Genomic DNA, 81,095 nt, shown 5'->3' on the forward strand with positions numbered 1-81,095 from the left:
GCCGTCAATCCCCAAATCACATGATTATTATAATGATAAAAATAGAGTTGATGTTCCGATCTTTTTTGCCATTTTTTAGCTTTGTCAGGTAACAAATCAAATGGAAAATTATTCGCTGGTTTATAACCAATTAGCATGTTTGCTATTTGTGGTGGATTGTTGATAAACCAATCTATTGGCACAGTAAAAATTTCTTCAACTTCATCTGGATTAAGATGTAAATTATTTAAGGAACTAATTTCTGCAACAAAAGGGTAAATCATCATGCCAAGTGTTGCCATAAACTTAGGTAATTGGCCTAAAATGGTTATTTCATTTGCTTCAATTCCTAATTCTTCGTAAGTTTCTCTTATCGCTGTGTGTTGTGGTGAATAATCCACAATTTCGACGCGACCACCCGGAAAGCAGATATCACCCGGTTGCCATTTGAGTTTTTTTGATCTTACTTGGAATAATAATTGTAAATGTTCATCAATAGTTATAATAGGTATCAATATTGCAGCTTTATTAGCAATTACTTTAACGGATTTTTGTGTTTGAATTTGTTTGGTTATTTTTTTAATTGTGATCATAATAATTCAGTCTATTGAGATTTTAATATTTACATTCTATTTACGTTATACTAATAAAATGTTAGATTGAAATTGTGCGTAATTTAATACGCGTGTTTCACCTAAATGATGCTATGCAATATTATATCAATAACATAAAGAAAGAACTCAAAGATCTTGCAAACTTAAAACGCGAGCGTGCCTTGGTTGGCATGCCTGCTGCATTTCAGAGTGTTTTTACGTTACTGCCGGTTCTTTTTCATTACAATAGTCCTGAACTACCAGGATATATAAATGATGATATGCCGTTTGGTATTGCTTATTATCAACCTTCGGATGAAATTGTTGAATTATTAAAAAATGATTTTAATTTTACTGCTTCATCCTCAACTGTTGCTTCAGATATATCTGCTTTATATTCAATGGGTAGTACCTGTTCTATTGGTCAATCGGTTGAATCAGATTTAGATATTTGGCTCTGTATTGAAAATAGTTTGTCTGAAAATAGAAAACAAGCTTTACAGCAAAAATGCCATGCAATTGAACAATGGGCTGAAAAACAGCAGGTAAAACTAACGCTATTTGTAGTGGATGTTGATCGTTTTATTAATCAGCACCATGAATGTTTAATGGGGGAAAACTGTGGATCGGCTCAACATATATTATTACTTGAAGAGTTTTATCGTTCCGCAAATTTGTTAGCAGGCAAATTGTTATTATGGTTTGCTGTACCCTTTGACTTTACTATAAATGGCAAAAACTATACGACTTACGAAGAATGTGTTAAGGCTCTAGTTGAATTAAAGTTGATCCAACGCGATGAGTGGATAGATTTTGGATCATTAACAGGTTTATCAGCTCAAGAGTATTTTGGCGCCAGTTTATGGCAACTCTATAAAAGTATTGATTCACCATTTAAAGCGGTACTAAAAACACTATTACTTGAAGCATATTCTTGGATCTATCCAGAAAATAGAACTGTTGCTCATGAAATGAAAAATTGTATACAAACAGGCAACATACAAAATAGTCATTTAGATTCCTATTACATGCTTTTAGAAAGGATCACTAATTATCTGGTTGAGATTAAGGATTTCCAACGACTTGAATTAGTAAGAACCTGTTTTTATTTAAAGGTAAATGAAAAGTTATCTTTGCCAACAGTAACGCCTTCGTGGCGCAGAGCCGTATTAAGCCAATTGGTTGAACAGTGGGGCTGGAGTCCACAACTAATCGCCAAATTAGATGCAAGTCATACATGGAAAATAGCTCAAGTTCGTGAAGTACATGAAGTACTATTACATACTATGATGACAGGCTACCGTAATTTGCTTAACTTTGGGCGCCGTAATAATTTAGATTCTCTCATTAGCCCTCAAGATTTGGCAATTTTAACGCGTAAGCTGTATGCCTCTTTTGAAGTATTACCGGGTAAAATTACAACTTTAAAACTTAATATTTCTAATAATCTACAAGAAGATGCATTAACATTTATTCATGTCAATGAAGATAGAATAAATCGAGCTGGATGGTATGTTTACAATCAAAAACCTATTCTTAATTCAATTGTAGGCCACCAATATTTAGAATATAGTAAATATCTAGTTAAACTCGTTGGTTGGTGTTACTTTAACGGGCTAATTTCTGATTCAACCAAGTTTTTTTATCATGACGGTGATGAACGAGATAATATTAAAATCAGTAAACTGATTGACGATTTGAAAGGTTATTTTCCTATCGAAGTTGCTACGGCAACCGAAGAGCAACTTTATGGTCCATGTGAAATTCGTCAGTTAGCCATAATTTTAAATTTAGAAGAAGATCCAACCTTTGATTTAGAATTAGAAAATGATGTAAATACTAATGTACTCAATTATGGAAAAAAAGAACTTAGTTTAGTTGGATCTATCGATCTTCTTTATCGAAATTCATGGAATGAGATTCGAGTATTACATTTTAATGGTGCATTATGTGTTCTAGAAGCAATTAAAGCATTATTAAATCGTATGCATAAAGATGCTGATTTACCTGAATCAATAGAGATTTTTTGCTACAGTAAAAATCTTGATGAGGAAATTAAACAGCAAATGAAGAAATTAATGGACGATTGCGTTGAGTTACGACTTACTACTACGCAAAACAACTCTACCCAAGTACGACCATTAAGAATAGGGGGATCGTCATGGTATCTATTCTTTGAACGGCTCGGTGTATCATTTCATCAATTTGAAAATGCGATTGATTTATATGGCGCAGTATCGAATAATAAAGTACAAGGTAGACCACTAAATATTTTAGATGAAACCAATGAACTTCCTAAAGAAATAGATAGTGTCGCTTACGAAGGCATAATTCAATTCTTTTTTGAGGATACAGACACTGGATTTGATCTTTATATTCTAAATGAACATAACCAAGTCGAAATTTATCGCAATTGTAATGGAACGAAAGAAAATATGGTCAAAGATATTAATGATTTTTATGTTTTATCCGATGACCGTTTTACTTTCACAACAAGTAGTTCTGTTAATTTCAATCTACCACAATTTTATCAAATTACTTATAATAATCTTGGTGAACGCGAAATATTTCTATTAAATTAAGAAATTATAAATACTTCTGATGTTGAAAACTTTCAGGAAAGCACTACGTTTTAGTATAAAAATAGGAAAAATATAGTTTTAATAGATAAAATAATCAAATTTCTATTAAAATATTGGGAACTTTTTTTTAATTTAATAATCTAACTGTTAGTAAGCACTTTTTTGGGCCAAATAACAGTTATCAACATAATGGGGAATGGCCTTTAATGGGGGAGCAATTAACCGACCAAGTATTGATTGAACGCGTACTAAATGGCGATAAAAATGCGTTTAATTTGCTTGTGATTCGTTATCAAAATAAATTAGCTCATCTTGTTTCCCGTTATGTACTGGCTTCAGAAGTTCCTGATGTGGTGCAAGAGACCTTTATCAAAGCTTACCGATCTTTAAGCTTGTTTAAAGGTGAAAGTATTTTTTATACTTGGTTGTATCGAATTGCAGTTAATACAGCTAAAAATTATTTAACTTCTCAAGGTCGACGACCACCGGCATCAGATATAGATGCTGATGAGGCTGAGAGTTATGAAGGTGCTGATTCATTAAGGGATATAGATAACCCAGAAAGCTTAGTACTTTCAGATGAAGTTAAAAAAGTTGTATTTGAAACAATTGAAGCGTTACCGGATGATTTAAGAACAGCTATCACATTACGTGAAATTGAAGGTCTTAGTTATGAGGAAATCGCCGAAATTATGGATACACCCGTTGGAACAGTAAGATCACGGATTTTTAGAGCGCGTGATGCTATTGATGAAAAAATTAAACCATTACTTAGTTAATGGTTAACAACAAATTAACCAAAAGTAGTCATAAATTTAAGGTATCTACTATGCAAATAGAAAGTAAAGAGCAACTTTCATTACTTATGGATGGTGAATTTACAGATAAGAATGTTCTTAATGATGTGTTAAACGATGAAAGTTTGCAATCATGCTGGCATCGATATCATGTTGTAAGAGGCGTCATGCGAGGTGAATTGCATAATAGTTCCTTGACCTTAGATATTTCCAAACAAGTGGCTCAAGCGATAGCAAATGAAGATATTTATCAGCCATTAACTGATGAGCAGCCTAAACCTAATGAGGTTGTCATGCCTAAAGTTAATACATTATTTTGGGTTCGAGTCAAAGACGTTATTGGTAAGATTAGTCAAGTTGGTCTAGCGGCTTGTGTGACTTTAGCTATTATTGCTGGTGTTCAGTATCATCAAGATCAAACAAAAAATGATAATGGAGTGCCAACATTAAATACGGTACCTGTAGGCGTTAATATTGCGCCAGTTGGTGGTATAACTCAACAGAATGATCAACAGTTACTTGAGAAAAAACAATACGATAAAATTAGATTGCTTGTTCAAGATTATGAATTACAAAAAAGATTAAATGCGCATTAAGCAGAGATGAAATTTCAACGTTATTTAATCCAATTCTTTACTAAACAGAGTAGAAGGTGCATTTCTACTCTGTTTTTTGCATTTTTTTCACTATTTGTTTATGCCAATGATACAGATGAAGCGTTGATGCTTTTAAATAAGATGAATAATGCGGTACTCAATCAAAGTTATCGTATTAATTTTCTGTTACAAGACAAAAATCAATATGTAGTAACATTTGAATACACTCATTTAGGTGCGTCAAAAAAAGAAGATATTAATGCTTACTTACTTTATCTTGAAGGCCCGGCAAAAGAGATTATTTTACATAATGGTGTAACAAGTTATTTTCAACCAGATAGTCCGTCATTTTCTATAAATAGCCCTCGTATTATCGAAGCTTTCCCTGATGTTATTTATAATAATTTTACCAATCTTACAGAGATCTATGATTTTATTTTATTAGGAAAAACAAGAACAGCTAATCGAAGTGTACAACTCGTTAAAATAATTGCTAAAGATAAAGATCGTTACAGCTATATTATTTGGGTTGATGAAGAAACGTATTTACCAATTCGTATAGATTTACTCGATCAAAATAATGAAATTATTAGTCAGGTAAAAGTGGTTCAGTTAGATATGAATTTTGATAAGCAAAAAATAGCAAACTATATTAATAGTCGAACTTATCCAATTTTGTTATCAGTCGATGAACAAGATAATGCGTTAGATGAGTGGCGCTTGGCTTGGTTACCTAAAGGATTCGAAGAGATTGCAGCTTATAATGTTAACTTTTATAATTCAGAGATAGCAACCAAATTATTTTCTGACGGCGTCTTTTCGTTTACCGTTAATGTTTCCCCTGAAGTGACTAAGCAGTCTAACCAATTTATACAACAAGGTGGGCGAACAATTTTTTCAACCAATATTGCTAATAAAAATATTATTATTATTGGAAACTTACCACGGACTACTATTGAGCGTATTGCACAAAATATTGTTGAGAAATCATCACAAACCTCGCGATAACACTATGCTTAGTGGTTATTAATGTGTAAAATGCTTCTTTTCTATTTTCGTGATTATTTAAAATATTATTTTTAGCAAGTGGCATTTTAGATAATTAACAGTACATAACTAAAATACAAATTATAATTTATTGATATGAATAAAAATATCCGCAATTTTTCAATCATTGCTCATATTGACCATGGTAAATCAACGCTTTCAGACCGTATTATACAAATTTGTGGTGGACTTTCTGACCGCGAAATGGAAGCCCAAGTGCTAGATTCAATGGATCTAGAGCGTGAGCGTGGTATAACAATTAAAGCACAAAGTGTTACCTTAGATTATCATGCTAAAAATGGCCAAACATATCAGCTCAATTTTATTGATACTCCGGGTCATGTTGATTTTTCATATGAAGTTTCACGTTCACTTGCTGCTTGTGAAGGAGCATTATTAGTGGTCGATGCCGGACAAGGCGTTGAGGCCCAAACATTAGCCAACTGCTATACCGCGTTAGATATGGATCTCGAAGTGGTTCCTGTTCTTAACAAAATAGATTTACCCGCAGCCGAACCGGAGCGTGTCGCTGAGGAAATTGAAGATATTGTCGGTATTGATGCGAGTAATGCCGTTCGTTGCTCAGCAAAAACAGGTGTTGGTGTAATTGATGTCCTTGAGCAGTTAGTTAATGATATCCCACCTCCGGAAGGTGATTCTGATGCTCCACTACAAGCTTTGATTATTGATTCATGGTTTGATAATTACTTAGGTGTGGTATCGCTCATTCGTATTAAAAATGGTGAACTCCAGAAAGGCGATAAAATAAAAGTCATGAGTACTGGTATGACTTATAATGTCGATCGTCTTGGGATATTTACCCCTAAACAAGTAGATAAAGATCGTTTACATTGTGGCGAAGTAGGTTGGGTTGTTTGTGCAATTAAAGATATTTTAGGCGCGCCAGTCGGTGATACTTTAACCTCAGCACGAACACCAGCGGATAAACCTCTACCCGGATTTAAAAAAGTTAAACCGCAAGTTTATGCAGGTTTATTTCCGACAAGTTCAGACGATTATGAAGCTTTTCGTGATGCACTTGGTAAATTAAGCTTAAATGATGCTTCACTATTTTATGAACCTGAAAATTCGGGTGCATTAGGTTTTGGATTCCGTTGCGGTTTTCTTGGTTTACTGCACATGGAAATCATCCAAGAACGTTTAGAGCGTGAATATAATCTGGACCTCATTACCACAGCTCCAACGGTAGTTTACGAAGTATTAACCACTTCCAATGAGATTATTTATGTGGATAGTCCTGCTAAACTACCTGCTGTAAATAATATTCAAGAGCTTCGTGAACCTATTGCAGAATGTAATATTCTTGTACCACAAACTTATTTAGGTAATGTTATTACCTTGTGTGTTGAAAAACGTGGTGTACAAACCCATATGGTTTATCATGGCAATCAAGTTGCTTTAACTTATGAAATACCAATGACAGAAGTGGTATTAGACTTTTTTGACAAACTCAAATCAACGTCTCGAGGTTATGCGTCATTAGATTATAGTTTTAAACGTTTTCAGGTTGCCGATATGGTACGCTTAGATGTACTGATTAATGGTGAAAGAGTTGATGCTTTAGCTTTAATCACACACAGAGATAATGCCGCCTATCGTGGACGAGAATTAGTCGAGAAAATGAAAGATCTCATTCCTCGTCAGCAGTTTGATATCGCAATCCAAGCAGCTATTGGCAATCATATAATTGCACGATCAACAGTAAAACAGTTACGCAAAAACGTACTCGCCAAATGTTATGGTGGTGACGTTAGCCGTAAAAAGAAACTTTTACAAAAGCAAAAAGAAGGTAAAAAACGTATGAAACAAGTGGGTAATGTTGAGTTACCACAAGAAGCGTTTTTAGCCATTTTGCATGTAGGAAAAGATTAATCAGTTAAAGAGGAAGAAAAATGGCTGGAACATTTGCCATCATATTAACATTTGCCACATTTATTACTGGGATCTTTTGGTTTTTAGAGAAATTCAAATGGAAACCAGCAAGACAACGAAAAGTTGAAGAAGTTCGTAAACAATGTAATGGTGATGTTGATGGAAAGATACTTGCAGAGGTAGGTAAACCAAAAGGGTGGGTTGAAAGTTTAGCATCTTTTTTTCCCGTTTTATTCGTGGTGTTTTTTATCCGCTCTTTTCTTTTTGAGCCTTTTCAAATACCGTCAGGTTCAATGATGCAAACCTTATTAATTGGTGATTTTATTGCAGTCCAAAAATATTCATATGGGCTACGCGATCCTATTACCAATACGGTATTAATTCCAACGGGTCACCCAAAACGTGGCGAAGTAGCGGTATTTAAACATCCGAATGTGCCACAAATGGATTTAATTAAACGGGTTGTTGGATTACCGGGAGATAAAATAGTTTATCTTGTTAAAGAGAAAAAAATACTTATTTATCCACATTGCCAAACGGCCAGTGAAGATTGTGTAGATCAACAAAAAACCGAGCCTCTCGACTTACATTATACTGAGCCAACAATCAGCGATTGGAAAGAAGTACATCAAAATTTTAAATCAAATCCTAATTTTTATACTGTAGAGCAGTATAAAAAAGAAGGTATCGTTGATTCTGATTCATTAATTACCTTAAATATACAAATACAACAAGAAACCTTAGGTGATGAACCTCACGAGATCTTAACTACACTAGGTACACAAGAAGATCCTAACTATTTTTTCCAACAAAAAGGCCAACCTAAAGCAACTTGGGTCGTACCAGAAGGTCATTATTTCATGATGGGCGATAACCGTGATAATAGTGGTGATAGCCGTTATTTTGGTTTTGTACCAGAAAAGAATTTTGTTGGTCGAGCGACTGCAATTTGGTTTAGTTTAGAAAAACAGCCAGATGAATGGCCTACAGGTATTCGATTTAACCGTATCGGTGGTATACATTAGTTACAACTACTATGAAGAAATTTAGTCAAATACAACAAGCACTAAACTATCAGTTTAAAGATATATCCTTACTTGAATTAGCACTTACTCATCGAAGTGCTAATAAATTACATAATGAACGTTTAGAGTTTTTAGGCGATTCTATACTTAGCTTTGTGATTGCCGACGAACTTTTTCACCGTTTTGTAAAACAAGATGAAGGTGACTTAAGCCAAATGCGTGCTAGCTTAGTTTGTGGTCAAACCCTAGCTGAGATAGGCAAAAACTTTAAATTAGGTGATCATCTTATTCTTGGTCAAGGAGAGTTAAAAAGTGGAGGTTACCGACGTGAATCGATTATTTCTGATGCAGTGGAAGCCATTATTGGAGCCATTTATTTAGATAGTGATATTGAAAATATACGACGGCTAATCTTACTTTGGTACCAATCACGTTTAGAAGAGATAAAACCGGGTATTAAACAAAAAGATGCCAAAACTCGTTTACAAGAATATTTGCAAGGTATTCATCGAGAACGCCCATGTTATTTGATTATTGAAGTAACGGGTGATAATCATGAACAAGAGTTTTTAATCCAATGTAAGATTGACAATGATAACCGAGAATATTTAGGACGGGGTTTGAGTCGTCGTAAAGCAGAACAAGCAGCAGCTCAAGAAGCGTTAAAGCAATTAGGTATAAAATGACAGAAACAACACAGCATTGTGGATTTGTTGCCATTGTAGGCAGACCAAATGTGGGTAAATCAACACTATTGAATCAATTATTGGGTCAAAAGATTTCAATAACTTCGCGTAAAGCTCAGACGACTCGTCACCGGATTATCGGTATTGATACACAAGATAATAATCAAGTTATCTATATTGATACACCCGGACTGCATATTGAAGAGAAAAGAGCAATTAACCGCTTAATGAATCGAGCTGCGAGTAGTTCAATAGGTGATGTTGAACTGGTTATCTTTGTGGTTGAAGGCACACATTGGAATGATGATGATGAAATGGTTGCCAATAAACTAAAAGGGTGTAAATGTCCGGTGTTATTGGTGATTAATAAGATTGATAATGTGATAGATAAAACTCAACTATTACCACATATCCAAGAAATTAGTCAAAAAGTAGATTTTCTTGAAGTCGTACCGATTAGCGCCGAAAAAGGTGAAGGTATTGAGATCATCAAAGATATTGTCAAACAGCATTTACCGGAAGGGGAACATCATTTTCCGGAGGATTATATTACTGATCGCTCACAACGTTTTATGGCTTCTGAAATTATACGTGAAAAATTGATGCGTTTCTTAGGTGACGAATTACCCTATTCGGTCACGGTTGAAATCGAACAATTTAAAGTTGATGAACGTAACGGCATGTACCGGATTAATGGACTCATTTTAGTTGAACGAGACGGACAAAAGAAAATGGTCATCGGTAACAAAGGCGAAAAAATCAAAAAAATAGGTATTGAAGCACGTAAAGATATGCAATCCTTTTTTGACAATAAAGTCCATTTAGAACTTTGGGTAAAAGTGAAAGCTGGCTGGGCTGATGATGAACGAGCCTTACGTAGTCTAGGTTACAGTGATGATTAATTTCAACTAGGGTGTATTTGATGATCGGGGAAAATAATATATATCAGATCTAATATGACTGATAAGAAGCATCTAACCGTTATTCAAAAACAATCTGTAAATCTGTTAAATGATGAGCTAATGACACCTATATTAGCTCATAACTGACAAGTCTCAATAGGCATATTTAACTTATTGCTAACTCACCAACCTTAAACTTAACATTTTTAATGAAATCGATACGCGGCTAAAAGTATGTGATGATAATCACTTAAACTGTTTGGCCAGTATCTATTTGGTAGCTCAAGTTAATGCTGTTTTTGACCTGTTCACCATTAATACGTTTGAGTAATAACTCTATGGCAACTTTTCCTATCTCAAAACGTGGAGTGATTACTGTGGCAATTTTCTTACTATTTGCACGGCCGACTTCTAATCCATGAAAACCAGCAATAGCGATTTGTTCAGGAACAGCAATATTATAATTTTGACATTCAAGTAAAACGCCGACCGCCATATCATCATTGGTACAAAAAATACCATCCATATTTGGAAATTTCTGGATTGCTTGATGAAACATACTTTTGCCCAAATCAATAGATGATATAGCATTTGGCACGATTTGATTTGCAGTTAATCCGGCTTGTTTCATTGCTTGTTGATAACCCTGATAGCGTTGAGTATCACGAGCGCTAGCAACTGAATTAAAGTAAATGATATTTTTTTTACCAGTTGTAATCATTTGCATAATCATATCAAACGCAGCTTGTTGATTATCAAATCCTACCTGAATATCAAAAAATTTTTTGGTAATATCCATTAATTCAATCACCGGAATATTGGCTGTTTGCAAATATTGTATGGTGTTTTTAGTATGCACTTTCTCCATTAACACTAAAGCATCTATATTGTAAGATAATAAATTGATAATTTTCTCTTCTTCAATTTGCTTATCGTAATTATAGTTAGTAATAATAGTTTGATAGTGATGCGCTGAAGCAACCGATTCGATACCGGCTAACACTTCTAAAAAGATTTGATTTTTAAAAGAAGGGATCACAATACCAATACAATGACTTCGAGAGCCTAACATGATCTGAGGAGCTAAATTTGGAATATAGTGAATATCTTTAAGAACTTTGGCGATTTTTTCTCTATTTTTATCAGAGACTTGTTCAGGATTTCTCAGGTAACGACTGACAGTCATTTTTGTTACGCCAGTCAAATTAGCGATATCTTGTAAACTAATACGTTTATCTTTCATAATCCTTTATTGTTATTTAAATAAACCAGCCGAATGGATTTGCGATATTTTACCAGTAAAAAAAAGAAAATAAATAACATTAGTCATTTTCAATGGGATAAGAAGGTAATTCTAATGAATTACCTTTTGTTTTAATAATGGTATTTTGACAATTACTGTTTTGGTGCTTTTACACTAGCCATTAAAATGACGGATAAAACTAATGCTACACCCATAAAAATATAGGATGCACCGGCACTACCTGTGGCTGCATTTATCACACCAACTAACCAAGCACCGATAAATGCACCTAGTGCGCCGAAACTGTTAATTAAACCGATTGAAACACCCGATACATTACTTGGGAGCAGTTCCGGAATTAAGGCAAAAAATGGTCCATAAGGTGCATACATACAACCAGCAGCAATAGATAAAAGTACAAAACATATCCAGAAATGCTCTGAACCTAGAAGGTATGCCGAAAAAAATGCAATAGTAGCAATCAATAACAAAGGCCAAACAAACAGTTTTCGATTTTGTAGTTTATCTGATAAAAAAGAGACTACCAACATCATAGCAATCGCAACAAAATAAGGAATCGCAGCAAGCCAACCAACCGAAACAATATCAACATTACCAGCAGATTTAATAATAGAGGGCATCCACATCATAAAACCATAGACCCCGATACTCCATAAGGCATGAACAGAACAAAGCTTAATAACATTACCTGAACGGAACGCTTCACCATAATTACGCATAGGTTTGATATTTTGTTGCTCTTTATCCATAGCCGCTTTAAAATCAGCTTTTTCTTTATCGGTTAACCATTTAACTTCTGCTGGTTTATCTCGAACTAAAATCCACCAAATTATAGCCCAAACAACCGCAGGTAATCCTTCAATAACAAACATCTCACGCCAACCATAAAGATCGATTAAATGAGCTGAAACAATTGACATCCACAGTACCGTAACCGGATTACCTAAAATTAAAAAGGTATTGGCTTTTGAACGCTCAGCTTTTGTAAACCATGTACTAATATAAATTAACATTGACGGCATAACCGCTGCTTCTACTATCCCTAAAACGAAACGAATAATCATCAACGATGGAATATTACTTACCATTCCTGTTAAAGCAGCACAAAGTCCCCATAAAATTAAACAGATAAAAATCAATTTGCGGACACTACGTTTCACGGCATAGACAGAGCCAGGAACTTGAAAGAAAAAATACCCTAAAAAGAATAACGCACCAATTAATGATGACGTCCCTTTAGTGATCCCTAAATCGTCATTAATTCCAGCTGCAGCTGCAAATCCATAATTAGCTCTATCCAAATAAGCTAAACTATAAGTTATAAAAATAATTGGCATTAATCGCCACCAACGAGATGGCGCAAGTTTATTTGAAATATCCATATGAGAATTCCCGTAATTTAATAATGATTAGAAAGTGTTAGACGGAAATGTGGTTTTAAGTTGTCAATCTATTTAAATGTAAATGAATGACGATAAAGATATCTACATCTCCGTAATAAAACTAAACCGCAGCTAACATACCGCCATCGACATACAAAATGTGTCCATTAACAAAATTTGAGGCAGCTGAAGCTAAAAATACGGCAGAGCCAATAAGCTCCTCGGGCTGGCCCCAGCGAGCAGCAGGCGTTCTTTGACATAACCAGCGAGTAAATTCTTGATTATTGACCAATGCCTTACACATGTCAGTATCGAAGTAACCTGGTCCAATACCATTAACTTGAATATTGTAACGAGCCAGTTCAACACACATGCCTTTCACCATCATTTTGACGGCGCCTTTTGAAGCAGCATAAGGAGTGATAGTGTCGCGACCTAATTCACTTTGCATTGAACAGATATGAATAATTTTGCCTTGTTTACGCTTTATCATATTTTTGGCGACTTGTTGAGAGACTAAAAACACCGCTTTTTGGTTAACATTAATAATTGCATCCCAATCAGCTTCAGGAAACTCGGTGAATGGGTGACGGCGCTGGATCCCCGCATTGTTGATTAAAATATCAATTGGGCCAATCTCTTTTTCAATATGATCTATTGCAGTGGTTACGGAATTAAGATTAGTCACATCAAATCCAACCCCAATAGCATCAATACCTTGTTGTCTTATTAAATTGGCAGCGCAATCTGCTCGTTCTTGGGTAATATCGTTAATAACAATACTTGCCCCATATTGTCCAAGTCCTTTTGCCAATAAATTACCTATTCCCTGAGCTGAACCTGTAATTAAAGCGCGTTTCCCTTTCAATTCAAATAAAGATTGCATTTTAGTTCTCCTTCTATTATTTATTTCATGCAAAATGTTATGCGTAACTGTTATGCATAACAGTATTATGAAAAAAACAAAAAAGAAAGCTTACTTACCACTTATTGGCATAAAAATGTTAATTTTGTGATCAAGTTCAAATATTATCCAAAGAATATTTTTTGATATACTTTAACTAGTTAATGCTAAACTTCTATGCTTGTTTTATATATAATGTCAGTCCTACCTATTATGGATGTTAACTATCAACTTCGGAGCCTATGCATGCAGCAGTTTCGACCTATCCGTCGCGCTTTACTGAGTGTGTCTGACAAAAGTGGGATTTTGGAATTTGCCAAAGCCTTATCAAAACGAAATGTGGAACTTCTTTCTACAGGTGGTACAGCTAAACTATTAACAGAACATCAAATTCCGGTCACTGAAGTGTCAGATTATACTGGATTTCCTGAAATGATGGACGGACGTGTAAAAACCTTACATCCAAAAATTCATGGGGCTATTTTGGGGCGACGTGGCCTTGATGATGATGTCATGGAGCAACACCAAATTAAACCAATTGATATGGTGGTTGTGAACCTCTATCCGTTTGCTCAAACCGTAGCGAAAAGCGATTGCAAATTAGAAGATGCGGTTGAGAATATTGACATAGGCGGACCTACAATGGTTCGTTCAGCTGCAAAAAATCATAAAGATGTGGCAATTGTCGTTGATTGTCACGATTATTCAAATATTATTTCTATGATGGATAATCATCAAAATTCCCTCTCTTTTGAATATCGGTTTAATTTAGCGATAAAAGCGTTTGAACATACAGCAAAATATGACGGCATGATCGCAAACTACTTTGGTCAATTAGTTCCCCCTTACTTTGGTGAAACAGACAAACCTGCTGGCGAATTTCCGCGTACTTTGAACCTGCAATTTGTTAAAAAACAGAATATGCGTTATGGCGAAAATGCACATCAAGCAGCGGCATTTTATATTGAAGAAGAGGTTAAAGATGCCTGCATTGCAACCAGCAAGCAGTTACAAGGCAAAGCACTTTCTTATAATAATATTGCAGATACCGATGCGGCGCTCGAATGTGTAAAAATGTTTACTGAGCCAGCCTGTGTCATTGTAAAACATGCTAACCCATGTGGTGTAGCTATAAGCGATACTATTTTAAATGCCTATTTAAATGCGTTTAAAACCGATCCCACTTCTGCTTTTGGTGGCATCATTGCACTTAATCAAACCTTAGATGCTAAAACGGCCAAAGCAATTGTTGATAATCAGTTTGTCGAAGTGATTATTGCACCGTCAGTTAGCCAAGAAGCATTAACTATCACGGCGGCTAAAAAAAATGTACGTGTGCTTGAAAGTGGTCACTGGTCAACATCATTTAATAGAAGTTTAGACTTTAAACGTGTCAATGGTGGGTTATTAGTTCAAGAACGTGATATTGGTATGGTGTCAGATACCGAATTAAAAGTGGTGACCAAACGACAACCGACTGAAAAAGAGCTAAGTGATGCCTTATTCTGTTGGAAAGTGGCAAAATTTGTTAAATCGAATGCAATTGTTTATGCCAAAGATAAAATGACAATTGGTATTGGCGCAGGGCAGATGAGCCGAGTTTATTCAGCTAAAATTGCCGGTATAAAAGCTAAAGATGAAAATTTAGAGGTGGCAGGCTCTGTGGTCGCTTCGGATGCTTTTTTCCCTTTTAGGGACGGGGTTGATGCAGCAGCTGAGGTGGGAGTGACCTGTGTGATTCAGCCTGGTGGATCGATTCGCGATGAAGAAGTGATCCAAGCAGCAAATGAACATAATATCGCAATGATTTTTACCGGTATGCGTCATTTTAGACATTAATTATTTAATAATTATTGAATTTGAATTAGAAGAAAATAGATCACCAACTTTTGTTTTATAAAATCTATTAGTTTATCTTCATTTTTTAGGTAAAAGAATTTAAAGGATCTTGTATGAAAGTATTAGTTATTGGTAATGGCGGTCGAGAACATGCGATAGCTTGGAAAATCGCCCAATCACCAATGGTTTCAAAAGTCTTTGTTGCACCTGGCAATGCCGGTACAGCGCTAGAAGAAGCACTGGAAAATATCAATATCAAATCCACCGATGTGGGAGGATTAATTAACTTTGCTCAACAAGAAAAAATTGATTTAACTATTGTTGGACCTGAAGCTCCGTTAGTTATTGGTGTAGTTGATAGCTTTCAAAAAGCGGGTTTAAAAATATTCGGTCCTTCAAAATCGGCAGCTCAACTCGAAGGTTCGAAAGCTTTTACTAAAGATTTTTTAGCTCGACATAATATTCCTACCGCTGAATATCAAAATTTTACCGAAATTGATCCGGCGATAGCTTATATCCATGAAAAAGGTGCGCCGATAGTCATTAAAGCTGATGGTTTAGCTGCCGGCAAAGGTGTAATTGTTGCGATGACTCTCGATGAAGCAGAAACGGCAGTACGAGATATGTTAGCCGGTAATGCCTTTGGAGATGCAGGACATAGAGTGGTGGTCGAAGAATTTTTAGATGGAGAAGAGGCCAGTTTTATAGTAGTGGTTGATGGCAAAAATGTTGAGCCTATGGCAACCAGTCAAGATCACAAACGAGTTGGTGATGGTGATACCGGACCTAATACTGGTGGCATGGGAGCTTATTCACCTGCACCTGTTGTGACTGACCAAGTATTTAATCGAGTAATGGATGAAATTATTTATCCCACTGTTAATGGTATGGCACAAGAAGGTAATAGATACGTAGGTTTTCTATATGCTGGTTTAATGATTGACAAACAAGGTAATCCTAAAGTGATAGAGTTCAATTGTCGTCTTGGTGATCCTGAAACTCAACCCATAATGATGCGAATGCGTTCAGATTTAGCTGAACTGTGTTTAGCAGCTATAGACGGCAAATTAGATAGTATGCAATCACAATGGGATCCAAGACCTGCTTTAGGTGTTGTCATGGCGGCAGGAGGGTATCCGGGTCACTATAACACCCAAAATGTGATTATTGGATTACCGGAACAATCAACCGCAGATTGCAAAATTTTTCATGCCGGAACCAGTTTAGAAAAAGGTCGCGTTTATACTAATGGGGGACGAGTCCTTTGTGTAACAGCGCTAGGGAATACTGTTTTGCAAGCGCAACAAACAGTCTATGAGCAAATTAAACACATTTACTGGCATGGCTGTTTTTATCGTCATGATATTGGTTACCGGGCAATTGAGCGAGAGACGAACCAATCTTGATTTTAAAAATCTATTTAAGTAGTCAATAACCAATCAAATAGCATAATGGCGCTAAAGGCGCCATAATTTTTAATCATCATCTCTAAAAGTAACTATTTTTAGTAACCCATATTATTTATTGCAACTATTGGTGAATAATTCTGTAAAGAAGTTTCAGGATAGCTATATGTTTTAGTATATTTTGGAACAGTTTTTGCTCTATGCTAATCGTTAATAACTTGAATGAACATTTTAAGTTAAACAACTCTATGATATGCTTAACTCAATATTAGTCCAAAGGATGTACCCCATGATAAAAGATCCCTTCTACCAACGAGAAGCCGAAAAGTATGACTCACCGATTGCCAGCCGAGAACTTATTTTAGACTATCTCACTAAAGAAGCCAAACCAGCTAATTTAGAGAAAATAGCCCAAGCCGTATCCGTTAAAAATGATGAACAAAAAGAGGCTTTACATCGCCGTTTAAGAGCAATGGAACGTGACGGACAAGTCGTATTTACTCGCCGTAAATGTTATGCCTTACCTGAAAAATTCGATATGGTAAAAGGTAGTGTGATAGCTCACCGCGATGGTTTTGGATTTCTACGGGTAGAGGGTAAACCTGAAGATTACTATTTATCACCGGAACAGATGAAAAAGGTATTACAAGGTGATGTTATCTTAGCTCAACCTATCGGAAGTCAATATCGTGGTAAAACTGAAGCGCGTGTGGTACGAATTTTAGAACCACGCAGTAATCAAATTGTTGGACGATACTTTATTGAACAAGGGGTTGGTTTTGTTGTTCCTGATGATAGTCGATTGAATTTTGATATTTTAGTGGCAGGTAAAACCAATCGGACTGTGCGAATGGGATCGGTAGTGGTCATTGAGTTACAACAACGACCTGAGCGCCGTCAAAAGGCAGTGGGAACCATTAAAGAAGTACTTGGTGAAATAATGGGAACCAACTTAGCAATCGATATCGCACTTAGAAATCACGAAATTCCTTATGAACTGCCTAAAGCAGTAGAAAAAGAAGTGAGCAAATTTACCGAGCAAGTCCCAGAAAGTGCTAAAAAAGGGCGAAAAGATCTACGAGATTTACCTCTGGTTACTATTGACGGTGAAGATGCGCGTGATTTTGATGATGCCGTATATTGTCAAAAAAATCGGGGTGGAGGTTACCGCTTATGGGTAGCTATTGCCGATGTAAGTTATTATGTAAGACCAGGGAAGGCGTTAGATAAAGAAGCCTGCTCGCGAGGAACATCGGTTTATTTCCCTTCACGTGTCGTGCCAATGTTACCAGAAATATTATCCAATGGACTTTGTTCATTAAACCCACAAGTCGATCGTTTATGTTTAGTTTGTGAAATGACCGTTTCAAATAAAGGACGTTTGACTGGTTACCAATTCTATGAAGCGGTAATGAACTCTCATGCACGATTAACCTACACTAAAGTGGCAAAAATTTTACAAGGTGATGAAGAGTTACGAGAACATTATCGAGATTTAGTTCCTCATCTTGAGAATCTTTATGGTCTATATAAAGTACTTGATAAAGCACGAATAGCACGAGGCGCCATTGCCTTTGAATCCCAAGAGCCAAAATTTATTTTTAATGCTGATAAACGCATCGAAAGTATTGAAATGGCCGAGCGTAATGATGCTCACAAAATTATTGAAGAGTGCATGATTTTGGCTAATGTAGCAGCAGCAAAACTTGTATTAAACGCTCAAGTACCTTCACTATTTCGAGTACATGATAGACCTGATGAAGAGCGCATGAATAATCTTCGAAACATATTAAGTGAACTTGGTTTGACACTTGGTGGTGGGGCGACGCCTCAACCTAAGGATGTTGCACAACTAATGCTAGCTGTTGAAACACGTGCTGATAGTGAAATGTTACAAACGGTTATTTTACGCTCAATGAGACAGGCTATTTATGATCCTGAAAATCGTGGCCATTTTGGTTTGGCATTAGAAGAATATGCCCACTTTACTTCACCGATTCGACGCTATCCAGATCTACTATTACATCGCGCAATTAAATGGATTTTAGCCAACGAAAAACATAAAACCAGTAAAACAGGTGGGCATCGATACAACACTAGCGAAATGCTCTATTTTGGAGAACACTGCTCTATGGCAGAGCGACGCGCAGATGAGGCGGTGCGTGATGTGGTCGATTGGTTAAAATGTGATTATATGCAAGATCATGTTGGTGAAGTATTTAATGGTACTATTTCAAGTGTGGTTAATTTCGGCTTTTTTGTCCGACTCGACGATCTATTTATAGATGGTCTAGTGCATGTTTCATCATTGGAAAATGACTATTATAGCTTTGATGCGTCGCGTAATCGTTTGATTGGTGAAAACACTCATTTTACTTATCGTTTAGGTGATAAAGTCAAAGTTAAAGTGGATAATGTCAATCCAGATGAACGTAAAATTGATTTTTCTTTAGTTTATAGTGATAATAAACCAAAGCGTCAAGGTAAAACGCAAAAAGATAAAATTAAACAATCTTTAACCAAAAATGATGCCGATGTGCCTGTTCGACGCAAAAGTAAAAAATCTACCGGCTCAAACAACCTAAAAGCTAATAATAAAACGAGTAGTAAAGCTAAACGAAAAAAGCCTACAAAGACAAAATCAAGTAACAAAAAAACCAAGAGTAAAAAATAGATGAGTGAAACAGTTTATGGTATTCACGCGGTTGAAGCATTGCTCGCGCGTTCACCTGAAAGAATTATTGAAGTATTTATTGCGAAAGGACGCGAAGATAAACGCCTTACAGCAGTTGTTCACGAACTCGAACAATTAGCTTTACCGGTTAAAGTAACGAACCGCCAATGGTTAGATGAAAAAACACGTAACGGCGTACATCAAGGCATTATAGCCATAGTCAAAGAGAGTCGCAGTTATCAAGAAAATGATATTCCACTGTTAATGACACAAAAAAGTCATCCCGTCATTTTGATTTTAGATGGAGTCACAGATCCGCACAATTTGGGAGCTTGTATCAGGACTGCTGATGCTGCTGGTGTGGATTTTATTGTGGTACCTAAAGACCGCTCGGCATCACTTAATTCGACCGTACAGAAGGTGGCCTGTGGCGCAGCGGAAAGTGTGCCGGTAGTCCGGGTAACCAATTTGGCTCGCACTATGCGAATGCTAAAAGATGAGTTTCAAGTTTGGATTGTAGGCACTGCTGGTGAAGCCGACAAAACCCTTTATCAAACTGATTTTTATAAAACAGCCATACCATTAGCATTGGTTATGGGGGCCGAAGGCGAGGGTATGCGTCGTTTAACTAAAGAACACTGTGATGAACTAGTGAGTATTCCAATGGCTGGTATTGTATCGTCGCTTAATGTATCGGTGGCAACAGGAATTTGCTTATTTGAAATAGTTCGGCAAAAAAATAGACAATAAGGAACAAGGGATGTTAGGTATATTAAAGAAAATTTTGCCTAAAAAACAAGAGGATGAACAGTTATCAGCGCGTGATCTCAATGGACGTAATCATGTTGGTTACCCAACCCTTCAGTTGTCTCGTGAAATTGATAATTTGGTAAAAAAACAGTATAAATCAATTAAATCTGTTGTGAAAATGTATAAAGATACGCTGTTTTTTAAATGGATACCGGCAATTATTAATAGTGAACTCTCTGATGAACAATTAGCTAATCTATCAGGGCGTAACGTTCAAATGGTTTACTTATTACTTTTTCGCGATATGTTGCGTCATCTTTCAGATATTATCACCCCTAAATACGCAACGGAAAACTGGCCTGAGTTATTTGCTCAAGAGGCATTAGATGCTTGTAAAATGCTGAGTGATGCTGATGATAAAGATATTGCTAAAAAGCAGCAATTATTTGCTAATACACAGCGATTTACGGTGGATAAACCAATCGATGAAAAACATCCTGAAAATAATGAAATTCCCGATTGGGTGACTCCCATTGCTGAATTAATCATGATATCGCCGAAAATGCTTTATAAGAGTCATCGTTCCTTAGTTAATGCGATAAAACGTCCTAAAAAACGCGCCTAATCTTCTCTTTATGATACTTTTATAATGATATCTACTATAATTCAAGTAAATTCTAGGAATAGAATTTACTTGATCTTGTCATGATTAATACTCACGATAAACTGAATAAAGCTATTTCTGTTTTTTGATCAAAGAAATAATTTTTTGTTTCCATTGTCCTATCATTTTTTTCATTATTAAGACTCGGTTTTGTAATGGTTATACTGCAAAAATCAACCATATGTATAAACTCTTCTTACCTTTTCAATCATAAAAGGAATGTGTTTTTTGGGGATCTAAACAAGTTTTTAATAAAGATATTTGTAATTTCAGTTATCACCAAAAAATATCATTTTGAATTAATCAGTTAATTTATATTGCAATGGGTTGGATTAGCCGGTTAGATTTGTTTAATGTGATATCTGGATATTTATTTACTCACATTCTGGAGTTAGATTGGCTTTTATATGGATTAAGTTTAATACAACAAAGGTTATTTAATTCGATCTCTCAATCGCGGATCTATAGTGTAAAAATGCTGACCAAATTTGGTCAGCATTATTGGCTGTAAATGATTAACTTTTAATTAAGTCGATATCGATACCCAAACCTTTAGCAATACCTCCACCATAGTTTGGATGAACTTTATAAAAGTGTTGTAGCTGTCTAATTTGAATATTTCGATCCACATTCTTCATTGAACCAATAATATTATCAATCAACAGTTGTTTTTGCTCCGGAGACATTAGATTGAATAATGCTCGCGGTTGAGAGTAGTAATCATCATCAACTCGATGATTATGTCTATCCATTGTTCCTGCCGGAACATTCAATGGTGGTTCAGCATATTGAGGTTGTTGTTTTGGCGCACTATCAACACTATTAGGTTCATAATTTGGTGCATTATCAGGGCTGTAAAAGCGCATAGCACCGTCTCGCTGATAATTATGCACCGGACATTTAGCTGCATTAACAGGTAATTGTTGGTAATTAGTACCAATACGATAACGGTGCGCATCAGCATAAGCAAACACACGACCTTGTAACATTTTATCAGGTGAAAGCCCAGTGCCGGGTACAACATTACTTGGTTCAAAGGCCGATTGTTCTACTTCAGCAAAATAGTTTTCAGGGTTACGGTTAAGCTCCATTACCCCAACTTCTATGAGTGGATACTCTTTTTGCGACCATACTTTTGTTACATCAAACGGGTTTTCATGGTGATTATTGGCTTGCTCTTCTGTCATTAACTGCATATAAAGACGCCATTTCGGATAGTCGCCACGTTCAATCGCTTTAAACAAATCTTCTTGAGCTGAATCTGGATTACTGCCATCTAATTCAGCTGCTCGTTTAGGTGGAATATTTTTTATACCTTGTTCAGTTCGAAAGTGCCATTTCACCCAAAATCTTACACCATCAGCATTGATCACACTATAAGTATGGCTACCATAACCATGCATATGTCGGTAACCGTCGGGAATGCCACGATCAGAAAATAAAATAGTAACTTGATGAAGAGACTCAGGGGATAAAGACCAAAAATCCCACATCATTTGCGGATCTTTTAAATTAGTTTTTGGATCACGTTTTTGGGTATGGATAAAATCAGGGAATTTTAATGCATCTCTTATAAAAAAAACCGGCGTATTATTACCCACAATATCCCAGTTGCCTTGATCGGTATAAAATTTCACTGAAAACCCGCGAGGATCGCGAGCGGTATCTGATGATCCACGTTCACCTCCTACCGTTGAAAATCTTACAAAAACAGGTGTTTGTTTACCAATTTGAGCAAATAAGCTTGCATAAGAATATGGGGTAATATCATTCGTCACGGTAAAAGTACCATGTGCGCCTGAACCTTTGGCATGAACTCGTCGTTCAGGAATATTCTCCCGGTTAAACTGTGCCAATTTTTCAACTAATTGATAATCATCAATTAGAACTGGTCCACGAGGTCCGGCTGTTCGTGAATTTTGATTATCGGCTATTGGGGCGCCATTGTTGGTAGTTAATACTTTTTTTTCAGACATTGCAACACTCCTTTTTCTTATGTTAAAAGAGTCTTTGAGGGATAAAATACCCAATTATAGGTTGAATATTAAGTCCCCAAGACATGAATGTGGGACTTGTAGAGCGTGGTAAAAAAAGATAAACGTAATATAAACAGTAATACTTTAAAAAATTATATTTTAATTATCAAGAATAATATTATTTATTTGTAATAGTACGGTTTTCTGGCTAAATTAGCTTGCGATAACAGAAAAATAGGATTAAAGTTGAAAGACCAATTAGTAAAAAAACGAAGTAATAATGTTTCAAATAATCTAAAAATTTCGTGATTTGAGCTAAGCATAGATAATTTCAGGTAATTGCACATCCCAAGGTCTATTTTCTACCCTGTCAATTTTTTGACAAGCAAAAGCAAGCCCAATTGGTAAAATCTGCTGTGATTGATAATTAGCAAGTAAACGATCGTAAAATCCTCCTCCCATTCCCATACGATAGCCTCTTTCATCAAACGCAACAAGTGGAGTAAAAACAATATCTAAATATTGATAGGGAAGTACATTTTGCACATTTAAACGAGGCTCTAAAATACCAAATCGATTTTTAATTAATGGAGTTTGCCGGGTGTAGTTCAAAAACAGTAGATGAGAGGAGACAAAAGGGTGAATAATGGGTAAATAGACGGATTTATTTTGTTGCCATAAAAATTCAATAATTGGTTGTGTATTGACTTCACCGTCAAATGATAAAAATATTGCTATATTTTGAGCTGAATGAATGGACGAATGGTTAGCAATTTTTTCATAGATAATTTGTTGTGCATGTTGACGTTGGGATGACGTTAATTGGCGTCTTTTTTGGCGGATAATTTGGCGAATATTCATCAGTTATCACTACACAATAGAAGAGAAAACACTCCAAGATGTCGCTGGGGTCGTAACCCTTGAACCCAAGGTTCAAGGTGAACATTGTGTTCCAATCTTTAGGTTTCCTTACAAGTAAGGCATACTCACCAATTGAAAATCACTCCGTTCTTAAATTAAGAATATCGGCTCAGGGGACTAACCCTCATCACGAGCATCTCAGAGATGAATATAATAATACAAAATTTAGAAAATCATACAATACTATTTTTACTAAATTTACAAAATAAAGCCTTAATTGCTGGTATTTAGGGCTGAATCAAGTAATTGCTGCAACATTTTTAATCGATTACTAAACTCTTCACTCTTTTCTTTCTCAAGTGTAAGTTCATAAGAGATATTTAATGCTGCAGTCATTATAAGTTGTTCACTTCCTATCTGTGGTGATTTTTCGCGTAAACTACTTAGACGAGAATCTAAATCTTTTGCCGCGCTATTTAGTGCATCCACTTCATCAACAGGACAATTAAATTTTAATGTACGCCCAAAAATTTGAATAGTGACAGCTTGAGTTTTCATATTTAACCTATTGATTTATAAATTCGTTAATTTTTTTAATAATATTTTCACTGTTTAATCCGATCTCTGCTCTTATCTCTTTTTGAGATCCTTGTGGAATAAACTGATCAGGTAATCCTATATTTAAAATATCACATTTTATTTTTTTCGATAGTAAAAATTCACCGACGCCGCTACCCGCGCCACCTTTAATACTATTTTCTTCAATTGTGACAAGTATATTATGTGTTTGGCTAATCTGCAAAAGGACTTTTTCATCTAATGGCTTAACAAATCGCATATCAATTACTGTAGCATGAAGTTTTTCCGCGACTTGTAAAACTTCTGGTAATAATGTGCCAAAATTGAGTAAAGCAATATTCTCACCCTCACGGCAGATTTTTGCTTGTCCTATAGGGATTGCCTGTAAAGGACTTAATACAGCACCAATTCCTTCGCCACGAGGATAACGTACCGCAGCTGGACCATTATGTAAATAACCTGTATAAAGCATCTGCCGACACTCATTTTCATCACTTGGCGTCATAATCACAAAATTAGGCACACAGCGTAAAAAACTTAAATCAAATGCACCTTGATGTGTTTCGCCGTCAGCGCCAACAATACCAGCACGATCTATAGCCAATAAAACTGGCAAATTTTGAATGGCTATATCATGGATGAGCTGATCATAAGCGCGTTGTAAAAAAGTTGAATAAATGGCTACAATCGGTTTAAAACCACCAATAGCAAAGCCTGTTGCCAATGTTACTGCATGTTGTTCGGCTATAGCGACATCAAAAAACTGATCTGGAAAGCGGTTGGCAAACTTAGTCATGCCTGAACCCTCGCTCATGGCAGGCGTAATAGCAATTAAGCGTTTATCCTTTTCAGCCATTTCACAGAGCCAATCACCAAATACTTGTGAATAGGTAGGTACTTTTTGGGTATTAGAAGGTAATACTCCTTCATCCGGATCAAACTTGGGTACTCCATGCCATAAGGTTGGGTTTTTTTCTGCCGGTGCGTAACCTTTACCTTTTTGGGTGATCACATGTAATAACTGCGGTCCTTTTAATTGGCGAACTTTTTGTAAAGTCACAACCAGATTTTCAACATCATGACCGTCAATGGGACCAATATAATTAAATCCAAGCTCTTCAAACAAAATCGCCGGTGTTACCAGTCCTTTTAAATGTTCCTCAGTCTTTTTTAGTAGCTCTTTTAATGGTGGAATATTAGAAAGTACTTTTTTGCCACTTTCACGAAATGAAGCATAAGTTTTGCTGGTTAGAATCTGAGCTAAATGTTGATTGAGCGCACCAGTATTTTCCGAAATTGACATATCATTATCATTAACGATAACTAACATATCCGGTTTTATATGCCCAGCATGATTCATTGCTTCAAATGCCATACCTGCAGTTAATGCACCGTCACCAATAACAGCAACAACCTTACGATCTGATTGTTTTTTTTGTTCACTAATAGCTATCCCAAGCGCGACGCTAATTGAGGTAGATGAATGACCTGTAGTTAATACATCATATTCACTTTCATTGCGGTGGGGGAAGGGATGTAATCCGCCTTTTTGCCGAATAGTTAACATTTGGTCTCGGCGTCCGGTCAATATTTTATGAGGATAAGCCTGATGACCAACATCCCATATGATTTTATCAAAAGGGGTATAATAGACATAATGAAGTGCAGTGGTTAACTCAACTACCCCAAGCCCTGAGGCTAGGTGACCACTAGATTGACTTACACTCGTTAACAAAAATTGTCTTAATTCACGACAAATAGCCGTTAATTGTGACTGAGGATAACGCCTTAAATCCTCAGGTGAGTTTATCTGTTTTAACAAAGGGTAATTATTTAAATTCATTATTTAAATTTAGCTTTTAGTGATTTGTTAACTATTTCGATTAATAATATAACCGGTAAGATCGTGTAATGGTTGACTATTATAGGGTATTTGTTCAAGACTAGCGATAGCTTGTTGATAAAGTTGTTGTGTCAATTTTATTGCATTATCAAGTCCCACTAAGGCAGGGTAAGTGCTTTTTTCATGCGCAATATCGGAACCTTGTGGTTTACCCATGATGGCTTGTTCCCCAATTATATCCAAAATATCATCTTGAATTTGAAAAGCCAGCCCAATTGCTTCGGCATAGCTATCGAGTATAGCATAAAAGGGTTTGGCTATATCACCACTAGCAAAAGCACCTAACCGTATTGCTGACTTGATTAAAGCGCCCGTTTTATAGCAATGGATTTGTTGTAGTTGTTCAAGGCTAATTGATTGATGCTCTGCCTGTAAATCGAGGGATTGTCCCAAACACATACCACCTAATCCGCTCGCATTGGCGAGTTCCTTAATCATACTAATCTTAGTGTGATTATCAAGTAATTCTCCTTCAGATAGGAGTTTGAATGCCAAACTTTGTAATGCATCACCTGCTAAGATAGCTTCAGCCTCATTAAATTGGATATGACATGTTGGTTTACCGCGTCGCAAATCATCATTATCCATCGCAGGTAAGTCATCATGAATCAAAGAGTAAGTGTGAATAGCTTCAATGGCTGCAGCTGGCGGATCTAACATATTCAAAGGACAGTGAAACATTTGCCCAGTTAAATAGACTAAAATTGGGCGAATACGCTTCCCTCCAGCAAGAAGACTGTAACTCATCGCTTGCTGAAGTTTTGAGTGAGGATATTGTGCAATATAGGTTGCTAAAAATGAATCAATTCGCTGTTGTAGTGATTTAAGACTATTCATTATCATCATCAATTAAAAACTCAGATAATTCAGCATCACTATTTTCAGCTGTTAAGATCTGGATCCGTTGTTCTGCTTGTTGTAACTGTTTTTGACCTGCGCGCGCCAGTTTTACACCTTTTTCAAACTCATTTAAGGCTTCATCAAGCGGTAAGTCACCACTTTCTAATTGAGTGACAATAGTTTCAAGTTGCTTAAGTGTTTCTTCGAAACTAGGTTCTTTATCCTGTTTTTTTGCCATATGGTATTCCTCTTTGTACTTGTTGAGTATACACGCATTTTAGTTAATGGTGAATTCAGCTTTGAATCCAATATTAAACGGTATAGACTCCTGAATTATTTTTACAAATAAATTTAAGTTTTACACCATTATGCTAGTTCATTGAACGGTTAATCATCATTTTTACTATCTAACTCATCCATAGATACTAATGCAATATCTGGATTTATAGGTTTTTTCACTTCTATACCCAGCTCGCGAAATCGTTCGATTTGACCAATTACATTACCACGACCTTTAGATAATTTGTTCATTGAATTTTGATAAGTTTGCTGTGCTTTATCTAAGCAAGAACCTAAGTTCTCCATGTCTTCGATAAAACCGCGGACTTTATCATATAATTTACTGGCTCTATCGGCGATAAGTTCGGCATTGCGATTTTGGTATTCATATCGCCATAAATTATGAATCGTCCTTAACGCAACCAAGAGTGTAGTTGGGCTAACTATCATAATATTATTTTTTAAAGCATCATTAATTAATGTAGGATCGTGATCGATAGCACTTAAAAAAGCGGGTTCGACAGGTATAAACATTAAAATATAGTCTAAGGAATTAATCCCAATCAGTTTATGATAATCTTTTTGACTTAATTGTTTTAAGTGATTACGAACCGCTGTTAAGTGTTCTGCCATGGCTTTTGCTTTGGTAGCTTCATCATCGCTATTAAAATGGCGCTCATATGCAACTAAGGTCACCTTTGAGTCAATGACAACATCACCACCCTGAGGTAAATGCACAATAACATCAGGCTGTAAGCGTTGATTATTCTCATTAGTTAAGCTAACTTGCGTTTCATATTCATAGCCGGCACGTAATCCTGAATTATCCAGAATCTGGCTAAGAATAAATTCACCCCAATTGCCTTGGGTTTTATTATTACCTTTTAACGCATTAGTGAGATTAGTCGCCTCTTTGGTCATCTGTTCATTAAGCTGTTGCAAGTTACGGATCTCATGGGTAAGCGTATGGCGCTCTTTGGCTTCTTGCCCGAAGCTGTCTTGTACTTGCTTTTTAAATCCCTCTAACTGTTCTTTGAGTGGTGAGAGTAAAAAATCAAGGCTTTGCCTATTTTGTTGTTCGATTTTTTTACCACTCTGTTCAAATATCCGATTAGCTAAATTTTCAAATTGCGTGGTTAAACGTTGTTCACTCTGTTCAAGTATCGTTTGGCGTTCATGGGTCGCACTCAATGTCTCTTCAAGGCGAGTTTTTAACTCACTGATTTTGACATTTTGTGCTAGGTTTTGTTGTTGGTATTGATTTAATTCATTTTGTAACTGTTTTGTTTCATTCGCTAATGTTTGATTTTCTGCTATTTTTTGGTTTAATTGCAGATTAAATAGTTGATTTAAACTATTAATCGTTAACTGAGACTTTAACAATAAAACAAATAACACCACAGCTACTATCACTAATATAATGGCAATCCATTGTGTTAAACCTAAAGAGCCTAACATAATTAAGCCCTTTCAAAAGTAAATGAAATAACATCGTCTAATGTTGCTGAATCAAGCGCTAACATTATTAATCGGTCTAAGCCAACAGCAACACCTGCGCAGTCAGGTAATCCTGCCTCCATTGCTTCTAATAATTTAACATCAATGTTTTGTGTAGGTAGATTAAGATCGGTACGAACTTGGTTGTTTTGTTCAAAACGTGATCTTTGTTCTTGTGGATTAGTTAATTCTTTAAAACCATTAGCTAGCTCTACACCTTTATAATAAAATTCAAATCGACAAGCTACGCGATGATCTTCTGTACTAATTGCCGCTAATGCCGCTTGTGAAGCAGGGAAGTTAAACACGGCTACTGGTTTATCTTGACCTATATGGGGTTCAACACCAAAAGTGAACAGGCATTGTAATAAGGTATCTTTGTCATAACCGTCAGTATTGAGTCCAATATTGAGTTGGTTAACAGCATTAACTAACGTTGCCTGATCAGCTTCAAGGGGATCAATATTAAGATGACGTTGAAATGCCTTTTGATAGGAGATACGTTCAGCTGACTCACAATCTAAAACGGTTTGCAAAAGGTCATCCACTTCATTAATCATTTGCATCATATCAAACTGGATACGATACCACTCAAGCATAGTAAATTCAGGATTATGATAACGACTAATCTCTTCATGATTGCGAAAAGATTTACAGATTTGATAAATAGGACCACTGCCAGCAGCAAGTAGCCGTTTCATATGATATTCTGGGCTGGTGATCAAGGACATCTTTATCCCTGACTGTTCGTCTGTTTCACCGGGTTTTAAAAAAGTAGTATGGAAAGAGCTTAAATGTACGTCCGTAACAGCGTATTGGCTTAAAGTCGGCGTTTCGACTTCCAATATGCAGCGATCAGCAAAAAATTGTCTTACTTGAGAAACAATTTTAGCGCGCTTAAGTAAATTATTGATAGGTGCAGAAGGTTGCCAAGTCATAAAAATATCCATGGATTTTGATTATTTACTAAAAAGACGAGAAATAGGGATAAACCCTATTTCTTAATTACTGACGTTCATTTTGCCATATTGCGAACAAATTGTCGTATTTTTCTTGTTCCCGCCAAATATAGCTATGGAGTTGCGAAAGGAGGATTGGATCTTCTAAAATCGCTAGTTGTTGTTCTTTATTGATTTTATTCAAATCAGTTTGTTTATATAGCGCAATAAGTTCATCACGTTTTTGTTTATTCTTATCATTAACTAAATGCCTTGAGGTTGATAACGCACAAGCTAACGCATTATAAATCGGATCAATCAGTGCCATTATAAAGCCGTGTTCAACCATAGCAGCTTCAGTTGTCACCAAATATTCACCGGTTAAGGTAACAGCGCGAGTCGGGTGAGTCTCTTCTGGGGTTAAAAATAAGCCAGCTTTTTTAGCCTTCATCCCGATACTTGAAAGTCCGGAAACGCGTATAACCAGTGGAGAGATTGTCAACGGGATAAGTATAGCGATGTACCAATAGGTAAATTGTGGATTTAACCAAATAATGATCCACAGCCAAACAATACCTAATAACGAGAGTGGCCAACAAAAATAAAAAGATTCACCCCAAGTTAACACATCATCGTTTCTTGACGGTGATTTCCATTGAATTTTACTGCCCATCCAGGCTTTTAATACAAATTTACTGTGAAAGATCATGCGGATCGGCGCTAAAATCATTGACCATAACATCTCAATAAATATGGAGAGTGTAAGTTTAAAAATTCCACCAACATCTTTTGCGCCAGTTCGGGCAATAATAATGGAATAACTGAAAAATTTCGGTGCGAACAGTAAAAACATGGTTGTCGATAAAAGCTGTATGGCTAAATTTTCATCCCACCTCGGCCATGTTGGATAAAACTGGTTAGGTTGGAAGAAATATTGTTGGTCAGAGAGATTAAACACTAATAATAACAGTGTGGAAAAAATCAAGAATATTAACCAGAGTAAAGAGGATATATATGCCATACCACTGGTTGCAAACATGACTCTGTGAGTTAAAGTGATGCCACTTTTAAATATTAATTTAAGGTTGATCAAATTACCCATACACCAACGATTATCACGTTTAAGATCTTCAATCATATTACCCGGTAACTCTTCATAACTACCATTCATATTATAAGCGATCCAAACACCATAACCGGCTCGACGCATTAAAGCTGCTTCAACCAGATCATGTGATAAAATATGCAAAGGGCCTTTACGTTTTTTCAGTGGTGATAAAATACAATGCTCAATAAAAGGTTTTAAGCGGATCATAGCATTATGCCCCCAATACTGGGCTTCACTTAATTGCCAGAAGTGGGTACCTGAACAGAAAATATCACTGTAAATTTGGTTAGCAAATTGTTGGATGCGCCCATATAGGGTTTTCATCCTGACTGATTTAGGTGGAGATTGTAAGATCCCTGCCTTTGGCGTCATCTCCATCATCGCAACCATGCTCAAAATACAATCACCAGTCATAATGCTATCGGCATCGAGAATCATCATATATTCATAAAGATGTCCCCAACGACGGCAAAAGTCATCAATGTTACCACTTTTACGTTTTACCCGACGTTTACGGTGACGATAAAAGATATTGCAACCATTATCTGCTTTTTGTGCATTAAAGTCAGCCCATGCCTTAAGTTCATTAACATAGATATCTGGATCGTTAGTATCACTTAAAATATAGAAATCACAACATTGAGCATGTCCTGTCTCTATTAATGACTGGTAGGTTGCTTGTAATCCAGCAAAAACGCGGGCGACATCTTCATTACAAATAGGCATCACCAGTGCTGTTCGGTGTTTAGGGTCAATATGTGCGGCAGGATCTTTCGGAATTGGAATAGTATAACGGTCTTTCCCCATAACCGCCAAAATTAATCCCATTATGCTAGTCCAAAAGCCAATAGAGATCCAAAAAAATAAAATGGCAAATAATCCTATGATAATCCATTGTATAATATAAGGAATTATACTATAAATAGCTAATTCAGGATTAATCTCCCAGTTACTCCAAAAGCTAATTCGATGCCAGCTTTGGTAGGGTAGTAGCGACGATAAATAGAAGGTTCCAAAGTAGGTTTGAACTACAATGAAAGCTAACATAATTAAACGACGTATTATGGCAATAAAATTAATACCCGCTTTTATTGTAGCTTTACAGCGTTGATTCCAGCGTTGTGGTTGAATCGCTACCCGATCAATTTCGGGATAACTAGGTTGTTGCTCTCTTTCATCATTAAAAGTTGTTGTTTGTCCAATTTGTTTTAAACGATGTTTTAAAAACGTTAAATCATTGGACAGATCTTCATTGTTTTCTGATTTCGAACGCCAATTGTTGGCGTCAGAAAGGTTTGAAAAGTAATCTATTTTCATCTTATTATCTTATTATTATAATAATTATTGTGCAGGATATTGCCCACTCCACGTTTCAGATAAAACTTCATTTGTTTTTTCTGATAATAATTGAATGCGAATATCCGTGGCCTTTTTATTGTCTTCAACATTGAAGCGAACCAGTACTCGCCACCCCTTAATAATCGGGTTATATTGTGCTTCACAACTGACAATAGAACCATTATTAATGCTTGAATTAATTTTAACTGGTATTTGTTTAGAAAGTTGCGGTCCAGCAAAATCAATTACATAGGCGTTAGAACCGTCCAGTTTACGAACTAAATTAGCTTGTTTTATATCACCTAGTGATAAACGTGTACTAATTGCTCTTGCTACACTATCTGGATAACGTTGTAACTCATTTAAGGAGTAATGTAAACGATATTTAATATCAAGTGTATCGCCACCTTTATATTGTTTTTGCGGTACCCAAAAAGCCACGATATTGTCGTTTGTTTCATCTGCTGTTGGGATTTCAACAAGTTCAACACGCCCTTTTTGCCAATCACCTAATATTTCAGTCCAAACACTTGGCCGTCTTTCATAGTGATCATCAAGATCTTGGTAATCATCAAAGCCTTTATCTCTCTGTATTAATCCGAATGATTTAGGATTTTCTAAAGTATATGAAGAAAATGATAAGCGTTTAGGGTTATTTAATGGACGCCAAATCCATTCATTATTATTGGCTAAAATTGATAAACCATTAGAATCATGCATCGCTGGGCGATAATTTAATAAAGGTGAAGGCTGATTAGGTCCAAACAAGAACATACTTGTTAAAGGTGCAATACCAAGTTTTTTAACCGAGTCACGGAAAAATATTTTGGCTTCTACTGTGACGGTAGTATCAACACTTGGTACTAAAGTTAGTTTATAAGCACCAGCAACATGTGGAGAATCAAGTAAAGCATAAATGACTAAATGTTTTTGATTTGGTTCAGGTCTTTCAATCCAAAATTCTTTAAAACGTGGAAACTCTTCACCAGTCATCTCCCCGGTATCAATCGCCAAGCCACGAGCAGATAGACCATATCGTTGATCTTTGCCTACAGCCCGAAAGTAACTCCCGCCGAGTGCAGTAAAAATTTCATCGTCAGTTTTATCTGGTGAATTGATAGGATAGTGAACTTTAAAACCCGCAAATCCTAGGTGTTTAGTATCTAACTTATCTAACTTGATTTTACTTAGATCAAAATAGCTAGGATCAAATTTTATTTCATTAACTTGATTATTTACAATTTCATTGATTTTTACCGGTGTATCAAAATACATACCTTCATGATAAAACTCAAGTTTAAAACGACTTTTTCGATCTCCCCAATAAGCTTTAGGGTGGTTAAAAAAGATTTTTTGGTAATCTGCAAATTGTAACGAAGCTAATTCATTAGGAATATTTTTAGATGGTTGCACATAAGCTTTCTTTGATAGATTTTCTGCTTCTGTTACTACATCATCGAACGAAAAAGCCCATGATGAAAAACTTAGACAAGAAATTGAGCATACACAAAGTAGCTTGAAAGTTATTTTTTTATTGAAGTGACTTATTGGTAATAAATTAAACATAAAATACTCGCGTTAGTATTATCTAAAAATATTAAAGTAATTGATAATATTAGTCTTTGGATCAGTTAAGCATTTTTCAACATAGTCCGTTTTCAATTCTTGGGTAATGCTTGGATTTTCGTCTATTAGAAAATGAGAATAGTTATCTTGGGTAACTTTGGTATTTAAAGTTGACATATTTTGATCTGACATCTTAAATAATGGTTGGTAAGTTTTTGTAATCTTAGCCGTGTCTTTGCTGTAAATTGCAACGACAAAATCGGCTGAAAGTCGGCAATAATTATTAATATTAGCTTCGGTAGCTTCAATTTTACTTAATTCGATGCTGTGGTCGGCTTCGCTTTCTTCAATGATTTTTTTAATTTCAACATCATATTTTAATTTGTAATACTCTTGAAGATAAAAACTCAAAACACATGCAGAAGGATTTTCATCAGCGTTGCAGGCTAGTATACCGTGTTTTGTAATATAACTATCAAAATTTTTATCGCCAACAAGTTGAAGTAATTGTTTTTTTGCATTTACTACATAGGAGTTATTTTGTTCGGTTTGCTGTTTTAAAAAGGTTAATTGATCGACTTCGACGTTTTGTTCGTCCTGTACGACAATTGGAGGCACAGTTTTCTTTGCACAACTTGTGACAAGAATAGAGACAATGGCGCATGTAAGGATATTACTTATTTTCATATATAAAATTCCATGAACATATTCTTGAGTCGTAATTTATGGTTAGGCTACTATACTACTAATTAGTAGCGACGCGAAATTATATACTCATATTTTTTTAAATACACTAGGTAATTAAATTAAATCTATAAAAAAAGCGTACTTAATATACAGTAGCACCTTAAATATTAATGATGACATATTGTTTTCTTATCGACTGTAAACTCTGTATCATCAGAAACGGAAGGTTTAAACTTTCCTTTTGCTTTAAGGAAAGCAATAAGTTGTTCTGCGTTCATATCGGCCTGAGAGCAAGTATGAAATCTTGCATCTTTACCAAATTTTTGGTGAATAGCGTCAAGTAGTGAGGATTCTGTATAACTGTTTCCAGTCATCATATGTAGTACTTCGTGGCCATGAATTGACAAAATAAATTCCTCCCTTAAATATCCATTCAAATAACTTATATAATAATTTTAATGAGTGAAGAAAGATATCAGATATTATCAAGAAAAAAAAGAGCTTTAACGTTAAAATATAGTTAATTAGTGTGACTTACCTCTGAAGATGAACAGGGGTAAGTACAGGTTAACCATGAAAGAAAAAAATCCTAACTATTATTTCGGCAGTTTATTGGGTTTGGTTATTTGCTAATTTTGCAATAATTGTTTGATTTTCCCGTTTAACTTGATGTATTAAAATAGGAATTGTATCGGTTAGTTTATAACAAATATCATCTTTAATTTTTATCATCCCTTCGTCTGGCAGTGAAGTGATCTCATCACGAACTGCATGGATCATTGACAAAGGAACAAAAGCATAAGCGCCAATATCGATTAAACGTACTCTTGCCCCACCTCGATTAATATCAACGATTTCGGCTTGATAATTTTCACCAATTTTATTTGAAAGATATTGCGCATAAAGATTTTCGGCGATGTCGCGTTCAGCATAACGTAACATTTTTCGTTTCTCATTCATGGTCTTCAATTGCTCTTGATCTGGTTCAGTCAATGATTGTGAACGTATGTAAGCTTTGATTAGACGATGGTTAATCATGTCACCATATTTACGAATAGGAGAAGTCCATGTAGCATATGCTTCAAAGCCCAATCCGAAATGGGGTTGAGCTATAATTGAAAAATCTGCTGGACTTTGAAATTTACGTAATCTTGCCGTTAAAAACGAGTCGTTATCGATCTGGCGTCGAAGTTTGATATAACCGTCAAACGATAACAGTGTATCTTTATCAAAATCAGTGATCCCATGGTCATTTAAAGTCTTTAAGATTTGATCAATATATTTAGGATCAAAACCGCTATGGATATTAAAAATACCAAAACCAATCTTGTGTTGTAGTTGCATTGTTAATGCTTGGTTAGCGATAACCATGATCTCTTCAACAATGCGATTGGCAATGCGACGTGGATCTTTGATGATCGAGGTAACTTGACGATTTTCATCAAGCACAAAACGATAGTCATTATTATCTTTAAAGACTAAAGCATGGCTTTCTCGCCAATTCAGTCTGATATTTGCAAGGGTGGATAACAAATTGAGCTGTTCAGGTAAAGTAGGATGATCCGAAAATAGCTCACTACCATTTTCTAAAAAGTCAGAAACATTGTTATAAGAAAGCTTCGCTTTCGATTCAATCCATGCCGGAATAAATGCGATGTTATCTAAAATATTGCCGGTTTGGTCAATCGTCATTTTACAAACCATTGCTGGGCGTTTTTGATTAGCCTGTAATGAGCAGAGTTCATTGGCTAGTACTTTAGGTAGCATGGGAATATTAAAATCAGGTAAATAGGTGGTGAAATTCCTGTTTTTAGCAATATTATCAAGTTGACTTTCCGATAGCACATAAGCTGTCGGATCGGCTATGGCAACCATGAGTTGAAAATGACCTTGTTCATCTTGTGATACCGTAATGGCATCATCCATATCTTGCGTATCTTCACTATCGATGGTAAAGAAGTTTATATCGGTAAGATCTTGGCGATTATCAAGTTCACTATCAGCTATGGTTAAGGTTTCAATTTCTGGTGCATCGGGTTCGAGATCATAACGCGCCAGTGTTTTTAACCATAATAGATATGGTGAACTATCTTCTACAATAAAGCGACTGATTTCTGCATAAAAACTATTTTTGTTGTCTTCCAATGGATGAGAAGTCAGGGTTGCCACTACCCAATCACCTTCTTTTAATCTTTCGTTAACTTGTTTATTCACTTTACAGCGAATTGAAAAGTAAGCGGGCATATTTTCAGGGTAGATCACCAGACTTCGATCTTGGAAGCCTATTTTACCGATAAATTTTTGCAAAGCACTTTCAATCAATGCTTCTGGTTCAAATGATTCTTTATCGTTATGACTAATTACTGTACCGGAGACTTTATCACCACTACATACCATTTTCATCTTAGCAACCGGAATAAAGTAGCTGGTTTTATTATCAACATCTAGAAAACCAAATCCTTTTTCATGTGCGCGAACGATACCTTCAACGCGAGGCGTTTGTTCGTGAAGTTCTTGTTTTAATTGTGCAAGTAGAGGGTTATTTAAAAGCATGCGGTGTACTACCATAAAAAAATGAATTCTCGATTCTATCACAGTTATTCATATTGTGAATATTGATTTAGTTAAAGATCAGTTTGTAAAATATACGTATACTAAACTATTTTTCACATAATGAATTGAGCCAACTTATGAAATTAAACTTTAAGTTACAAGGTCAAGGTCAACCTATTATATTCATGCATGGTGTTTTTGGTAGTTTGACTAATTTGTCTATGTTAGCAAGAGATTTAATGCAAAATTATCAAACTATACAAGTTGATCTGCGTAATCATGGATTGTCACCTTGGTCAGATGAGATGAATTTTCAGGTAATGGCGCAGGACATTGCGGAACTTTGTCATGATTTGCATTTAAATGATGTGATTATGATTGGTCATTCTATGGGAGGGAAAGTCGCTTTACAATTAACCCAAGTGATCCCTGAGTTAATTACGCAAACGGTGGCTATAGATATTGCACCGGTTAAATACATTGATTCGCCTAATAATCATGTCTTAGATGCTTTAAACCAATGTATTTCTCAAAATATTACCGACAAAAATAAGATCATTAACGTTATGCAAAATAAGGGAATAGATGAAGCAACCATTCAATTTTTGCTCAAATCCTTTAAACAGGAACATTGGTTATTTAATGTTGAAGTGATTAACAAACAATATCATCATTTGTGTGATTGGCAAACAATCTCACCTTGGTTAAAGCCAACATTATTTATTCGTGGAGCGAAATCTAATTATGTTGCAACAGCTTATTATACAAAGATTTTTAAACAATTTCCTAACGCAACTATTGAAACAGTGATCGATGCTGGCCATAATGTACATGCAGAAAAAACAGCACAAGTTCTGCAAATATTACATAATTGGTTAAATTAACTAGCACATATATTAATAATAATCTAAATTTATTCCTGATACTGGTGTGGATCAATATAATATAGATTCATTGCAAAATAGGCGTTGCTGCTGTATTTCTTTCTGATTAGGTATAGTTATTATCACCAATACCATTTTGCATTGAGTATTAAGTGGTTGAGTTTGTATCGCATATCGCCACCCTTTAGGTATGATTTTATCGGCATTTTGTGGGTAGCTATCAAGTAATGCAAAAGCAATTTTATCGGCTTTTAATCTATTAGATAAGAAGTGATATTGTTTGACTATTACTTGTTGATAGTTGATAAAACCAAGTAGCATTATCGAAAAAAGTAGTGTCGCTACCATTACTTCGATCAGACTAAATCCATTGCTAGGTGTATTATTCACAATCAGTACTCTTTTTTTCCGGACAATAGTCAAGCCAATGACCTTTTTCAATCACTAACTTATTTTTATCAAAATAGGCTAAATGATAAACAAAGAAATCATCAGTTTCACCACGTACTAAAACATAGTTATTAATGTCTAAATGTGATTTTTTGATACAAACTGTTAGTTGATAAGTTGCTTCTGTTAAACATTGCCAATTATCGGTTGGGGCTGACCAATTTTGATAAATTCCCCAAGTTAAGGATGAACTTGCTTGGTTGAATTTTCGATAATAAAGACTTTCCATAATGATCGTTTTTTGCCAAGAAATAATAAATAAATTAAAACCAGTTAAGAGTATTAAACCTACTACCATTAAAATAACCATCATTGCGATGGTACTAAATCCTGATGCTGTAATAGGTGGTGAATTAAAATAGGTTTTCATTTTTTATGATCTTCGTCATATGATAGTTGATTTGTTGGTTATTAATTAGTTCAACATCTAAGGATAATTCAATGGTATTAGCTCGCTGTGTGATACTAAAATGTGTGACTTTAAATTCAGCTGGATCGAATAGTTTTTCCCAATTACTACCTTGGCAATTAATTGATCCGGTTTTATATTCAAGATTATTTTTGTGAAAACGATAACTAAATACATCTGAATTCTTTATCTTAAGAGGGTTATGGATCCAATCATGACGAATTTCACTATCGTAACGAATAATAATACAGTTGCGTTGTTGATTGATCTCAAGTGCTTTGATTTTCATTTTAGTCGGGCTATTGGCAATAAAACCTGCCCGACGAATATCTTTTGCTAATCCGGCTATTGCATATTGAACATTTTGCTCTAAGCGAATGCGCTGATAGTTTTGTATTATGTAAGTTTGTAATTGAACATAAAAAGTAGAACATCCCAGTATAATAAGGCTAGATAATGCTATACTAATTAACATTTCCACTAGTGAGAAACCAGATACTTTTAACATGCTGGTAGGCCAGCTAGATAGTTGTTCTGACTGCAAAATCGAATACGTCCTCGAAACGATATAAGCACTTTACTCATACCTATATCATTTTTAAGCTGAAAAGATACCGTTTGCGCCATATTCCGTCGTCCCCAAAATGAGATGATCTTCTTATCGGTCAATCCATTAATGACAACAGAATTATTGGGTTTAATAAATTGTAGTTCCCCATGATCACAAGAGTCAGGTCGGTCTCCTTGGGTAATGGTTAAACACCATGGTGATAAAAAAAGATGAAGATTATAAGTATTATTGGTAGTGTAAGCTTTAAATTGTACTTCATTTAAAAAATAAGCCAGTTTCTCAGTGGTACTAACCAACTCGTTACGAAGCTGTAATGCTTTCCAATTGTGTATACCAATCGTTGCGAGAATTGCACTTATACAAATAATGGCTAAAAGCTCAAGCAATGAGAATCCTAAATCTTGCATAATCCTACTCTTTGGCAAGTTATCAACTGTTATCTAGGTTATAAATAAATAACCAAAAAGCATCATTTTCAAGATGATATTGGAGTGTGCCTTCCAAATTTATTTTATTTTTCTCATTGCAAGTTTTGATGATATGACAAACCGCTTAAAAAGTGGCGCAGATTATATTATACTGATTGCCTGTTTAAATTTGCTAACGGACTTATAAGTTAAAGGAAACTTGAGATGCAACAATTACAAACTATTATTGAAGCGGCATTTGAACGTCGTGCTGAAATTACGCCATCAAATATAGATGCGGTTACTCGCGATGCTATTAATCAATCTATTCAGTTATTAGACAGCGGTAAAATGCGCGTAGCTGAAAAAATTAATGGTGATTGGGTTACTCATCAATGGCTAAAAAAAGCTGTGTTGCTCTCATTTCGTATCAATGAAAATCAATTGATTGACGGCGGAGCAACTAACTATTATGACAAAGTGCCATTAAAATTTGCTGAGTATGATGAAGCGCGATTCCAACAAGAGGGTTTTCGTGTAGTTCCATCAGCCATTGCACGCAAAGGTGCTTATATTGCACGTAATACCGTGTTAATGCCGTCTTATGTCAACATAGGTGCTTATGTTGATGAGGGTACGATGGTTGATACTTGGGTAACCGTTGGTTCATGTGCGCAAATTGGTAAAAATGTTCACTTATCTGGTGGTGTTGGCATTGGCGGTGTATTAGAACCATTACAAGCAAATCCTACTATTATTGAGGATAACTGTTTTATTGGCGCTCGTAGTGAAATTGTTGAAGGTGTTATCGTTGAAGAAGGTTCAGTAATTTCAATGGGTGTTTTTATTGGTCAAAGTACTAAAATTTATGACCGAGCAACAGGCGAAGTCCATTATGGTCGCGTACCGGCAGGTTCAGTGGTTGTTTCGGGTAATTTACCAACTAAAGATGGTAAATACAGTCTTTATTGTGCTGTTATTGTTAAAAAAGTAGATGCCAAAACTCTAGGAAAAGTAGGTATTAACGAATTACTACGTACTATTGATTAATGGTGTCATTCACCATTTTATGCCACCTAGTTGACTAGGTGGTCATAATTTAAATCGTTTAATAAATTTAGTTATAGTGTATAACCATTAGAAGAGGAGAGTTTATGCCTTCTTTTGATATTGTGTCTGAAATTCAAATGACAGAAGTTAAAAATGGCGTTGATAATGCAACCCGAGAATTAACAACCCGTTGGGACTTTAAGAATGTTGAAGCTTCATTTGAATTGAATGAAAAAAATGAAACCATAAAATCCACCAGCCAATCTGAGTTTCAAGTACAACAGTTATTAGATATCTTACGAGATAAGCTTGCCAAACGTGGTATTGATGGCGGAGCGTTAGAGATCCCCGAAGAGATGGAGCATAGTGGTAAACTTTATAGTATCACGGTCAAGCTTAAACAAGGGATTGATAAAGAGTTATCGAAGAAAATCGTGAAGCTTATTAAGGACAGTAAAATCAAAGTCCAAGCCCAAGTACAAGGCGAACAAGTTCGCGTGACAGGTAAGTCTAGGGATGATTTACAAGCGACTATGGCTTTAGTAAAAGGTGCTGAATTAGGGCAACCTTTTCAGTTTACCAATTTTAGAGATTAATACATTTATAAATTTTTTGGCTGATGAGGATCAGCCAAATTTATAATACGATAGTAGGCAGAAAGAAATCACTGTAAAGAAGTTTCAGGAAAGCACTACGTTTGCGTATGAATTTTTTATATAATTAGTGCTAAATAGCGCTATTACTTAGACAAATTAAGTAAAGAACGAGATTTTTTCTAGCGAATACGTTATTCTATTAACTTGTCTACCTTCTTAATTATAACAATATTTATCATGATGAAAAAAATAGTTTTATTTTGGGTTACTCTTCTTTTCACTGGCTATTTGTTTGCTCAAACTCCCAATAATGAAGAAAAAAAAGCCTTTATCGATGATCTCTTATCAAAAATGACCATAAAAGAAAAGGTTGGTCAATTAAGGTTAGTCAGTGTGGGTGGTAACTTAACCTTAGATAAAGTTTTGGATCAAATCGAAGCAGGTGAAATCGGTGGTATCTTTAATACTGTGGTTGAACCTGATTTGACCTATATGCAAGATCGGGCCTTAAAAGCACCCAATAAAATCCCTCTCTTTTTAGGATTCGATATTATTCATGGTCATCGAACCGTATTTCCAATTAATTTAGGTATCGCAGCTACATGGGATCGTGATGCCATTGCTAAGGCTGCGGAAGTCTCAGCCGATGAAGCCACGTCAGATGGACTTAATATCACTTGGGCGCCAATGGTTGACATCACACGTGATCCGCGCTGGGGACGAGTTTCTGAAGGATTTGGAGAAGATCCTTATTTAACCTCGGAAGCCGGACGTATTTTTGTTGAAAGGATGCAAAAACAAGTCCTATCTGATAAAAAATCATTAGTAACCACAGTTAAGCATTTTGCTCTTTATGGTGCAGTTGAAGCGGGTCGTGAATATAACACTACTGATATGAGCGAACGCAAAATGTTTCAAGAATATCTAGTTCCTTATAAAAAGGCTATTGATGCCGGAAGTCGTGCTGTGATGGTTTCTCTTGTGTCAATAAATGGTATTCCAGCAACAGGTAATCATTGGTTATTAACTGAGGTACTTCGTAATCAATGGCATTTTGATGGTGTGGTGATCAGCGATCATGGTGCGATTCGTGAATTAATTAATCATGGTGTAGCTAGCGATGCGAAAGATGCAGTAAAAGTTGCAATTAAAGCTGGTATTGATATAAGCATGAATGATGAGTATTTTTTAAAATTCTTGCCAGAATTGGTTAATGAAGGAGTACTTACTGAAGATCAGATTAATGATGCTTGTCGTCACGTGTTAGAACTTAAGTATGATATGGGATTATTTAATGATCCTCATCGCAATTTAGATCCAAAATTAGACATTGAAACAATGTTTGCAGACAATCGCTTACATCGTGAAGAAGCGAGAGATGTCGCACGTCGTAGTATTGTTTTGCTAAAAAATAAAGATCATCTATTACCATTAGCTAAGAATAAGAAAATTGCTGTCATTGGACCGCTTGCTGATTCGAAACGCGATATATTAGGTAGCTGGTCTGGAGCGGGTCGTGCAAATTTAGCCGTTACCCCTTTAGAAGGGATAAAAAAAGCTGTTAAAAATCCAAATTTAGTGAGCTATGCATTTGGTGCAAATCTTTCTGATGATCCACAATTATTTAAATTTTTAAATCTGTATGAAATTACCACTAAATATGATGAAAGACCAGCAGATAAAATGATTGCCGAAGCCGTTAAAGTGGCTAAAAAATCGGACGTGGTTGTCGCTTTCATCGGGGAAGCTGAAGGGATGGCTCATGAATCTTCAAGCCGAACTGATCTTTCATTACAAGCAAGCCAAAAACGATTAATTAAAGCTTTAAAAGCAACCGGCAAACCATTAGTTCTCGCTTTGATGAATGGTCGTCCTTTGACATTACCTGAAGAGTATCAGCAAGCCGATGCGATGCTTGAAACATGGTTTTTAGGTACTGAAGGTGGTAATGCGATAGCCGATGTATTATTTGGCGATTATAATCCGTCAGGTAAATTACCTATGTCTTTCCCTATGAATGTTGGTCAAATTCCGGTTTATTATAGCTATTTAAACACCGGACGTCCGCATGGTACTGAGAATATGGGTAAATATACGACTTCTTATTTTGATAGTCCGAACGAACCGTTATTTCCTTTTGGTTTCGGTTTAAGCTATACCGATTTTACTATCGATTTTTCTCTATCTAGCAACGAAATGACACCAGACGGTCAAATAGTGGTGACAGCTAATGTTGAAAACACTGGTGATAAAGCAGGTACAGAAACTGTACAACTTTATTTACAAGATGTGACCGCATCTGTTAGTCGACCTGTTAAAGAGTTAGTTGGTTTTGAAAATATTAATCTCAAACCACATGAAAAAGGTGAAGTTAAATTTGTTATCAAACCTGAAATGTTAAAATTCTGGAATGATAAAATGCAGTACGTGTCAGAACCGGGTAAATTCAACGTGTATGTTGGGTCTGATTCTACGACTAAAGATAAACAAACATTTACTTTACTAGATAAATAAACTTATAAACTTTCCCGTCGACGTCAGTCGACGGAGTTGTTAGGCTTGTATTATGTTTGAATTTGATCTCGTCCTTCAACTGCTACAACAAATGTGTGTTTATTTAGTGATCGCGTATTTGCTAAGTAAAACACCAATAGTTATTCCTGTCATGCAAGTCACTGTGCATTTACCTCATAAATTATTGTGCTATCTGATCTTCTCTCTATTTTGTATTATGGGCAGTTTTTTTGGTTTACACATCGAAGATACAATAGCCAATACTCGTGCGATAGGTGCTATTTTAGGTGGTTTACTTGGTGGTCCCATGGTTGGATTGTTGGTGGGGATCACTGGCGGTATTCATCGTTATACATTAGGTGGGATCACTGCTGAAAGTTGCATGCTATCTACCATATTAATTGGATTAATAAGTGGTTTACTCCATTATTTATTAATGAAAAAAGGACGAGTTGACTTGCTTTATAATCCGCTATTAGTAGGTGTTTTAGGGTTAATTGTTGAATCATTGGAGATGATCTTGGTGCTACTGATTTCACGTCCTTTCGATGTTGTTTTGCATGCGGTGCGAAGTATTGCTGCACCAATGATTGTGGCAAATAGTATTGGTTCAGCTATGTTTATGCGAATATTGTTGGATAGACGCGCTATATTTGAAAGATATACTTCCGCATTTTCTGCCAAAGCATTAAAAATAGCGGTAAGTACTGAAGGATTATTACGTGATGGTTTTAATCAAACCAATAGTACTAAAGTGGCTCAAATCATTTATCAAGAATTGGATATTGGTGCAGTTGCGATTACTGATAGAGAAAAAATATTAGCTTTCATTGGTATCGGTGATGATCACCATTTACCCGGCACACCTATTACGTCAAATTGTACCTTAGAAGTCATTGAACAAAATGAAGTTAAATATCTTGATGGCATTCATCAGCCTTATCAATGCTCGATTAATAAAAATTGCCGTTTAGGCTCAACGTTGGTAATTCCATTGCGGGGTGAAAATAATACCGTTGTAGGTTCAATAAAACTCTATGAAGCTAAAAACACCCTATTTAGTTCGATTAACCGTACTCTTGGTGAAGGGATCGCAAGTTTATTATCAGCACAAATTTTAGCGGGTCAAAATGAACACTATAAACAGCTATTATCCAAAACTGAAATTAAACTTTTACATGCTCAGGTTAATCCACATTTCTTATTTAATGCATTAAATACTTTACTGGCAGTGATTCGACGAGATAAAACACAAGCTTCTCAATTAGTTCAGTATCTTTCGACTTTTTTCCGTAAAAATTTAAAACGTACTGATGAGATCGTCACCCTTAAAGATGAGTTAGAGCATGTTAATGCCTATTTGCAAATAGAAAAAATGCGGTTTATGGATCAGTTATCCATTGATATCGATATACCGGAAGAGTTAGAAAATGCACATCTTCCCGCCTTTACTTTACAACCGATTGTTGAAAATGCTATTAAACATGGTACTTCCCAATTGATCGGTGAAGGAAAGGTGACAATAAAGGCATTTGTGCATGAGCAAACGCTCATTCTTGAAGTGATAGATAATGCCGGTAATTATCGTGAAAATAAAAAAGATATGAAAGGACTCGGTCTGAATTTAGTCGATAAAAGGATTAATATTCGTTATGGTGAAAAATATGGTATAAAAATATGGTGTAAGCCTGATGATTATACTAAAGTGACGATATCATTACCGCTGAAAGAGGATATGAGTATTCAATGTTAAACGTTATTATTGTGGATGATGAATTACCCGCGCGTGAAAATTTACGTTGTTTGCTTGAAAGTGATCCAGAAATTACTATTGTTGCCGAATGTAATAATGCTATGGAAGCGATTCGAGAGATTCATCGACTACAACCCGATGTAGTATTTTTAGATATTCAAATGCCGAAAATAAACGGCATTGAAATGTTATCAATGTTAGATCCCAATACCATGCCTCATATCGTGTTTTTAACTGCTTATGGTGAATTTGCTGTAAAAGCATTTGAAGCACAGGCGTTTGATTATTTGCTAAAACCCGTTGAGATTGAGCGATTAAAAAAAACACTTTATCGATTACATCACCGTACTTTTTCAAACAATATTAATCAACTTGAAGGTGTCAATCATGATCTCAAATATATACCTTGTGTAGGTCATAACAGAATCTACCTATTAAATATTGATGATGTGTTTTATGTATCATCAAAAATCAGTGGTATTTATGTATTCAATCAAGCAAATAATGAATATTTTACTGAATTAACGTTAAAAACATTAGAGGATAAAACTCCTCTTATCCGTTGTCACCGACAATATTTGGTTAATCTTAAAAAGTTAAAAGAGATCCAATTTAACGAAGCGGGCGGTGTTGATATTATATTAATTAATGACATTTCAGTGCCGGTAAGTCGTCGTTATCTTAAACTACTTAAAGAGTTGCTTGGATTATAGTTATCATTAAAATTATTGCTCATTTTAATTATTCACTTTACCGCTCATCACCTGATTTTAACCACTCACACTCTTGATTCTACCTATAACCAAAATACTGATACCATTCTTTTAAGCGAAAAATTACTATAAGCTCGTTTATAAAAGAATCTTAAGTTTATACTCAAAACCGGAAGGTGAGATTGTAAAAGAGCTTGGTAATAGTGCTGAAAAATTGCATTTTTCTACTCTATTCAAACCGTTTCTTTCACTATCTTCTAAGGTCTTAAGTATGAAATTAATTAATCTTAACATCCAGAAGAGAATCATTATGAATAGTAAAATATTAAAGCATATTCCATGGTTCATTCTTGCTTTTATCGGTGCTTGCTGCTTAGCAGTAATAGCATTACGGCGAGGTGAACATGTCAGTGCGCTGTGGATTGTTGCAGCCGCAATTTCAATCTACCTTGTTGCGTATCGATATTATAGCTTGTATATAGCTAAAAACGTAATGCAATTAGATCCAACCCGTGCAACGCCAGCGGTGATCAACAATGATGGATTGAATTATGTACCGACTAATAAATATGTATTATTTGGTCACCATTTTGCAGCTATCGCTGGTGCAGGACCGTTAGTAGGTCCGGTTCTTGCGGCACAAGTTGGATATTTACCTGGTACCTTATGGTTGATTGCGGGTGTTGTATTAGCTGGTGCGGTACAAGATTTTATGGTTCTTTTCTTATCTTCTAGACGTAATGGATCATCATTAGGTGAAATGGTTAAAGAAGAAATGGGCGCGATCCCAGGAACAATAGCCCTGTTCGGTTGTTTCCTTATCATGCTTATTATTTTAGCTGTATTAGCGCTGATTGTGGTAAAAGCATTAGCTGAAAGCCCGTGGGGCGTATTTACGGTTTGTTCAACCGTTCCTATAGCTCTATTTATGGGGATTTATATGCGCTTCCTTCGACCGGGTCGGGTAGGGGAAGTTTCAGTTATTGGTATCGTTCTTTTAGTATTAGCAATTTGGTTTGGTGGCGTAATTGCTCATGACGCTTATTGGGGTCCTGCTTTAACATTTAAAGCAACTACCATTACCTATGTATTAGTTGGTTATGCACTAGTTTCAGCTATGTTACCAGTATGGTTAATATTAGCACCACGCGACTATTTAGCTACCTTCCTAAAAATTGGGGTTATTGTCGGATTGGCAATAGGGATTGTTATTTTAAATCCTGATTTAAAAATGCCAGATGTAACCAAATATATCGACGGTACTGGTCCGGTTTGGAAAGGGGCTTTATTCCCATTCCTATTTATCACAATTGCTTGTGGTGCGGTTTCCGGTTTCCATGCTTTAATTTCATCAGGTACGACACCTAAATTACTAGCCAACGAAACAGATGCACGTTTTATTGGTTATGGTGCGATGTTAATGGAATCTTTTGTGGCAATAATGGCCTTAGTTGCAGCGTCAATCATTGAACCTGGTCTATACTTTGCCATGAATACACCACCGTCAGCTTTAGGTATTACAATGCCTGACCTACATAGATTAGGTACCGATGATGCGCCAATGATTTTGGCACAACTCAAAGATGTCACAGCTCAAGCTGCAGCGACTGTGAGTTCTTGGGGTTTTGTTATTTCACCGGAAGAAATACTACAGACAGCAAAAGATATTGGTGAACCTTCAGTATTAAATCGTGCAGGTGGTGCGCCAACTTTAGCTGTTGGTATTGCACACGTGTTCCATCAAATTATTCCTGGTGCCAATATGGGCTTTTGGTATCATTTCGGTATATTGTTTGAAGCGTTATTTATTTTAACCGCTCTTGATGCCGGAACCCGATCTGGTCGCTTTATGCTACAAGATTTATTAGGTAATTTTGTACCATTCTTGAAAAAAACTGATTCTATCTTAGCTGGTTTTGTTGGTACTTTAGGTTGTGTTGGTTTATGGGGTTATTTACTCTATCAAGGAGTTGTCGATCCACTAGGTGGGGTGAAGAGCTTATGGCCATTATTTGGTATCTCAAACCAAATGTTAGCCGCTGTTGCCTTAGTACTTGCAACGGTTATCCTAATCAAAATGAAACGCGCGCAATATGTTTGGGTTACAATCATTCCTGCAGTTTGGTTACTCATTTGTACTACATGGGCATTGAGCTTGAAACTATTTAGTAATAATCCTCAATTAGAAGGCTTCTTCTATTTGGCTAATGAATATAAACGTCGAATTGCTGAAGGTACAGATTTAACTGCACAACAGATTGATAATATGCATCATATCGTTATCAATAATTATACTAATGCGGGTCTTAGTATCCTATTTTTAGTCGTTGTGTATGGTATTATCTTCTTTGGTATTAAGACCGCATTAAAAGTGCGCAATAATAAGCAAAGATCTGATAAAGAGACACCTTATGTAGCAATACCTAAAGAAGGGGTAAAAACTTCAATGTCACACTAAGTGACAATGAAAAAAGGATGTAATTTATCTATTGCATCCTCTATGTTATAAGATGTTTAAGCTAACTTTTTTAATACCCAACAATATTGATTTATTGTTGGGTATTTTTTTATATTTAAGTTAATTTATCGATTGAAAATGGAAACATACCATAATAACGATAATGTCCATTAGTGGTGATAACATACCACCACCATTTATTGATACTAGTTTTTGATTTTAGGATCGAATTCCATGACTTGTTTTGCCATTTCGGTGATCTTATTAAAATCTTTTTGTTCAATTAGCTCAGGCGGTACAAACCAAGAACCACCAACACATAACACATTTTTAAGTGCTAAATATTCTCGGTAGTTTTTAAAATTGATCCCTCCTGTAGGACAAAATTTTGCATCAGGTATTGGTCCTGCAAATGCTTTAAGTGCCGGAATGCCACCATTAATTTCTGCGGGAAAAAACTTAAATGTGTTTAATCCTGCTTCTTTAGCGGTCATTAGTTCTCCTATCGTAGCAATGCCAGGGATCACAGGTACACTTCCTTGAGTTGCAGCAGTTAATAATTTGGGTGTTAAACCGGGTGTAATAATAAATTCAACACCAGCTTTTGTCACTTGCTCAAATTGTTCAACGGAAGTTACTGTGCCTGCACCAACAATAGCTTGCGGGACTTCTTGCATTATCTTCTTGATAGCATCTAGACCACAAGCCGTACGTAAAGTTACCTCAAGAACGTTAATGCCCCCCGCAACTAAAGCCTTTGCTAATGGTACGGCATCTTCTAATTTCTGTATAACAATAACAGGAATAACCGGACTTAATGATAAAACATCTTGTGCAGATCTTTTCCAATTTTTCATATTTGATTTATTCCTCAGTTAAATGGTTAAATAACAATATTAATTAATAGACAACCAATTAATCCACAAACAGATATCACTGTTTCTAATATAGACCAAGATTTCAAGGTCTCAACAACTGACAAATTAAAATACTCTTTAATCATCCAAAATCCCGGATCATTTACGTGAGAGAAGAACACACTACCTGAACCTACGGCTAATACCATTAATTCAGGACTAACGCCGGTCGCTTCGATTAATGGGAATACAATACCACCAGTAGTTAGCGCGGTAACCGTTGCAGAGCCTAACGCAAGTCTTAAAATGACAGCTATTAACCAAGCTAATAATATTGGAGAGAATGAAAACGAGTGCATATGACTTGCAATATAATCTTTAACACCACTGTCTATAAGTACTTGTTTAAATGCGCCGCCTGCGCCAATGATTAATAACATCATGGCAATTAATTTTGCCGAACTTTCGATACTAGTTGTGATCTCTTCAACTGTTTTGCCACGTCCGAATCCAAATGTATATAATGCGACAATTGCGGCAATAAGTGTTGCAATGACAGGATCGCCAAAAAATTCAGCATAAGGTAATACCGGATTGCTCTTATCCATAAACATTTCGAATATAGCTCTTAATGCCATTAAGATAACTGGAATTAGTGCAGTAAATACACTGATTGAAAAGCCCGGCATTTCTTCTTCTTTAAATTCCCGATTAGCAAATCCCATATGAATTTCTGGATTCATTCTTCTGATATAAGGTAAGCGAGCAAATAAAGGGCCTGAAATGATGATAGTAGGAATTGATATGATTGCACCATAAATTAAGGTTTTACCCATATCCGCATTGAAAATGTTAGCAATCGCCGTTGGGCCAGGATGAGGTGGTAAAAAGCAGTGAGTGACCGAAATTGCTGCCGCCATTGGGATACCAACATATAAAAGTGATATTCTTAAGGTTAATGCAAGGGTAATAACTAACGGCATCAGTAGAATAATACCGACTTCGAAAAATAACGCAAATCCAACAATAAAGCCTGTTATGGCAACTGCAAATTGGATATTTTTTTCTCCAAATTTGTTCACTAGGGTGGTTGCAATACGTTGCGCCCCACCGCTGTCACCTAACAATTTGCCTAACATGGCGCCAAATCCCATGATTAAAGCAAGGTTACTTAATGTTCCTCCAACCCCATGTTTTATAGAATCTAGAACACCTAAAATAGACATTCCTTGAACTAAACCGACAAATAAAGCAACCAAAATTAATGCAATAAAACAATGGATTTTTAGACGTAACATTAAAACTAATAAAAGGGCTACACCTATTGCAACATAGACTAAAGGCATATGATATCTCCTATTTTAAAGGGGTAGTAAAACACTACATCTCCATGTAGTGTATTTTTGTATCTCGGTTTTTATCTACCTAACCAACCACCATCTACAGCAATGGTAAATCCGTTGATATAATCCGATGCGGGGGATGCGAGGAAAACTGCTGCGCCACCAAGATCTTCTGGGTTACCCCATCTTCCGGCAGGAATACGTTCTAAAATTTGGCGATTACGTGTTTCATCATTCATTAATGCAGTATTCATTTCGGTAGCAATGTATCCTGGTGCGATACAATTAATGTTTACGCCTTTAGATGCCCATTCATTGGATAATGATTTTGAAAAACCAGATACCGCAGATTTAGCGGCTGTATAAGCAGGAATAGTAAAACCACCTTGAAAAGCGAGAAGTGATGCTATATTGATGATTTTTCCATAACCTCTTTCGAGCATATGTCGTCCAAAAGCCTGACACATAAAAAATACCGCATTGAGATTTATATTAAGTACTAAATCCCAATCAGCTTTAGGAAAATCAACTGAAGGGTGTCGACGTTGAATACCGGCATTATTAACTAAAATATCGATATGTTGATATTTAGTGATAATTTTTTCAACTAAGTCGCTATACTGATCAAAGTTAGCTAAATCAAATTGATACGTTTCACAACTTACACCATAACTACGAATAGCCTGTTCTGTCTCTGGGTTATGAATGGTATCAATAATAATAATGTTAGCACCTGCATTTGCTAAACTCTCTGCAAAAGACTTTCCAAGTCCACGAGAAGCACCAGTAACAACCGCATTTTTTCCTGATAAATCAAATACATTTTTTTTCATTTTATAACTCCTATTACTCCGAAAATTGATACATCACTTTAATTACATCACCACCATTTAGGCATTGTTCAAATCCTTCCTTAGCCTTTTCAGGTGGATAAACAGTAATTAATTTTTCATATGGAAATCCTTTTTTAATCAAACTACTGGCAGTATCGAAATCTCGTTTAACATAAACGCGCGTACCGACTATATTGAGTTCTTTAAATTCGATATCTAACAACGCAACTTCGGTTGGTTTTTTATATGAACCGACGATGACGATAGTGCCTTGAACCTTAACAACTTTGGTAAGTATTTCTGCAACAGTCGGGTGAGCGGCACAGTCAAATACAACATCAACACTGTCTTTTTGGGTGATTTCTTTAATGGCTTCAAGCACATTTTTTTCTGTAGGATTAATGGTGATAAAACCAAGTTCTTTCGCTAGTGATAGCCTGTATTTATTGGTTTCTACGATAATGATTCTTTTAGCACCGCCTGCTAATGCAACGCTAGCTACTGATAAACCTATTGTCCCTGCACCAAAGATAACAACCGTGTCTCCAACTTTTAAAGGGGAACGAGACACAGCGTGAACACCTACAGCAAGCGGCTCAATAAATGCACCAATTTTCATATCTATACCTTCAGGAATAGTATGAACAACATCCGCAGGTACTTTAACAAACTCCGCCATTCCTCCGTCAGTATCAATACCGTATAGTTTTAAGGTATTACAAACATGGGTATTACCAGTTTCGCAAGGCTCACAATGGTGACATGAAATTAATGGTCGAACGGTAACAGGTGTTCCTTTTTCGAAATGACCATTACCTTCAACAATTACCCCAGAAAATTCATGTCCGGGAACTAATGGCGCTTTCGCTCTTGGGTGTACGCCAACATAAATATTTAAATCAGAACCACAAATACCTGCATAATGTACTTTGATTAGTACTTCATTAGGTTTAATAGTGGGAACAGGTACGTCTTTTAACGTAATGCTTTTGGCTCCTTCATAAACAATCGCTTTCATAATTACTCCTTGATCTTTGATAGTTAATTTACGGGGTGTAAGGGTTTTTCACCTGATAAGACACGCACAACTTCTTTGGCTGCCATAATCAGTGTTTTTTCTGTAGCTTCTTGAGTGAAAGCGCCAGAGTGAGGGGTTAAAATGACATTGTTTAATTTGAAAAAACGTTGATCGGTAAATGGTTCCATAGTGAACACATCTAAACCAGCACCTTTAATACGATTTGTAACCAGTGCTTCATAAAGTGCATCATCATCAATCAGTTCTCCTCTTGACGTATTAATGATGAAAACGTCTTTTTTCATAAGGTCAATGCTTTGTTTATTGATCATGTGGTGGGTCTGTTTAACCGCAGGTAAATGCAATGAAATAAAATCGGCAACCTGATAGATTTCTTGAGGGTCGTTAACATATTTAACATGATATTTTTCAATAAGTTCTTTATCAGGATAGAGATCATAGGCAATAACATTCATACCGAAAGCAAGACAACGCAGTGCTAAATTTTTTCCTATTGCTCCCGTACCTAAAATACCGATTGTTTTGCCAAATAATTCAATACCTGGTTCGCGTTTCCATGAACCTTCCCTTACATAGCTATCCATTAAATGAACTTTTCTGCTTAATCCAGTCATTAGTGAAAATGCTAATTCGCAGACAGAAATACTGTTGGTACCGGGAGTTATGGTGACATAGACATTATTTTCAGAAGCTGATTTTAGGTCGACGCGATCGTAACCAACGCCATTGCGAGCAATTATCTTTAACATAGGGCTAGCCGCTTTAATCACCTTATCATCGATAAAATCAAGACCAGCAATAATTGCATCAACATTATTTACCAGTTTTACTAATTCATCAGATTGTAGTGGTTTACTTGGTGTAATGATGTTGATATCCAATCCTGCATTTTTAAGTACTTCTTGAGCCTTATAACACGTAGCAAAGGCTCGTGAGGTAGTAAGAACTGTTGCCATTTTTAATCCTTATTTATTTTTCTTTGAAAATTTGAGATATCCGTAAATGATTTTTGTAAATTCCAATAGATTTGCATGTAGATCTCATAGAGTTGTGTGTATGTCTCTGTGTTAGCTATATCGGGTTTGTATATTTGTTTAATATTGATAAGATCACTGACTTCATCGAGGGAATTTAAATCGCCAATAACATAAAATCCTAGAATTGCTGCACCATACGCCGCGCCTTCATCAACATCGGGTACGTGAATGTTTCGGCCTAATACATCAGACAAAATTTGTAACCAGACCGGAGAGTGAGTAAAGCTACCACTGACACGAATTTCATTTGCTTTACCCGTGACTTCTTCTAATGAATCTAAAACACTTTTCATTCGATAACAGACGCCTTCTAGCGTTGCTCGAATGATATGTCGCTTATCGTGATTGAGAGTAAGACCGAAAATCGTTCCTCTTGCATCGGCATTCCAGTAAGGAGCGCGTTCGCCGGTAAAAAATGGCAGAATAATTAATCCGTCAGAACCGGCTGGCACTTTATTGGCATAGTGACTCAGTAAAGTATAGGGATCTAATCCTAATTTTTGTGCTACGCGTTGTTCACTTTCAGCAAATTTATCTCGCGCCCAACGGAAGGAAATGCCGCCATTATTGATAGCACCACCTAACATCCATCGTTCATCAGTGACGTTATAACTCCATGTTCTTCTTTTTATATCCGTTTTAGGTTCATTGGCTATCATGCGGATAGCACCGCTGGTACCAATTGTGATATTAATTTGACCGGGTTTTACCGTTCCGACCCCGATATTAGCTAACATACCGTCACCTGCACCAATGATCACAGGGACGCAATGAGGAAGATCTAAATATTCGCGTATGCTGTCAGTTAACATTTCATGATGAGTTGTTGGCACGACATCGACGAGTTGATTTTTATTAATGCCTATAAAATTTAATAGTTCGGCATCCCAATCCAGTGTTTTGAAATTATAAAAACCGCTACCACTAGCAATTGAGCGATCGACGATTCGGATGTTGGTTAAATGATGAAACACAAAATCTTTGATACTGCCAAACCATTTGGTCTTATTAAAAACATCTGCTTTTTGTTTTTTAAACCAATACATTTTGAGAGGGAAATACATTGGATGTAACGGGCAACCAGTTCGGTGATATAATTTTTCGGTATCGAGTTGATCGTTAAATTCTTCATAATAGATTTGACTTTGTGTATCACCCCAAGTCATCAGATTAGATAAAGGTGTATTGTCTTCTCCGATTGCCAAAAAGCTGTGTAACACAGTACTTAGTGAGATAGCTTTAATGTAACTTTTTTCATCGCCAACTTGTTCAATTACTTTTTTAATCATCTCCATGGTTGAAGCTAAGATAGTATTGGCATCTTGCTCAGCTTTGCCTGTTAAATCTGTTAATAATGGATATTCGGTTGTTGCCATTGCATAAGCTATAGGTTGTTTCGCTTTATAAGCAACTGCTCTTACTCCTGTTGTACCGATATCAACTCCGATGATAATATTTTCACTTGTCATTGGTATTACCTATTTTAAATATTGACACTCCAAAATTTAAATTGATGCTACCAATTTTCAGTTATAAAAAATGCAATCTAGATCACATATATTGAAAAAAAAGTTGATTTCTTTATATCTTATTGTTTTATATGGTTTATTTATTTTATATTTTTATGGGGTTAAAATAATTGGTAGTACCAACAGGAAGGATAAATAGTCGTATTATTTTTAAAATAATGAAAATATATAGAGTATAATTATGCGGTTATTTATTACGTGAATATTATTTCTGGTAAGGGATATGAATTTATGTTAAATGGTGAGCGATTATATAAAGAAATAGCTTCTCAATTAAAACAACAATTATTTGAAGGTGTATATAAAGTTGGTGAAAAACTACCGACTGAACGGCAACTTGCTGAAAAATTTAAAGTTGGCCGCACTGTCATCAGAGAGGCGCTAATTTTTTTGGAGATTTATGGATTCATTGAAATTAAAAAAAGCTCTGGTATATATGTGCTTAAAACTACAGATGAATCAGAAAGTTTCATTAATAGTGGACGAGTAGGGCCTTTTGAATTATTACAAGCAAGACAACTAATTGAAAGTAATATTGCGGCTTTAGCGGCCAAAAATATTGTAAAAAATGATCTGGAAAAACTCTATGTAATTTTAGAAAAAGAGAGAGCTTTACTAAACTCTGCACCGAATAATGAGTTGGATCATGAATTTCATATTATTATTGCAGGAGCAAGCCAAAATAATTTATTGGTAGAGCTAGTAAAATATATTTGGGATGTTCGAAATCGTGATCCATTTTGGCAATCACTTACTCAAGAATCTGACCAATTGGATTATAGTCAAAAAGGTTATAATGAACATAAAGCTATTTTTATGGCTTTACAAAAAAAAGATGCTGCTGGTGCAAGGCAAAGTATGTGGCAACACATTGAAAATATAAAAAATCGCGTTTCTAAACAATTAGAAAGCGAGTCTAAACCAGAGTTTGACCGTTACTTTTTCGATTCAATTAATTTAGAAATCGATGAGCGTTAATTGATGATTGATTATTTGAATTTATTTAAATAATCAATGAATTATCTATCAGATATTTACTTAATCTTGTGAATATTTCTCATGTATAAATTAGAAGAGTTGCTTGTAGTAAAGTAATGGCATAAATGTTTGATTTTAATATGCAAAATAACTTTGATTTCTCTCACCATGTGGTGGAGAGCGAAGTTATTTTGCATTTATATTCATAACCGCATTAATTATGGGGGTGCTGTTACTCTTGAATTCAGCACTTAAATAACGGTAAGCCAAAATTAACTAAAGATACGATATTAATTACTTAACGCTTTTACCGTTAAAACAAGATCATCTATCGCAATCACTTCAACAGGTGTTCCTTTAGCTAAATCTACATCACAGGTTGCAAACCAGCTACCATCTTTTATTTTAACTCGCCCAGAACCATTGGTAATAGCTTCTGTCACAATAGTTCTAACACCAATTAAATCCTTTTGTGGTTGATTAATCGCTTCTTTTTTTGATTTACGTTGATCACTTCTTTTTTGCCATAACCACCAAAGATAAGCTGAAATCAAAGTGAAAATTGCAAACAAGATCCATAAACTAGACCATGATAAAGGTAAAAGCCATGCGATTAAACCAACAATAATAGCTGCTATACCACTCCATAAACCGTAACCGGCAGTACCTAATACCTCTGCAATTAACAATAATCCACCTAATGCAATAAATACCCAGTGTGGTGAAGAGTAAATGGCAGATAGAAAATCAGTCATTATTTATTACCTTTTCAACTTGTTAAGTATTGAGATAATGCTTCTCGATTTTTTGTAAAGATGTTTCAGGAGAAGCATATGTTTCAATATAAAACTATTTGATACTTGATTTAGCATCTTTGAGTAATTCCGCAATACCGCCGATACTACCCATTAGGTTAGCAGCATCAAGAGGCATCATAATGACTTTACTATTATCTGCTGAACCAATTTGTTGTAAGGCATCAGTATATTTTTGCGCCACGAAATAGTTAATTGCATTGATGTTTCCTGCAGCAATGGCTTCAGAAACCATTTGAGTTGCTTTTGCTTCCGCTTCTGCAGCTCTTTCACGCGCTTCAGCTTGTAAGAAAGCCGCTTGACGTTCACCTTCAGCTTTTAAAATTTCAGACTGTTTTTCACCTTCAGAACGTAAAATTGCTGCTTGACGAACACCTTCGGCCTCTAAAATTTCCGCACGTTTATTACGTTCGGCTTTCATTTGCGCATTCATGGCAGCAATCAGTTCAGCAGGTGGTCGCACATCCCTAATTTCAATACGGGTGATCTTAATTCCCCAAGGGCTAGTTGCATCATCAACAATACTAAGTAATTTAGAATTGATATGATCACGTTGCGATAACATTTCATCAAGCTCCATACTACCTAACACAGTACGAATATTAGTCATCATTAGATTGATAACTGCACGTTCTAATTGATTGACTTGGTAAGCGGCTCTGGCAGCTTCTTGCACTTGAATAAAACAGACAGCATCAATTTGTACATTAGCATTATCTTTGGAAATGACTTCTTGGGACGGGATATCAAGAACTTGTTCCATCATATTTATTTTACGACCAACACCATCCATAAAAGGAATAATAATATTCAATCCGGGTTCAAGTGTGTGTGTATATTTCCCAAAACGCTCAATGGTATATTGGAAACCTTGAGGGACAATGGTGATTGCTTTAAATACTATCGCAAGAGCAAGCAAAACGATAATACCGACGATAATAAATCCAGGCATAAATGAAAATCTCTTATAAATATATATTGTTTATTGGTGATGATCATTCTATGTGGTCTTGCATCAATTTTCTAGTATTAATAGAATTTTTTTCAAAAAAAACAATTAATGACAAAAGGTTATTGATAAAAGTGACACAGAAATATAAAAATTATGATTGTAAAAATATTAATCACTTGACAAAGCATCAATGAACTAGTTTAATAGTACAAAAATAATCTTACAGTTTAAAAATTATGCAACAACAATACTCATTCAATCACTTATTATTAACAGCTATTTTAGGTTGGTGGCGCATTACGATTTGCGGGTGAAGTGATGATGTATTGTCTTGGTCTCACGAAACCCGCTTTAAGCGGGTTTTTTAGTATCAGGATAAATAATAGCAACAAATTATATAAAAATTTAAAAATAGAGAGTCAACAATGAATAAGCCAACGTTAACACAGATAACCAAATCTATCGGTTATTATCAAGATCCGACTCAGGTTTTTTATCAATTATGCGATAGTAGACCTGCGACACTTCTGCTTGAATCAGCTGAAATTGATAATAAACAAGGGATCAAAAGTGTGATGATTGTTGATAGTGCATTACGTATTACAGCAATCAATACGGAAGTTACAATAGACGCATTAACAACCAATGGTCAAAAGCTATTACCATTATTGCAAGAAGCCTTTACTGATAAAGTGTTGAACCTACACATTGATGATGATCAGCTCAAATTAGTATTTCCGCTTATTAACAATATGCAAGATGAAGATTCACGGTTGAAGTCAGTTTCTGTTTTTGATGCATTAAGGACTTTATTAAACATTGTTAATATTCCGGAACACTATAGTCAAGATGCATTGTTTGTTGGTGGATTATTTAGCTATGATTTAGCCGCTGGTTTTGAACATTTACCGGTTTTACCAACCAATCAACGTTGTCAAGATTACTGTTTTTATTTAGCGGAAACGCTATTAGAAATTAATCACAAAAATCATGTCTCTATTTTAAAAGCTACGGCATTTGATTCTGATCCAGATGAAATTGCGCGTTTAACGCAAAGATTGGATGAATTACAAACTATTTTGAGTCAGCCGATAAAACCAATTAATAAACAATTGCTTTCAAATATCCAAGTAAACTGTAATAAAAGTGATGATGATTTCAATACTATCGTTAAAAAGATGCAAGATGCAATTCAACAGGGTGAAATTTTTCAGGCGGTACCTTCTCGGCGGTTTTCTCTTCCATGTCCTGAACCATTATCAGCTTATCAAGTACTCAAAACCAATAATCCAAGCCCTTACATGTTCTATATGCAAGATAAAGATTTTGTTCTGTTTGGTGCTTCACCGGAAAGCGCACTTAAATACACCAAGGCAACCAATCAAGTTGAGATTTATCCTATTGCTGGTACACGACCGCGGGGACTCTCGGCAAATGGAGCAATTGATTTTGATTTAGATAGTCGCTTAGAACTGGAAATGCGTACTGATAAAAAAGAGTTAGCTGAACATTTAATGTTAGTTGACTTGGCTCGCAACGACTTGGCGCGTATTTGTCAACCCGGCTCTCGTTATACCAAAGAGTTATTAAAAGTAGACCGCTACTCTTTTGTGATGCACTTAGTTTCACGCGTTGTCGGTCAACTTCGTGAAGATTTAGATGCACTTCATGCTTATCAAGCAACCATGAATATGGGGACTTTAACTGGTGCGCCAAAAGTTCGGGCTATGCAATTAATTGCTGAGTCTGAGAAGTGTAAACGAGGTAGTTATGGTGGTGCGGTAGGTTACTTTACTGCCAATGGCGATCTTGATACTTGTATTGTAATTCGTTCCGCCTATGTAGAAGACGGTATAGCAACAGTACAAGCAGGAGGGGGCGTTGTATTGGATTCAGATCCTCAATCTGAATCGGATGAATCACGTAATAAAGCGCGAGCAGTCGTGCGCGCAATTATGGCAGCACATAATGTAGAAGGTGTATTCTAATGGCTAATATTTTATTTATAGATAATATTGATTCGTTTACTTATAACTTAGTCGATCAATTACGGAGTAGCAAACATCATGTGACTGTTTATCGTAATACGATTCCTGCTGATATGATTATTGAAAAATTATCACAGATGCAAAATCCTATTCTTTTCTTATCACCGGGACCCGGCGCTCCAAGTGGCGCAGGATGTATGCCTGAACTACTTAAGAGATTAAAAGGTAAATTACCTATAATCGGTATTTGCTTAGGGCATCAAGCTATTGTTGAGTCTTATGGTGGAACTATTGTCCCCGCTGGTGATATTTTACATGGTAAAGCTTCATTGATAGAACATGACGGGCAAGCCATGTTTCAAGGTTTACCTAACCCGTTGCCCGTTGCCCGCTATCACTCATTAAAAGGTGAAAATATTCCTAAAACACTTACCGTTAATGCCATTTGTAATAATATCGTTATGGCAGTACGAAATGATGAAGATCGGATTTGTGGATTTCAATTTCATCCTGAATCGATATTGACTATACAAGGGGTTAAATTATTAGAACAAACCATTGCATGGGCGCTAAATCCTCCAGAGAAACAAACAAAACATGAACCACAACAAGAGGCGATTGTTGATAAACAAGAGTATAATATTCAGCCTATTTTAAATAAATTGTATCTTGGTACAGTATTAAGCCAAGAAGAAAGCAAAATATTATTCAATTTGATTATTCAAGGCAAGATAGCACCGACCATTTTAGCAACCGCAATTATCAGTATGAAGGTTCGAGGTGAAAAACCAGATGAAATTGCGGGAGCGGCATTAGCTTTACTCGATAATGCAGATCCATTTGAAATTCCAGATTATGATTATACCGATATTGTTGGTACTGGGGGTGACGGAACGAATAGCATAAATATCTCAACAGCCAGTGCCTTTGTGGCAGCAGCATTGGGTTATAAAGTAGCAAAACATGGTAATCGTGGTGTATCAAGTAAATCAGGTTCATCCGATGTCCTTTCTGCACTGGGAATTAAACTCAATATGCCGGCAGAAGCTTCACGCAAGGCATTAGATGAATTAGGCGTTTGTTTCTTGTTTGCTCAACAATATCATTCAGGATTCCGTCATGCAGCACCAATTCGCCAACAACTAAAAACCCGAACTATTTTTAATGTTCTTGGTCCTTTAATAAATCCGTCCCGACCAAAACGCATTTTATTAGGCGTGTATCATCCAGATTTAATTAAACCGATTGCTGAAACACTAAAAATGCTCAATTATACGCATGCTTATGTGGTACACGGCGCAGGAATGGATGAAGTGGCCATTCATGGTGAAACTCAAGTTGCCGAAGTCAAAAATGGTGAAATTCGTTACTTTAGTGTTATGCCAGAAGACTTTGGATTACAAACCTTCGCCTTAAAAGATATTGAAGGCGGAACACCAGAGATGAATCGTGATATGTTAATCGCTATTTTACAAGGGCATGGCAAATTAGCGCATGAATCAGCTATTGCAGCTAATGTTGCTATGTTAATGAGCCTGTTTGGTGAATCAGATTTAAAACAAAATGCTAAACGGGCAATTGCGATGATGCGAAGTGGTAAAGCCTATGAGTTATTATTGCAATTAGCAGAAAGATAATGGGTAGAAAACAGTATGACAATTGAAGCTCTAACAAAAAATGTTGAAATGGCAACAGTTTTAAAAAAGATCATAGAAGATAAACAGATTTGGTTAGCTGACTGCCAAGCCAAACAGCCATTGACGACATTTAAGTCAGCAATAACAGTAAGTGATCGTAATTTTTATCAAGCTTTAGCTAAGCCTAAAACCGTGTTTATTTTAGAGTGCAAAAAAGCCTCACCGTCAAAAGGCTTGATTCGTAACGATTTTGATCCGGTAAGCATTGCAAAAGTCTATAAAGATTATGCCTCAGCTATTTCGGTATTGACCGATGAAAAATACTTTCAAGGTAGTTTTGATTTTTTACCGCTTGTTCGCAACAAAGTGACTCAACCGGTATTATGCAAAGATTTTATCATTGATGAATATCAAATTTATCTGGCACGATATTATCAAGCAGATGCAATATTATTAATGCTCTCGGTAGTGACAGATGAAGAGTATCAGCGCTTTAGCCATATTGCACATCAACTAAACATGGGAGTATTAACCGAAGCGAGTACCGCCAGTGAAGTCGAACGAGCTATCAAACTTGGTGCCAAAGTGATAGGGATTAATAATCGTAACTTGCGTGATCTCTCTGTCGATTTAAATCGTGTTAAAACGTTATCTAAAACTATTCCAAATGATCGGATCATTATCAGCGAATCTGGCATTTATACCCACCAACAAGTGAAAGAATTGAGTGCATGTGCTAATGGCTTTTTAATTGGTAGTGCCTTAATGTCAGAAAATAATCTGGCATTAGCTATTCGTAAAGTCATGTTGGGTGAAAATAAAGTTTGTGGTTTAACGCGTGTTGAAGATGCAGTAACTGCCTATCAAGCGGGTGCTGTTTATGGAGGACTGATCTTTGTTCCCAATTCTCCACGTTATATTCAGCCGGTTAAAGCTAGAAAAATAATGGCTGCTGCACCACTTAACTGGGTAGGTGTATTTAAAGATGAAAGTATAGATGAAATCTGTCAAATAGCTCAGCAACTTTCGCTCTATGCAGTGCAATTACATGGTAATGAGAGTGAAGAGTATATACAGAATTTACGTTATCAATTACCTGAAAAGTGTCAAATATGGAAAGCAATAAGTGTTGTTGACAATATTCCTGAACACAATAATCCATTAATTAGTCGTTATGTGTTTGATCATGGATCAGGTGGCACCGGTAAAAGTTTTAACTGGTCATTATTAGCTGACCAACATCTTGAAAATGTCATTTTAGCAGGAGGAATTAATCCTCAAAATATTAAAGTAGCGCTAGCAACAGGGGTTATCGGTGTTGATCTTAACTCTGGAGTGGAAGTGTCACCGGGCATCAAAGATCCACAAAAAATAGCAGCTGCATTTGCACAAATTTAATTGAATAATTTAAATTAAAAGGTAATTACTATGTCTAAATTAAACCCGTATTTTGGCGAATTTGGTGGGCAATATGTTCCTCAAATATTAATGCCTGTACTTGATCAACTAGAGGAAGCTTTTCTATCAGCGATACACGATCCTGCCTTTCAAAAAGAGTTTAACGATCTGTTAGTCAATTATGCGGGTCGCCCAACAGCATTGACACTATGCAAAAATTTAACTGCCGGTACGAAAACCAAGCTTTATTTAAAGCGTGAAGATTTAGTACATGGAGGCGCGCATAAAACTAACCAGGTATTAGGACAAGCATTATTAGCCAAACGCATGGGTAAAACGGAAATTATTGCCGAAACGGGCGCTGGACAACATGGGGTAGCCTCTGCCTTAGCATGTGCTTTACTTGGTTTAAAATGCCGAATCTACATGGGGGCTAAAGATGTTAAACGTCAAGCACCAAACGTATTTAGAATGCGATTAATGGGCGCAACCGTGATCCCTGTAGAAAGTGGTTCTGCAACTTTAAAAGACGCATGTAATGAGGCTTTACGTGATTGGTCAGGTAGCTATGAAAAAGCGCATTATATGCTAGGCACGGCTGCCGGTCCGCATCCTTTTCCAACTATTGTGCGTGAATTTCAGCAAATGATTAGTCGCGAAGCCAAACAACAGATCCTTGAAAAAGAAGGGCGTTTGCCGGATGCCGTTATTGCTTGTGTAGGTGGTGGTTCTAATGCAATTGGTATGTTTGCTAATTTTATTGATGATAAATCAGTAAAATTAATTGGTGTCGAACCCGGTGGACACGGCATAGAGACCGGAAAACATGGTGCATCACTTAAACATGGTAAATTAGGTATCTATTTTGGAATGAAAACACCAATGATGCAAACTGATGAAGGACAAATTGAAGAATCTTATTCCATTTCAGCAGGACTTGATTTCCCCGCAGTAGGGCCACAGCACGCATACTTAGATAATATTGGGCGAGCTGACTATGTGTCGATAACTGATGACGAAGCGCTAGATGCATTTCAAGCCTTATCTCGTCACGAAGGGATTATTCCGGCGCTGGAATCATCTCACGCTTTAGCCTATGCGTTAAAAATGATGAAAGAAGATCCTAATAAAGAGCAGTTATTAATTGTTAATTTATCTGGTCGTGGTGATAAAGATATATTCACAGTTTATGATATTTTAAAAGCAAGAGGAGAAATAGAATGAACCGTTATCAACAACTGTTTAATCAACTAACAGCAAAAAATGAGGGTGCATTTGTTCCTTTTGTACCAGTTGGTGATCCTAATCCAGAACTCTCTTTGCAAATTATTCAAACCATGATTGATGCTGGAGCGGATGCGTTAGAGTTAGGTATCCCATTTTCAGATCCTATGGCGGATGGGCCGACGATCCAAAATGCTAATCTTCGCGCATTTAATAGTGGGATCACGGTTGAAAAGTGCTTTGAAATTTTAACTAAAATCAGAGCTAACAATGCTGATATTCCAATCGGATTGTTGATCTACGCAAATTTAGTCTTTAAAAATGGCATCGCTAATTTCTTTGCTAAATGCGCTAAAGCCGGTGTTGATTCGGTATTGATTGCCGATCTCCCAGTTGAATATTCAGCAGAATTTACTGGTGCTGCTACTCAATATAATATTGCGCCGATTTTCATTTGTCCGCCAAATGCAGATGATAATGTGATTAAAAATATTGCTAAATATGGTAAAGCTTATACTTATTTAGTTTCTCGTGCCGGCGTTACAGGAACTGAGAATCGTGCTAATAAACCATTAACCCATTTACTTACCAAACTTAAAGAATATAGCGCTCCTCCAGCAATTCAAGGATTTGGTATATCAGAACCTAGTCAAGTAAAAGAAGCGATTGAATCAGGTGCGGCAGGTGCAATTGCAGGTTCAGCAACAGTTAAAATCATCGAAAAAAACCTCAATGATACTAAGAAAATGCTGAATGAATTAACTCAATTTGTAAAAATCATGAAAACTGCCAGTAAAAAGTAAATGATGATTCCGCTGATTATTCAGCGGAAATTCTTACATTTATCCCCAATAAAATAAGTCATATAACTTTATTAATAGATTAAAATTAATCAAGAGAAAATGGCTAAAAACCCTACTTAAAATAGGGTAATAATTTTCAATGTAAGTTTAGCTATAGATAGCAAAATAGTACTCTTTTCAGTTGCATTTTATTCAAAATGCAGTATACTCGTCATCCATCTATCGCGGGGTGGAGCAGCTTGGTAGCTCGTCGGGCTCATAACCCGAAGGTCGTTGGTTCAAATCCAGCCCCCGCAACCACTTAAATTTTCATTAATAAATTAATCTTCCTGTTATTGTATGAAAGTTCGGATCAAGTGGCTTCATTATAGTTAGTTTTAAATGTAGCCTCGCTTGTCGAGGTTTTTTTTTGCGTGTAAGGATTTAAGCGTAAGTTTAAAAGGAATATTGGGCTTTATGCCCTTTTTTATTTTCTGCTATGGAGGTTTGTTTGGCTAATATAGAACAACAATTAACTGATATTATCCAAGAGCCAGTTAACGCACTTGGTTTTGAATTAGTAGGGCTTGAATATATTCGTGGCCGTTACCCTGTATTACGTGTTTATATTGATAGTGAAAACGGTATTACTGTTGATGATTGTGCCGATGTTAGCCGACAAATTAGTGCCGTACTTGATGTCGAAGATCCAATTAAAGATGCATACAATCTTGAAGTATCTTCTCCTGGGATGGATAGACCACTGTTTACACTGGAACATTATCAACGTTTTATTGGTGAAGAAGTCACTGTGAGTTTACGTATTCCTGTTGCAAATCGTCGTAAATGGAAAGGACGAATTAAGTCTATCGATAACGAAATGATTACATTGACAGTAGATAATAATGATGAGGTATTTGCTTTTAGTAACATTCAAAAAGCGAACATAGTACCTAATTTTAACCTTAATAAATAGAATACGGGTGTAAAAGGATGAATAAAGAAATTTTAGCTGTTGTTGAAGCGGTATCAAATGAAAAAGCACTAACTAGAGACAAAATTTTTGAAGCGTTAGAAACCGCATTAGCGACAGCCACAAAAAAGAAATATGCAGTTGATATTGATGTTGTGGTAAAAATTGACCATAAAACCGGTGATTATGACACATTCCGTCGTTGGCAGATTGTTAACGAAGTAACCCAGCCAACCAAAGAAATTACATTAGAAGCAGCGCAATACGAAGATCCGTCCAAACAAATTGGAGATTATATTGAAGAACAAATAGAATCAGTTGCATTTGATCGTATTACCACGCAAACCGCTAAACAAGTCATCGTACAAAAAGTACGAGAAGCAGAGCGAGCAATGGTCATAGACATGTTCAGAAACCGTATTGGTGATATTGTTACTGGTATTGTTAAAAAGACCAATCGCGATAGCGTTATTCTTGATTTAGGTAATAATGCTGATGCGATGATGTCACGTCACGATATGTTACCACGTGAAAACTTCCGAATCGGTGATCGTGTACGAGGTATTTTATACCTTGTAGAGCAGGATAATAAACCAGCTCAACTTTATATAAGCCGTTCAAATCCTGAAATGATGGAAGAGTTATTCCGCATTGAAGTACCAGAAATCGGCGAAGAGATGATCGATATTAAAGGAGTAGCACGCGATCCCGGTTCACGTGCTAAAATTGCAGTAAGTAGTAATGACCGCCGAATTGATCCTGTTGGTGCTTGTGTTGGTATGCGAGGCGCTCGCGTTCAGGCTGTATCAAATGAATTTGGTGGTGAACGTATTGATATTGTTTTATGGGATGATAACCCAGCACAATATGTGATTAATGCCATGGCGCCAGCCGATGTTGTTTCAATTGTGGTTGATGAAGATAAACATACAATGGATGTGGCGGTGAATGCTGAAAACTTGCCACAAGCAATTGGACGAAATGGGCAAAATATTCGCTTAGCTTCTCAACTTACAGGCTGGACATTAAATGTCATGAGTACTGAAGATTTGCAAGAAAAGCATCACGCAGAATCCTTTGCAGCAATCAATAATCTAATGAAACATTTAGATATCGATGAAGGACTTGCCCAACTATTAGTTGAAGAAGGTTTTACTTCACTTGAGGAATTAGCTTATGTGCCAGTTGATGAGTTGCTAGAGATTGAAGATCTTGATGAAGATCTTGTTGAAGCATTAAGGAACAGAGCCAAAGATGCTTTAACAACTATAGCACTTGCACATAGCGGTGATAAAAGACCTGCACAAGATCTCCTAGATCTACCAAATATGACACAAGAGTTAGCGTATCAATTAGCTCAACATGATGTTATTACTTTGGAAGACTTGGCTGAACAAGGCACAGATGATCTAGTGGGCATTGAAGGTTTAACAAGTAAACAAGCTGGCGATTTTATTATGGCTGCACGTAATATCTGTTGGTTTGCAAATGAATAATTGAGGGATAGTAATACATGACCAAAGTATCAATAGAAACACTGGCTCAAGAAATAAATACTCCAGTGCAAACACTTTTGCAACAGTTTGCTGATGCAGGAATAAAGAAAACTGCATCTGATACTGTTAGCCAAAAGGAAAAAGAAGCTTTGCTTGCTCACTTAAATCCTCAGCAAGGCCCAACAAAACTAACACTACAACGCAAAACACATTCAACTTTGAATGTATCAAGTGGTGGTGGCAAAAGTAAAGAAATTAAAGTAGAAGTACGTAAAAAACGAACTTTTGTTAAACGTGATCCTGCTGAAATAGCCAAAGAGAGTGAAAAAGCGCGTATTGAAGCTGAACAAAAGGCTAAACACGAAGCTGAATTAAAAGCACGTAAAGAAGCAGAGGAAAAGTTAGCTGCTGAAGAGGCGAAAAAACGTCAAGAAGCCGAAGCTAAAAAACGTGTGCAGGAAGAAAAAGCTAAACAAGCGCAAGAACAACAAATTGATCCAAAAGTGAAAAAAGCTCAAGAAGAAAAAGCCCGTTTAGAAGCTGAAGCGCATGAAATTAAACGAAAGGCTGAAGAAGAAAATCGTCGCAAATTAGAAGCTGAAGCCAAACGAATGGCAGAAGAAGCGCGTAAGCTTGCCGAGCAATACAGTGAAGTAGATGATAATGATCATAACGATGATGAAGATTATCATGTCACGACGTCTAAATATGCCAGAGCAGCTGAAGATGATACCGATCGAGAAGTTGAAAGTGCGCGTGGACGTGGTCGTAGCGGAAAACAAACCAAACAGAAAAAAGGTAGTAAATTATCTGAAGGTAAGGCTGAGCGTGAAGAAGCGCGTGCCGTTACGCGTAGTGGACACAAAAAGAAAGGTAAAAGTACCTTACAACAGAGTTTTACTAAGCCTGTGCAAGCAGTTAACCGCGATGTTGTTATTGGTGAAACCATTACTGTAGCTGAACTTGCTAATAAAATGGCAGTAAAAGGTTCAGAAGTGATCAAAACCATGATGAAAATGGGCGCAATGGCAACGATTAATCAGGTTATCGATCAGGAAACTGCACAGTTAGTGGCTGAAGAGATGGGGCATAAAGTGGTATTACGTCGTGAAAATGAGCTAGAAGAGTCTCTAATGAGCGATCGTGATACTGGGGCAGAAAAAGTCTCGCGCGCTCCGGTTGTTACCATTATGGGTCACGTTGACCACGGTAAAACATCTCTACTTGACTATATTCGTAAAGCAAAAGTTGCTTCTGGTGAAGCTGGTGGTATCACACAGCACATCGGTGCTTATCATGTTAAGACACCAAACGGTGAAATAACTTTCTTAGATACACCGGGACATGCGGCATTTACCTCAATGCGTGCGCGTGGTGCTAAGGCAACTGATATTGTTGTCCTAGTTGTCGCTGCTGATGATGGGGTCATGCCTCAAACGATAGAAGCTATTCAACATGCAAAAGCTGCCAATGTACCAATTGTTGTTGCAGTAAATAAAATCGATAAACCAGAAGCCGATCCTGAACGAGTTAAAGGTGAATTGGCACAATATGGTGTTATGTCAGAAGATTGGGGTGGAGACACACAATTTGTCCATGTTTCAGCTAAAGCAGGCACAGGGATAGATCAACTTCTTGAAGCGATTTTATTACAAGCGGAAGTCCTTGAATTAACCGCTTATGAATCCGGTATGGCAAGTGGTGTAGTCATTGAATCTTTCCTTGATAAAGGTCGTGGCTCTGTTGCAACAGTATTAGTTCAATCAGGAACTTTGCATAAAGGTGATATTGTTCTGTGTGGTTTTGAATATGGACGTATTCGAGCTATGCGTAATGAATTAGGTAAAGAGGTGACTGAAGCGGGTCCTTCTATTCCGGTTGAAATACTTGGATTATCTGGCGTACCGTCAGCAGGTGATGAAGCGACAGTGGTTCGTGATGAGAAGAAAGCGCGTGAAGTTGCTCTATACCGTCAAGGTAAATTCCGGGATGTGAAATTAGCTCGTCAGCAAAAAGCAAAACTTGAAAATATGTTTACTAATATGACCGAAGGTGATATCTCTGAACTCAATATCGTATTAAAAGCAGATGTTCAAGGTTCAGTTGAAGCAATTTGTGATTCATTACTCAAATTGTCAACTGATGAAGTTAAAGTTAAAATTATTGGTTCAGGTGTCGGTGGTATTACTGAAACCGATGCTTCATTAGCGGCGGCTTCAGATGCGATTATCCTTGGATTTAATGTTCGTGCAGATGCATCAGCGCGTAAAGTTATTGAATCAGAAAACTTGGATTTACGTTATTACTCAGTTATTTATGATTTAATTGATGAAGTTAAACAAGCCATGAGTGGTATGCTTGCGCCTGAATACAAGCAAGAGATTATCGGCCTGGCTGAGGTACGTGATGTATTTAAATCACCAAAATTTGGCGCAATTGCAGGTTGTATGGTGACAGAAGGTGTAGTTAAACGCCATAACCCAATACGTGTTCTTCGTGATAATGTAGTTATTTATGAAGGTGAACTTGAATCTTTACGTCGCTTTAAAGACGATGTTAATGAAGTTCGTAATGGTCTTGAGTGCGGTATAGGGGTGCGTAACTATAACGATGTTCGTGTTGGCGATAATATTGAAGTGTTTGAGACAATCGAAATCAAACGTACTATTTAGTCATAATTAGCAAGTGTGATAAGCAAGGTTTCCAACCTTGCTTATTCATTTTTTAAGGAAAATAGATATGGCAAAAGCATTTAATCGTTCATCTCGAGTCGGACATGAATTACAAAAAGAGATTGCAATAATCCTACAACGTGAAATTAAAGATCCGCGTCTTGGAATGGTGACAGTTTCAGGTGTAGATATTTCACGCGATCTTTCATATGCGAAAGTGTTTGTCACCTTTTTAAATGATGATGATCCTGAGATTGTTGAACAAGGTTTAACTATACTCAATGATGCAACTGGGTATATTCGAAGCTTAATTGGTAAAGCAATGCGCTTACGAATTATTCCTGAAATTAAATTCTTTTATGATGAATCTCTTGTCAAAGGTATGCAGATGTCAAGTTTAGTCTCTGATGTTATCAAACAAGATAATGAACGTCATAAAGATTAATATTACCGGTCATACCTAAACTTTTGTGAAGAAGTTTCAGGTTAACTATACGTTTAAGTATAAAATAGATATTATGAACATAAAGAAAATACGCCGTGACCTTCACGGCGTTTTGTTATTAGATAAACCTCAAGGCATGACATCAAATGATGCCTTGCAAAAAGTTAAATGGCTATTCAATGCTAAAAAAGCAGGGCATACAGGTGCATTAGATCCGCTGGCAACAGGTATGTTACCTATATGTTTTGGTGAAGCGACCAAATTTTCGCAATATCTGCTCGATTCTGATAAACGTTATCGGGTTATCGCAAAACTGGGCGAACGAACCGATACTTCAGATGCCGATGGACAAATTATCAGTGTCAAATCGGTTAATATTAATGAATCAGATATTCATCAAGCGCTAACACATTTTCGTGGTAATATTTTGCAAGTACCAACCATGTTTTCAGCCTTAAAACATCAAGGACGACCGCTTTATGAATATGCACGTCAGGGTATCACTGTTGAACGTCCAGCCCGACCCATTACTATCTATGCCAATCAATTTATCGCCTTTGATCCAATAACAAACGAGTTAACACTTGAAATACACTGTTCTAAAGGCACCTATATTCGTACTATTGTTGACGACTTAGGTGAATTACTGGGTTGTGGCGCACATGTAATCTATTTAAGACGTTTACAAGTGTCAAATTACCCTATTGAAAAAATGGTCACATTAGAGGCATTACAAACTAATGCAGAACGCGATCACTTATTAATGCCCGTTGATAGTCCACTACAAGATTATCTAAAAATCACACTTAACCAAGCACAAGGTAAAGATATTCTATTAGGAAGAACCATTCAACTTGATACAAATATTCAAATTAAAACCTTAGTTAGAATTTATCAGGATGAACAGTTTATCGGCGCAGGTACTTTACTACATAACCAGTTATCACCAAAAAGATTAATATCAACGACAATATAAAGTAGATCTTAGATTGACCATAAATGTACACAGCTAACATCTTAATTTGATTTTATCAAAATCAGATTATTGTCTAAATATGATTGATGAGGGCTGAGTATCAATAAAAAATCGGCTCAGCCTCAATAAGCTGATATCGTTTAGTCGTTGTATGGCTGAGTTTAAGGATCTCACAAAGTAAAATCGCAGCTTGCTGCCCCATTTTATATAATGGTTTATTGATTCTATTTAATCTATCAAGCTCATTATATTGACGTTGCTGAGAATGACTAATATAGGCCAAAGCAAGAGTTGAAACAGAATATTGCTGACTTTCATTTATTTGATCTAACGCACCTAACACCGAATGATAACGTGAATGAAAGTGTTGCTCGCTAAAATATTTTTCATCCGTATAATTCAAACAGCTATTATCAGCACAAATAAATGCCGTCGGCGGCTTATTACTATTTAGTAAATTTTTGACGGCTAAACGTCCATGCTCATAAGTAAAACAATCTCGAATAATATAGTTAGTTTCTATGGCGATATCGGCTCTATGTAGCGCTTGTTGATAACCTTGTAAAAAATGAGTTGAACTCAACTTATCATAATGGCTTAATAAAATTGCAATCTTATTGTGTGAATGATCTATAAAATATTTGGTTATTTGATGTGCAATAGTTAGATGATCAAAGTAAACACAATTAAAATCTAAACTAAAATGATTTACCAAAATAATAGGTGGTATATTTGATGCATATTGACTCAATGTTTTTAAATATGGAGCATCATTAATCACCACAATACCAGCGAAAAGATTTTGTGTTAAATAGCTAATTAAATGGTGAATGTCATGATTATCTGAATAAGGAAAACGAATATAAAAAAATTGATACTCTGCAAGCTTTAAAACTTGTTCTAATCCATAATTAATTAAACTATGTGTAATAAGCTGATTATCAATAATTAAGATCTTTTTACTCTCATTAGTATTAGATCGGGCATCAACATTATCATAAGTCGCTATATTTAATTCTTGAATGGTTTGATAGACTTTAGACTGGGTTAATGGTGATGTTAAATGTGGTTTCTTTAATACCCTAGACACAGTAGCAATCGATACATTAGCATGTTTAGCAATAGTTGAAAGTGTAGCTTTTGCCATAATCAATAAAATACCTTAATTAAACAGGTATTTTACTTTAACCATATTCAGATAATTTGTAATTTCTCTATAGTGATATTTTCGAGCTATCTTCCAAAAATATTCTTAGTCTAGCTTTATGGTATTTCATTGTTCCTCTTTTTCCTTATTAGTCATCAATAATTCGATTTACTTATACTGCTTTGTTGTTCATTGTTTCTGTTCAATATCTAAAGTATTTAGCAAACTCTCTTTTTTCTTGTGTTAATTATCTTTCTGATTTTATTTAATTTAGTTTGTCATGTTAATTTTACCTTTATACATGATTTAATATGTTATTTGACTAAATTATCTGCTAAGATAAAAATAATGATAGTTGATCTTAGTGTGATCTCTAATTTAAAAGTACCCATTAATTGTAGTCATAACAAGCGAGTAAAAAGGAATAGTAAGGAATAGTAAGTTAACAAGGAGAATAGCATGGCAAAAGTGCTTGATGATTTAGTCAATCAATTAGGTGAAAAAGTCGTTAAGGGTTTAAGTGGTGTCAGTCATAATCGTTATACCTTATCCATTGATGCCTTATCCAGTCCCATCTCAATCTTACAAGTTAAAAGCAATGAACAACTCAATCAACCTTGGCACTACATTATCAATTTCACCAGTGCTGACAAAGCTATCGCCGTTGATACGGTATTAAACCAAAATGCATCATTTACCTTTAATCCGGTTAGTCATCATCCCTTTTTATCCGCAATCAGTTCACTGAGTGCGCTACCTGTGGAGGGGCAAGCACGGGTACTGCATGGGGTTATCACCGGTTTTAGTCAACTCTCAGTCAATAAAGACGAAGCACATTATCAGGTCATATTATCTTCCCGTTTAGCGTTATTATCCTTACAACACAACAGTGCAATATTTCAAAATCAAAATGTCGTCAGTGTTGTTGAAACGGTACTACGCAGTCATGGTTTTACCGGCGTGGATTACCGGTTGGAGCTGAAAGAGAGCTATCCGATAAGAGAATTTATCACGCAATGGCAAGAGAGTGATTTGGAATTTATACAACGCTTACTGGCGGATGTCGGTATCTGGTTTCGTTTTGAAAATCACAGTGAGCATCACTGTGATGTCATGATACTCAGTGACTATGAGCAAGGATATAATAACGTCGGTAAGATTGACTACAAACTACCGACCGGCACTATAGACGGCAGTACCGAGAGTGTCTGGGATATCGCCTTACACAGTCAAACGGTCGAATCCTCAGTAAAAGTCCAAGATTATAACTACCGAGATGCCGGGGCAAATTTAAACAGTGAGATTAGCACGCAACAAACCGCCAGTACCACTTATGGTACTGATTACCGTTATGAAGAGCATTATAAAAATAATGGTGGAGATATCGAGAGTGGTTCATGGTATGCCAGAATTCGTCATGAACATGCCATCAGTAAACAGATAATCATAAACGGTCACAGTAACTGTTACACCTTAGCACCGGGGCAGCATATCCGTATCACAGGCAACCCTTTACCTGAAATGCAGGAAGGGTTTGTGATTTTAAGTGTAGCGGGGCAAGGCAACCGTACGGATGCTTATGAACTCACCTTTACTGCTATTCCTTATCAGGTGTTAAAACCTTATCGTCCGGCGCCGATAGCCTGGCCACAAGTTGGTGGCACATTGCCGGGCAGGGTGACCAGTCCGGATAATGATACTTATGGTTATATTGACACACAGGGACGTTATCGGGTCAAACTGAATTTTGATTTAAAGAGCTGGAAGAATGGAGAGGAGAGTTTATGGGTAAGACTGGCGAAACCTTATGCCGGTGCAACTTATGGTTTTCACTTTCCGCTTATTGATGGCACTGAAGTGGCCATAGCCTTTATGGACAGCAATCCTGACCGGCCTTATATCGCGCACGCTATGCATGACAGCAACCACCCAGACCATGTAGCGACGGCGAACAAACATCGTAATGTCATACGTACACCGGCTAACAATAAACTGCGCATGGATGATAAACGGGGAAAAGAGCATATCAAACTTGCCACCGAATATGGCAAGACTCAACTCAATCTGGGGCATTTAGTTGACCAAAACAAAGAACAACGGGGCGAAGGCTTTGAACTGCGCACTGACGAATGGGGTGCGATTGCTGCGGAGCGGGGATTATACCTCACCAGTCAAACCGAGCCTAAAGCGCAGGGAAAACAGCTGGATATGCAAGGTGCGATTACTCAGCTGGAAAATGCGCTCTCGATAGCCAAAGCGTTACAAAATGCCGCTACCCAATCACAGGCGCATACCGCTGATACAGACAGTCAGGACCAACTAAAGACCGTGTTAAGCGGACTAAGTCAAAGTGGCATACTTGCTTATGCACAAGAAGGGATAGCCTTAACCAGCCCGGAAGATATTCAACTCTCAACCAGTAACAGTGTCGTAATTACCAGTGAAAATCAAACGGATATTAGCGCATTAAAAAATATCACCTTAACTTCTGGCGAAGCTGTCGGTTTATTTGCGCATAAATCCGGCATGAAACTATTTGCTAATCAGGGTGATGTTGAAGTTCAGGCACAAAATGCCAACCTTGCTATGGCGGCTAAACAAGATATTAAAGTTGATAGTGTTGATGACAAAATAACCGTAACCGCAGGTCAAAATATCACCTTAATTTGCGGAGGCTCATATATCAAAATCAATAGCAGTGGTATAGAGTTAGGTACCTCAGGTAATGTCTATTTAAAATGCAATACTATGCAAAAAATGGGACCAGCTACGAAGGAAAAACCTAATATCAATTTACCAGATTTTTTTAATATGATTAATCTGGGAAGATATAGTATGAAATTTTTATTAACAAATGATGAAGGTGAACCTATGTCATTTATTCCTTATAAGATATGGCATGGTGATAATATTTATGCTTACGGTACAACGGACGCTAATGGTTATACTAGCATTGTTTACTCAGAAACTGAAATACCATTACATGTTGGAATCGATATAGAAAGATTTTAGGAGAAAAAGATGGCTGAGACCGTTATGGAATGGGTAGATAAACAAAAAAAAAGAAAGACAACATCAACAGCTCAGGGAGGTAATAATAGTTCTTCGGTACCGGTTGCTAAGACGGCTTATGTTTGTAAAGTGGCTAAGGATGGTTGGGTAAGTATACGTCTAGATGGTCATGGTACAGATGAATATAGTATTTACAATTATACTAAATTAACCTTAATTGGACTGAATGATGATGGTACTAGAGTAAGGTTTAGAGTAGAAGAAGGTGAATGGAAAGGTGAAAAAGGTTCTATGATTTTGAAAGGTGGTGTTGATACTTATATTAGTCATATCCCCCCAAGTACAGCCGTACCAACAATAACAGTTAAATACGGTAAAATTGATTATCACTGGAGATCTAATGCAAGAAAAGATTTATATGGTGAAGACATAAAACAGCAATTAGCTACTTTAACTGTCAATGGTATATCAGTAACAGTCACTTTATGTTCCGATGATCAACATAAACCATTGGATGAAGGAATTTATGAAATCGCACCTCCAGATTATCCACATCCTAGAAAATATACAGAAATGTATACTGTTGGAGGTAAAATTAATCAATATGGGCTAATTGAAGGAGGCCAACTTGTCGGATGTGATATCGTCTGGTTTCCTATTTATCCCATATCGGAAAAACGTTATTTACATATTGGACATATATCTCATGGTTGTGTAACTATTATTGATTATGAAAAGTATCCAGAAATATATGATTATTTAATAAAATTTAGAGGAAAAGGAAAACATGGTGATGATATTGTGGCATTTTTACAAGTTATTAAGTAATGTTTTATTATTTCTACTCTTAATTGGTATTAGTAACCAAGTTATTGCAAGTGAGCATCATTATTCTTACTGTAATTTGAATTTGGTCATCAGTTACGATATTGATGGATGTGCAGATTTTTTTGAGGAAAAAATATCATCACTTTCAGCGGAACAAAAACAACATTTTGAAGAAAATTTTGAGAAAGTAAAAGCAATTGGTTATGTACCTGAATATTTAATTCCTTTTTTAGATCAATATCCAACACCAGAAGTATTATTTACCAGCCTGCAATTAGATGAGGAAGATGATAAAGAACATGATTATAATAATACTAAAGTCGCTTTTGATACTCTTGATTCATTAGAATATAGAGAACATTTGAGGAAATTTCAAATGTATAAAATTGTTGAAAAAATGTTGGAGAAAAAGAAAGAACTGACATTAAGAGAAAAAAATATTTTGAGTATAAGTAAACAGCGTAGCCAATGTTTAGACAATATTTTAGATGATTTAAGAGAAAATCCAGGAAAGTCAATAGAGAAAAAAATCATTATAGATAAATGTTATAACTAATTGATTAACAATAAAAAAATAAGGTGTTGCGAATTAAACATAATGAAAGGATGCGGTTAAATAACCACCTAAATAATATGAAAAAATTACAATATCATTGCCATATATTAATTTATCTAGTTTTAGCATTATTTCTTATTAGTTGTGCACCATTTTTTTTCTTTAGTTCAACTAAAACGTCAGTCGAACCACCAAGTTTACCTAATGCAAAATTAGGTCAACCATATTATGCAACCATAACAATCAATAGTTATCCGGGACCAGTTATACCGAGGTTATTTCGCTACGAAATAACCCCTACAAATTCAGGACTCGACTTAAAGGTATTAGATACTGAAGCTGTCCATCCCTATAATGACTTTAAATTAGAAGGTGTTCCCATTGTAACAGGTGAAATTATCTTAAGGATACATGGTGGTACTTTTGGCACGATGGAAATAGGGCAAGATTTTGATAAGACGTACACGATAAAAGTAGAAGATGCAGATGAAAGGTAAGTATTGATTTCTCCACAGAACAAATATGATACAACAATGATAACTCATTCTATATATGAGGACATAAAAACTAGCACCTAAAAATCAGATTTTACCCTGCCGGGTATTTAATAACGGTAAATTAGAAGAACGCATTGTAGAAGTTGATGTCTTTAATCAAAATGATTTGGAGTATATTTAATGAATTCTGACCGTAAAGTAACAATCTCAATAATAAAAAAACTAATCGCTGTGGTTATGGGCTGTGGTGTAATTATTGGTATTGTTCTCCTTTATTGTGATGATGGTAAAAATATATATGAACGCCCTGTTAAGCCGGAAAATACAACCATGGATATGACAATTTACCCTTCAACAATTCCTGAAAATCAATTATTACGTATAGATGAAGCCAAAAAACTATATCAATCAGCCTTTGAAGACCAAGTCTTTTATGCAGTGGTTAACCCCGATAAGCTAATCAAATTTATCAAGCATGCCTGGCAGTGGGATAAAAATGCCATGCCCTATTATTATGATCTTATGAGTTGGCAAAGATTTTACGATGATAATAAAAAAGAAGACGACATGATATCTTTTAAAGAGTTTATGTCTAAATATCGCGATCAACTCGTGGATAACAACGGTAAGCCGCTGGTAGAACCTGATATTTATACATCATTGAATTTTAGGCGTTATTTGTTTGATAAACTAGCTGATTTAAAATACCCTTATTTTGCCTATCGGAAAAGTTTTTTTTACAGCCCTTGTGAGTATGATAACAAAGGCATGCTATTACCTTGTTCAGACAGTAGTTTAGAAAAAAGTATTGAATATCTAAATTATGCATTGGCTGGAGGATATCATTGTTATGAGTATTTGAGTGCGCAAATGTTATTTCAGCAAGGCGATCATTATAAAGATAACAAATTTAGACAGCTCAATAAGTTAACCGAATATCGGAAGTCATTAACATCAGCAGAGCTCAAACAGGCGATCGATTATACCGAATTAATGGCGGAGCATAGTTCGATGATAGGGATCTTAAGAGTAACAGAAGCCTATTTATATGGTTTAGGTCGTGAGCACGATATAGTCAAAGCGTATGCCTGGTCGTTATTGCTGGATTATGCCAAACAAAAGGTGATAGAGAATGGTAATAATTTAGCTTGGAGTCCAACAATGCTTCCCCCTATTTGGCAGTATAATAAAGAGATACAAACTCGTTTAGAAAACATGCTGAATACCTCACAAAAACAAGCTGCGCAAGACTACCTGTCAACATTGAAAACTAAAATCATTGATTGGAACTATAATCGTTGGCGAGAGCAAATTGATGATTTTCATCCTAAACCCTAATTAAATGTTGAGGTTATTTTAATCAATATCCCTATAAGATATAAGGTTAAAAAACTAGCACCTAAAAATCAGATTTTACCCTGCCGGGTATTTAATAAAGGTGAGTTAGAAGCGCGCATTGTAGAAGTTGATGTCTTTAATCAAAATGATTTGGAGTATATTTAGTGAATTCTGACCGTAAAGTAACAATCATCAATTATGATTATTTAATAAGGTTTAAAAGAAAAGGAAAACATGGTGATGATATTGTGGCATTTTTACAAGTTATTAAGTAATGTTTTATTATTTCTACTCTTAATTGGTATTAGTAACCAAGTTATTGCAAGTGAGCATCCTTACTATTACTGTAATCTGAATTTGGTCATAGATTACGATATTGATGGATGTGCAGATTTTTTTGAGGAAAAAATATCATCACTTTCAGCGGAACAAAAACAACATTTTGAAGAAGATTTTGAGGAAGTAAAAGCAATAGGTTATGTACCTGAATATTTAATTCCTTTTTTACGACAGTATCCAACACCAGAAGTATTATTTACTAGCCTGCAATTAGATGAGGAAGATGATAAAGAACATGATTATAATAATACTAAAGTCGCTTTTGATGATCTTGAGTCAGTAGAATATAATGAGCATTTGAGGAAATTTCAAATGTATAAAATTGTTGAAAAAATGTTGGAGAAAAAGAAAGAGCTGACATTAAGAGAAAAAAATATTTTGAGTATAAGTAAACAACGAAGCCAATGTTTAGACAATATTTTAGATGATTTAAGAGAAAATCCAGGAAAGTCAATAGCGAAAAAAATCATTATAGATAAATGTTATAACTAGTTGATTAAAAATAAAAAAATATATTATGAATTAAACATAATGAAAGGATGCGGTTAAATAACCACTTAAATAATATGAAAAAATTACAATATCATTGCCATATATTAATTTATCTAGTTTTAGCATTATTTCTTATTAGCTGTGCGCCACTTTTTATTCATAGTTCACCTAAACCGACAGTCGAACCACCAAGTTTACCTAATGCAAAATTAGGTCAACCATATTATGCAACAATAGAAATCACGGGACCAGTTATACCGAGGTTATTTCGCTACGAAATAACGCCTATGAATTCAGGGCTTGACTTAAAGGTATTAGATCCTGAAGCAATCCGTCCATTTAAAAACCATAAATTAGAAGGCGTTCCCATTGTAGAAGGTGAAATTATCTTAAGGATACATGGTGGTACTTTTGGCACGATGGAAGTAGGGAAGGAATTTGATAAGACGTACACGATAAAAGTAGAAGATGCGGATGAATAAAAGGTAAATATTGATTTCTCCACAGGACAAATATGATACAACAATGATAACTCATTCTATATATGAGGACATAAAAACTAGCACCTAAAAATCAGATTTTACCCTGTTGGGTATTTAATAAAGGTGAGTTAGAAGAGCGCATTGTAGAAGTTGATGTCTTTAATCAAAATGATTTGGAGTATATTTAGTGAATTCTGACCGTAAAGGAACAATCATCAATTATGATTATTTAATAAGGTTTAAAAGAAAAGGAAAATATGGTGATGATATTGTGGCATTTTTACAAGTTATTAAGTAATGTTTTATTATTTCTACTCTTAATTGGTATTAGTAATCAAGTTATTGCAAGTGAGCATCATTACTCTTACTGTAATTTGAATTTGGTCATCAGTTACGATATTGATGGATGTGCAGATTTTTTTGAGGAAAAAATATCATCACTTTCAGCGGAACAAAAACAACATTTTGAAGAAGATTTTGAGGAAGTAAAAGCAATAGGTTATGTACCTGAATATTT

69 protein-coding genes, 1 tRNA gene and 1 other RNA gene are annotated in these 81,095 nt (G+C 35.9%); 40 read left to right on the forward strand and 31 right to left on the reverse strand.

Annotated elements, in window-relative coordinates:
• Window positions 1–572, reverse strand: a 572-nt coding sequence (locus A9G11_RS00815) for an NUDIX hydrolase (protein ID WP_065617643.1), incomplete at its 3' end; no start/stop codon positions are given.
• Between the two features lie 74 nt (window positions 573–646).
• On the opposite strand from A9G11_RS00815, the gene A9G11_RS00820 reads away from it, so the two are divergent.
• The 8 genes from A9G11_RS00820 to era all read left to right on the forward strand — a co-directional run bounded on the left by A9G11_RS00820 (window position 647) and on the right by era (window position 10,100).
• Window positions 647–3,154, forward strand: a complete 2,508-nt coding sequence (locus tag A9G11_RS00820; protein ID WP_141674313.1) for a class I adenylate cyclase — start codon at window positions 647–649, stop codon at window positions 3,152–3,154.
• Between the two features lie 206 nt (window positions 3,155–3,360).
• Window positions 3,361–3,933, forward strand: coding sequence for an RNA polymerase sigma factor RpoE (rpoE, locus tag A9G11_RS00825; protein WP_065617645.1), 573 nt, complete (start codon window positions 3,361–3,363; stop codon window positions 3,931–3,933).
• Window positions 3,934–3,983: 50 nt separating this feature from the next.
• A complete protein-coding gene (locus tag A9G11_RS00830) occupies window positions 3,984–4,547 on the forward strand; it encodes an RseA family anti-sigma factor (RefSeq protein ID WP_065617646.1) in 564 nt (187 codons plus the stop codon).
• 6 nt (window positions 4,548–4,553) lie between these two features.
• Window positions 4,554–5,555: a MucB/RseB C-terminal domain-containing protein gene (locus A9G11_RS00835; RefSeq protein WP_081298366.1), complete on the forward strand. Its 1,002-nt coding sequence runs from the start codon at window positions 4,554–4,556 to the stop codon at window positions 5,553–5,555.
• Between the two features lie 135 nt (window positions 5,556–5,690).
• Window positions 5,691–7,487 (forward strand): translation elongation factor 4, encoded by a 1,797-nt coding sequence (lepA, locus tag A9G11_RS00840; protein WP_065617648.1) that lies wholly within the window; start codon window positions 5,691–5,693, stop codon window positions 7,485–7,487.
• A 20-nt stretch (window positions 7,488–7,507) separates the two neighbouring features.
• The gene (gene lepB / locus A9G11_RS00845; RefSeq protein ID WP_065617649.1) at window positions 7,508–8,512 is read left to right on the forward strand and encodes a signal peptidase I; all 1,005 of its coding nucleotides are present in this window, start codon (window positions 7,508–7,510) and stop codon (window positions 8,510–8,512) included.
• Window positions 8,513–8,523: 11 nt separating this feature from the next.
• Entirely contained in the window at window positions 8,524–9,198 is a 675-nt protein-coding gene (rnc, locus tag A9G11_RS00850; protein WP_065617650.1) for a ribonuclease III, read from the forward strand.
• Window positions 9,195–10,100, forward strand: a complete 906-nt coding sequence (gene era, locus A9G11_RS00855) for a GTPase Era (RefSeq protein WP_065617651.1) — start codon at window positions 9,195–9,197, stop codon at window positions 10,098–10,100. The genes rnc and era overlap by 4 nt, the downstream gene beginning before the upstream one ends.
• A 250-nt stretch (window positions 10,101–10,350) precedes the next feature.
• Here the strand turns inward: era and idnR are convergent, their stop codons facing one another.
• From idnR to idnO, 3 genes are all read right to left on the reverse strand, one after another.
• A complete protein-coding gene (idnR, locus tag A9G11_RS00860) occupies window positions 10,351–11,343 on the reverse strand; it encodes a DNA-binding transcriptional regulator IdnR (protein WP_065617652.1) in 993 nt (330 codons plus the stop codon).
• 152 nt (window positions 11,344–11,495) lie between these two features.
• Window positions 11,496–12,746 (reverse strand): MFS transporter, encoded by a 1,251-nt coding sequence (locus A9G11_RS00865; RefSeq protein WP_065617653.1) that lies wholly within the window; start codon window positions 12,744–12,746, stop codon window positions 11,496–11,498.
• A 121-nt stretch (window positions 12,747–12,867) separates the two neighbouring features.
• The gene (idnO, locus tag A9G11_RS00870; RefSeq protein ID WP_065617654.1) at window positions 12,868–13,632 is read right to left on the reverse strand and encodes a gluconate 5-dehydrogenase; all 765 of its coding nucleotides are present in this window, start codon (window positions 13,630–13,632) and stop codon (window positions 12,868–12,870) included.
• A gap of 264 nt (window positions 13,633–13,896) precedes the next feature.
• On the opposite strand from idnO, the gene purH reads away from it, so the two are divergent.
• The 5 genes from purH to A9G11_RS00895 all read left to right on the forward strand — a co-directional run bounded on the left by purH (window position 13,897) and on the right by A9G11_RS00895 (window position 20,944).
• On the forward strand, window positions 13,897–15,489 hold the full coding sequence (gene purH, locus A9G11_RS00875; RefSeq protein WP_065617655.1) for a bifunctional phosphoribosylaminoimidazolecarboxamide formyltransferase/IMP cyclohydrolase: 1,593 nt from the start codon (window positions 13,897–13,899) through the stop codon (window positions 15,487–15,489).
• A gap of 113 nt (window positions 15,490–15,602) precedes the next feature.
• Complete coding sequence (gene purD / locus A9G11_RS00880) at window positions 15,603–16,895, forward strand: phosphoribosylamine--glycine ligase (protein WP_065617656.1); 1,293 nt, start codon at window positions 15,603–15,605, stop codon at window positions 16,893–16,895.
• A gap of 289 nt (window positions 16,896–17,184) precedes the next feature.
• Window positions 17,185–19,569, forward strand: a complete 2,385-nt coding sequence (rnr, locus tag A9G11_RS00885; protein WP_065617657.1) for a ribonuclease R — start codon at window positions 17,185–17,187, stop codon at window positions 19,567–19,569.
• On the forward strand, window positions 19,570–20,319 hold the full coding sequence (gene rlmB, locus A9G11_RS00890; protein ID WP_065617658.1) for a 23S rRNA (guanosine(2251)-2'-O)-methyltransferase RlmB: 750 nt from the start codon (window positions 19,570–19,572) through the stop codon (window positions 20,317–20,319). It abuts the gene before it with no gap.
• 10 nt (window positions 20,320–20,329) lie between these two features.
• Window positions 20,330–20,944, forward strand: a complete 615-nt coding sequence (locus tag A9G11_RS00895) for a hypothetical protein (RefSeq protein WP_065617659.1) — start codon at window positions 20,330–20,332, stop codon at window positions 20,942–20,944.
• A gap of 554 nt (window positions 20,945–21,498) precedes the next feature.
• Here the strand turns inward: A9G11_RS00895 and A9G11_RS00900 are convergent.
• The 14 genes from A9G11_RS00900 to A9G11_RS00965 form a co-directional block, all read right to left on the reverse strand.
• Complete coding sequence (locus A9G11_RS00900) at window positions 21,499–22,959, reverse strand: catalase (protein ID WP_065617660.1); 1,461 nt, start codon at window positions 22,957–22,959, stop codon at window positions 21,499–21,501.
• A gap of 315 nt (window positions 22,960–23,274) precedes the next feature.
• Window positions 23,275–23,820 carry a 5-formyltetrahydrofolate cyclo-ligase gene (locus A9G11_RS00905; RefSeq protein WP_065617661.1) on the reverse strand — a complete coding sequence of 182 codons (546 nt, stop codon included), beginning with the start codon at window positions 23,818–23,820 and terminating at the stop codon, window positions 23,275–23,277.
• Between the two features lie 27 nt (window positions 23,821–23,847).
• Window positions 23,848–24,028, reverse strand: a non-coding RNA gene (ssrS, locus tag A9G11_RS00910) — 6S RNA.
• A 65-nt stretch (window positions 24,029–24,093) separates the two neighbouring features.
• Window positions 24,094–24,378, reverse strand: a complete 285-nt coding sequence (zapA, locus tag A9G11_RS00915; RefSeq protein WP_065617662.1) for a cell division protein ZapA — start codon at window positions 24,376–24,378, stop codon at window positions 24,094–24,096.
• Window positions 24,379–24,385: 7 nt separating this feature from the next.
• Window positions 24,386–26,242 carry a 1-deoxy-D-xylulose-5-phosphate synthase gene (gene dxs, locus A9G11_RS00920; protein WP_065617663.1) on the reverse strand — a complete coding sequence of 619 codons (1,857 nt, stop codon included), beginning with the start codon at window positions 26,240–26,242 and terminating at the stop codon, window positions 24,386–24,388.
• A 27-nt stretch (window positions 26,243–26,269) separates the two neighbouring features.
• Entirely contained in the window at window positions 26,270–27,142 is an 873-nt protein-coding gene (gene ispA, locus A9G11_RS00925) for a (2E,6E)-farnesyl diphosphate synthase (RefSeq protein WP_141674319.1), read from the reverse strand.
• A complete protein-coding gene (gene xseB, locus A9G11_RS00930) occupies window positions 27,132–27,380 on the reverse strand; it encodes an exodeoxyribonuclease VII small subunit (protein ID WP_065617664.1) in 249 nt (82 codons plus the stop codon). The genes ispA and xseB overlap by 11 nt, the downstream gene beginning before the upstream one ends.
• A gap of 149 nt (window positions 27,381–27,529) precedes the next feature.
• On the reverse strand, window positions 27,530–28,879 hold the full coding sequence (gene rmuC, locus A9G11_RS00935; protein WP_065617665.1) for a DNA recombination protein RmuC: 1,350 nt from the start codon (window positions 28,877–28,879) through the stop codon (window positions 27,530–27,532).
• A gap of 2 nt (window positions 28,880–28,881) precedes the next feature.
• Complete coding sequence (gene epmA / locus A9G11_RS00940; RefSeq protein ID WP_218055999.1) at window positions 28,882–29,856, reverse strand: elongation factor P--(R)-beta-lysine ligase; 975 nt, start codon at window positions 29,854–29,856, stop codon at window positions 28,882–28,884.
• A 67-nt stretch (window positions 29,857–29,923) separates the two neighbouring features.
• The gene (gene mdoH, locus A9G11_RS00945) at window positions 29,924–32,281 is read right to left on the reverse strand and encodes a glucans biosynthesis glucosyltransferase MdoH (protein ID WP_065617667.1); all 2,358 of its coding nucleotides are present in this window, start codon (window positions 32,279–32,281) and stop codon (window positions 29,924–29,926) included.
• A gap of 24 nt (window positions 32,282–32,305) precedes the next feature.
• Window positions 32,306–33,868, reverse strand: coding sequence for a glucan biosynthesis protein G (locus tag A9G11_RS00950; RefSeq protein WP_081298367.1), 1,563 nt, complete (start codon window positions 33,866–33,868; stop codon window positions 32,306–32,308).
• Window positions 33,869–33,886: 18 nt separating this feature from the next.
• Window positions 33,887–34,555, reverse strand: coding sequence for a hypothetical protein (locus tag A9G11_RS00955; protein WP_065617668.1), 669 nt, complete (start codon window positions 34,553–34,555; stop codon window positions 33,887–33,889).
• A 167-nt stretch (window positions 34,556–34,722) separates the two neighbouring features.
• Window positions 34,723–34,965, reverse strand: a complete 243-nt coding sequence (locus A9G11_RS00960; RefSeq protein WP_141674320.1) for a YecH family metal-binding protein — start codon at window positions 34,963–34,965, stop codon at window positions 34,723–34,725.
• Window positions 34,966–35,164: 199 nt separating this feature from the next.
• Window positions 35,165–37,150: an exoribonuclease II gene (locus tag A9G11_RS00965; protein WP_218056000.1), complete on the reverse strand. Its 1,986-nt coding sequence runs from the start codon at window positions 37,148–37,150 to the stop codon at window positions 35,165–35,167.
• Window positions 37,151–37,245: 95 nt separating this feature from the next.
• On the opposite strand from A9G11_RS00965, the gene A9G11_RS00970 reads away from it, so the two are divergent.
• Window positions 37,246–37,992 carry an alpha/beta fold hydrolase gene (locus A9G11_RS00970; protein ID WP_065617670.1) on the forward strand — a complete coding sequence of 249 codons (747 nt, stop codon included), beginning with the start codon at window positions 37,246–37,248 and terminating at the stop codon, window positions 37,990–37,992.
• 51 nt (window positions 37,993–38,043) lie between these two features.
• Here A9G11_RS00970 and A9G11_RS00975 read toward each other — a convergent pair whose 3' ends face one another.
• Genes A9G11_RS00975 through A9G11_RS00990 form a run of 4 tightly spaced genes read right to left on the reverse strand, consistent with a single transcriptional unit; the run spans window position 38,044 to window position 39,829 of the window.
• Window positions 38,044–38,382: a prepilin-type N-terminal cleavage/methylation domain-containing protein gene (locus tag A9G11_RS00975; protein WP_065617671.1), complete on the reverse strand. Its 339-nt coding sequence runs from the start codon at window positions 38,380–38,382 to the stop codon at window positions 38,044–38,046.
• Complete coding sequence (locus tag A9G11_RS00980) at window positions 38,375–38,812, reverse strand: DUF2509 family protein (RefSeq protein WP_065617672.1); 438 nt, start codon at window positions 38,810–38,812, stop codon at window positions 38,375–38,377. The genes A9G11_RS00975 and A9G11_RS00980 overlap by 8 nt, the downstream gene beginning before the upstream one ends.
• Window positions 38,796–39,359 (reverse strand): prepilin peptidase-dependent protein, encoded by a 564-nt coding sequence (locus A9G11_RS00985; protein ID WP_065617673.1) that lies wholly within the window; start codon window positions 39,357–39,359, stop codon window positions 38,796–38,798. Before A9G11_RS00985 ends, A9G11_RS00980 begins: the two co-directional genes overlap by 17 nt.
• The gene (locus A9G11_RS00990) at window positions 39,353–39,829 is read right to left on the reverse strand and encodes a hypothetical protein (RefSeq protein ID WP_065617674.1); all 477 of its coding nucleotides are present in this window, start codon (window positions 39,827–39,829) and stop codon (window positions 39,353–39,355) included. The genes A9G11_RS00985 and A9G11_RS00990 overlap by 7 nt, the downstream gene beginning before the upstream one ends.
• A 225-nt stretch (window positions 39,830–40,054) precedes the next feature.
• Here A9G11_RS00990 and dapD point away from each other — a divergent pair, with 225 nt between their 5' ends.
• The 6 genes from dapD (at window position 40,055) to A9G11_RS01020 (ending at window position 48,913) form a co-directional block, all read left to right on the forward strand.
• Window positions 40,055–40,879: a 2,3,4,5-tetrahydropyridine-2,6-dicarboxylate N-succinyltransferase gene (gene dapD, locus A9G11_RS00995; protein WP_065617675.1), complete on the forward strand. Its 825-nt coding sequence runs from the start codon at window positions 40,055–40,057 to the stop codon at window positions 40,877–40,879.
• 104 nt (window positions 40,880–40,983) lie between these two features.
• Window positions 40,984–41,475, forward strand: coding sequence for a YajQ family cyclic di-GMP-binding protein (locus A9G11_RS01000; protein WP_065617676.1), 492 nt, complete (start codon window positions 40,984–40,986; stop codon window positions 41,473–41,475).
• A gap of 237 nt (window positions 41,476–41,712) precedes the next feature.
• Window positions 41,713–43,989 carry a beta-glucosidase BglX gene (bglX, locus tag A9G11_RS01005; RefSeq protein ID WP_065617677.1) on the forward strand — a complete coding sequence of 759 codons (2,277 nt, stop codon included), beginning with the start codon at window positions 41,713–41,715 and terminating at the stop codon, window positions 43,987–43,989.
• 52 nt (window positions 43,990–44,041) lie between these two features.
• Entirely contained in the window at window positions 44,042–45,742 is a 1,701-nt protein-coding gene (locus A9G11_RS01010) for a sensor histidine kinase (protein ID WP_065617678.1), read from the forward strand.
• Entirely contained in the window at window positions 45,736–46,455 is a 720-nt protein-coding gene (gene btsR, locus A9G11_RS01015; protein ID WP_065617679.1) for a two-component system response regulator BtsR, read from the forward strand. The genes A9G11_RS01010 and btsR overlap by 7 nt, the downstream gene beginning before the upstream one ends.
• Before the next feature lie 310 nt (window positions 46,456–46,765).
• On the forward strand, window positions 46,766–48,913 hold the full coding sequence (locus tag A9G11_RS01020; RefSeq protein WP_065617680.1) for a carbon starvation CstA family protein: 2,148 nt from the start codon (window positions 46,766–46,768) through the stop codon (window positions 48,911–48,913).
• A 206-nt stretch (window positions 48,914–49,119) separates the two neighbouring features.
• Here A9G11_RS01020 and A9G11_RS01025 read toward each other — a convergent pair whose 3' ends face one another.
• From A9G11_RS01025 to A9G11_RS01050, 6 genes are all read right to left on the reverse strand, one after another.
• Window positions 49,120–49,770 carry a bifunctional 4-hydroxy-2-oxoglutarate aldolase/2-dehydro-3-deoxy-phosphogluconate aldolase gene (locus A9G11_RS01025; protein ID WP_065617681.1) on the reverse strand — a complete coding sequence of 217 codons (651 nt, stop codon included), beginning with the start codon at window positions 49,768–49,770 and terminating at the stop codon, window positions 49,120–49,122.
• 26 nt (window positions 49,771–49,796) lie between these two features.
• Window positions 49,797–51,116, reverse strand: coding sequence for a gluconate:H+ symporter (locus tag A9G11_RS01030; RefSeq protein WP_065617682.1), 1,320 nt, complete (start codon window positions 51,114–51,116; stop codon window positions 49,797–49,799).
• 71 nt (window positions 51,117–51,187) lie between these two features.
• The gene (kduD, locus tag A9G11_RS01035; RefSeq protein WP_065617683.1) at window positions 51,188–51,946 is read right to left on the reverse strand and encodes a 2-dehydro-3-deoxy-D-gluconate 5-dehydrogenase KduD; all 759 of its coding nucleotides are present in this window, start codon (window positions 51,944–51,946) and stop codon (window positions 51,188–51,190) included.
• A 13-nt stretch (window positions 51,947–51,959) separates the two neighbouring features.
• Complete coding sequence (locus A9G11_RS01040) at window positions 51,960–52,964, reverse strand: zinc-dependent alcohol dehydrogenase (protein WP_065617684.1); 1,005 nt, start codon at window positions 52,962–52,964, stop codon at window positions 51,960–51,962.
• A 23-nt stretch (window positions 52,965–52,987) separates the two neighbouring features.
• A complete protein-coding gene (locus tag A9G11_RS01045; protein WP_065617685.1) occupies window positions 52,988–53,941 on the reverse strand; it encodes a phosphoglycerate dehydrogenase in 954 nt (317 codons plus the stop codon).
• Between the two features lie 2 nt (window positions 53,942–53,943).
• Window positions 53,944–55,491 carry a gluconokinase gene (locus A9G11_RS01050; protein WP_065617686.1) on the reverse strand — a complete coding sequence of 516 codons (1,548 nt, stop codon included), beginning with the start codon at window positions 55,489–55,491 and terminating at the stop codon, window positions 53,944–53,946.
• 291 nt (window positions 55,492–55,782) lie between these two features.
• Here A9G11_RS01050 and A9G11_RS01055 point away from each other — a divergent pair, with 291 nt between their 5' ends.
• On the forward strand, window positions 55,783–56,529 hold the full coding sequence (locus tag A9G11_RS01055) for an FCD domain-containing protein (protein ID WP_065617687.1): 747 nt from the start codon (window positions 55,783–55,785) through the stop codon (window positions 56,527–56,529).
• A gap of 290 nt (window positions 56,530–56,819) precedes the next feature.
• On the opposite strand, the gene A9G11_RS01060 is transcribed toward A9G11_RS01055, so the two are convergent.
• Together A9G11_RS01060 and A9G11_RS01065 are read right to left on the reverse strand one after the other, a co-directional pair.
• Entirely contained in the window at window positions 56,820–57,284 is a 465-nt protein-coding gene (locus tag A9G11_RS01060) for an NfeD family protein (protein WP_065617688.1), read from the reverse strand.
• A gap of 94 nt (window positions 57,285–57,378) precedes the next feature.
• The gene (locus A9G11_RS01065) at window positions 57,379–58,296 is read right to left on the reverse strand and encodes an SPFH domain-containing protein (protein ID WP_065617689.1); all 918 of its coding nucleotides are present in this window, start codon (window positions 58,294–58,296) and stop codon (window positions 57,379–57,381) included.
• A gap of 425 nt (window positions 58,297–58,721) precedes the next feature.
• Here A9G11_RS01065 and A9G11_RS01070 point away from each other — a divergent pair, with 425 nt between their 5' ends.
• From A9G11_RS01070 to truB, 11 genes are all read left to right on the forward strand, one after another.
• Entirely contained in the window at window positions 58,722–60,284 is a 1,563-nt protein-coding gene (locus A9G11_RS01070; RefSeq protein ID WP_065617690.1) for an anthranilate synthase component 1, read from the forward strand.
• Window positions 60,284–61,921 (forward strand): bifunctional anthranilate synthase glutamate amidotransferase component TrpG/anthranilate phosphoribosyltransferase TrpD, encoded by a 1,638-nt coding sequence (gene trpD / locus A9G11_RS01075; RefSeq protein WP_065617691.1) that lies wholly within the window; start codon window positions 60,284–60,286, stop codon window positions 61,919–61,921. Before A9G11_RS01070 ends, trpD begins: the two co-directional genes overlap by 1 nt.
• Window positions 61,922–61,936: 15 nt before the next feature.
• Window positions 61,937–63,319: a bifunctional indole-3-glycerol-phosphate synthase TrpC/phosphoribosylanthranilate isomerase TrpF gene (trpCF, locus tag A9G11_RS01080; protein ID WP_081298368.1), complete on the forward strand. Its 1,383-nt coding sequence runs from the start codon at window positions 61,937–61,939 to the stop codon at window positions 63,317–63,319.
• 30 nt (window positions 63,320–63,349) lie between these two features.
• On the forward strand, window positions 63,350–64,543 hold the full coding sequence (gene trpB / locus A9G11_RS01085; RefSeq protein ID WP_065617692.1) for a tryptophan synthase subunit beta: 1,194 nt from the start codon (window positions 63,350–63,352) through the stop codon (window positions 64,541–64,543).
• Window positions 64,540–65,346, forward strand: a complete 807-nt coding sequence (gene trpA / locus A9G11_RS01090; protein WP_065617693.1) for a tryptophan synthase subunit alpha — start codon at window positions 64,540–64,542, stop codon at window positions 65,344–65,346. Before trpB ends, trpA begins: the two co-directional genes overlap by 4 nt.
• A gap of 223 nt (window positions 65,347–65,569) precedes the next feature.
• Window positions 65,570–65,646 (forward strand) — tRNA-Met (locus tag A9G11_RS01095).
• A gap of 190 nt (window positions 65,647–65,836) precedes the next feature.
• Entirely contained in the window at window positions 65,837–66,301 is a 465-nt protein-coding gene (gene rimP / locus A9G11_RS01100) for a ribosome maturation factor RimP (protein ID WP_065617707.1), read from the forward strand.
• 17 nt (window positions 66,302–66,318) lie between these two features.
• Window positions 66,319–67,794 carry a transcription termination factor NusA gene (gene nusA, locus A9G11_RS01105; RefSeq protein WP_065617694.1) on the forward strand — a complete coding sequence of 492 codons (1,476 nt, stop codon included), beginning with the start codon at window positions 66,319–66,321 and terminating at the stop codon, window positions 67,792–67,794.
• A gap of 17 nt (window positions 67,795–67,811) precedes the next feature.
• Window positions 67,812–70,466 (forward strand): translation initiation factor IF-2, encoded by a 2,655-nt coding sequence (infB, locus tag A9G11_RS01110; protein ID WP_065617695.1) that lies wholly within the window; start codon window positions 67,812–67,814, stop codon window positions 70,464–70,466.
• A gap of 67 nt (window positions 70,467–70,533) precedes the next feature.
• Window positions 70,534–70,911 (forward strand): 30S ribosome-binding factor RbfA, encoded by a 378-nt coding sequence (rbfA, locus tag A9G11_RS01115; protein WP_065617696.1) that lies wholly within the window; start codon window positions 70,534–70,536, stop codon window positions 70,909–70,911.
• Between the two features lie 70 nt (window positions 70,912–70,981).
• Window positions 70,982–71,887 carry a tRNA pseudouridine(55) synthase TruB gene (truB, locus tag A9G11_RS01120; protein WP_442902958.1) on the forward strand — a complete coding sequence of 302 codons (906 nt, stop codon included), beginning with the start codon at window positions 70,982–70,984 and terminating at the stop codon, window positions 71,885–71,887.
• A 100-nt stretch (window positions 71,888–71,987) separates the two neighbouring features.
• On the opposite strand, the gene A9G11_RS01125 is transcribed toward truB, so the two are convergent.
• Window positions 71,988–73,034, reverse strand: coding sequence for a LacI family DNA-binding transcriptional regulator (locus tag A9G11_RS01125; RefSeq protein ID WP_065617698.1), 1,047 nt, complete (start codon window positions 73,032–73,034; stop codon window positions 71,988–71,990).
• 459 nt (window positions 73,035–73,493) lie between these two features.
• Here A9G11_RS01125 and A9G11_RS01130 point away from each other — a divergent pair, with 459 nt between their 5' ends.
• From A9G11_RS01130 to A9G11_RS01165, 8 genes are all read left to right on the forward strand, one after another.
• Complete coding sequence (locus A9G11_RS01130) at window positions 73,494–76,046, forward strand: type VI secretion system Vgr family protein (protein ID WP_081298369.1); 2,553 nt, start codon at window positions 73,494–73,496, stop codon at window positions 76,044–76,046.
• Window positions 76,047–76,055: 9 nt separating this feature from the next.
• Window positions 76,056–76,874, forward strand: a complete 819-nt coding sequence (locus tag A9G11_RS01135) for a hypothetical protein (RefSeq protein ID WP_065617699.1) — start codon at window positions 76,056–76,058, stop codon at window positions 76,872–76,874.
• Window positions 76,834–77,430, forward strand: coding sequence for a hypothetical protein (locus tag A9G11_RS01140; protein WP_141674316.1), 597 nt, complete (start codon window positions 76,834–76,836; stop codon window positions 77,428–77,430). Before A9G11_RS01135 ends, A9G11_RS01140 begins: the two co-directional genes overlap by 41 nt.
• Window positions 77,431–77,507: 77 nt before the next feature.
• Window positions 77,508–77,927, forward strand: a complete 420-nt coding sequence (locus tag A9G11_RS01145; RefSeq protein WP_081298370.1) for a hypothetical protein — start codon at window positions 77,508–77,510, stop codon at window positions 77,925–77,927.
• Window positions 77,928–78,107: 180 nt separating this feature from the next.
• Complete coding sequence (locus A9G11_RS01150) at window positions 78,108–79,265, forward strand: hypothetical protein (RefSeq protein WP_065617701.1); 1,158 nt, start codon at window positions 78,108–78,110, stop codon at window positions 79,263–79,265.
• Between the two features lie 234 nt (window positions 79,266–79,499).
• Window positions 79,500–80,096 (forward strand): hypothetical protein, encoded by a 597-nt coding sequence (locus tag A9G11_RS01155; RefSeq protein ID WP_065617702.1) that lies wholly within the window; start codon window positions 79,500–79,502, stop codon window positions 80,094–80,096.
• A 74-nt stretch (window positions 80,097–80,170) separates the two neighbouring features.
• The gene (locus tag A9G11_RS01160) at window positions 80,171–80,578 is read left to right on the forward strand and encodes a hypothetical protein (protein WP_081298371.1); all 408 of its coding nucleotides are present in this window, start codon (window positions 80,171–80,173) and stop codon (window positions 80,576–80,578) included.
• Window positions 80,579–80,835: 257 nt separating this feature from the next.
• On the forward strand, window positions 80,836–81,095 hold a 260-nt coding region (locus tag A9G11_RS01165), incomplete at its 3' end, for a hypothetical protein (protein WP_141674318.1).

It is taken from the genome of Gilliamella sp. wkB108 (assembly GCF_001690195.1).
Lineage (GTDB): Bacteria > Pseudomonadota > Gammaproteobacteria > Enterobacterales > Orbaceae > Gilliamella > Gilliamella apicola_L.

Bases quoted from the DNA above. Each gene is read 5' to 3' on its own strand.
- A9G11_RS01135 (WP_065617699.1), top strand. From the start codon at position 76,056: ATGGCTGAGACCGTTATGGAATGGGTAGATAAACAAAAAAAAAGAAAG.
- trpA (WP_065617693.1), top strand. From the start codon at position 64,540: ATGAACCGTTATCAACAACTGTTTAATCAACTAACAGCAAAAAATGAG.
- A9G11_RS01145 (WP_081298370.1), top strand. From the start codon at position 77,508: ATGAAAAAATTACAATATCATTGCCATATATTAATTTATCTAGTTTTA.
- lepB (WP_065617649.1), top strand. From the start codon at position 7,508: ATGGCTGGAACATTTGCCATCATATTAACATTTGCCACATTTATTACT.
- A9G11_RS01125 (WP_065617698.1), bottom strand. From the start codon at position 73,034: ATGGCAAAAGCTACACTTTCAACTATTGCTAAACATGCTAATGTATCG.
- rpoE (WP_065617645.1), top strand. From the start codon at position 3,361: ATGGGGGAGCAATTAACCGACCAAGTATTGATTGAACGCGTACTAAAT.
- idnR (WP_065617652.1), bottom strand. From the start codon at position 11,343: ATGAAAGATAAACGTATTAGTTTACAAGATATCGCTAATTTGACTGGC.
- A9G11_RS00895 (WP_065617659.1), top strand. From the start codon at position 20,330: ATGTTAGGTATATTAAAGAAAATTTTGCCTAAAAAACAAGAGGATGAA.
- era (WP_065617651.1), top strand. From the start codon at position 9,195: ATGACAGAAACAACACAGCATTGTGGATTTGTTGCCATTGTAGGCAGA.
- epmA (WP_218055999.1), bottom strand. From the start codon at position 29,856: ATGACTTGGCAACCTTCTGCACCTATCAATAATTTACTTAAGCGCGCT.
- trpCF (WP_081298368.1), top strand. From the start codon at position 61,937: ATGACAATTGAAGCTCTAACAAAAAATGTTGAAATGGCAACAGTTTTA.
- rmuC (WP_065617665.1), bottom strand. From the start codon at position 28,879: ATGTTAGGCTCTTTAGGTTTAACACAATGGATTGCCATTATATTAGTG.
- btsR (WP_065617679.1), top strand. From the start codon at position 45,736: ATGTTAAACGTTATTATTGTGGATGATGAATTACCCGCGCGTGAAAAT.
- A9G11_RS01140 (WP_141674316.1), top strand. From the start codon at position 76,834: ATGGTGATGATATTGTGGCATTTTTACAAGTTATTAAGTAATGTTTTA.
- A9G11_RS00835 (WP_081298366.1), top strand. From the start codon at position 4,554: ATGAAATTTCAACGTTATTTAATCCAATTCTTTACTAAACAGAGTAGA.
- rlmB (WP_065617658.1), top strand. From the start codon at position 19,570: ATGAGTGAAACAGTTTATGGTATTCACGCGGTTGAAGCATTGCTCGCG.
- A9G11_RS01070 (WP_065617690.1), top strand. From the start codon at position 58,722: ATGAATAAGCCAACGTTAACACAGATAACCAAATCTATCGGTTATTAT.
- lepA (WP_065617648.1), top strand. From the start codon at position 5,691: ATGAATAAAAATATCCGCAATTTTTCAATCATTGCTCATATTGACCAT.
- A9G11_RS01150 (WP_065617701.1), top strand. From the start codon at position 78,108: ATGAATTCTGACCGTAAAGTAACAATCTCAATAATAAAAAAACTAATC.
- A9G11_RS01055 (WP_065617687.1), top strand. From the start codon at position 55,783: ATGTTAAATGGTGAGCGATTATATAAAGAAATAGCTTCTCAATTAAAA.
- xseB (WP_065617664.1), bottom strand. From the start codon at position 27,380: ATGGCAAAAAAACAGGATAAAGAACCTAGTTTCGAAGAAACACTTAAG.
- A9G11_RS00950 (WP_081298367.1), bottom strand. From the start codon at position 33,868: ATGTTTAATTTATTACCAATAAGTCACTTCAATAAAAAAATAACTTTC.
- A9G11_RS01040 (WP_065617684.1), bottom strand. From the start codon at position 52,964: ATGAAAGCGATTGTTTATGAAGGAGCCAAAAGCATTACGTTAAAAGAC.
- A9G11_RS00990 (WP_065617674.1), bottom strand. From the start codon at position 39,829: ATGCAAGATTTAGGATTCTCATTGCTTGAGCTTTTAGCCATTATTTGT.
- rnr (WP_065617657.1), top strand. From the start codon at position 17,185: ATGATAAAAGATCCCTTCTACCAACGAGAAGCCGAAAAGTATGACTCA.
- trpD (WP_065617691.1), top strand. From the start codon at position 60,284: ATGGCTAATATTTTATTTATAGATAATATTGATTCGTTTACTTATAAC.
- A9G11_RS01045 (WP_065617685.1), bottom strand. From the start codon at position 53,941: ATGGCAACAGTTCTTACTACCTCACGAGCCTTTGCTACGTGTTATAAG.
- A9G11_RS00985 (WP_065617673.1), bottom strand. From the start codon at position 39,359: ATGTTAAAAGTATCTGGTTTCTCACTAGTGGAAATGTTAATTAGTATA.
- purD (WP_065617656.1), top strand. From the start codon at position 15,603: ATGAAAGTATTAGTTATTGGTAATGGCGGTCGAGAACATGCGATAGCT.
- A9G11_RS00830 (WP_065617646.1), top strand. From the start codon at position 3,984: ATGCAAATAGAAAGTAAAGAGCAACTTTCATTACTTATGGATGGTGAA.
- A9G11_RS01025 (WP_065617681.1), bottom strand. From the start codon at position 49,770: ATGAAAAATTGGAAAAGATCTGCACAAGATGTTTTATCATTAAGTCCG.
- A9G11_RS00865 (WP_065617653.1), bottom strand. From the start codon at position 12,746: ATGGATATTTCAAATAAACTTGCGCCATCTCGTTGGTGGCGATTAATG.
- rbfA (WP_065617696.1), top strand. From the start codon at position 70,534: ATGGCAAAAGCATTTAATCGTTCATCTCGAGTCGGACATGAATTACAA.
- A9G11_RS00900 (WP_065617660.1), bottom strand. From the start codon at position 22,959: ATGTCTGAAAAAAAAGTATTAACTACCAACAATGGCGCCCCAATAGCC.
- A9G11_RS00905 (WP_065617661.1), bottom strand. From the start codon at position 23,820: ATGAATATTCGCCAAATTATCCGCCAAAAAAGACGCCAATTAACGTCA.
- A9G11_RS00980 (WP_065617672.1), bottom strand. From the start codon at position 38,812: ATGAAAACCTATTTTAATTCACCACCTATTACAGCATCAGGATTTAGT.
- kduD (WP_065617683.1), bottom strand. From the start codon at position 51,946: ATGAAAAAAAATGTATTTGATTTATCAGGAAAAAATGCGGTTGTTACT.
- A9G11_RS01020 (WP_065617680.1), top strand. From the start codon at position 46,766: ATGAATAGTAAAATATTAAAGCATATTCCATGGTTCATTCTTGCTTTT.
- A9G11_RS01160 (WP_081298371.1), top strand. From the start codon at position 80,171: ATGAAAAAATTACAATATCATTGCCATATATTAATTTATCTAGTTTTA.
- trpB (WP_065617692.1), top strand. From the start codon at position 63,350: ATGTCTAAATTAAACCCGTATTTTGGCGAATTTGGTGGGCAATATGTT.
- A9G11_RS01000 (WP_065617676.1), top strand. From the start codon at position 40,984: ATGCCTTCTTTTGATATTGTGTCTGAAATTCAAATGACAGAAGTTAAA.
- infB (WP_065617695.1), top strand. From the start codon at position 67,812: ATGACCAAAGTATCAATAGAAACACTGGCTCAAGAAATAAATACTCCA.
- A9G11_RS01065 (WP_065617689.1), bottom strand. From the start codon at position 58,296: ATGCCTGGATTTATTATCGTCGGTATTATCGTTTTGCTTGCTCTTGCG.
- idnO (WP_065617654.1), bottom strand. From the start codon at position 13,632: ATGCAATCTTTATTTGAATTGAAAGGGAAACGCGCTTTAATTACAGGT.
- mdoH (WP_065617667.1), bottom strand. From the start codon at position 32,281: ATGAAAATAGATTACTTTTCAAACCTTTCTGACGCCAACAATTGGCGT.
- A9G11_RS00955 (WP_065617668.1), bottom strand. From the start codon at position 34,555: ATGAAAATAAGTAATATCCTTACATGCGCCATTGTCTCTATTCTTGTC.
- nusA (WP_065617694.1), top strand. From the start codon at position 66,319: ATGAATAAAGAAATTTTAGCTGTTGTTGAAGCGGTATCAAATGAAAAA.
- A9G11_RS01030 (WP_065617682.1), bottom strand. From the start codon at position 51,116: ATGCCTTTAGTCTATGTTGCAATAGGTGTAGCCCTTTTATTAGTTTTA.
- purH (WP_065617655.1), top strand. From the start codon at position 13,897: ATGCAGCAGTTTCGACCTATCCGTCGCGCTTTACTGAGTGTGTCTGAC.
- A9G11_RS01010 (WP_065617678.1), top strand. From the start codon at position 44,042: ATGTTTGAATTTGATCTCGTCCTTCAACTGCTACAACAAATGTGTGTT.
- A9G11_RS00970 (WP_065617670.1), top strand. From the start codon at position 37,246: ATGAAATTAAACTTTAAGTTACAAGGTCAAGGTCAACCTATTATATTC.
- zapA (WP_065617662.1), bottom strand. From the start codon at position 24,378: ATGAAAACTCAAGCTGTCACTATTCAAATTTTTGGGCGTACATTAAAA.
- A9G11_RS01155 (WP_065617702.1), top strand. From the start codon at position 79,500: ATGGTGATGATATTGTGGCATTTTTACAAGTTATTAAGTAATGTTTTA.
- A9G11_RS01130 (WP_081298369.1), top strand. From the start codon at position 73,494: ATGGCAAAAGTGCTTGATGATTTAGTCAATCAATTAGGTGAAAAAGTC.
- dapD (WP_065617675.1), top strand. From the start codon at position 40,055: ATGCAACAATTACAAACTATTATTGAAGCGGCATTTGAACGTCGTGCT.
- rnc (WP_065617650.1), top strand. From the start codon at position 8,524: ATGAAGAAATTTAGTCAAATACAACAAGCACTAAACTATCAGTTTAAA.
- A9G11_RS01060 (WP_065617688.1), bottom strand. From the start codon at position 57,284: ATGACTGATTTTCTATCTGCCATTTACTCTTCACCACACTGGGTATTT.
- bglX (WP_065617677.1), top strand. From the start codon at position 41,713: ATGATGAAAAAAATAGTTTTATTTTGGGTTACTCTTCTTTTCACTGGC.
- A9G11_RS01050 (WP_065617686.1), bottom strand. From the start codon at position 55,491: ATGACAAGTGAAAATATTATCATCGGAGTTGATATCGGTACAACAGGA.
- dxs (WP_065617663.1), bottom strand. From the start codon at position 26,242: ATGAATTTAAATAATTACCCTTTGTTAAAACAGATAAACTCACCTGAG.